The organism is Virgibacillus oceani, assembly GCF_014638995.1.
Taxonomy (GTDB): Bacteria; Bacillota; Bacilli; order Bacillales; family Amphibacillaceae; genus Virgibacillus_E; species Virgibacillus_E oceani.
On the sequence record NZ_BMFR01000001.1, the window covers coordinates 57,672 to 173,014 of the forward strand.

The window sequence follows — 115,343 nt, forward strand, 5'->3', positions numbered from 1 at the left end:
ATGGTTTCTTTAATTTTTTCCATATAGAATTCCAAACTGTTTTCTTTTTCCTCAAATTGAACATCCCAATAGGACTGTATCGTCATATTGCCCTTTTTATACAGCATATAATGACCAGGTTTCAGCTTATAAACACCTTTGAAAAACGTTTCATCAAGAGGTGAATGCTGGAACGTTAAATAGGGTTTCAAAGCTTTTTCATTTAATTCTTTGTAAAAGGCTGGGTTCTTCAAAAACGATTTAATTTCGGAACCAAACATAAATGAATGATCACTTGTGTTCTCGGTATAATATAGTGGTTTTATTCCAAAGAAATCCCTAGCAAGGAATATAGTGTCTTCATTTTTATCCCAGATTGCAAATGCGAACATCCCCCGTAATCTCTGTAAAATGTCAACGCCATATTCCTCATAACCATGAATAATCGTCTCACTGTCGCTGCAACTTTGAAATGTGTGTCCCTTTGCGATAAGGTCGTCCATTAATTCTTGATAATTATAGATCTCGCCGTTAAAAACTAAAACGACGGAATTATCTTCATTGAACATAGGCTGACTTGCATCGGTTGTTAAATCAATTATTTGCAACCTTCTAAACCCTAACGTTGTATATTCATCGGAATAATGTCCATCACTATCTGGACCTCGATGACTAATGGTGTCCATCATTTCCTGTATTACGGCATTCTTATCAAATACTTTTTTGTTATTTACAAAACCAACGATACCACACATGTACTATTCTCCTGTTATATATGTCTTTGTTGATAAAGTGAAACTACCTTCCTGCAAGTCATTCATTTACACGAAGGTAGTTGAAGGAATCTAGCGACTTTATCGGCATTGCAATAAATGCTGGAACAAATTATATGTTATAAGTTTGCATTTTTTATAGAGAAAATATGACGAAAGAGTAAACAAGTTATTACAAATCATTAACAATAATTAAGCGTTTATTACGAACTGTTAATCCACACACTTTCTGCACAAAAAAAATTTAGACTTTAGAGTGAGTCATACTCTGAAATGGAAGGGTCAAATGTAGAATGAGATTACATCACCTATTAAACAAATTGAAGATTGAGTCCGGAGACATGGATAATAATAGAAGCATTGTTGTATCTGGGATAGCTGATAGATCGATGGATGTTAAGAAGGGATTTGTATTTGTAGCTATTAGCGGTTTTAAAACAAATGGTCATAAATATATCAATGAGGCTATTTGCAATGGTGCCTCTGTAATCATAGGTGAGGGAGATATTGCTGGATTACCTGTACCTTACATAAAAGTAAAAAATAGTAGGAAGGCTTTAGGGGTAATAGCCAGTAATTTCTATAGCAATCCTTCTAAGAAAAAAAACGTTATCGGAATTACCGGGACCAATGGGAAGACAACAACCAGTTATATGTTAAAGCACATTTTGGAAACAAGTGGTTTGACGTGTACAATCATCGGGACGAACCAAAATGTTATAAACGGTGAGATTGTCCAAAGCGTAAATACTACCCCAAGTTCTCTAGTTTTGCAACGAATCCTATCAGCAAGTAAGGATGATGTCGTTATTATGGAAGTTTCATCTCATGGGTTAATGCAAAGCCGTGTGGAAGGGGTGGAGTTTGATTTTTGTTTATTTACAAATATGAGTCATGATCATCTCGACTATCATAACTCAATGGAGGAATATTTTCGGGTTAAGACTTCATTATTTGAGAAGCTAAAGGATAATGGATGTGCCGTAATTAATATTGATGATTTTTGGGGCGAGAGGCTGGTCAAATTGCTGAAAGGGAAAGTGAAAAATAAACTCTATACGATAGGTCAGTCTGCAAGTAGTCATTTAAGAATAATTAACATAAGAAACTCTGGGATAACGGTTAAAGTAAAAAATGATTTGGTTCGCATTTGCCCTTTCATACCAGGTATTCATAACTTGTACAATGCTTTAATGGCGGTTGCAACCGCAAACTTATTAAATATTGATGAACAAGGTATTCTGGCATCAATCAATGAATTTAAAGGGGTAGAAGGTAGATTTGAAGTTATAGGGTTAGATAATGGTGCAACAGCAGTAGTTGATTATGCACATACTCCAGATGCTATCTTTCACTGTTTAAGGACTGCGAAACAATGTGGTGCTAAAAGACTAATTCATGTTTTCGGTTTTAGAGGGGATAGGGACTCCAGCAAATGGCAGGAGATGCTGTCAATAGCATCTGAATTAAGTGATCAATACATTTTGACACTTGATGATTTAAATTCTGTTTCCCACAAAAAAATGGTTGAGTTGATTGAATGCTTCAATAATAATTATGGAAATGAGAGTGGAGTCATTATTTCAGATCGAACCTTGGCTATTAAACAGGCAATGGAACAAAGTGTTCCAGGTGATTGGATTATTATCACAGGTAAAGGGCATGAAATTTATCAGCAAAACTATCATCTGAAAACTGTATCTGATAGAGATACAATAACTTAACTTTTGAATCAACATAACACAAGAAAGTAGGTACCTTCGTGAAAAAGATAATGATAATGATGACAGCTATGGTTATGCTAAATGTCTACTTCTCTATGAAAACATTTGCAGGATCAGATGAGTCTATCCCAACGTTATCAAGTGATGCCGCAATTATGATTGATGCAGATAATGGATCTGTACTCTACGAAAAAAATGCCGATGAAAAAATGTATCCAGCAAGTTTGACCAAAATTGCCACGGCCATTTACGCAATCGAAACAGGTAATCTCGACGATATTGTAACGGTTAGCAAAAAGGCCCGAAATGTAGATGGAACTAGGGTTTATCTGGAGGAAGGAGAACAGGTTACACTAAAGAAGCTACTTCAAGGATTATTGATTAATTCGGGTAATGATGCAGGTGTAGCAATTGCGGAACATTTAAGTGGAAGTGTCAAACAGTTTTCTTCTGACATAAACAGGTATTTAAAAAATATAGTTGGTGTTCATAATACTAATTTTGAAAATCCGCACGGTCTTTTTGATCCCAATCATGTTACAACCGCAGAAGATATAGCAAAAATAACTCAATATGCGATGCAAAATGAAGTGTTTCGCAAACTTTTTGGAACAGAAGAGTTAGAGTGGGATGGAGAATCGTGGGATACAACACTTTATACACATCATAAGCTAATGAGGGAAATACCCTACGACGGGATAACGGGCGGTAAGACTGGATATGTGGATCGGTCAGGATTTACTTTAGCTACGACAGCGGAACGAGAGGATTTAAGTTTAATTGTCATAACCTTAAACAGTAATTTACAATCTGAGGCCTATGCGGACACTATAAATCTTTTAGACTATGGATTTGAACATTTTCAACGGTCCAGTATATCCAAGGGAGAAATCTTTGAAGTGAACAATCGGGAATATAAGGCACCTAGAAAGTTAACATATACGCATACCTTAGAGGGGGAAGTAAGCAAAGAAATGGATTCAAATGGAACGTTAAGCATTATTAATCAAGAAGGTACTTTAATCAACTCTTTCCAATTGAAACAAGTTAAAACAGAAAATGAAAAAAGTGGAATGGATACTGTAGTCGAAAATACTAACTCAAACCCGGGATTTGAAATGGATTCCCTCAATGTTGTTGTAATTTCAGTGATTATAGTTTTGGGGGTATTTAGTTTGTATTATCGTAGACATAAGAATGTAACGTGATAAGGTTCTGAAATTGGCTGAAAGATTGATAATTTCTGATGGACAAATGCCAATTATTAAGTCACTGCTATAATATCAACCAAGCACTTGATTGAAGATTTTAACATTATAAGTAAGCCACCTTATTAAAAGAATGGTATTCATTGGTAAGGTATAAATGTTACGCGCGTAAGTATATAAATAGTGAAGAATTTTATAAAGGTCAGGAAAGGTCTACAATAATTAGAATAAAAGGTATGCTGGATTCGCCCGGCATACCTTTTATTTATCGTCTTATCTTATTTAACCGGGGATAACTCATTCTCTGTTACCCATTTATGATTTGTAACCTTTTCACCACCAGTTGTAGGCATATAATCAACCATATACACAGTTGTTTTTTTAGCCGAATCTATTTCTGCGGTTGCGCCGTCCATCCCCTTCATATGCGCTGCTTCAATAGTGACTTCTGTTCCAGGTTCCAATGGTTTATCATCCTCCGCTTCCTTAATTTCCTCCTGAATGACCCATTTATGATTTGTTACTCGCTCTCCACCTGTTGTCGGAGTATAGGAAATAGCGTAGACAATTGTGTCATAGGCACCAACAATTGTGGCCTCAGCACCCTTCATTCCTTTCATATGGTCGGATTCAATGATTGCTTTACTTCCCACCTTAAACGCAGGATTTTTCGCTTTTTTCAATCCTTCAGGAACTTCTCCAGAGCTAGAGTGATTCATTTCCATTTCGTCTTCACTCATGTCCTTTTCACTCATTTTTTCTGAACTAGATTGTGAATCTGTACTCTCGCTATCATTTTGTGTTTCGTCATTACCGCTCCCGCACGCAGCAAGGATAAACATTGTCATCAGTAATAATATTCCTATTATTAATTTTTTTGAGTATAACATCATGCTGATTTTCCTCCTTTTTATGATTCCTTAATATTCTTTCCAACAAATATGCAGATTCTATGCAGATTCTATGACAATTTAAAATTAATTTTCCTTATTAAGCTTAATCAATAGACGATGTGCAAATTCTTACGGCGTTTAGTCTCGTTTCTGTCGTTTCAAACGCACTGCTATTGGAACGGTATTTTTATGGAGGTTAAAACTATGACTTTAAATGTAAAATATATGACTTGTGGTCTCTGCAAAATGGCAGTTAATGGCGCATTTACAGAATTAGAGGGCATTGGTGACGTAAAGGTAAACCTAGAAAACGGTAAAGTGGAAGTTAGCTATGATGAATCAAATGTGGACAAAAAAATGAAAGAAGCCATTGAAGATCAAGGATATGATTAACTTAATAAAATTCAGTTACAGGGAGGTAGGAAGCCTATTGTTCTCCTTTTACCACTAGGAAAATTTGATGACCCCTGGGACTATGAATAAGGAACAATTCACACGATGTTATATAATTTGAAACCATATTTCTATCAATAGAAAAAGGATAACGAATAAAAGTATAACACCTTTTATTCGTTATCCTGATTTTTTAATTATTGTTTAAAAAGGAAAATGGAAAGTCATTTATGATTTTGTTTGCTTTTTTTATTATAAGGCAGTTGGAGTCTTTTAATAATTTTGATAACCGGTAATGAGTTTTATCGAAAATATCCTTTTCTTTCAATTCATTTTTTCCATATTGACAATAAGGTAATTTCAAAAGGGATTTGGTCTGTTCTTTCAGTTGTTCTTCTTCATTTTTATTAAATTTGATAACTGACTCATCCATTATGTCAAACAAATCAAAATGGAGCAGCATAATGGCGTCATTAGTTAGTTTTGAATTAGCTAGTACATAATTTATGAAATTTAAATCATTTTCATTTGTACCACAATAGTTTTCTAATGCCTCTTTTATTCGATACATAGAATCGCTATAGTTTTTGCAAAAATGAGTTCTAGAAAATGAGGTCCGATCTTGTGTATGATCATGATTTTTGTATATGTTGACTTTAAGTTCACAAAGAAGATACCCTTTTGAATAGTATTCTAAAATCAAGTCATGGAATCGGATTAAGTGTTCTGTCCACACTTTAAATGTATTGTTTTTCTCGTCAAAGTACTTGAATTCAAAAGTGTTGTCAGTGAGATTTTCATACCATCTCAAATGAATATCATCACAGTCATCCAATACATAGTTGCTCTTTTGATTATTAAATACAGCCTTAATTGATAACAATTAAAAAACCTCCTAGATAATTTTTAATATTATACTTAGAAGGGAATCATATTTTAATAGCTTTGCTGATCTCTTTGAAAAAATTTTGTAGTGAAGTTTTAATATTTAATCGAATGTTAATGTACAAATGATTGCGGCACTCAGGATGCTTAAGAACTATAAAACTGTACTTACTCTACACCGATTAATCCTAATTGAATTTTAATCTTTTATAAACGGAAGCAAAAAAACGTACAATGCTTTTCTTTGTTCAATGGAAAGGGTTGAAATCATTTTATGTAATTTATCTTCTAATTCATCCTCAATATTTCTTGTTTCCTCGGTGTTGAATTTTAATTGTAAATCATGAAGTTTGCTATTACCCTCTAGCCGGAAGAAAAACTCGCTTATAGTCATATTGAATTCGCTGCAAATTTTGGAAAGTAGGGGGAAGGACAGTTCTTGGCTTCCACTCTCAATCCGCGACAGGGAGGGTTGAGAAACCCCAATCCGTTTGGCAAAATCAATCATAGTTAATTCTCTTTCTCTTCTCAGTTGTCTTATTAATCGACCAAGTTCTAATTCATTCATTATTATTCCTCATCATTCTCTAATTAATAATTTCTTCTCTAATCGTACTGTTTTTTCATTTTACAATCAATAAATTACGTGTTATTCTTTATATGAATAAATACATGATATGAATGAAAAGGGAGGCTGATTATAATTGATTGATGGATTCCAGAATGCTATGTATCAATTAATTGAAACAAGATTAGAGGAAATTATTAATAGTGAAGAATATGTCTTGTTTTTTGAAGCTATTTACAATGATTTGGAGGAAAAGTTGTCGTCAATTACTGAACCACTAGATGAAGAGACGAAAAATGAGATGATGGAAGATATTAAATCGAATCTTTTTGATCAGTTTTTTAATCAAAGCAAGTTTACTTACAAGGCAGCATTTAGTGATTCTTTTACATTTTTAATAAACAATGTGTTACTTCCAAGAAATAAGTAATAAAGGAGCTAACGATATGAATTTATATAAGGGCAAAATTGTAATAGACGTATCATCGCTTGTTGAATCGAATAATGAAGAAATTATGACTGAGGAAGCACACGAAAGTCTTTCATCAGAACTGTTTGCCGAAATTATGCTGGTATTAGGTGCGAATGGCTACAGAGTTACTTCGATTGGTGCAACTTTAAAGGATACTGGTGTGGCAAAAGACAAAGATATAGAAATTGTTAGGTCTAGTAATGAAGAATCCCAAAAAAATATTAACAGAGTTTATAATAAAGCCAATCGAAAAACGTATAAGATAGCGCTGTATTAAAATCAAAAGTGGGTGAATTGTTATTTATCAATGATTCACCTCTTTGTAAAAGGTTTTGTTATATGAAAGGAGATTTATGATTACTTTAACCGAATTACCTATAACATTTTTTGAAAGATCTCTAACTGACGAAGATTTATATATCGATATACATTGTTATGCCACCGCCAATATGGGGCAAAATGGATTTTACGTTAAAGATAAGTGGATAAGTGCTAAAACAGTAACAGATGGTAAAAAATTCACCGTACCAACGAGCGCTTTTGCAGCTGAAAATATCGGAGACATAAGGGGGGCTGATGTTATTGTATTTGCTTATCTTTGCTATGTTGCATGTAAAAATGAGAATTGCACTGTAAAATTAGAAGTTGGAGATATAGCCCAAAAAACGAAAATAAAAAAGACGCAAATAAGACGCGCTGTTAATAATTTACTTAGGGAAGGATTTCTGGTAACAAGCACAAAAAGTGGCTACTACATAATTACGGAATTTGAGTATCCGGATGAATTGGCGGCAAATAAGTCATTACTGAGGGCAATAAATAATGAATTATTTTGATGGTAGGGAATAAAATGAAACTTTTACTTTGTTTGAAATGTAACGATATATTCAATTTGGATTATAAGATAAAGGAATGCTGTTATGGTTCAGTTTAGAGGAAAAATACACTGTTCAACAAGTTACAACGTATTTTGGCGAATCAGCAGTTCCACTCGGTTTTACCAATAATTCATTTATATGTGCAACTAAAAATCAGCATAAAGAGGGTATGGGAAGGAAGTTTACTGCTTTTGTAATTCCTGAAAAAATGCCCGACATTTGTCAGAAAGGAGAAATAGAAAGATGGGGACTTTTTATACCATTGGTATCATAAAGGAATTTAAAGCGACCTCCAATCAACATCTAACAGCAAACGAATGGGATAAGGTGCTAAATGTGAGGGTGGATTTAGAACTTTATGATCTTAATTTTACAGATTCAGGTGTTGTAGCGAGGTTAGAAAGTAACATTTTTAGCGAGAACATTACTGATTTCTATGGGGTTTTTAAAGAAATATTAGGGACAAATAGAAATCCAAATTTTGATCATTATGAAAAGGATTTTGGAACCGATATCGAAAACTATCAAATAGCAAACACAATATTAAATTTTCAAGAAATAAATGGACGTACTGTCACACTGGACATTCAGTTTGTACTTTTATTCCTGGAAGGGAAAGTAATGGTAGAGGAATTTTACACTGAACCAGCTTTGATAAATTGGTTGTTTAGAAATAGTAAGATTGACAATAAACTTGCAGGTTGTGTGGTTAGTGAAGTAGTATGAAACTTAAAAACTTTATAACCAGTGCGAGTAAAGAAGGAAAAGAAATTATTTCTTTTCTCTTACAAACTTTCGCAAAGATAGGGGGTGGAAAGAATCAGATTCAAAGGGAATGTAAAAAGAGCAGGGCAAAAACTGAATTTCTGGGGTGAACATGAAAAAAATATACCTAAAGAAATCAAAAATGAGGTCTATAAACAATATTTTAGCAATGATACTTTATATGTATATTGCGATGCCTCTCTGAAAATGGGGATTGGTGAAATGTCAGCTGCTTGTTCATACATATGTAATGGCAATATTATAGTTGAAAACCAACTGATTTATCCAGCTAGAGAATGCTATGATAATAATATGTTTTGTGAAATAAAAGCAGTTGTATTTGCACTGAATAACTTTAAGAAGTATTTGCAAAGATCGTGTAAGAATGTAATTATATTCTCTGACTTAAAAGACATCCAAAAGTATTTAAAACGAGAATTATCGTTTAGAAGAAATACTTTTTTACAAAAGTTACAAATCGATATGATTAGATTATATAAGGAAAAAGAAATGAATAACACGGATGTATCTATATCTGTAAAATACTTAGAACAAAAAAAACATAATCCTTTTGCAAAAAGCGCTCATAATGCAGCGAGAAAAATACTTAATAAATAACGAAATTAAAATGTCGCTTAGAATGTTAAATGTTGATGTTTTGACAAGAAGAAACAAGCATTTGATGGCATTATTCGATCCGATTGTTTAAAATGCTTGACTAATGAAATCTTGCTATTTATAATTTTTTTTTACGCTTATAGGGATTAAGATGTGGACGGGTAAGTTATTCAATTATCACTGTTTATCTTTTGCTTCACTCTGTTGATTAAAAACCCCACCAATCGTATCAAGTTTATCTTCATCAATTTCTGTACTAAGTCCATAACCGATGGCTCCTATTCAACAACGGGTAGGGGTTATTTGCTTTTAATTAAAATAGTTGCCTAGTACACTAGTATTTCCTGAATGCAACTCTTTTAGATAACCCTTACTTACCTTCCTGATCCTAAAAAGGCTTCTATAGGCCCACATGATGTTGCCTTATACAATGTTCAAGCAGTTAAATGGATCACGATGGATGAACAAAAATATAGCAATCTAAAAATGGGAGAGCGTGGTGCAATAATAAGTATTATTGCGTACATATGCTTATCTGCTCTGAAGTTATTTATCGGAAATATAAGTAATTCGGAGGCACTTAAAGCAGATGGGTTAAATAATACAACAGATATAATTGCATCTATTGCTGTGTTAATAGGTCTGAAATTATCACAGAAGCCAGCCGACGGGGATCACCCTTATGGTCATTGGAAAGCAGAAATGGTGGCTTCACTGGTAGCCTCATTTACAATGATGGTTGTGGGTATTCAAGTATTAGTTGATGCCATAACCTTGGTATATCAAGGTGGAAATAATTCTCCTAATATCATTTCGGCATGGACAGGTGTATTTTTTGCAGTAGTTATGTACTTTGTATATCGATATAATAAAAAACTGGCTCAAAAAATAAACAGTCACTCAGTAATGGCTGCAGCAAAGGATAATCTATTCGATTCGTGGGTAAGTATAGGTACGGCAATTGGAATATTTGGCTCACAGTTTAATTTGCCTTGGCTTGATCCTTTGACAACCATTATTGTTGGGCTACTTATTTGTAAAACTGCATGGGATATTTTCCGTGGGGCATCTCACCAATTAACGGATGGCTTTGATCAGGGCTTAATGGATTCTTATAAGAAGTCAATAATAAATGTTCAGGGAGTAAAGGGAGTAAAAGATCTAAAGGCACGCAGTTATGGGAATAACATAGTAGTGGATACTGTAATTCTAGTAAACTCCGCATTAGATATTAAGGATGCCCATGATATTTCTTCCAAAGTGGAAAAGAAATTAATGAAGGAAAATAACATATATGATGTTCATGGGCATGTCGAATCAAATTAAACCAAAGTGTTAATCTTAGTCATTACTCGCTTTTTGACACCGTTTGAAATTTACGTAACTTAGAGTTTTGTTACAGATTTACTTATTAGTCATAACCCACCCTTATTATATAATATATTTTACAAATGGGGGTGAATACTAATGAAAAGGAAAATTGGAACATCTTTCAAATTAGTTATCGTTCTGTTTGTATTGATTTTCCTTGTTGTCCCATTAGTCATAAGTGTCTACTATGGAAATATCCCTTTCCTTAATAATAGTCGCTTATTTTCATATGATGTTTTAGTGTCCAATAATCAACAATTAAGTGATAATATTAATCCACTTCTTAATTATAGAATATATACTTGGTCAGAAATAAAAAGCTATATTATTAGTAAGGAAATGAGGTTTTCTCATATCTTTCGGGATACTGTTGTGTTATTTTTGACAGCAGTCATAGCCATCTATCTTGATCGAACCTTCGGACGAAATTTGTCAAATTTTTTCCGCAGAAAATAATAAAATCGTATTGTAAAAAATGTTCATAAATTTAGCTTTAACGACGGCGGCCCCAGTATTTAAACCCGTATAATCATATAATCCCCATTTTTTAAATGAACAACATCCGCTTTCATTGCTTTTGCGATATCAACTGTCATTTCCTTGGATGATTCCTCTGAGTCAGCCAATAGAACAAGACTAGAACCATTTAACACACGTTCTTTATTCCGTGTAATATATGCCAAAATTTCATAGTTAGGCTTCATTGATGACTCCCGTCCCATTATTTTTCCTCCTTCAAGTTTGCTTTCATTACATCATGGGATTTTTTTGCACTTTCTAGTAGTGGACACTTTTTTACAACCTCAATTAAGGCATCAATATCCTGTTTAATTGGTACAAGGGTTATTACAACCCTGCCCTTTTCATAATCCTTCCTTGTAAAATTATATCGTTTATTCCCTAATGCCCTTGTTGCTTCAAAAAGGGCAGCCTGTCGTTGACCGAAATTATCAAGATTGATACGAAAATGATTTTCGTTCGGATAAATTACAACAGCCATTCCTTCTTCTTTAAACAACTTTTCTGCATTATCTGTACCTAAAAGGTTACTAACATAAATTCCATCAACATAAAGGCTTGAATCCTTAACTTCAACCTTTCCGGGCTTAACCTGTGCAATATCACCAATTGTTTTCCCTTTTGTGAAACGTTTAAGAAAGAAAAATACAGCCAATCCGACCAAAATTCCTCCCGCAATATTTATCCATATATTAAAAGGTAGGATGCTGATTGTTAAGGATGTAAAAAAAGAAGTTATGAAAGCTATGTAATTTCGCGACTCAAATGTTTTGGCAATACCATCTATATAAGCACTTCCCCGATACGTGTATTCCGTATGTTCTAAATCACTTAGGCTTTCCTTTTCTGTTTTTCTTACATCTCTAAATTGCTGTAATGCCAATGTTAAAAACGTTACCGCAACAAAATTTTTACTCATTAGTGCAGGTAAGGCAACAGCGCCTAATGCAGCAGCTACAAAACCAGTAATTATGTTTATTAGTACGCCATTGGGATAGCTTGGATATTGGCGATAATCTTCCTTTAAGACCCAAGCCCTTGCTAACGTTCCTACTACGATTGCCACAACAATGATACTTATCTCTTCTGGTAAAATATGCTGTTGTTGCCCGATTTTAACCACTCCTTGTAACAATACTTGATTTTTGTTCAATTAAAACTGTATAGGTTCTAGCAAAATGTCCTCATATATTATTGGCGACTCTTTTTTTGTTATTTGAGTTTAATGAAAATTATTCTGACTGAAGATCTGTTGCTTATGGTGGTGAACTGGATTTATTCAAATTTATTTTTACCGGAATGGTAAGTAATATGTATCTAGTCTTATATAGAGGGGGAGAAAATTAGGGAAGTTCTAACCGGGCTGAAACACAATAAGTAGATTTGCATATTTATGAACATATTTTGACAATAAATTGTAGGTAGTTGCATTTTATTTAAAATATTGTTATTTTATTGAAGTGCAATATGAACATATATTCATGTATTATTTACATAAGTTGTTATAAACGGTGTGGTATTCAACACAATTTTTCGAACCGAATGAAAGGCTTTCTCACTTCATGTTGTTATATGTTTTTATGCAAATTGTCAGGCCTTTCCGAAGTCATATTTCGGGCTATGATATTTAAATGAATTGGAAATGAAAGGGGAACTTATGCCAAATAGATTACCGCTTATTCAACGCTACTTACTAAATTTGATTTACATTGTGTTATTTTTCGTAGTGGGTTACATTACAAGTCTAATTACAACTGCTAATTTTCGAACCATGTTTCTATTTACCTTTATAGTAGTAATTTATTGGTTTATAGCTATTACAATTACGGGACTATATAAAAGGTCGAGAAACTTAAAGCAAGTGCTTTTTAAAACTGTAATAAGTCTTGTGGTTATAATGATAGTATCCATAATCCAACAGCTTATCATTATTAATGTTCCATTCAATGCAAGCATCATATTTTTTACCATAAGTTTAATTCTGTTGTTGTTGCTGCATTCCGTGTTTTTTAAATCAAAATTCACAAGGTAGATTGCCTTATTTAAAATATTATTTTTAAAAATAAATTGTGACCCAAATCTAAACAGATGGGTCACATTATTTTTCTTAGCAGTTTAATTCAAAAAAGATAGATATATATAGATAATCCCGAATCCAAATATTCCAATAATCGAACAATATAATGCAGAGGAATTCTTAACCGCCTCCCCAAAAATCTCTTTTATAGCAACCATAAAAATTACAGCAATTGCAAGGTTTATCATAAATGCAAGTGATAACGGCATTCCAACATCAAAAAAACGACCAAATAACGAACCGATTGCAATAGGGGTTGCGATAACTGTTGTGAATAAAATCCAAGTAAGGAAACCAAACCCCGCTAAGAACAATGGTGTAAAAACAATAATTCCTTCTGGTATGTTATGTAATACAAGTGTGGTTAACATCAAATTTCCAATGTCTGTACCTATAGTAGGTCCAAGTGCAATGCCAACAGGGAAATTGTGAATCGCAATACTCATTGTTAAAAGAACACCGGAACGTACAAAGATATCTTTTTGATGACTGTCTGTAATAATTGTAATTTTACCCATCAAATGATGTATATACATAAAAAGTAATATCCCCGCTACTGTTCCAAATACCAAAACAATCCATCCTCCTAGCTCAATACTTTCTGGAATCATTTCTAGAAATAATAGCCCCATTATTAGTCCTACACACAATGAATAAATAAAATTAAACCCCCGTTGAACACCTTTCATTATCCACGCTAGTCCACCACCAACACCAATTCCAATAGCTGAAGCGAACGCCCCGATCATCCATGCTGCACTCATTTAATCGCTCCTTAAAAAAGACTGTGTTCATTTTATATTACTAGTGACAATCAAATATAATACATGTATAAATCAATAGTTGTTTGACAATTAGGATTGATACATATACAATATGAGCATATGTTAATATATGCAGGTATATAAATGAATATTAGTTAACCTTTTTTGAATATTGGGTTGGATGTTATACATAAAAATTTTGAATTAGAATTAAAAGTGAGGGAAAATTAATGGAAGAACACAATGAAAATGCGGAAAAAGAAAGTGATAAGGAATTGGATGAGGAAACATTATTTGTAGTGTCACAAACATTCAAAGCATTAAGTGATCCGACCAGAATTCGAATTCTTCATTTGCTTTTTCATAAAGAATACCCTGTAAATGGAATAGCAGAGAATTTGCAGCTCAGACAATCAACTGTTTCTCACCAATTGCGGTTTCTGAAAAATCTTCGGTTGGTAAAGTATCGAAGAGAAGGTACAACATTATATTATTCCCACGATGATGAACATGTAATGCATATGTTAAAGCAAACGATTGACCATGCTTGTCATAGTTAGTATTGAATGATGGAAAAATCCATTTCGTTAATATTGTTATATGAACATGTATAAATATATAAATAAACAACTTTTTAGGAGGTATTTAAAATGGGACATGATCATGGCCATGACCATACTCATGGTGCAAACAAGAAGGCATTAATGATAAGTTTTATCATAATTACGGTCTATATGATTATCGAAGCATTTGGAGGATTCATTACCAATAGCCTTGCCTTATTATCTGATGCTGGTCATATGTTAAGTGACTCCATTTCATTAGGAGTTGGTCTATTAGCCTTTACATTAGGCGAAAAAGTGGCTAATTATAGTAAAACCTATGGCTATAAACGATTTGAAATACTAGCAGCAGTTTTTAATGGGGTCACCCTCATACTGATTTCAATTTACATTTTCTATGAAGCGTTCCAACGGTTCTCAAACCCACCTGAAGTAGCCTCAACTGGAATGTTAATTATAGCCTCCATAGGCTTGGTAGTAAATATTCTTGTTGCATGGATGCTTATGAAAGGCGATACAGAAGAAAACTTAAATTTAAGAGCCGCTTTTCTCCATGTATTGGGTGATTTGCTTGGTTCTGTTGGTGCAATTATTGCTGCATTGTTAATTATATTTTTCGATTGGGTTTGGGCCGATCCTCTAGCGAGTGTTATTGTGGCTATTCTTGTATTAATAAGTGGTTGGAGAGTTACAAAAGATGCGGTTCACGTGTTGATGGAAGGAACCCCGAAAAATGTAGATTTAGATGATATCATAAATACAATGGAAAACACTAAAGATATCATAAGTATACATGATTTGCATGTTTGGAGTATTACAAGTGGACAAAATGCACTTTCTTGCCATGCGGTTGTAGACGGAGAATTATCTGTTCATGAAAGTCAAAAGCTATTACGAACGATTGAACATGATTTAGAGCATAAAAATATTGGTCACGTAACGATTCAGATGGAAAGTAAAGAACACCCGCATGATGATTCGCTAATGTGTCAGAATGATCATGAATCTTCATCTCATAGGCATGATCATGGGCATTGAAAATCATCTAGTGAAAATACCAATAAGCAACCTCCACCGAGAAGTCGATGGAGGTTATTATATGATTGAACATATTACTTCAGCATTAAAGAGTTTATGTGTGACAACTTTCTTACAGTTAGGTGTAAGGAATCACTTTACAGATAGTTAATGCTATTATAGCAATTGTAAGGATAAGTATCAGAAATTACTGAGTCTACAAAAATATATTGAAAGGCAGATTACATGTTGAAAATTAGAAGTTCTTATTTATTATTAATCACATTATTGCTATTTAGTCAATTCCCAGTTAATGAAGCCAATGCGCATTCCGTCTTGGAAAAGGCAACACCTGAAAATGGGGAGCAATTGGAAGAAACAATAGATAGTATAGCATTAAATTTTAACACTAAAGTTGAAAATGGAAGTACACTTTATCTAGTAAATAGTGAGAAAGAAAAAATCAAACCAGAAACTATAAATATAACCAACGAAGTTTTAGAGGCAAAATTTAATAATTTTTTAAAACCGGGTTCATATCAAGTAAATTGGAAAATAGTTGGAGCTGATGGTCATCTTATTGAAAACCAATATTCCTTTTCAATCGCAGAACCCCAAAATAAAGAACCTGAAGATAATGTCACTCAATCAGAAGATGATCAAAACTCTGCAATTAACTATAACAAACATAATAACCAAGGTGTAGAACAACAAAAATCATCCAACGAACAGACGAAGAGTGACAGTGATCAATCTTCTTTAGAAAGTGTTATTATTATATTTCTAATTATTGTAGGTTTGGTATTATTAATTTCAACATTTGTAGGTAAGCGTAAAAAATAAAAGGTAGGTATATTAAAATGTTTTTAGTTTCATTAACTGAGTTTATACTGTACATTTGTTTCTCAGTTCTTATCGGTTCCTTGATTTTATTTATGGTACCTGAAGATAAAAAACCTCCTATGTACGTACCCAAAAAGGTAATTTATATAGTTACCGGTTTGATACCTTTAGCAGCTTTTCTCCCGGTTTTTCGTACAGCCTATGTATTAACAGGTGACAAGGATATCTGGTTTATTCTAAAAAACGTGGTGCTTACTTTTGAAATTGGGAAAGCTTGGCTATTTATTAGTTTTGTCTCAATTATTCTCATTTGTGTATTACTAGCAAAAAATTTAAAGACAAAGGTACATTTAAAGACATGGGCAATTGTACTTGCATTGTTAATGCTTTTTGGTTATACAAAATCAAGCCATGCGGCAACCATTACAGAATGGCAAGGATTCGTTTTTCATACCCTTCATTTTTTGTCTATTACAATATGGATAGGTATTCTTTTTGTAGTTAGCTGGTTTTCTAAAAATAAATCGAATTGGTTAACCTTTTTGAAATGGTTCACTCCTGTTGCTTTAACTTGCCTAATTATTACAGTTGTAGCAGGCTATTTTACAATGCAAATTGATATCAATTCCTATGATGATCCTAACGCTTCAATTTTACAGGAATATCAAAATAGTCTTGTCATTAATTATGGACAAGTCCTAGTTCTAAAGCATATATTTATTATTTCGCTAGTATTATTTGCTTTAATTAATGGGATTCTGTTTAGGAAAAAGCATAATCATGATTCATTTAATCCATTAACATGGGCTAGATTAGAAAGTGTTTATGCATTAATTGTATTTGGCCTGACAGCGTTTATGGGGCAGTCATGGCCGCCACACCAAATCAGTCTTTTGATAAAAACTGAAGGTGCTTCCCCTCTTTTCAGTGCATTATATGATGGGGAAATTATAAATTCTATGCAAAATGCTACTAGTAGTGAAATTATCAATGTTACAACATCCTTTGGCTTTGAGAGTTTCTTATTATTTGGATTAGGTTTACTATTTATGGTGTTAACAACTATCGCTGCTGCAAGGAAGAGATCCGTTTTCATTTCTACATTTTCTTCTTTATTAATGGTCCTATCTATCTACTTTGGAATAATGATGGGGATTCAGTAGACTGTCTTTACTGTATTTTTTTCAAACGTTAGATTAGGGGTTATTGAATATTGGTTAAAAGATTAATAGAACATAGTATAAAACTTTTGGAGGATCAATTTTATGAAAAAGCTAGCATCGCTTATATTAATATTACTGATATTTTTTGGATGGACTAACATAACACATTCTGAAGCCCCAATTAATGAAGAAATTATTTATACCGTTTTCGTCGATCGGTTTAATAATGGTGATCCAATGCTTAGTGACCAAGTAGATGTTGATGATCCAACAGCATATCATGGTGGTGATATACAGGGGATTATTAATAAGTTAGATTATCTCAAACAACTTGGCTTTACAACTATCTCCTTATCATCGATTATGAAAAATGCCTCGGACGGCTATCATGGCTACTGGATCGAGGATTTTTTTGCAGTGGAGGAACAGTTTGGGACATTGGACGATTTAAAGACGCTAGTAAAAGAGGCACATAATCGTGGCATGAAGGTTATTTTGGAATTTGTTCCAAATTATGTTGCAAAAAGCCATCCTTTTGCTGACGATCCTAGTAAAATAGTCCCAACCACGGTAAGCGATAAAATGTGGTTAGATGAAACTGTAACACTAAATTTAAAAAATAAAGAAGTTAAAGACTTGCTGTTAAATGCGGCAGATTATTGGCTGACTGAGGCAAATATTGATGGGTATAACATCCACGCAATTGATCAAACGCCGATCAAGTTTTTAAATGAATTCGTTGTTCATGTGAAAAAAGTTAAACCGGATATTTATTTAACAGGAAGTGTTTTAAATGCGGATGATCTAACGGAAGAGTATTTGAATGCAGGTATACCATTAATTGATAATAAAGTAATGCAAGGGTCAATGGTAAATGTGTTCGCCAATGCGGGAACCCCAGTCAAAAACCTTTACAACAAATGGAAATCAATTGGTAAAAGGTCGGGGTTACTATTTGTCGATAATAAGTTTACAACCCGATTTACACGTGAAATTGTTAAAAATGGTCAAAATCCATTAACGACGTGGAAAATTGCCCTCACCTACATGTATATGTCTCCGGGAGTTCCAATGGTTTATCAAGGATCGGCGATTCCAATGGATGGCAATACACCAGAAGAGGTGCAAAGATTAGTACAATTCAATAATGGTGATCAAGATTTGCAGGATTTTATTACTAGATTGTCAACAATTCGTAAACAATTCCCATTATCGGCAGACGGGAAATTTGAATTGGCCAGTTCAAATGGTGCAATAAGCGTATTCAAACGAACAAATGAAGATACAACTATATTTGTTGCGATCAACAATGGTAAAAAAACGGAGGATGTTTCCATTACAGATGTGCCGGAGGGAATGCAGCTTGAAGACTTATTAAGTGGTGATATCGTTCGTGAAAATGATCATGGCAAATATAGAATTGGACTTGATCGCGAATCGGTAGCAATTTACACAATTGAACAAGATAAAGGTCTAAATTGGATATTTATTGGTGCGATTATTAGTGTCTTTGTTGTATTTGCTCTAGTTGTTGCCCTTTTAAGTAGAAAGCAAAAGACGTCAACTGAATAATTGTAATTTGTATCTACCGGATGATAGACGGAGAAGTTAGCTTCAAGACTGAAATTGGCCTTTTGGCGATTTTTATAAATTTTATTCTTTCCCTTTACTTACTGTACACTAGTGGTTTTCTTATTAATATTTCGTATTATAAGAATTATATGTTATTGTATTGTGTAAATGAATTATAAAAGGATATTCTATCAACTTTTTAATAGGAACTTCCGCTTTTTAAGGAGGAACTATAAATGAAGTTTAAACGATTAAAAATACCATTGTTTATTATTGCGACCTTATTGTTTGGTGTGAAGACATATATCATATATCGTTTTATGTTTGATCTTGAATTGGAAAATTCGATGCAGGAATTAATCTTGTTTATTAATCCATTTGTTTCTGCGTTTTCAGTTTTTGCAATAAGTGTCTGGTTCAAAAAACAATCACGTCAAATGAAATTTCTGCGATACACCGCATTATTAGGGACGTCAATTTTATTTTTTAATCTAGTTTTTTATCGTTCGAATACCGATTTTATTACGATTCCACAATTATTCCAAGCAAGTAATATGGGAGATTTAGGGTCTAGTATTCTAACACTAATTAAAGCATATGATGTGTTATTATTTGCTGATGTGGCTATTATTTGGTATTTAAGTAAGAGAAAGCAAGCGATGATGGCAGTAACTTATCCTAAGAGTGGAAAGTTTTTTGCTTTAGCGATGTCTTTTGTACTATTAGCAGGCAACTTTTTCTTGGCAGAAATGGAAAGGCCGCAGCTTTTTACACGTGCATTTGACCGGGAATATCTAGTAAAAAATATAGGTGTTTTTAATTACCATGTTTACGATGCAGTTATGCAATCTAGAGTTAAAGCGAAACGCGTTTTTGCTGATGAAAGTGAACTTCCAAAAATAAAAGAATATGTCAATGATATTCAAAGTAATGATAAATCAAATCTTTTTGGTATTGCCAAGGATAAGAATTTAATTTTTATTTCAGTTGAGTCTATGCAAAACTTTGTAATCAATAACAAAGTGAATGGTGAAGAGATAACCCCATTTTTAAATAGTTTAGTAGACAACGAAGACACCTTTTACTTTGAGAACTTTTATTCCCAAATTGCCCAAGGTAGGACATCTGATTCTGAGTTTTTAGTCGAAAACTCACTATATCCGTTACCGAGCGGATCTGTCTTCTTTACTCATGGTCAGAATGAGTACAATGCAATGCCGGAACTGTTAAAAGAAAAAGGTTACTTTAATTCCGTATTCCATGCAAACAATAAGAGTTTCTGGAACAGGGATCAAATGTATAAGAGTTTAGGTTATGATTATTTTTATGGAGAAAGTGCGTTTGAAGTGACAGAAAATAATTCAATTGGTTGGGGGCTGAAGGATAAGGCCTTTTTTGAGCAATCAATGAAATATTTACAATCATTTAAACAACCTTTTTACACGAAATTTATTACATTAACAAATCATTTTCCATTTGACCTAGACAAAGAAGATCGAACAATAGAACCGTACGATTCTGGGTCAAAGACACTTAATAATTATTTTCCAACTGTAAGATATACAGATGAAGCCCTTAAGCAATTTTTTAATCAATTAAAAAATGCTGGTTTATATAAGAACTCAGTCATTGTTATTATGGGTGACCATTATGGAATAAGTGAAAATCATAATAAAGCAATGAGCAAGTATTTAGGAAAAGAAGAAATTACACCTTTTGATCAAGTCCAATTGCAACGTGTACCACTCTTTATTCATATTCCGGGTTCTGGGAAAGGAAAAGTAATGTCAGAAGTGTCTGGTCAGATTGATGTTAAACCAACATTGCTGCATTTATTAGGCGTTGAAACGGGTAACGATCTCTATTTTGGTAATGATTTGTTTTCAGATGACCGTAAGAGTTATGTTGCATTACGAAATGGAGATTTCATTAGTAAAAAATATGTATCGGCAAGCGGTTTTTGCTATAATCGTGCGACAGGTGAACCAGTGAATGAAGAAGGCAGAGATATTGAAGGAAAAATAGAAAGTCCGTGTACACCAATAAAGGGAAAGGTGATAAAAGAGCTGAAGTATTCTGACGATATTATTTACGGTGATTTACTCAGGTTTATGGGTTCTAGTGAGTCAAATTAATGATGAAATCTGATCGCGACCGGGTTGTAAAATAGATATCGGAAAAGCAGATTCCTAAGTTGCTTTTTTAAAGATAAATGTTTGGTGTTGAGTCTTATGGTAGTTTTCTAGGGTATAATTATTTGGATAATTAATTTGGCCATTCGAAAATTATCAGCAAGCAATAAATATAGTGCTGTTGATGTGTTTAAGACAGAGTATCCAAAAGGAGAAATTAACACAGATGAGTACTGACGGCAACTATATTAGCCGATGGATACGAACAATACCCAATTATGGATAAACATCCTTGATAAACTTTTATTAAGGGTGTTTTTTGCTTTATGTTAATATAACGGAAAATATAATTGGCTACAAGAGGGTATTTTCTTTTTATTTTGTGTTAAAGCGACCTTTAAGGTGTATTAGTTAACTATTAACACTGTTTTTATTCTATGTAAGTACTTTTTACATGAGGTAAACCTTTCCAAAGGTTGTTAATTTTAATAAAATCAGACAGTAGTGGCTTATTTGTACATAGTTAATTATATTATAGCAAAGATTATTAAAATAAAAGTAACAGTAAGTGAGACCCCATTCGGATTTATAAAAGTAAAGTAAGGATGATTACATGTTAAGAACCAGAAAGACTTTATTATTAATCACTTTATTGTTATTCAGTGTAATTCTAATTAATACTGCGGGGACATATTCTGCCTTGGCAGAGGCAGAGGGGATTAATTTACAAAATGATGATAAAACTATAGCTAAGCAGAATAACCAGAATTCAAAACAACAACAAAATTCTTTAGAACAAGAGATAAACAATGTTAACGAGAAATTTCCTTTAGTAAGTTTGGTTATTATCGTTTTAATCATTGGAGGAATAGTATTACTTAACTGGCATGATTTTTAGCAAGCATTGGAAATAGGTGTGAGGTACATTAGTTTGAACTTTGTATCATTATCTACTTTATTAATGGTCTATCTGTGTATCTAAACGTAAAATAAGATTTGGTAAGTTAACAAATGCATACAAAATGTGGTGCAACTCACTGTACTGAATTGCACCAAATTCCTATTGGCCTTTCTTTTGCCATTTTAAAAGCAGCATGAATATGGTAATTAAGGTGAAAGCGACTAATGCTTGGAATGGTATTGTAATAAAACCTAGCCAATTAATATATTCAGCACTACATGGAACACCATTGGCACAAGGTTTGATTTCTGCAAAACCCGGAACCTTTTGTTCTAAATAGTGGAAAAGTGAAATACACCAGCCGATTATTGCTATAGGGAATACATATTTTTTTACAGATCGATCATTTTGAAATGTTGCTATTCCAAGTATTAAGGATAATGGATACATCAAAATACGTTGGTACCAGCAAAGCTCACATGGTACGAAACCTCGTATTTCACTAAAATAAAGGCTGCCAAGTGTTGCTATAACGGAAACTAGCCATGCCGTATAAAGTGAAAACTGTCGGATATCTACTTTATTCATACCTTAATTTTCCTCTAATGCATTTTCTATAGCTTTTTTAATTGAATCATAGTCAAATGGATCTTCAATCATGGTTCCATTTACCATAATGGTTGGTGTAAATTGTACGCCGAATTCCGTTACCATCTCTGTATCTTTATTTACTCCGTTTATTTCAGAATTGCTTTCTATGTCTGCTTTTAATTTATCTGTATCGATGCCTGAGACACCACTTGCCAATTCAAGTATCTTGTCAATTGTAACCCAACTAATGTCATGATTCTCACTTGGTTGTTTGTTAAAGAGCGCTTTATGAAATTCCCAATATATATCAGGGTTTTGCTTATAAACTGACTCTGCTGCAAGTGAAGCTAACTTTGATTCTTCACCGTGAAATAATACGTTTATAAATGAGAATTTAACCTTTCCCGTTTCAACATAATCACTTACTAGTTGTGGGAAAATGTTTTCCCCCCACATTTTACATGAAGGACATTTAAAATCCCCAAACTCTACAACTGTTACCGGTGCCTTTGGGTCTCCTAAAGTGGGTTGTCCCTCAATTGATGGTTGTTTATCAAACGTTTTGCCTTTTTTTGATTCGGAATTCTGGTTATTAATGACAACCAATGCAACTATAAGTGCAATAACCACTAATGTGATAATTACTACAAATTTAAATGGTGAACCTTTGCTTTTCATCAAAACACCTCACTATATTCATATGTAAAATAATTTTACCATCAAATTTTTCATTGAATGGGTTAATATAGTATTGTTCAAATACTTTTCACAAAAAAGTAATTGAAGTTTAGAAAAAATGCTATATACAGTTAAAAAGTCATTAACTTTAAAAAGGTGCAATTCTATAAGATGAATTGCACCTTTCTTAATTTAGAATTTCTTATACATTTATCCCATCTGATTACTCTTTTATTCACTATACTTTGTTTTCATCAATCGTAATGAATTAAGTACCACGATTAGAGTAGCTCCCATATCAGCGAATATTGCTAACCATAGCGTAAGCCAACCGGGAATAATTAAAAGAAGTGCTAGCAGCTTCAAACCAAGCGCAAAAGATACATTCTGCTTAATAATACCTAATGTCTTTCTACTTAATGCAATCGTATATGGTAGTTTTTCTAGATCATCAGCCATTAATGCAATATCAGCTGTCTCTAATGCTGTATCCGTTCCTGCTCCACCCATAGCAATACCAACTGTAGCTGTTGCCAATGCGGGAGTGTCATTGACTCCATCACCAACCATTGCTACATTTCCATGTTGTTCTCGAAGTGATTTAATTGCCTCTAGTTTATCTTGTGGTAATAATTTTGCTTTAGTCTCACTCAACCCTAGTTGACTTCCAATAGCCGAACCCGTCGCTTCATTGTCACCTGTAAGCATAACGGTTTTTTCTATGCCAATCTGATGAAGTTTTTGAATGATTGATAAGCTTTCTTTACGAACCTGATCAGCTACAGCTATCAAACCTTTTATTTCCTTTTCGGTTCCTAACAACATAACTGTCTTACCTTGTGTTTGTAAATCTTTAATCTGTTGTTTAATGTCATTCGGGACCGAAATCATTTCTTCAAATAATGATGGGCTACCGATAAAATAAGTTGAATTATTTAATGTTGCTTTTGCCCCTTTACCAGTTATAGACTGGAAATCTTCAGCCGAGTAAGAGTCCACATTATCCTTTTCTGCCTTACGAATAATTGCTGAAGCAAGTGGGTGTTGAGAGAAAGATTCAATTGCTTTTGAGATTCCCAAAATTTCTTCATTACTCATTGACGAAAGTCTTACTATATCCGTAACTTCTGGTTTTCCCTCTGTAAGCGTTCCTGTCTTATCAAAAGCAACAACTTTTAATCTGCCAGTCTCTTCTAGGTGAATACCTCCCTTTATCAGAACACCTTTGCGGGCTGCATTTCCTATTGCTGTTACAATTGCCACAGGTGTAGAAATTACCAAGGCACAAGGGCAACCAACAACAAGTACTGCAAGGCCCCTATATACCCATTCAGACCAAATGCCGCCGAATAGTAGGGGAGGTATTACCGCTACTAATAGAGCAATTATCATGATAGCAGGAGTGTAGTATTTTGCAAATTTATCAACAAATTGTTGAGAAGGTGCGCGTTCTGCTTGAGCCTCTTCTACCAAGTGAATAATCTTAGCAATCGTTGTATCTTCAACATGTTTTGTAACTCGAACCTCTAAGGAACCTTCTTCATTTAATGTACCTGCAAACACTTCATCGCCTGTGGTTTTATAAATAGGAATTGATTCTCCGGTTATGGTAGCTTGGTTTATAGAGGACTGTCCTTTTACAACTTCACCATCCATAGCAATTTTTTGGCCCGGTTTTATGATCATAATATCGTTTATACGAACATCTTCTACATCAATTTCAATAATTTCATTTCCGCGTCTTATAGTTGCTCGATTCGGCGCAATATCCATTAGAGAGCGAATTGATTGCCTTGCTTTATCCATCGAGTAGCTTTCTAGTGCTTCACTTAATGCAAACAAGAAAACAACAACTGCACCTTCACCCCATTCACCAATTACCGCTGCTCCGATAATAGCAATAGTCATTAGGGTCTTCATATCAAATTGTAGTTTCGTTAAGTTTTTTAACCCGACTTTGAATAAACTATAACCTCCAATTAGAATGGATAGTCCAAATGTTCCTATAGTGATTGGACTTTCCTCGCCTAACTGGAAAGAAAGAACATAACCTACAATAATAAGAAATAACGATATCATCGTTGTAATGTTCTCACGCTTTTTCCAGAATGGCTCCTTTTTCTCTGCTTGACGTTGGCGTTCTGGAAATACCTTGATACCATCAAAAGCACCAGCCTGTTCTAGTTGCTCGATGGAAGCCTCCCCTTGCACCGTAATTTTAGATGCTCCAAAGTTTAATTGAACATCCTCAACTGTTTGAATATCACGTATATTCTTTTCGAATTTAGCCGCACAATTTGTACAGGATAAGCCTTGTAAGCGATAGACGTTTTTAATTTCCATTCTTAACACCTTCCTCTGCGTGTATCATTGCGATAGATACTAGTTGGCGAACATGGTCATCTTCTAGTGAATAGAAAACTAATTTTCCCTCTTTTCGATACTTAGCTAAACCCATGTTGCGTAATAATCGTAAATGGTGGGATGCAGTTGCAGTTGTTGAGCCTATAATATTGGCTACATCACACACACATAGTTCTTCATCTAAAGTAAGTGCGTAGGCTATTTTTACGCGAGTAGCATCCGCCAAAGCTTTAAAAATCATTTCAACCCCATTAACTTTTTCAATTTGTGGTTGAATACGATTGACCTTTTCCTCATCAAAACAGAATACGTCACAAGAATCTTTAGAGGTATTTAATACTTTTCCTTCATTCATTTTCTCACCATCATTCAAATGATTATTTGATTATTTGTTTATAGTGTATTCCATCATCATATTATTTGTCAATTATTATATTCAAATGATTATTATAATGTGGTAATATTGCCCTATAATAATTTGGGATGTGACAAAACGTGTATCAGACAATAGTAATTGGTGCAGGACAAGCCGGACTAGCTATGGGATATTATTTAAAACGATCTAAGCAATCCTTTCTTATATTAGATAAAAATCAGGAAGTGGGAGAAGTATGGGATAGACGATATGATTCATTAGTTTTATTTACTCCAAGGTCTTACAGTTCGTTACCGGGGTTAAAACTTAAAGGGAACCCTCAAAGTTTTCCATCAAAAGATGAAATCTCAAAATATCTAAGGGATTATGCAGAACAATTTAAACTGCCGATAAAACACAATACTGAGGTAATTAGTGTACGAAATGAGAATGGTCTATTTTATATAAAGACAGAGCATATGGAGTATAAAACTCAGAATGTGATTATAGCAACAGGTCCATTTCAAAAGCCAAGAATTCCTGCCTTCGCAAATAGATTGTCAGATGAAGTTGTACAGTTACATTCATCGGAATATAGAAATCCCACACAGTTGAAAGAAGGAAATGTGTTAGTAGTTGGTGGTGGAAATAGTGGAGCGCAAACAGCAGTAGAAATCTCTAGAGAAAAGAAAACCTATCTATCTACAAGTCAAGGCTCTAAGTTCCTTCCGTTGGTCATTGGGAATAAAAGTATTTTCTGGTGGTTTGATAAGGTTGGGATATTAAAAGCATCCACTAACTCCCTCGTAGGAAAACTAATTCAAAGAAGAGGGGATCCAATCTTTGGGTTAGAACTAAAGCACGCTATTCGAAATGGAGAAGTTGTCATTAAAAATAGATCAATTGATGGCAATGGAAATAAGGTAATATTCCAAGATAATACCATTCTTGATGTACAAAATATTATATGGGCTACTGGATTTGAATCAGATTATTCTTGGTTAAATATATCTGGTGTATTGGACACAAAAGGGAAGCCAGTACATAAAAGAGGTATTACTAATATAGATGGTTTATATTTTATAGGTTTACCTTGGCAATATAGACGGGGTTCTGCACTATTGCAAGGTGTAGGGGATGACGCAGAATTTTTAATGGAATATATCCAAAAAGAAGTATGATCGGGAAGTGTGGGGGGAAAACTTTCTTCTCTATTTTCCTACAGTTATTCACAAAGCTATCCACAACATTATGATTATTAACTTTTGACAAAAACATTTAATCAAGTGATTAAACGGTTTATTTAGTAATCTACTAATAGGATTAAACTTTGCTTCGGTATCGATTTAAATGGTTCTACTGTTCAAACAAACATAAAACGCATCTATTTGTGTTGTTAGGATAACTAGAGGCTGGGACATAACTAGACAAAACACCTAAAAATGGTTCCAATCATCGGGTTTTGATGATTGGAACCATTTTGATTTGTATTGTTTCTCTTATTTGTTGGTTGATTTGTGTTCATGGCGGTGTATTTTCTCAAGTTTACCGCCATGAATGCAAACCCTAATTCATTTTCTACTTTCTCTTTGCCTCTCACGGATAAACGAGTGAAACGCAAATTAGCCTTCAGAAATCCGAACACTGGTTCCACGTCGATTTTACGTTTACCGTAGATTTCACCAGTTTCTTTTTCCGAAAGCTGCTGTTTTGTGTATTTTTTTTGGTTTTCCCATTTTTCATTATAATAAATTTTCCGGTTGTTTCCTTCCTTCGCCTTAGTACATTGGGATCTTAACGGACAACCGGAACAGTCCTCACATTCATAGACCTTAAACGTTCGTGTAAATCCGTATTTGTCTGTTCGATTGGATACATAGCTAAACGCTAATTTTTTACCATTTGGACAGGTGAAAGTATCATTTTTCTCGTCATATTCCCAAGTGGCTGTGTTAAAGGCGTTATTTTTATATTTCTTTTTCTTTTCTTTACGGTATTGGTTATATGTAATCAGTGGGATGCGTTGGCGGTTCTCGATAACGTCTTCGTAGTTCTGTTCACTTCCGTAACCTGCATCGGCAACGATATATTTTGGCAGCTCAAAGAAACGTTCCTCGATGTTATCCAGAAAAGGGATGAACGTGCGTGTATCGGTTGGGTTTGGGTATACATCGTAAGCAAGCGCATATTGCCCCTCTGTCGCAAGTTGCACATTATAACCTGCTTTCAGCTGGCCATTCCTCATATGGTCATCTTTCATTCGCATAAATGTGGCATCATGATCTGTCTTCGAGTAACTGTTACGTTCTCCGAAGATTTCCATGTCCTGTTGGTATTTGTGTTTGCGCGCCATGGAATCTTGGAATTGTTTGCGATATTGTTTCGGTACTTTACGTTCCGAGCGAAGTTGTTTACGTTCACTTCCAGTTTCACTTGCTTCGATTTTTTCATCATATGCTTCTACTACCTCATCCAGCTTTTCAACTACTTTTTCGAGTTCATCGGTAGATAGTTCATCCGCACTTTCCCGTTCGATTTCTGGAATAATTTCTTTTTCCAGTAATTCATCATACATTTGGTTCGATTTCTCCACCAACTTCTGATTGTATTTTTCAATCGCTTTACGCCAAACAAATGTATACTTATTGGCATTCGCTTCGATTTTGGTTCCATCAATAAAAATCGCTTCTTCATCAATCTGTTCTTCTTGTACAAGCTGACAACGGAATTGCACAAAGCACTGACGTAATAGTTCTTTGACCTCTGGATGCACACGGAAACGATTGATGGTGCGGTAACTTGGTTCATACCCTTGAGCTAACCACATCATACGTACACTGTCTTTGAGTAATCCTTCTATCTTCCTGCCAGAAAAAATAGACTGCGTGTAGGCACACAAAATAATTTTCATCATCATTCGTGGATGATAGGACGGACAACCAGTCACACGCAAAAAATTAGCGAATGCTTCTTCAGGAATACTTTCCACCACATCATTCACAGCGTAGGCAATATCATTTTCTTGAAGTTTTATTTCTAAATCTAAAGGCAAAACGACTTGATCTATGTTATAATGTTTAAACATAAGGGCACCTCCGATAAGTATTGTGTGGTAACTTTATTTTATCAAAAGGTGTCCATTTTGTTTACTAGAAATAAAATATTTAATACAAAATAAGCGTGGTACTTTCACCAATTTTTACTGTGGGTACCACGCTTATTATTTTCATTTACTGGGGTTTTGTCCCAGCCCCTAGTTGTTTAAAGTTAGTAAGCTAAACTCATCATATAATGTTACAATTGATATGAAAATTCAGCTGAAAAATGTCACTTAAACTCGGCATATAAGATGGGGTGATTTATAGGTGCTAGAAGAATATTCAAATTATCTAATAGAACAAGGGAAGTCAAGAAATACCATAAAATCCTATTTAAAAGATATTAGTACTTTTTATCAGAACAACAAAATCGAAATTAATTCTACAGTTGTTAGTACAGATATCCGAAAATGGATTGATGAAATGATGGATCCAAAAAAAGGAGAGGCATTGTCGGTAGCAACAATTAATCGAAGGTTGAATTCTCTCCGCTCTTTTTTTAATTGGGCTGTAAAGGAAGAAGTTATGTTGATGGATCCCATTTCTGGTATCAGGGACTTAAAAACTGCCGATGAAGAGCATGAAAAAATTATGTGGTTAACGGAAGATGAATTTGAAGTTCTTTTGGACCGTATAAGAAAGTCTCCAGTTAAAAGTCGGGGTGTTAACTCGGAGGAAAAATATCGGCGTGATAGAGTGATTATCTACACACTTACATATGCTGGCCTTCGTGTAGAAGAACTATCAAATTTAAAAATACATGATTTAGATTTTGATATGCGGAAAATAAGAGTAGTTGGAAAAGGGAAAAAGGTTAGAACGATACCTATGTCAAACCTCCTATACCACGAACTGAGGGAATGGGTAGATTTTCGCCATAAGGTTAGTGAGAAAAAGGTGTTCGTTGCCCACTCCAACTATGTATTTTACAGTCAGAGATCCGGCCACTTTTCTGTACGCGGAATTCAAACAATGATTGAAAACTACAGTACTAAAGAGAAAAAGCTAACGCCACATATGTTCCGTCATACGTTTTGTAAATGGATGCTTAAAGCAACTAACAATGATATTGAAAAGGTGCGAAGACTTGCGGGTCATAATCACATTTCAACAACAACTCGTTACTTGAAAGATTCCTACAAAGATTTGTCAGATGCAATGGAGGCATTGCCAAAGTTCTAGTCCGGTAAAAAATATCACCCTTTACGTTGACAGAGGTGCGTATTGGGTGGGTGGTCGATGCCAGAATCACATTAAAGTATAATATTTTTCACCAACCATAGATGCAAAACATATCCAATGTTAAACCAACTATATATGGTAGAAAGTATGATTATCATTAGATAAAGGAGGTAGTTTACATGTATGAATTCATGGATGGTTATGCTAGATATAGTTACGAGCGATTGCAACTACAACAACCACATTTAAAAACAGATGGTATTTATAAAAAAGGATATGAATACTATATCAAATGCAAAAATTTAAATGTTGAGCCATTGAATGAACCTGAAAGTTCAATAGTTGAGGTGTTTAATAAGCAAATTAAAATTCTAGGTTGCAAAATTACCCTAGTAACAAATCTACCAGATGGTGCAATTAATTTGGATAATAGAACTATGGAAGAGGTCTTGCAATTATCCGGAAATCCCTTTAATGTTATAGATTTTAATAAACAACTTTCATTATTGTTACCGAAAACATTTCCAAGATTGTGGTTGAGTTTTAATCACGGACCACAGGGTTGGGACGTTGAGGTGGAAAAAGATTTAAATCAAAGTGAATTAGAAGTCCTAAAAGATAAAGTATCATTACTTTGTGGATATAAAGCGGAAATTAATTGTTATTTAGCTTCGAATATTGAAGAAAAATTTAAGCGAAAACATCAAGATCCCCTATCTCTCACTGTGAGTAAACACTCAACATTTAATTATTCCAAGGCACTAATGGAAAAATGGGAGGAAGATGAACAACTTTGGTCGGACAATAAAAGAGATTTATATTTAAGTGGACAGGCAAATGGATGGGAATTTGATAAACCACAAGATTCTTCCTGTTTAATAAATGGTAAATTTGGCGAAGCTCACAATATCCGAAACTATCTTACATTATTTAACGAAATTCAAATTGTTGTTCCAATTGAATCATCATATGAAAAATTACTACATTCACTCGATATTACAGAGGATGAATTAGTTAAACTTACAAGCTGAATAAGGTGAAATTAATTTTCCCGCAGTCTATAGAAAGGTATAACAGAAATTTACTCGAAAAGGTTTCGAATATTAACCCAAAAAGTATTATGTTTTCAAGGGAACTAGCTTACAGAACAATATTAGACTTAAAGCAAAGAAATCCACTTGCATTTTTGCCGCTTGACACCGATGAGAAACAAGAGGTGTTATCAAATTTAATAGAGCTATCTTCAAAAATAAAGAATGCTAAAGACCAGGAATGGTTTAAAGGACTAGCAAGTGAATTATCGAATACATGGAGCCATATGTATGAATTTCTTTCAGACAGGGGTGCAATGGGGACTTTTAACATAGGGTTAGGACCGATTATTAATACCACAGTTAAAAATTTTACAGGGAAAGACTACTTTATAGAAATTATGGACGCTTCTCAATCTATTGAATGGGCAGCTGCTAATCAGGCCGTGTTGTGTCCAGTAGGTCCTTTGGCAAAAAACGAAGAAAATATTGCTTATCTTTATTCAGGTGTGCGGAGAGATTGGGGTCTTAATTTGGTAACTTCGCCAAATATCGCAACAGAAGGCATATTAACAATCGCTAATTATGTTCCTGTATTAGAACTTGCTGAAACTTTTACTGGAAAAGAAATAGACCAATTTCGTAAACTGTTAATTGATTTAACTTATAACAAATCTTCGGATGAGATCAATTCTATTGTTGAAGAGTTTAACAAAACCGTTAAAGCATATGAAAAGAAACGCAAAAGAATAGATACTTGGGATGTGAAAGGTATAACATTAGACACAGCACTTGAATTAACTAATTCTGCTATACCATTTTCAGGATTTATCGCAAAACAGGTAGGAAGGTTAATAGATTATTCAGGTGATAAAAATGAAAGCGTAAGAAAAGCTATTCAACAAGTTCAGTCTAAAATAAGTAGTACATCTCCAAATGTGATATTAGTCAGTCGAATGAGGGATAAAGTAAAGGATTTACTATAATTTAAAAAGAAAGATTTTTCAACAGATTCATAAAAATTGTGATGAAAAGTTAAGTGGAAATATTTAAATAAAAGTATGATAATAAGTCACAAACGTTATTTTTAAAAAATAATTAGGGCGAAAGCTTGTATAATATTGTTGCGCCCTGGTATTATTGATAATAATCTTCCGCAAATTGTTTAATATCTTCAATGTTAATATTCCTTTTTCTTCTAAATATACTCCAAATACGTTTGGGGCATTCTTTTTTCTTTTCAACCCATTCTACCTTTGCAATTCTTATTTTGTATAAATCTCCAAAATCATCCCAACTACCAATCGAGTATTGCTTTTTTTTGTTTTTATATGGCACTATTATTCCTTCGCCAAATTCATTGCCATTTCCGTAAGTGCTTTCCAAATAATCAAGTGCTTCTAAAGAATTTTGAAACCTAAAAGGAAGTTCTCTTAAATTCTGTACCCTATTAATTTGTTTTTGATTACGAGATAAAGCTTCAAAAATGGTTACTTTAACGTTTCGTCTCCCGACTATAACTTTACCCAAACTAATCAATCCTTCCGAATCTTTTTTAATATATATATGAATCTTGTATATCTATTATTCATAATAATACTGAGGACTGCTAATAGGATGAGATGCCAATATTCTACAATTTGATAAATTTAATTATTTGAATTTATGTTAAAATGTAAGAGAGAAGAAGTTTTGTAATTTCTTCAACAAAGTAGGATTCCTAAACAAATTATATTTATTTGTAGAAGGGTGTTTAGAATGGAACAAGCAAATAACATATTTCAATTTAAAAAGCTAATAGACCGCTACAAAATGAATAATGAATTTACCTTTCGTGGGCAAAGTGCAAAATATGAAAATATAACTGCAAGTATTGCTAGAGATATAGGCTATATAGAAAATGAGTATAAGATTTATGCTGAATCTATAGAATTAAAACCGAGAGAATTTGAACATTTGTCAAGTCCCATTCAAAGTTTAGCCAAACTACAACATTATGGTATCCCTACACGCCTAATAGATGTCACAGAGGACCCCTATATTGCACTGTTCTTTGCTGTACAAGATACTTCGAAGGACGATGGATATGTCTATTTTTATTGTCAAAAAACACATGAATTGAAAAGTAAAAAAGTTAATTTACTCTCTCTTTTAGCAACCCTAGGTGACTATACTCTAGAAAACATTCAAAAAAAATATCAACAGATTTTTAAGGACACAATTACCGAAAAAGAAATATTGACATTGGCGGCAGAAACGGCATTTGTAAAACAATCGGAAAAGTTAAGAGAGTTAAATCCTCGTTTGTATAATCAAAAAGGAACATTTGCCATTTGTGGAAACATGGTTGAGGGCGATAATATACATCGGAAGATCCGCACACTTGACAGTATTGAACCATCAATTGTTATTAAGGTTCCTTATGAGTACAAGGCTCAAGTGAAGCGAGAATTAGATGTAAAATATGGAATAAATGAAACTTATATATATCCAGAGCTTCCTTCAGTTTCTAATTACATAAAAGAAAAATACAGATATACAAATTTCAATAGTAAGGGAATGTACACTGTCATCGAGGAATCAGATATATCCCACGCTGGCGCCAGTCGTATATCCTTAATGATTGTGTTAAATGAACCATTGAATATTGATGAAATAAAACAAGTCTCAATTGATTTAATGAGGAAGAAATCACAAAATGATGTTGTTTGGATTTATGTAGCTAGAAACGGTAATGACTATATAATGCGAAACTGGATTTTAACTGGACAATGGATAAACAGGTCTTTAGACGAAACTTATAAACCTTTACCAATTGGCGAAATGGATGATGAAGGATACTGCTGGAAAAAAGCAAATGATTACAGTGTTTTAAGTGATTATTATGAAGAAAACATATTTGGTGACGATAAAAAATTGTTTGTTGAAAATCATGCTTATTACGAAGAACTGCGTCACTTGTTTAAATATTTACAGAGAATCTTTATTGAACAAAACACAGACTTATTTAAGAAAGAAGTCAAAAATTATACATCACAGATAAACAAATATCATATGGCCTATAGTGATCTTGGTCATTCAAAAGATAGAGATTTTGATGATTTTCTTCATAATTTTCAAGAATTCATTTCAATAATAAGTGATATACCATTATGGGTAAAAAGAGAGGATTTAAATAATAAGGCATGGAACTATCAGATTGAAGAATGTTTTAAGGATGCAAATAAACTAGTTGAATTGATTGATTCAAAAAGCGAATTTTGGAAAAGAAAATTAAACATTCCAGAAGATGCTATAGAAAAATTCAAAAACAGCAATCCTTGAGAAACAACTATCAATCGATTGTTAAGTAATGGGGATCAGGAATAAGCATGTTCAAATTTTCACTTTTGGTAATGCGTAATTGATGATAAGGTGTTTATTAGCCCTAAGTACAAGAATCTTGTTTACTGGGGAAATGTAATTACGATAAAAGTAATAGCGGTAAAACCAGTTTTGAGGAAAGCTTGATTTCAATTCGGGATAATACTATCGGAGTTGTTGCTCTTTATCTTGATGAATTACCCTGGAAAAATAGCAAAAAGAGTGCTTGTCGAAGTAAAAGGGGTTGTCATAGCATTTGTAGAAAATTAAGTAATAAATTTTTTATAATAAAAAATTGTGTTAGCAAAATGTCAACATTTTGCTAACACAATCAAGTGGAAAGGCATCAAGTTTATTGCATTGTTAGTTTAAAGTGGTGAACTAATTACTTGTTATCAATGAGCTAACTTGAATTCATGCAAATGCCCGCGCTTGGTGCAAGTCGCTATATCAATAATATTTAAGTTCAAATTTAGTTGCCTTATATCCGACAAATAATCACTCATAAGTGTACTTGTCATTTTTCGCAAATCATCAGGAGAGTGCGACAATACTTTATTAATCCCATTTCCACGAATTCTGTAATTTACTCTATCATCTTTCCTTATATATCTGATATCTAAGTGATGCTTACTTACCAATTCACTTTTTAATGTATAAAAATCATTTTGCATTTGCTCCAGCATGAAGTCGATCTTACTTAAATAAACATTTGCGCACTATATTCTTTAAAAGCCTCACGGTCATCTTTGAAAATCTTAATGGCCATTGGTAGTGTAATGTATTTGTTAATGAACTCCTTTTTCACGAAATCATCTTTAATGATAGCATTCTGCTGTTCTTTGTTGGGAATTATTTATTTGCTTTATATACAAGACACCATTAGGGCTGGTATAGATAACAACATCCTCAAATTCTAAATTCATTAATTTCGTTACAGCAAACATCAATTCTTTTTCTGTAACAGGTTTGTCAGCTCTGGAAATACTTAATACCTGTCCTTCTACGCTAGCTTCATGAATAAACCTAGAAGTTTTACTGTCATAAATTTTAACTTTCGAATTTTCCCACGGGGAATTCCCTTTGATTAATGATACCTCCACTTGGCAGCCAGCGGTTACGTTTTTGACCTTCATATAAAACACCTTCTTCCCTAGAACGTTTGTTCACGTTATAGATATTAGTGAAATAAAATGCAATGTAATTTTTTAAACACTAGCATGGTGGAGGATGTCTTTTCTTATATTTTCCCCTGAATTGCAGCTGTTTTCGTAGAAATCCCAACTATCTTACTACTTATTCCTTTTCGCGTAATTTCTGAATAGGTACGATATTCATGATTACGAACAAGAAAATGTACCAACGTTGACATACTTTTTACCACTGAATGACAAGAAATGTACCAGTAAATGACATGAAGGTTACCACCACATCTTCTGGTTGATTAAAGTTAAAAGCCATACGCATTCTGAAATGTTATACTTGCTGTACTAAATTGATTTATTTTCAATTAGAACTGTCTTCAACAATCGCCCTTTTGTGGAACAAAATATGGTATAATTACATTGTCTAAAAATTTCCATATCATCGTTTTTTAGGCATTACTAGTTAAGGGAGGCGTTCATTATGACAAACAGAAAATCTTTGTTTATTGAAGAACTTAAAGGGGATAACGCCTAACTAACAAAATTTACTTAGCGTTTCCCCGAAATTTGAAAGGGGAAAATATATGCTTACAAGTAATGTGAAAATTGAAGAATTGAACGAAGAGAATTGGTATGAATGCTGTGAATTGAAATTATCAGAGAAACAAACAGAGTATTTGGAGTCAAATGCCATATCAATTGCCCAATCAAAGTTTGAACCGTCATTAAAACCTTTTGCAATTTACTATGAAGATATAGTAGTGGGTTTCCTTATGATTAATACTGAAAAAGAGGAACTTGATGGATATTGGGTATTTAGAATAATGGTTGATAAGAACTTCCAAGGTAAAGGCATAGGGAAAGCTGCGACAAAGTTAATGATTTCAGAGATGAGAAAGTTGCCAGATGCACAAAAGATTGTTGTTGGTTATCATCCAGAAAATCAGGAAGCACATCACTTATATGCCAGTTTGGGATTTATTGATAATGGTGACCGATTTGGAAAGGAAATGGCTGTTATCAAATATTTAAACGAGTAAAGTAAAATAAGAGGGAGCCTGTTTCGGGTTCTCTTTTTTAAATTTAAGACTGTTCAAGAATCGGGCGCTATTGCAGAACACTATTAAATAGAAATATCATAATAATATGCAAGGCCCTACTTACTGTATAAGCCATATGATGTAAAAAGTCCCTCATTCAACGGACAAAAATTATTACGATGGGGTGGTTTTATGAAAAGAATACTAGTAAATAAGGTACGCTGCAAAAAATGCAATGACATTATCGAATCAAAACATAGCCATGATTATAGGAGATGTAGTTGTGGAGCAATATTTATCGATGGCGGAACAGACTATCAACGGTACGGATGGGGAATGGATCGGCTCGGAGAACAAACAGAAATAGAAGAATATATTGATTTTAGCTATTCAGTTTATAAGGATAATTAATGTCATGATTGAATTTAATGAATGTAAAGATTTTGTTGATCAGCTTGATGAACATATTTATAAGGTTTGTGAAACAATCTTCAACATCAGGTGCGTTTATGAAGGATTTACAAGTATTATAGAGAAATTCAAATGAATATGTTCATCTAGGGAGGTTAAAAATTGAAAAAATATTTTAATGTTATATCTGTAATAATATGTGGACTTGATATAGTGGTTTATATTTTATTTTTCAGCGGAATTGATTTTGTTCCGGATGAAGCAGTTTTTCCTTTAATGACAGTTGGTTCAATTATTGGGGTAATCCTTTCGTGGTTTGGAAGTACAGGAGTTATAAGAAATATAGGTATTTTTGGTAATGCCTTCATTCTTTTATTTACGGTGATTGGGCCACTATTAGTACGGGCCCTAATATGGAATAAACCTTAATCAAAAGTTCACTAACTAGTACTTTACTTCGATATGCATCTTCGGCAATCGGGCGCGTTTGTGTGAGACCAAAAGCCTAATCCCCCGCTTAGAGAAAGAGGAATTAGGCTTTTTAATCCTTCATTATTTTAATTGTTACCCCCATTGGTAAATTTGTTGGCAACAAGTGGTAAGTCTTGTGCATTCACTGGTAAAAAAGATGACAGAAGTGGTACATTCTTATGGTCGTAATCAATATTCATCAATTTAGAAACCTGAAAAAGTTATCTTATACTTGTATAATTGCTGCCAGAAGTTTTATCACCCGATGTAACCTTAATCCCCATACTCCTTAGTTTTTCCACACTGTCCTGCCGATCCTTTTCTAACTGTGCAAATTCTTTCCTAAATAGGATTCGAATGATAAACATAAAAATGGGAAGCAGGACAAATTTCGTAATGTACCACAAAGCCATAAAAAACAAAATTATTAGTGAAACATAAGCAAGAGTGTTTACCATCACCAACCGCTCCTTTCGTTCCAAGCTATTTATTATAAAACGATATAATTTACAATAATGGTTTATCAAAAATTATGTCATATAGGAGTCCTTTACCACCTTAAAATTAAATTTCAAAGAGCATCATCTTTCATCAGATAATAATTTGGGATGTTTATACAAATATGATGGCAGTACATGCAGGGCAAAATCGGCTTAATAAAATTATAATTCACACTACATCTCATACTTTTCCCTCAGTCACTCCACGCATGTTCTGTGTTTATTTCTTTCCATTCCTTCACCCATGCTAGTAAATTTTTTGGTCCCAAATTGGCCCCAATTAGCCCCAAAATAATGCATTATCCTGCATTATTTTGCAAATTAAACAATAATGAAAAAACCCCTGAGATGTTGATTTAACAACATTTCAAGGGTTCTTTGTGCATTAACCTGCAAAAAGCGTAGATTAACGAGAGTAGAATTCAACAATAAGTGCTTCGTTGATTTCTGCTGGAAGTTCTGAACGTTCCGGGTAACGAGTGTAACTACCTTCTAATTTATCTGCATCGAATGATAGATACTCAGGTACGAAATTATTTACTTCTAGAGCTTCCTTAATGATATCAAGATTTTGTGATTTTTCACGCAACCCAATTACTTGACCTGGTTTTAGACGGTATGACGGGATATCTACGCGTTTTCCATCCACAGTCACATGCCCATGATTTACCAGCTGGCGAGCTTGTCTGCGAGTACGTGCCAGACCAAGTCGGAATACTAGGTTATCTAAACGTGATTCTAGTAGACCCATGAAGTTTTCACCATGGATACCTTTCATTTTACCCGCTTGATCAAATAGGTTACGGAATTGACGTTCATTCAATCCGTACATAAAGCGTAGTTTTTGTTTTTCTTGCTGTTGCAAGCCATATTCAGAAATTTTCTTCCGTTGGTTTGGTCCATGTTGACCAGGAGCGTAAGGACGTTTATCCAATTCCTTACCAGTTCCAGTTAATGAAATGCCGAGACGACGTGATTTTTTCCATACTGATCCAGTAAATCGTGCCATAAGACATTTCCTCCTTTATTATTTTATTTGCATAAAATAGAAGACCGTGTTCCTGTCCGCCTGCCCATTTTGTTTTCATGTACCATCGCTCCAGCAGCAGAGAGTTACACGATACACCTCTGATTCAGAGGAACAAAATGATAACAATCGTCGGTTCACATAGGCTACCTTTTTATTTTACACAAAGCATAGTATATAATTTTTAGTGCCGGAAGTCAACACATAGCTTACTTAAAATGATTATTATATTTTTTCCGTTTGATTTAATAGGAAAAATTGATTACATCCTATATAATATAGTTATAACTCGAAAAATTCTAAAAATCATTACATAGCAAAAACAGATTTCATATTTCCTCTTGAGAGGTGTATTTGATGGTAAGCAAGAACCAATTAATAGGTAAATTAAAATGTATCCTTTTTGATTTAATTTCAGATGCAGTAAATTGTTCTTATGATGAACTTCTTTTTCGGCTTGAAAATCAGATAAAAGATATACTTCAAACTAAACAAGCTTCATTTTACATTTATAATAATTGGAGTAAAACCTATGAATTAAAAATAAATCGACATAACAGCGCCGATGAAACCACTTCTCAATTTATCAATCAAACTACGTCTATTTTGACAAAAGATATAATAGTGCATAAGACTATTAACTTCTCAGAAACGTATATAGTCCCGCTATTTTTTCATAATAAACCTGCTGGATTTTTATTAATTGCAGTTGACAGGAATTTAGCGGATGAGTTAATGAATACATTAAAATGCGAAATAGAACGGTTTTTAAATATAGTTCATTATTATCAAATCAGCAAGGAAAAAGAAAGGAAAAATAAGTTTCTATATAATCTGACCTCTCGTTTTTATTCGACTATGATTAAAAACGATATCCTGGCAGAAACAACGAAGGCACTCCGAAAGCAGTATCCGGCATTTACATTCTATATTCTGCTATCACAGGATTTTAAAGCCGATAGTACCCTGCCGTTGAAAGAAATTGAATATAGTGATGATGCGACAAAACGTGTAAGCACACAAGCGTTTATTACTGGTGATGTGCAGCTTGAAGATCGAATGAAGGAAAGAAAATCATGCTTGTATGCACCGTTAAAAGGGAGACAGGGTGTATATGGCGTGATTCAAATTGTGGCACCACGAACAGAGTTTCCCCAGCAAGAGATTGATTTTATTACTGAAATTGCCAATGTAGTTGGGAAGGCAATAGAAAATGCGACATTATATCAACAATCTAGGCATCTAATTAAAGATCTAAAAAGAATCAATGATGCTACACATCAATTGAATTCAAATTTAAAAATTTCTGAAATAACAGAAGTCGTCCGGCGGCAAATAATGGATACATGTAATGCCAAACAGGTTGGATTTATTTATAGCAACGAAGAGTCTGATAAATTATTTGATGTTTTATCGGGTAGTACGGATTATTTTTATACGGAACAGGGACAAGCCTTTACGGAATATCTATTAAACAGAATGAATACAAACAAGGAAGCGATTTTTTCAGGGGATTTTTCAAATAATTTTAATGGGCTTCCGTACAGTTCTGTTATGGCAATACCAATGCTGCAATCTGGGAAAGTTCACGGTGTGATTACAATCATGCATGATGAATCATATTTCTTCTCCTTTGGAAATTTTAAATTAATGCAATCATTAATTCAGCATTCTACACTGGCCCTAACCAATTCAATATTAAAGGAGAAATTGGAAAATGCCGTTATAAAAGACTATTTAACAAAGCTGTATTCACGCAAGTATTTAGATGAAAAAATACAACTTCATATGGAAACAGATGAAAAGGGTACCTTGATTTTATTTGATATTGACGATTTTAAAACTGTTAATGATACATACGGACATCATGTTGGGGATGAGGTAATTAGGCAGGTTGCGGGAATTATTTCACTTCATTTAGGACAAAACGATATACCTGCACGATGGGGAGGAGAGGAATTGGCCATATACCTTCCAGAAGCATCGATGGATGACGGGGTATATTTGGCTGGGCAGATTAGAAAGCAGGTGGAAAGTTTTACTGACCCGATGATAACACTTTCGTGTGGTGTATCTACGTGGTTTGACAAAACAATTGATTCCGTAAAAAATGTTTTTATAAGAGCGGATAAGGCATTATATGAAGCAAAAAAAATGGGAAAAAATTGTGTTGTGAAAGGGGATAGCCATTTAAAGTTTTCACCGAGTGAAAGGGAGGTTCCTAATAATTAGAAGTTAATCGGAAAGCCAGGGAAAAACGCTTCCCGGGCTTTTCGATTGAAATAGTTTATATCAGCATAAATAGCCTTCAACAATTTTAGCAAATTTTTCAATGTAGTGCTGATCTGTTTCATCAAATCGATTTGTAATAGGGCTATCGATATCCAGTACGCCATAAATTTCGTTGTTAACAACAAGCGGAACAACAATTTCTGACCTGCTAGCCCCGTCACAAGCTATATGTCCGCTGAATTGCGTGACATCTGCAACCCGCTGTGTTTCTCGTTCCTTAATAGCAGTTCCGCATACACCTTTTCCAAAAGGAATTCGAATACATGCAGGCAATCCTTGAAATGGTCCAAGAACTAATTCATTTTCCTTCCACAGGTAAAATCCAACCCAATTTACCTCGTCCAGGAATTGATTTAATAATGCAGTTGCATTGGATAAAATTGCGATTGAATCTTTTTCACCTTCAGATAAAGCTTCAAGCTGTTTTAATATTAATTCGTAGTCCTTTTCTTTATTTCCGGAATAATCTTTAACTTGAAACATATACATTTCCTTTCAATTGGTAAATTTCGACAATTACATGCATTAATTGTCGATAAGTAATTGCAGGATAATTGCCTGCTTTGTCGTATTTGTGAAATAAGGAGTTGAAAAACCATGAAAAATAACCCGTCAAAACTAAAGGTAATGGATGCCGCTTCTGCTTTATTTTTTCAAAAAGGATTCCATGGCACATCAGTACGTGATATTGCTGAGAAGGCAGCAGTAAACGTTTCGTTGATCAGCTATTATTTTAATAGTAAACAAGGTTTATTAGAATACGGAGTAACACAATTTTACGAAACGTACTTAAAAGCAATGGAAGAAACATTGCGGCAATCCGAGAATGATACTGAGTTGGAAAGATTAAAAAAATTAATAAACACCATTATACAGTACAAACAAATGAATCATCAATTTTCTTGTTTCATTCATCGGGAATTATCACTTGATTCCGTTTTTGTACGAGAAATGGCTGTTACATACATTGCGAAAGAAAATTACTACATCCGAGAAACCTTTTACGCTATTTTGAAACCGCAAAAACAGATCTCGGACCGTGACTTCTTACTTATGCAACTTAAAGGAATGCTTATTACACCATATGTACTACAGAATGAATGGAAAAATCAGGTTATAGGAGAAAACTCGCATCAGCTGTTTGTAAAAAAGTATGTTCAATCCATTAATAAATGGTTAGATTTTATTGTTAATTAACAAGTAGGTTGCATTTGGCGACCCTTTTTTAAAATCCAATAAAAAAATTTGTCAAATCGTTAATTTATTTGATTTTTTTTAGCAAAAATTGTTGTTTACGTGGTATCATTAGTATAATAATAACTGAAATGACGGATTTAAATTCATTTTTTTATGGATACCTGTTTTCGAAAGAGTATATTGGTAAATCATCCTCTTACACAGGAATAGAGTTAGGAGGCATTATATGGCATATTTCATTGGAATTGTACTTGTAATTATAGCATTGATCATTGTTGGCCTTATTTTGCGAAAGCGGATATATGATGTTGTAGATCGGCTGGAAAGCTGGAAAATGGATATTATGAATCGAAATGTAGCATCGCAGATATCCAGAATAAAAAGTCTGAATTTGTCTGGGGAAACACAGGAAAAGTTTGAAACCTGGAAGGACCGCTGGGAATATATTGTGACAAGGGAACTGCCAGATATCGAGGAAGAATTATTTGATGCTGAAGAAGCAGCCGATCGTTATCGTTTCCAAACTGCTAAAAAAATATTGCGGAAAACCGAACAGATATTGCAATCGATTGAAAAAGATATTGAAAAAATGCTGGTAGAGTTAGAACAGCTGCTGGAATCGGAGGAATCAAGCCGTATTGAAATCGAGCAAATACAGCCAGAAATTAAGCTGCTGCGGAAGAAGTTGTCTCAGAGTCGCTATCAATATGGCAAAGCAGAAGTACGTTTTGAGGTTGAAATTGACGAACTTGAGGATAAGCTTGCTGAGTATCATACGTTAACACATTCTGGTGATTATTTTGATGCACAGAAGGTTGTTGATGAATTGAAAGTGAATCTAGAATTACTTCAACAGCAGCTCGATGAATTTCCGGCCATATTGAAAGCATGTAAACATGATTTACCAGCCCAGCTTGATGATTTATTTGCTGGGTTGAAAGGGATGAAAGAAGATGGCTACCGTGTTGAACATCTAGGCTTTGAAAAAGAAATACATAATTATCATCAACGTTTGCTTGATTGTGTTAATTCTTTGGAGAAAGGAAATACGTCGGACTCCAAGCCAATTATTTCTGAAGCTGAAGAAAGAATTAAAGAAATGTACCAACTTCTGGAGAAAGAAGCAATTGCAAAAAGCTATATGGAAACAAAAACACCAAGATACCGCCATTTGCTGGATGAATTAGGCGCAAACTTTGATGAAACAAAAGCAGAAGTAGAACAATTGAAACAAGCATATTATTTTGAAGATAGCGATATGGAAAAATATTTGTCACTAGAAAAGACCATTTCACAGCTAAGAAAGCAATTCGAGGAACTCTCAGACGATATGGATAATGAGGATATGGCACATTCTGATTTACGTGTGATATTAGAAGATGGATTTCAGCAAATAGAAGATTTACAGCAAGAACATGAAGAATTTAAAAAGCTTGTTCATAATTTACGCAAAGATGAGCTGGAAGCAAAAGAAAAATTAGCCGAAATGAAAAATCTGCTTTATAGAACCATGAAAAAATTAAACAAAAGCAACATTCCGGGTGTTCCAAATTATATATGGGATATGTCTGAGGTGGCAAACGAAAAAAATGTCCGTGTTTTAAGAGCATTGGAAAAGCAGCCATTGGACATTTCGGAAGTGCAAATCGCTTTATCTGAAGCGCAAATTTCTGTAGATGATGCTATAGAAAAAACAGAAATGATGCTTGATCAGGCTTATTTAACAGAACAGGTAATTCAATATGCGAATAGATATCGTAGTATGTACCCATTGCTTGCGGCCAAATTAGCTGAGTCGGAAAGTTTATTTAGATCATATGAATATGAAACTGCCCTTGAACATGCCGCAAAAGCATTAGAAGAGATAGAGCCTGGAGCATTAAAACGTATTGAAGAAAATCAAGAGGTTATGAGTTAAGATGTTATAATGGAAATTAGTATAATCATAGATGTGGTTGTTTGTTGGGATTATAGACATTCGTGATTACATTTTTATTTTTACAGTGGGAAGATGCGTCATTATTTGAAGCATACAGATATTCAAAGACGAGTGTTAATGAAGAAAATTTTCAAGCAATTTGTTAAGATGATTGAAAAGAACCAAATTATTGATAATACCCGTTTTACGATGAAGGGAAATATTTCCATTGACTTTATATTTGCTTTGTAGAGCAAAGAATAGGCGAAAGGCTGTCTTATGCAAAGAATATTATGATATTCTTTTCCTAAGTCAGCCTTGATTGTTTTAAACTTCAGGCTATTTTTTTAAACATTATGGTTTTTAGCTACATTGTTTCCGTAGACTGCGACGTAAATACTTGTGGTGATTTCGCTTCATTTTGGATGCTCTTTGGTCCCGCAGCCCGTATACACTACGCTTTCCGTGGGCGGCTGGTGAGCCTCCTCACGCTGACGCGCTCCGGGGTCTCACCGATGCCTCATCTCCCACAGGAGTCTCCGTGTATACGGGCTGCTAGTAAGTGTATTTATAACGTAATCATGATTTCTTAAAGATATTATAGATACTTTATCTTAAAGATATTATAGATACTTTATATTTAATAATTACAATCTATGCATGTACCGACATATATTAATTCCACTTCACTAGTCCGGGATCGCTGCCCGCGGAAAGCATCCGTCCGCAGCGATCCCGGACGGCGACCCGAGAATATTACGTCGCATTTTACGTCTTTTGAGAAAAACAGCCAAATTTTAAGTAATACATCAAGAGAGGATTTAACAAATGATATATTTAGATAACAGTGCAACAACAAAACCGCATCCTTCCGTACTTAAAAGCTTTCAGCAGGTTTCAGAATCCTTTTTTGCTAACCCTTCCTCTATCCATCAACTTGGGGGAGAAGCAGAAAAGCTATTGTTTAAAGCGAAAGAACAAGCTGCTGAACTTTTACATGTGAATACCAATGAGATTATTTTTACATCTGGCGGAACCGAGGGGAATAATATGGCAATAAAAGGAATCGCATTTGAACACCAAGCGCGGGGAAAGCATATTATCACTTCCCAGATTGAGCATCCATCTGTAATGGAAGCATGTATGGCTTTGGAAAAATTAGGATTCACCATAACCTATTTACCTGTTGATGAAAAAGGAGTAATCTCAATAGAGGATTTAAAACATGCCATTCAAAATGACACCATCTTAATTAGTATAATGCATGTGAATAATGAAATTGGCTCCATACAGCCAATTGAAGAAATAGGAGAAATTGCGAAAAAGCATCCGAAACTCTTTTTCCATGTTGACCATGTTCAAGGAGTGGGGAAAGTCCCGTTAAAACTAAATAATTGCGGTATCGATCTATGTACTATTTCGGGGCATAAAATACATGGTCTTAAAGGTACGGGTATTTTGTACGTTAACAATCGTACAAAGCTTTTTCCTTTATTTCATGGTGGAAGTCAGGAGCAGGCAATTCGATCAGGTACAGAAAACTTGGCAGGATCTGTAGCAATAGTTAAAGCACTTAGATTAATCAAGGAGCGTCATGCTAATGAAAGAAGCAATCTTGCTGAAGTACACCGTTACCTGCGGGAGGAATTACAGCATATAGATGGGATAATCATCAATACCCCCGAAAAACCTGCAGCACCACATATTATAAATTTCTCGGTTCCTGGTTTAAAACCAGAAGTTATTATTCATATGCTTGGTGAAAAAAAGATATTTATCTCAACCAAGTCCGCTTGTTCGTCTAAACAAAAAGATGAAAGCAGAATATTAGCAGCATGTGGATTATCTAAAGAACGAACAATATCTGCGTTACGAATAAGTCTTTCTTATGACACGACCAGGAAAGAAATTGAGGCTTTTGTACAAGAGCTGGAAAGCGCAGTAAACCAATTAAAAGAAGTTATGGAGTAGATACTAATGCAATATGATCACATTTTAATCCGTTATGGTGAGATGGCGTTAAAAGGTAAAAATATTAAAAAGTTTATTGTAAAATTACAAGAAAATATTCGGCATAAGCTAAAGGATTTTCCAGATGTTAAAGTTAAACGTACACAAGGCAGGATGTTTGTTTTGTTACATGGACAAAACCCCGAGCCTATACTGGAAAGATGCAAGGATATCTTTGGAATTCAAAGTCTAAGTTTGGCAATTAAGGTCGGGAACGATGAAGATAAGATTAAAGAAGCGGCATTATTTGCATTGAACAGTAGTGAAAAAGTAAAGACATTTAAAGTCTCGGTTAAACGAATTAATAAAGATTTCCCAGTTCGATCACAGGAAATGAATCGGTTAGTAGGCGGGCATCTGTTAATTAATACGGAGGGATTTACTGTAGATGTTCATAACCCTGATCTTGAAGTGAAAATAGAAATCAGGAATGAAGCTACCTATATAACTTCTAGTGTAATTGCAGGATCAGGCGGATTACCTGTTGGAACATCCGGAAAATCCTTGCTATTACTATCAGGAGGTATTGATAGCCCAGTGGCAGGATATTTAGCAATGAAACGTGGTGTTGAAATTGAAGCTATTCACTTCCATTCACCTCCATTTACAAGTGAGAGAGCAAAACAAAAGGTATTGGATTTAGCACAAAAATTAACAAGGTATGGGAATAGCGTAAACGTTCATCTTGTTCCATTTACTAAACTGCAGCAGCAAATTTTTAAAGATATTCCTGATGGGTATGCGATGACTGTTATGCGTCGGATGATGCTGCGGATTAGTGAAGCAGTTTGCCGAAATGAAAATATATTGTCCATGACAAATGGAGAAAGTCTTGGACAAGTTGCCAGCCAAACAATGGAAAGTATGAATGTAATTAATGAAGTTACCAACTACCCTCTTATTCGCCCATTAGTTGCAATGGACAAAAATGACATTATTAAAGTTTCGCGAAAAATAAACACGTATGACATCTCAATTCGTCCATATGAGGATTGTTGTACAATATTTGTTCCAAAATCACCAAAAACGAAACCTAAGAGGGATAAGGTAAATTACTTTGAATCCCAAGCAGATTATACCGATTTACTTCAAGAAGCAATTGAAGGAATTGAAGTTGTCACCTTAACAGATCAAAATGAGAAAGAAAACGATTTTAATGATTTACTGTAATCTGGTCTAACTAACAACAACTACCAATTTGTTGCATGTATTGTTTATCTCCTTGTTACACATTCTATAAGTACCAAGGAGGTGAGAACATCATGGCTTCTAATAATTCAAATCAATTAGTAGTGCCTGGTGCACAACAAGCATTAGATCAAATGAAAATGGAGATCGCGCAAGAATTTGGCGTACAACTTGGTGCTGATACAACTTCTCGTGCAAACGGGTCTGTTGGTGGAGAAATCACAAAACGTTTAGTGCGTACTGCACAACAACAATTTGGTGGTACTCAACAATAACAATTAAAATATTCAACTGGCTTAAACGGCTGCCTCTGACTTGGGGCAGCCTTATTTTTGATTGTCAAAAATTAAGAATAACAATAAATACAACTGGCAGTTTCTATGCAGATGAACCTGCAATGGATTTTACTAGCATGGAAACATTGTCCGTATATGAAATCAGAAATGGTCTGTCGCATGTTGAAGTTGTTATCAAAAAACCCTTATCGAGGAAGGTGATAAAGATTTTTCGCATATATCATAGAAATGTTCGCTTTACTCTGTCCCAATAGGAATTATTCTTCAGTTTAACTGTTTTTATTACCTTGTTACTAAGTGATACCGTAACTGTTTGAATATTTTTAATAGGAAACGCCTCATTATCTAAACCAATAATCGGATAATCATTACCGCTTTGAACAATATCCAAAGTTAATTTTCTATCGCTGTTTAATACAAAAGACGAACCAAGTGTACGATAACGATTATTGTTTAATGACGCTAGTTCGGAAACTTGGAAGCATGGAATCTTGGGATCAATGACTGCTCCTTGAGTTGATTTATTGTATCCTGTACTTCCTGTTGGTGTAGCAACAATTAAACCATCACCGCGAAATGTTTCAAATTTCATATCATCAATCAGTACATCAATTACAATTGTCTTAATTATAGTTGACCGTATACTTACCTCATTTAAACAGTCAAATGATGATTCATTGTTTACCTTAACATTAATTACTGGGAAGCGCCGAACCTCCATTTCCTCATGAACCATTGTGTGAAGCATTTCATCAAAGTTGTCCAAATTAAAATCACAATATAGTCCAGACTCATTTGACCGAGTGATTCCAGTATATAGACAGTCCTGGCGAAATCCAGTTTTTCTCACTGCCTGCAGAAATGTACCATCGCCGCCAATACTAACGATTATACTGGCATCCTTTGCATCGTTCACAATTGTGAAATCATTTCTTAACGCTAAATCAAATAGCGGACGAAGTGTATTTTCCATTTCATTATCTTGTTGATCATAAAAAAATATGTTTTTTCGATTTGGCATACTATTGGTCACCCCAATTAAGAAAGTCTTAAGTAAATTTTATCACTTTAATATAGATTTTCCTAATAAATAGGAATTATTGAATTGGAATTGGTAAATAGTAACAATGTATAGTTTTCTACTTAATGGAGCTGATTCAATTGTTTTGGGTTGCTATTGGGGTAATTTTGTTTTGTTTGTTGCTTTTAATTTCAAAAGTAAATATCTATATAACATTTTCATATAAACAGGATAGTCAATTAATTATTGTAAGGATCCGTTTTTATGGAATACAACTTCTTAACAAGGTTATAGATCTTGATGAAGTTGAAAACAAAGATTTATGGAAAAATCCATTTAAAGGAAAATCGTTTATCGAAAGCTTAAAGTATGTAGATAGTCTTGCACACAGTGTTTTTGAAACAATAGGCAGCCTTACAATTGCAGCGAGAACTTTTTTTGAAAGAATGCATGTACATAGATTGGAATGGAATACTTTTTTTGGGACTGGAGATGTCAGTTCTACAGGGATTGCTGCCGGTGGATTATGGACAATAAAAGGGTCATTAATAGGGTTCGCGGGTACCATAAGTACATTAGAATGTGAACCAATTATATCTGTTTTACCCAATTTTCAGCGGAAATTTATCGACTCGAAATTTGATTGTATTGTATCAATTAGAATAGGGCAAGCTATGTACGCACTTATTAAAGTGATACGAAAATCGTCACTGAAAAAGGAAGTATATATTTAGACAAGGAGGATTTTTATGAGTGAACATCCAATACAAGGTTTGATGACGACAGCAATGGAAAATTTAAAGGACATGATTGAGGTCAATACAATTATAGGAGACCCTGTAGAATCACCTGATGGAAGCGTAATAATACCTGTGTCTAAGGTTGGGTTTGGTTTTGCTGCAGGTGGCAGTGAATTTAGTGGTAAAAAGAAAGGTTCAGATAAAGGTGACAGTGAAGACTCCGGATCTGGCATGCCGTTTGGCGGCGGTAGTGGCGGAGGTGTCTCCATTACACCTGTTGCATTTTTAATTGTTAGTGCTAAAGGAATTAAGATGGTTCATTTAGACGAAAATACGCATTTATTTGAAAAAATGATTGATTTCGCACCACAAGTAGTCGAAAAGATTCAGCAAATGTTAAAGGAATCGGGTCAATCAAAAAAATCTAAAAGAAAAGATAATGAGCAAAAAGAATCTAAAGAAAGTGAAAGCAATGAAAAGAAATCACACCAATCCATTTATGATATTTAATTGTTCACACAATGTTTGTTATTATCTTTAGCTTTATTGATGGACAGACGCTGGAATATTCTTCATAATAAAAGTGGAAGGTATTAATTATTAGGAGGAATGATTGATATGGCTGATGTTACATTCCATCAAGATCCTGTAACACTTCTTGGCAAGGAAATTAAAGTCGGGGATAATGCTCCGGAATTTACAGTGTTATCAAATGATTTACAAGAAGTGACGTTGGATAATTATAAAGGGAAAGTGAAACTGATAAGTGTGGTACCATCTATTGACACAGGTGTATGTTCCGAACAAACGAGGCGCTTTAACGAAGAAGCAGATAAAATTGCCGGTGCCCATGTATTAACTATAAGCATGGATCTGCCATTTGCGCAAAAACGCTGGTGTGCTGCAAATGGAATTAAAAATCTTGACACTTTATCTGATCATCGAGACGCAGATTTCGGCGAGAAATATGGTGTTTTAATTAAAGAATTACGTTTATTGTCACGATCCATTTTCGTGGTTGATTCTAATAACAAAGTTACATATGTGGAATATGTAAATGAGGTAACTAATCATCCGGATTATGATAAAGCATTGGAAGCGGCCAAGGCTGCTAACTAAAAATAGTAATAAGTCCTCTGGCTAATTATTAGTGAGAGGGCTTTTTTTGTACATCTGCAGTGAACATTTGGTACAATAGATATCGTTTAAAAAGTTAGAGACGGAGGAAATTTTATGGAAAACACAAACGTTGAAAAACTGTACACATGGTTGGACAAAACTGCTGAAACAATTCAGCTTCATGATAACAAACCATATTTAGATAGTTTAGCAACTTTACTTGAATGTCTATTTTACCAAGACGTTACAGACGATATAGATGATATATTAACACAAAAAATACAGAAGGCTTTACAGGAAATTAAGCTTTCTCACTTTCAAACAGTTGAAATACGGGGGGCAATACAGTTAGCCATTTTGAAAGGAATGAAAGATTCGACACAGCAGCAGCATCTTATGACCCCTGACACTGTCGCATTGTTAGTCGGTTATTTGGCAGAAAAATTAACAAAAAACAAAGAAAAGGTACGAATTTTTGATCCAGCCAGCGGAACTGCAAACCTATTAACTTCAGTTATGAATCAAATAAAGCAGCCTACAGAGGCATTTGGAAGTGAAGTTGATCCAACGCTAATTAAACTTTCGTTATTAAATGCAAACCTGCAAAAAGTAAAGGTTGATTTTTTCCACCAAGACAGCCTACGACCATTCTTAATGGATCCTGTTGACTTAATTGTTGCAGATTTACCTGTGGGATATTACCCCGATGACATTAGGGCCAGTGATTATGCGTTAAAGGCGGATAATGGCCATTCGTATTCGCACCATTTATTTATTGAACAATGCTTGAGGTATACGGAGAATGGTGGATATTTAATCTTTGTTATTCCGGAATTTTTATTTGACAGTGACCAATCGGATAAACTTCATGCATTTCTTCAGGAGAATGCACATATTATAGGTGTTTTGCGCTTGCCTGAAAGTGCATTTAAATCGAAAAGAAATATTAAAAGTATCCTTGTTCTACAGAAAAAAGGGAATAATACTAGTACACAAAAGCAGCCATTGCTAGTTAATCTTCCTTCCTTTAAAGATGCAAAGGCAATGGATAACATACTTAACCAAATAAATGGCTGGTTTAGAGAATATTTTGATTGCGAGGTTGATTAAGATGCTTAATATTTTGGCGATAAATGCTGGAAGTTCATCCTTAAAATATCAATTGATACAAATGCCAGAAGAAAAAGTTTTAGCAAAAGGATTATTTGAACGAATTGGATTGGAAAATTCTGTGTTTACGATCACAATTAACAGTGAGAAGGATAGTGTCGTTGCTGATATTCCTGACCATGAAACTGCAGTTAAATGGCTATTAGATCGTTTAAAGACTTCTGGTGTTATCCAATCACTTGACGAAATTAATGCAATTGGTCATCGAATTGTGCATGGCGGTGAGCGGTTTATGGACTCTGTTAAGATTACGGATGAAGTTATACACGAGATTGAAGAAGTGACTGATTTAGCACCACTTCATAATCCGGCCAATTTGACAGGGGTAAAAGCTTTTAAAGAGGTTTTGCCTAATGTGCCAATGGTTGCCGTCTTTGATACTGCGTTTCATCAAACCATGCCTGAGAAATCATATTTGTATAGTTTGCCTTATGAATATTATAAAGATTATGGAATTCGTAAGTACGGATTTCATGGAACATCACATAAATATGTCTCACAACGAGCATCTGAACTATTGGGCATTCCACTTGAACAATTACGTTTGATTTCTTGTCATTTGGGAAATGGTGCGAGTATTACTGCGATTGAATATGGTAAATCAATTGATACTTCTATGGGATTTACACCGCTTGCTGGTGTCACAATGGGTACCCGTTCCGGCAATATAGATCCTGCACTAATCCCTTATATAATGGACAAGACTGGTAAATCAGCAGATGAAGTGATAAATGTCTTGAATAAAAAAAGCGGTATGCTTGCATTGTCAGGATTCTCAAGTGATTTACGGGATATTGAACAACAAGCTTCAGAGAACGAACGTGCGGAATTAGCTTTGGATGTTTTCGCAGCACGTATTCACAAGTATATTGGATCATACGCTGCTAGAATGTCTGGTGTAGATGCGATCATTTTTACTGCGGGAGTAGGAGAAAATAGCTCTACGATTAGAGAAAAGGTGTTAACAGGTTTAGAGTTTATGGGAGTATATTGGGATCCTTCTCTCAATCAAACCCGAGGAAAAGAAACATTTGTAAATTATCCGCATTCACCTGTTAAAGTATTTGTCATTCCAACTAATGAAGAGGTCATGATTGCACGTGATACAGTAAGATTAACCTCGTGATAAATGTTTTGGTAAATTTGTATCAAAATATTTTTTGAAAGGCAGTGGATTATGTGTCAGTTGAAGAACATAAACGTGATGTGCAGAATTTAGGATGTATGATTATAACTATTAGCGATACACGAACAGATGTAACAGATAAAAGCGGGAAGCTAATGATGCGTTTATTAGAAGAGGCGGGTCACCGTACTGTAATTAAAAAAATAGTTACTGACGATCGATCGGCTATTCGGAACATGATTGAAACCGGCTCAGAAAATCCTGATATTGATGTAATCCTAACAAACGGAGGAACGGGAATTTCCTACAGAGATGTTACCATTGAGACGATTAAAGGTCTACTGGATAAAGAAATGCCTGGATTTGGGGAATTATTCCGGATGTTAAGTTACCAGGTAGACATAGGTACAGCTGCAATGCTATCGAGAGCGATAGCTGGTGTAAGTAACCATACGGCTATATTTTCAACTCCAGGATCTGGCGGAGCAGTGAAATTGGCTATGGAAAAATTAATTCTCCCCGAGCTTTCACATGTTGTACATGAAATAAAAAAAGATGTCAAATAGAAAATAAACGCCCTCTAATTAGGAAGGCGTTTATTTTTACTATTATTTAGCGAACCACTAGGACATCACAGCTGGCATACCGGGTTATACTTTCTGATACACTTCCGATTAGAAAACGTTCAACTGTACCCATTCCAGTCGCACCACAGATTATTAAATCTGCCTTATGTTTTTTTGCGATATCTTTTGCGATTTTTACCTTAGGTGAGCCATATTCAACAGCGGTTTCAATATTAAAAACACCCGCTGACCTTGCTTTTAATGAATAACCATCTAAAAGTTCTGTTGCATAATCCTCTGCTCGTTCTGCCAATGTACGATCATATGCTTCGGCAGTTGCAAATGTTCTAGAATCGACGACATGGGCGAGAATCAACTTTGCTTCATTTCGTTTTGCAATATCAAGCGATTTTTCAAATGCTACTTCTGATGCTTTTGAGCCATCAACAGCAACAACAATATTTTTGTACTCAAAATCCATTTTAAAATCTCCCCCTTTTTTTCTTATAGTATTATTTATATACCCTTTTTGCAGATAGTGATAACAATATATTACTTAAAATGGAAAAGTAATGCGATAAAAATGTGTACATACTAAAATATGGAGGTGATATTTTTGGCTAAAAAAGAAAATAGGCTATTTGAAGATAAGCAAGGTATCGCGTCTGTACAAAACCAACTGATTGAAAGTTATCAAAGTGGAGTTATTGAAGACAAAGACAGTTTGTCCAATAACAGGGCTATCCACAAGTATAATAATCAGAAAAAATAAGGTAGAATAATCCATCCTAAGCCTTTTAGGGTGGGTTATTTTCTGTTAGTCAAGATGCTTCTTATACCTAGTATATTATGATATAATTCCAATCATGATAACGTGTTCACTTTTTTGTACATTAACAAAAAGGAGGAGCAAAAATGGGACATGCACTTATAACTGCGGGTACATCGGGTTTAGGCAGGATGGTTACAGAAGCGTTTCTAAAGGCAGGACATAAGGTTACAACCACATATCGGAGTAATTATGGGAAAGCAAAAGAAGTGATGGACAATTTAACTGATTATAGTGAATTGCTACATATTGTCAGGACAGATGTAACAAGCAAAACGGACATTGAAAATTTAGTGAGTGAAGCTGTAGATCATCATGGTGGAATCGATTTTCTTGTCAATAATGCTGGGCCATTTGTTTTTGAAAGGAAAAAATTAGTAGATTACACTGAAGATGAATGGGATGAAATGATGCGCGGAAATTTGGATGCTGCTTTTTACTTATTAAAGCTGACAATTCCTTATATGAGGGAGCAGCGGTTTGGAAGAATAATCAATTACGGATTCCAGGGTGCGAACAGTGCTTCAGGCTGGTTGTATCGTTCTGCTTTTGCAACGGCAAAAAGCGGTTTGGTTTCACTGACAAAATCGATTGCTTTTGAGGAAGCAGAATACCATATTACATCAAATATGGTTTGTCCGGGAAATATCGTCGGTGATATGAAAGAATCGACCATTTTGGAAAGCAGAAAAATACATGATAAAACAACACCCGTAGGCAGATCAGGTACAGGAGAGGACATTGCCAGGACAATACTGTTTTTATGTGACAAAGATTCTGATATGATTACAGGTTCGATCTTTGAAATTACCGGCGGGCTTGATGTGATTCATCGTTATCGTTAACATTATGGATGAATATTCATCCAAAGCTGATTCATGAGCTGGTTATATAGCATTCATGACTTGTGATATTGCCGAATCATTGTTGGAAAAATAAATAGAAGGCTGGGACAACAGCGTTTTAACAAAGGATCGGTGCAACGATTTACGCATCGGAATTATACTGCGTTTTCTGCGTGCATCTGGTATTTCCCTCGCGACTGATTCTGCGTATAGTTCCTGTACTATAAATTGGTGGCTATGTCCCAGCTTCATTCTCATTTATTCAATGATTGTTAGCTCTTTTGGCGATTTTGTCAATTGTTCGGGCCCTTTAGCAGTCATATAAATCATATCTTCAATTCTTACTCCGCCAGTGTTTGGAACATATATACCCGGTTCGATTGTGTAGCACATTCCCTCCTGAAGTGTTAGCTTGTTATTGCTATGCATGGAAGGATATTCGTGTGTCTCAATCCCTAAACCGTGACCAATTCGGTGGGTAAAGTATTCACCATAACCTGCTTGTTCGATATGATTCCGTGCGGCAAGATCAATTTTACCTACAGGTGTACCTGTTTGTGATGCATCAATTGCTTTCTTCTCAGCATCAAGGACGGTATTATAGATTTGTCTCTGCTCATCAGAAATGGATTTATAAGCGACGGTCCTAGTGATATCTGAGCAATAGCCTTCATATATGACACCCAGATCGAACAAAACCAAGTCGCCTTTTTCGATCTTTTTCATTCCTGGATTTCCATGCGGGGAGGCTGTTTTAGTACCAGATAGTGCCATTGTTGAGAACGACATGCCCTGGATGCCCATTTTTTTAAGTTCGTACTCTATTTTTGCAATGACTTCTAATTCGCTGACTCCTTCTTGAATTGCTTTCATTCCAGTTTCAACACCAAAATCCGCTAGACTAGCTGCTTGTTTTAGTAAGGTGTATTCCTTTTTGCTTTTTATTACGCGTAAATCAGCTAGCAGCTCCTGTGCATTATGGATAGTTGCTTGTGGTAAAATAGCCTTAACATGATTAAAGCGTTCAAGTGTAATGTGATCGTGTTCGATTCCTAATGATTGCGGAAGTTTACCAGACTTTTTTAGAAAGCTCTGGAACAATTGCCAGGGGTTTTCATGATCACTGTAACCGATAATATCAAATTTCCAACCGGCGTTTTTAGCATCTTCTTCCTCCATAGCCGGGAGAATCAATACAGGATTATTGTCATTACTTACATATACTGCAATAACTCGTTCATGCGGATCTGTATAATAATTAGATAAATAATAAAAATTGGCAGTAGAAGTGACAAGCATTCCATCTAAGTTGCTGTTATTCATTTTTTCTAATAGTGTATCAATTCGATTTGTCATTATCTCACCTCATAAACATAGAATAACCTCAGTATATCAAAAAAATATATGAATTGATAAAATCTAGTGTATATAAAAATTCTTTATTCAGAGTGAAACCTTTTGTTAATGTAACCGTAATAGATAATGTAAATACCATTTAAGAAGTAAAGAGGTGAAACAGTGGGTCTGTTTGGGAATCTTTTTTCAAAAAAGCAAAACGATAAACCAGCGCCGAAAGAACGAACGGTATTGTCCATCAAAATAGGGGACATTGTAACATACGATCTAAGGGATTATGAAGTTGTTGGAAAAATTACTTACCGTGATGGCGGATATGAATGGTATGGCTATCAATTGCTGGAAGGAAATGATACGATTTGGTTATCCGCCGAAATGGATGATGAATTGGAACTGGGAATTTATAAAAAAATAAAGCTCCCTGTAGATAATCCGTATCCAAAGGAAGTAGCCTATGAAGGCAAAACATATTTTCTTGAGGAACAGGGAACTGCTCGTGTTGTAGGAGAAGGAAGAAGTTCGAATCTGCGTGGTATGGAAACACGTTATGCAGATTACAGTGATGCTGAAGAAGAACACTTTTTAAGCTTTGAATCCTGGGGATCCGAAATTGAAGCAAGCTATGGTTATTCAATCGAAGCTTATGAAATAAAGATTTTAGCTGGTTCAAATTAAAGGAGGAAAAATATTATGTTCAAATTTTTTAAGCGGGTTTCAACGGTTGTTAGTTCTGAATTAAATGCCATGTTAGACAAGGCAGAAGATCCTGTAAAAATGCTAGATCAATTTATGCGCGATATGGCAGAGGATATTCGAGAGGTAGAAGCAGCGGTTGCAAAGCAAATCGCTAATGAAAAGATGTTAAAACGTAAAGCCGATGATGCGCAAGCAATGGTTGATAAAAGACAAAAGCAGGCAGAACAAGCAATTGAATCCGGAAATGAAGATTTAGCCCGTCGTGCACTTCAAGATAAAAAAGAGCATGAAGGTCAAGCTGCTCTTTTAAAAGAATCTTGGGAGCGTGCTAAAGCAGATTCTGATTTAGTACGAAACAAACTAGAGGAAATGAAAAAAGAATATCAGCAGATGAAACTCAAAAAAGATTCATTGAAAGCTCGTGCGGAATCTGCCAAAACCAGAACTAAAATGAACAGAACAATGTCTTCTATCGGAAGCGATAGCTCTAGACAGGGCTTTGAACGCATGGAAGAAAAAGTAATGCGATTTGAGGCAGAGGCAGAAACGAGCGAAGATTTATCACGTGCCAGCCGTACATTAGATGATGAATTTGAAGATTTAGAGAAAAATGACGTCGATGATGAATTGGCAGCCTTGAAGAAAAAAATGGGTAAAGAATAAGTTTATGCCATATAGTTAATCAGGGACAGAATCTATAGAAAGACTGTCCCTGTTTCATTCTTGAAGGAAAGGGGGTATTTGTTTGTTGAAAAATTGGAAAGTTTACATAGGGTTATTATTCATTATCTTATTTGCCGCTGCCTGTTCATCCCCTTTCAGTGATCGAGGTATGCAGGAAGACGTTACGATAACTTCAGAGGATATTCCGGAAGAAAAGACGAAAGAAGAACTTATTTCTAAAATTAAAGGAAATACAAGTAACGAAATTGATGACATTATTGAAGCAAACTTTTCATTAATGGATGTTGTATCTGGTGAAGGGAATCAAAGCGCTGAAATCTATGCAACAACCCGTTTTGAATTATCTGAACTAGAAGCAGTGCTTTCTTCAGCAATAGGCCCGGAGAAGGTAAGTGAAGTTAAGGATAATCAGCAAATACTAATATACCCGGATGAATTCGTTACATTAAAGGTAAGCCCGGATGATAGTAAAGTATTATTAATCGAGGTTGCAAAGGATGAATTTGTACGAAGGAATTATTCACCTAGTTTTTTAAGTACATATTTTGCTATCAGATTTTTAGACGAAGTTCTTGATGTCGATGATTGGGGTAAAAGAAGGGCAAAGGAGTGCAGGTCGGGAAATTGCTATGGAGGCTATACGGGCAAAGGTTACGGTACACCTAAACGTGGTGATACTTCATTCAGAGGTGGCGGACCAAGTGCGGGAAAATAATAGAGGAGTGATAATATGGGACCATTTTTAGCGACATTTGTATATTTTGTTATATCAGTTGTAATTGTTCTGATTGGTTTATTTATTTTTGAAAACATGACGAGAAAATACAAGGACATGGATGAAGTCAAAAAAGGAAATCAAGCTGTAGCATTATCGATTTCAGGAAAAATAGTCGGGATCTGTATTGTCTTGGCATTTGCAATATATAATAGCACCCATATATATGAAACGCTTATCTGGGGTGCTTATGGAGTTGTATTGCAATTGATTGCTTATGTGTTGTTTGATTTGTTTACACGTACGTTCTCTGTTGAAGAGCAATTGTTGAAAAATAATGTTGCTGTTGGAACGATTTCAATGGGCGTATCCATTGGGCTGGCTTTTGTAATTGGTGCATCGATTACATAAAAGAAGACTAGAATTACGTTACTGACATTGTAATGAAGCGGTCGGCAAATTTTGCTTGACCGCCTCGTTATTTTAGAGAATGATGGAGTGGTAGAATTGGACGAGCTAGCCGTAAGAAAAAGTAAGCTGATATATTGGGCATCTGGAATCGTATCCATTTGCGGAATTATTTTTGAAGTATTATTTGGTGCATTAGGATCTTATATATTGGGTGATGGTGTAAAGCAGTACACATTAACAATATCCTTGTTTTTAACAGGTATGGGTATTGGTGCAAGTTTAAGTGAGAAAGTTATGAAAAACTTACTTATTACGTTCATTTGGATTGAATTTGGTGTTGCTGTAATTGGCGGATTTTCCAGTTTTACCATGTTTGGTATTACTGCATTCGCACCTGAAGGCACAGATGCATTTTATTTGTATTTCATTACTTTTTTGGTAGGTGCCTTAACAGGTGTGGAATTGCCAATTCTTATTCGAAAAGCAAACGAAATCGGGGTAACACTAAATCAAAGTACTGCTAGAGTTCTATTTTCAGATTATGCCGGTGGATTAATTGGTGGACTGTTATTTGTTTTTTTATTGCGTCCTCAATTTGGAATGGTAAAAACCGCATTTTTAGTTGGCTGTATTAATCTTGCTGTTGCATTAACCGTTTTATGGCTGTTTCGAAAAGAAATACAACGTTTTGGAGTACATGCAGCGTTTGGGCTGTTTATTGGAATTTTATTGGTAGTTGGTTTGTTTTTCGGTGAAGAAATGGCGTTTACATTTGAACAAAAGCTTTATAAAGATCCAATTATTCACATGGAACAAAGCAAGTATCAAAAAATAATTTTGACTCAAGATCAAGGAGATATACGACTATATTTAGACGGATCTTTACAGCTTAGTTCAACAGATGAATACAGGTATCATGAAGTACTTGTTCATCCAGTTATGGCTACAGCAGCCTCACATGACAACGTATTAATTTTAGGTGGGGGAGATGGTGTGGCTGCTAAGGAAATTCTGAAATATGATGATGTCGGAAAGGTAACACTTGTTGACCTTGATCCCGCAGTGGTTAAATTAGCACAAACAAATGGGCAATTGCTGCAATTAAATGAAGGTTCATTAAAAAATGACAAAGTTAATGTCATTCATAAAGATGCTTTTAAATATCTGGAAAGTACAGATGAATGGTTTGATGTTATTATTGTTGATTTACCGGATCCAAATAATGAAAGCTTAAACAAACTGTATACAAAGGAATTTTATTCACTTGTACGTAATCATCTGCTGCCGGATGGTGCCTCGATGATTCAAGCTACAAGTCCCGTTTTTGCAACGGAAGTATATTGGACAATATCTGAAACAGTAAAATCAACTGGAATGCATGTAGAAAATCTCCATGTTGATGTTCCGAGCTTTGGGAACTGGGGATTTGTAATGGCAAGCAGAAAAGAAATCAATATGGAAACTATCCATATTGATGTTCCGACCCGTTTTTTATCAACGGATATTCTGCTCGGATTAACCAATTTTGGGAAAGATGAAGATAGCAGTATAGTTAAGGAAGATGGGAACTATGTTAAATTAAGACCAAATACATTAATTGATCCAAACTTGATTCAAATTTATGAAAATGCATGGAAAAACTATTAAGCGGGTAAAGGAAATATGGATGCTCTGTTAAATAATGCAATAAGATAGAGTAAAACTTTTAATTTAAGGAGAGGTTAGAATGAAAGTATCTTATCATGGACATTCGGTTGTCAGGATCGAGACAAATAATCGTACAATATTAATCGACCCATTTATTTCTGGAAATGAAGCGTGTGACTTAGATGCAAATACTGTTAAAGCAGATGTCATATTATTAACTCACGGTCATAATGATCACGTTGGAGACACGATTGAAATAGCAAAACGATGCAATGCTTTAGTAGTTGCACCGAATGAGCTGGCTGTTTACCTTGGATTCAAAGGTTTGAATACCCATCCAATGCATATCGGGGGAGCACATGAATTTGAATTCGGAAAAGTAAAATTCACACAAGCGTTTCATGGATCCTCGTATACGGAAGAAGACAATTCAATCATATATACAGGGATGCCAGGCGGGATATTATTCACATCTGAAGGGAAAACAGTTTACCATGTAGGCGATACAGGTTTATTTTCCGATCTAAGATTAATAGGTGAAATGAATAATATTGATGTTGCATTTATTCCAATTGGGGATAATTTTACGATGGGACCAGAGGATGCACTCGTTGCAGCAGATTGGATTAAAGCTAAAACAGTTGTTCCGGTACATTACAATACGTTTCCTGTGATCGAACAAGATCCGGTTGCTTTTGTCGGTAGGGTGAAGACTGGTGAAGGAAGAGTAATGGATATTGGGGAAGTAATGGAGCTTTAGTAAGTAGGAGGCAGGAACATAACCAAAACACGAACGGTTATAGTCAGTAAACTATTTAAAATGGTTAATTTAGGTCGCATTTTACAAGATAATTAACAGTATGGATTACGAAAACCAAAAGAGTTATCCGAACTAATGCGAATTCTATTGAAGAATTCGCATTAGTTCGGATTTTTTTGAATAAAATACTTTTGTCCCAGCCCATATACTTACTGCTAACTAGATGTTCCATTCCAATTTTTCATAATTTAAAAAATCTTTGCAGTTAGAAATAGATTTTTGTTGAATATTTGATTATAATACAAATAGGTCAAAAGTATCATTCGTTGAGAGTTAATTCAGAACATGAAAGGATTACTTTCAATCAGTTGTTTTGTCCAGAATTTATTATGGCAGGGAGGTAACCCAAACATAAGCATTGGCAGGTATTCAACTTGCAATAGCTGCAAGGAATTAATTATATACAGGAGAACTATTATGGAAATACTATATACCACTGTCTTTTTTCTTCTTGGCCTAATATTTGGCTCATTCTTCAATGTAGTTGGTCTTCGTCTCCCTAAAAAAATGCCTTTCACTAGTGACCGTTCCATTTGCCCGCAATGCAATCATATTTTATCGTGGTACGAGCTTGTACCCGTGTTGTCCTTTCTGCTTCAAAGGGGCAAATGCCGTCATTGTAATGGGAAAATATCTTTAATTTATCCATTAATAGAGTTGATAACAGGTTTTTTATTTGCAATTAGTTATAGTACTGCTGGAATAACATTCGAATTAGTCAAAGCTGTATTATTAGTCTCCATGCTTGTGATTCTATTGGTATCTGATAGTAAATACATGATCATACCAGACAAAGTACTATCATTTTACCTGTTGCTATTTATGATCACTCATTTCATAATGCCGCTTGAACCATGGTGGTCTACTATTGCGGGAGCAGCAGCTGGATTTGCTATGATTGCTTTTGTGATTTTTGTAAGTCGTGGGGGGATGGGTGCAGGTGACATGAAATTATTTGGTGTTCTGGGCTTTGTATTAGGGATTAAAAATGTCCTGCTCACATTTTTTCTTTCCTGTATGATTGGTGCAATTGCAGGTATGCTCCTTCTATTGTTCAAAGTTATTGATCGTAAACAACCTGTTCCATTCGGTCCGTATATAATAATAGCAACACTAATTGTCTACTTTTATGGTGATTCATTAATATATTTGTATTTGAATTCATTTGTTCTTAAGTAGTTTAACCTATCATATTTATATTAAGAAAAGGAGGAATGAATCATGCGTCATTACGCAATTTTACGTTTGTTATTAGCGTGTTTTTTCTTATATTTTGCCTGGCCGCTTATCCCAGAGGCAGCAACAGAACTGGAAATGTTTTTTTGGGGTGCGTGGCTAGTGTTTTTTTTACTAGTAGCAGGATCCAATTTTGCAACACTTTTACGAATGACTAATCCGCCTGTAATGGAACAGGAACGTTCGAATCACAGACAAACGCTAAAATATTGAGGTTATGGCAAATCAACTGTATAATAAAGGCAATTAAATGGATTAGTACAGTTGAAAGTCGGTGATGAAAATGCCCACTAAGCATGAACAGATATTACAACATATTTCATCTTTGGGGATCGGAAATAAAATTTCAGTCAGACAAATTGCGAAAAATTTAAATGTTAGTGAAGGAACAGCATATCGTGCAATTAAAGAAGCAGAGAATCAGGGGTTAGTCAGTACTATAGAACGTGTCGGTACAATTCGTATTGAACGCAAGAAAAAAGAGAACTTTGAACGGTTAACGTTTGCTGAGGTAATAAATATAGTGGATGGACAGGTTCTGGGAGGACGTGCGGGATTACATAAGACGTTAAGTAAATTTGTAATTGGAGCGATGCAGCTGGATGCTATGATGCGATATACGGAAGCAGATTCCCTATTAATTGTCGGAAACCGAGTAAAAGCTCATGAACTAGCATTAAATGAAGGTGCTGCCGTACTGATTACAGGTGGATTTGATACTGATGAACATATAAAGCGATTAGCTGACGAAAAGCAATTGCCTATTATATCTACAAGTTATGATACATTTACAGTTGCAGCAATGATTAATCGGGCAATTTATGACCAATTAATAAAAAAAGAGATTGTGTTTGTTGATGACATAGCTACACCATACGATCAGTCTTTCTACTTATATGCTAAGGAACCTTTGGAGCGGTGGTATCAACTAAATGAATCTTCATTCCATACAAGGTTTCCAGTAGTCGATGAAAAGAATCGTGTGGTTGGAATGGTAACTTCTAGAGATATAATTGGAAAAGATCGGACAACGTTAATTGAAAGGGTTATGACTAAAAATCCTGTTGTAGTCCAAGCGAAAACATCGTTAGCCTATGTTGCACACATGATGGTTTGGGAAGGGATTGAGGTTGTTCCAGTTGTTGATCAGTCCTATACGCTGCAAGGTGTTGTGTCCAGGCAGGATGTGTTAAAAGCATTACAGCAAATGCAGCGGCAACCACAAATAGGTGATACGATTGATGATATCATTTCTGGAAATATAGAAGTGTTAGGGGACGATCAAAGCGCATTTCAGGTGGAGGTTACCCCGCAAATGACAAATCAATTGGGGACTTTGTCGAATGGGGTGTTTACTTCTTTAATGACGGAAGCGAGCAGCAGATTATTATTACAATTTAAAAAAGGTGACCTTGTTGTAGAGAATTTAACCGTCTATTTTATCAAGCCTGTACAAATTGAAAGTAAATTGATTATTAAACCAAAATTGCTGGAAGCTGGCAGAATTTATGCGAAAATAGATGTAGAAGTATACAACGAGCAAAAACTAGTTGGAAAAGGATTGTTAATGGCACAATTAATTTGATCGGTATAGAGATAGGAATAAGGATGTCTCCATTACATAAGGAGGCATGATCGCCTCCTTTAGACATCCTTCCAATTAAGAATCTGGATTCAGTCGTTTCCACTCGTTTCGATAGTGCCTTGTTTCTTTAAATCCAAGGTTCAGCTGCATGGCTCCCAAAATTAATAAAATAATACCGATGAAAAGGGAAAGTTTTGTTTCATAGAATATGTATTGGTTAATAGCAAAAAAGAAAACAAAGCTTCCCAGACAGATTCGTGATTTCGCGTTAAAATATGCTTGTGTTAATTTATCATTACTTCTTAAAATGGCAACCTTGTAGTACACCCACAAAACAAGTGAAATGGTAATAATAATAGGAAAAATGACCATCCAATCTACTCCTGTATTAAATTTGATTTATTATTTTATATACATCCTTTTAAAAGAATACTTATATATTGTAGCTTGTTTTAGACGATTTTACCAGTGGAAAAGACTATAGATTACGTTGCTGCAGGATTGGAGATTTAAATATGAACATTGAGAAAATAGTACAAACAATTAAGGATTATGACACGATTGTTATCCATCGGCATGTGCGTCCAGACCCTGATGCTTATGGTTCACAGGCAGGATTAAAAGAAATAATTAAAAAAAGCTTCCCGTTGAAGAATGTTTACATTGTTGGAGAAGAGGATCCATCATTAGAATTTTTAGTGCGAATGGATACGATTGATGATAGTGTTTATCATGGCGCTCTGGTGGTTGTATGTGATACAGCTAATGCAGCTCGTATTGATGATAATCGTTATAATAAAGGGGATAAACTAATAAAAATAGATCACCACCCAAATGTTGATGAATATGGAGACATCATGTGGGTAGATACGAATGCAAGCTCTGCAAGTGAAATGATTTATCAATTCTGCATAGATGCAAAAGAGGCTGGTTTCCGCATGAATGATGAGGCTGCAAGATTACTGTATGGTGGAATTGTCGGGGATACAGGCAGATTCTTGTTTCCAAGTACTACGAAGAAGACGCTTGCATATGCTGCTGAGCTTGTAACATACCATTTTGACCGCACAGAGCTGTACAATGGAATATACAGTATAAATGAAAATATTGCGAGACTGAGGGGATACATTCTGCAAAATTTTACGCTTACAGATTCCGGGATGAGTACGGTTCGTCTATCAAAAGAAATATTGAATGAATTCAATGTAAAACCGATTGAAACTGGTCAGTTAGTCGGGGTGCTTGGTGATATAAAGGGAATTAAGGCATGGGTGGTCTTTATTGAAGAAGATGATTTGATTCGAGTACGTTTGCGCTCAAAAGGTCCCATTGTCAATACTATCGCTGCAAAATATGATGGCGGTGGACATCCAATGGCATCGGGTGCATCGGTTTATACATGGGAAGAAACAGATAAAGTTGTATATGATCTTGATGAAGCATGCCGTAATTTTACCAATTAAAAAAATGCTGATTTCTTATTAAGAGATCAGCATTTTACGTAAAAAGAATATGTTCAGCTGCTTAGCTTTCCTTGAAGTGGAATAAACCAGCACCCTGCAGCAGTTTCATCACAATGTACATGTAAATTGTTCTTTTCTATATCTCTTTTTATTAATCGGATTAGCTCATCAGATTCAGCATAGGCAGTTTGACCAACCTTCAACTGGTTGATTTTTTCGTCTCTAATTCGTCTTTGATTCATGATCAACATACGAAATCCACTCCTTTCAATAGGAATATTATATGAAAGTTTAAGTAAAAGTTATCTTGTATATTAATATTTTATAAAATTAATTTCATTACTGCCACTTATTTTAGAAAATTTCATAAAATGTTCACGTTTAATTGGAAACTTCCCCCTTAACTTCTATTATTACCGTTTTCGTAATAATGGCAAGCTTAGTTACAGTAAAAGAATAAGTAAATTCATCAATAGAAATTTCTTTGTTTTCAATGGTGGATTCTAAAAGTTTGTCACTTTCTGAAACGATGGTGACATCTTGCCCAACAATATGATCGATTTCTTTTTTAATTAGTCCTTCTAGCTGTTGTTTCATTAATGTATCATTATCTAATTGTAATTCTTTATCGTTTACAATATCCACTTCAATCTTTTCCACAGTTATTGGTGTGTCCAAATCTTCCTTGGCTTTTAATAATGCATCATTATGATTTTTTAATTCCGTAACTTTATCTTGTAAATCAAGGATTTCCGCAAATAATTTTTCATACATCGAACCGTACATATACATAACGATACAATAGGCAATGACCGCTCCTATTAATGCTCCTACAAAAAAACGCTGCCAGCTTTCTTTTTTATGGTATGGCGGGATATGCATCAGGTCACATCCTCTTGAATAAACCAGCTAATCAGCAGAATTGCGGATTTAACTCCACCCATTGCTGATAAAATTATTAATAGCTGTTTGAAAATATCAATTGCTTGACCATCCAAGCCTTTTTCAAATTCTGCAATTGTATCGAATGTCCCGCCAATAGCAGCAACAATAGCCCATATCCTGAGACTCTTTGCAATTCTTCCCATAGCCGTTAATGGTGCGTCACCGGTTGCAAAAGAACCTATGCTTCCAATTATTGCTCCACCAATAATCACACCAAATGCAATGAAATAACAATGAATAAATTTAACAAAAAACTGTTCTTCCATAAACTACTCTCCCCTGCACGAGGTATACTCACTACATTGTATGATGGGAACGGACAAGATATGATGCATCAGATTGATTCTAATACATGCATACTATTACTAGATTAGCTATAATAAAGGATAGAGAAACAAAAGGACGGGATAGTATGTCGTTTACACACTTGCAGGTCAGAAGTGGCTATAGTTTGATGAATAGCACAATTACGTTAGATAAATTGGTGAAAAAAGCAGGCGATCTGCAATTTGATTCAATAGCTTTGACAGATGAGAATGTTTTGTATGGGGCAATTCCATTTTATAAAGCATGTACTGCTCAAGGGATAAAGCCTATTATCGGAATTACTGTTCAATTGAACATGGATTATAGCAGCAATGAAACGTGTGTTTTGCTAGCAAAGAATAATTTAGGGTATCAACAACTCGTAAAATTGAGCACGCATATCAACACGAATGAATTAGATGCATTAAAGTGGGAGGATCTCAGCAGGTATACATCAAATCTCATTGGTATTCTTCCTGCATATAATCAAACAATTACATCATTATTGCTGTCAGATGATTATAAAAATCTCATCGAATATTGTAATCAATGGAAAGAGATGTTTGCCGAAAACGATTTTTATATCGGCATCCAAGATCATGGTTTAGTTCATGATAGTAAAATTCAGACATCATTAAAGTCATTTCAGGAGCAATTTCAAATTCCGGTTGTCGCAATTAGTGATGTCCGTTACATAAATGAGAATGATGCTATGGCATTAGACTGTTTATCAGCTATAAAAGAAGGAAAGCGCTGGACATTAAATATGGAGGAACCATCAATAAAGCAGCGTTATTTACGTTCCGAGGATGAAATGAATAAGTTGTTTTGTAATTGGCCAGAGGTGATCACAGAAACACAGTCTATTAAAGATAAGTGTACGATAACATTTGATTTCAACGCACGAATGCTTCCATCTTATCCAGTACAAGATCAAATGGATGCACAAACATTTCTGGAAAAGATGTGCTGGAACAACTCCAGAGAAAAATACGGAGAAATAACAAAAGAAGTATCTGATCGCCTGATATATGAGCTGGAAATAATTAAATCCATGCAATTTAGCGATTATTTTTTAATTGTATGGGATTTTATTAAATATGCAAAAGATAATGGTATTTTAGTCGGACCTGGGAGGGGGTCCGCAGCGGGGTCACTGGTTGCATATGTTCTTGGAATTACTGAAGTTGATCCATTGAAATATGATTTATTATTTGAGCGTTTTCTAAATCCTGAACGAATTACAATGCCAGATATTGATATTGACTTTTCCGACCATCGAAGAGACGAAGTAATTGAATATGTACGAAATAAATATGGTCAGGAGCATGTTGCGCAAATTATTACATTTGGTACGTTTGCTGCAAGGTCATTACTTAGGGAATTAATAAAAACAATGGGAATTCCCAAGCCTGATGCTAATTTTATTCTAAAAGAAGTTCCGGTGCATGCACATAAGTCTATTGTTGAATATGTAAGAGAATCAACAGAACTGAAGGAATATATTAAGCAGTCAGATACTTTAAAATCCCTATTTTCCATTGCGTCCAAGCTAGAGGGATTGCCAAGGCATGTGTCAACACATGCAGCAGGTGTTGTTATTAGTGAAAAGTCTCTTGTTGAACACGTCCCATTAACAAATGGTGCGAATGAAACAAATCTTACCCAATTTTCAATGAACGATCTAGAGGCGATTGGATTGTTAAAAATCGACTTTTTGGGTCTGCGTAATTTAACATTGATTGAAAAAATTATCAAAACAATAGGATATACTACGGGCCAAAAGTTACAGTTGCATCATATTTCTGAAAACGATGCAGAAACGTACGAATTACTGCAAAAAGGTAAGACAAACGGTGTATTTCAGTTAGAATCCAAAGGAATGAAACAGGTATTAAACAGGTTAAAACCAACCTTACTTGAGGATATTGTTGCGGTTAATGCTTTATATAGACCAGGTCCAATGGAATATATCCCCACCTATATTGCCAGAAAGCATGGCCGGGAAAATATATCGTACCCGCATCCTGATTTAGCACCAATTTTAGAAAAAACATACGGTGTACTTGTCTATCAAGAACAGATCATGCAAATTGCAAATAAATTTGCGGGATTCTCTCTGGGAAAGGCAGATATATTACGTAGGGCAGTTAGTAAAAAACAACAGGAGATCATGGATGAACAAAGAGAAGCATTTATTCAAGGATGTATGAGGAACGGGTATAACAGACAGGTTGCTCGGGAAATCTTTCGTTGGATTGTAAAGTTTTCAAACTATGGGTTTAATCGAAGTCATGCGGTTGCATATAGTATGATTTCTTACCAGCTTGCTTACTTAAAAGCGCATTATCCGATATGTTTTTTTACAGAATTATTGAGTTCTGTTGTTAATCAGCAAGAAAAAGTTCAGCTTTATATAAAGGAAGCAAAAGAACTTCATATAACAGTACTCCCACCATCAATAAATAAAAGTTTCAGGAATTTTTCAGTTGAAAAGAATTCTATTAGAATGGGGCTCTTATCTATCAAAGGCATTGGGAATCAAGTTGTACAAGAGATTGTAAAGGTGAGGAAAGCTGGCCCATTTAAAAATTTGTTTGATTTTTGCCTGCGGGTTTCTTTAAAAGTGATTAATCGTCCAGTTTTGGAAAATCTAATTATGGCGGGTGTGTTTGATGACACGTTCATTAATAGAGCAAGTTTACTAGCTTCAATAGATCAAGCTATTGAGCAAGGAGAGCTGTTCCGTGAGTTTACTGATCAACAATCATTTTTTCAAGATAAACTTGACTTAGAAGCAAACTATGTAGATATTGCTGATTTTAGTTTAATGAAAAAGCTAGCTCATGAAAAAGAGCTGCTGGGCTTTTATGTTTCCAGCCATCCATTAAAAGCCTTTCGAAATTCGTTAACGCAAAATGGATATATAACGATGGTTGAGGCTCAGAAAAATGTTGGAAAACGGAATATAAAAAGTGCGGTTATAATTCAATCGATTAAAAAAATCCGCACAAAACGCGGGGATCCGATGGCGTTTGTGACAATAGGGGATGAAACGGATGATATGGAAGCAGTTATATTCCCTGAATTATTCCGAGACACACACCGTTTTTTAAATGAAGAGAGTATTGTTTTGGTTAAAGGTAAGATTGAGACAAGAAATAATGGAATTCAGTGGCTTTTATCAGACATTGCATTATTTGATGAAAAAGAATGGGAAGGGAACCAGACAAGGCGATTATTTATAAAGGTAACTGCTCAAAATAGCGAAAATGCTTTACGTCATATAAGGGCCATTGCAAACAGCTATCCAGGGAGCACATCAATTATTATGTATTATGAACAAACAAAGAAAACCTACCAATTATCAAGTGAATACTTAATTAAACCCAACCAAACATGTATACGCGATTTACAGAATTATTTTGGTGAAGAAAATGTCGTATTGGAAAATTAGTATTGTATGGATTGCTTTACACACACATGCCATCTGTTATAATTAAATAGTTAAGATAGGTGGTCTGACCACTTTGTGAAAGAAATTACACTATACTGCCCAAAGGAGCGAATAAACTGTGTCTAATTTAAGGGACGAAGCACTACATATGCATAAAGTGAATAAAGGGAAACTAACGACACAATCCAAGGTACCAGTACGTAATGCCAAAGATTTAAGTTTAGCGTACTCACCTGGTGTGGCAGAGCCTTGCAAAGAAATCTACGATCGCAAAGAAACCGTATATGATTATACAATGAAAGGCAATATGGTTGCTGTAGTTAGTGATGGATCTGCTGTATTGGGTCTTGGTAATATTGGCCCGGAGGCAGCTTTACCAGTTATGGAAGGCAAATCTGTTCTATTTAAAAGTTTTGCAGGGGTTGATTCATTTCCAATTTGTTTAGCAACGCATGATATAGATGAAATAGTTCAAACTGTCAAATTAATGGAGCCAACTTTTGGCGGTGTAAATTTGGAAGATATCGCTGCCCCAAATTGCTTTATTATTGAGGAAAGACTAAAAAAGGAAACCAACATCCCGATCTTTCACGATGATCAGCACGGTACAGCTATCGTAACAGTTGCCGGATTGATTAATGCATTAAAATTGGTTGGAAAATCATTCTCTGATATCAAAGTAGTAGCCAATGGTGCAGGTGCTGCAGGAATCGCGATCATTAAATTACTGTATAATTTTGGCGTTCGCGATATGATTATGTGTGATTCAAAAGGAGCTATTTTTGAAGGCAGATCATATGGAATGAATGATGTAAAAGACAAAGTAGCAAAAATGACGAACAAGGATAAAAAAGAAGGTAATTTAGAAGAAATGCTTGAAGGTGCAGACGTGTTTATTGGTGTCTCTGTTGGCGGGTTATTAAAACAAGATATGGTTAAACGAATGAATGAAGATCCCATCATTTTTGCAATGGCAAATCCTGATCCTGAAATTATGCCTGAAGATGCCAAGGATGCTGGTGCTAAAGTGATAGGAACCGGCAGATCAGATTTCCCTAACCAGGTTAATAATGTACTTGCATTTCCAGGAATCTTCCGAGGAGCATTAGATGTTCGAGCGACAAGGATTAATGAAAAAATGAAAATAGCTGCAGCTGAAGCAATTGCATCACTGATAAGTGACGAAGAGTTGAACGAAGATTACGTTATCCCAGCTCCATTTGATTCTCGGGTCGCTCCATTAGTAGCATCTAGTGTTGCGAAGGCAGCAATGGAATCCGGTGTGGCCAGAATTCAAGTTAACCCTGAGGATATTGCTGAAAAAACGAAAAGCCTAACACAAATAAAAGTGGATTAAGGAGTGAATTTAGGCTAGTGACGATGACGCCTAAACAAAAAGTATACCAGGAAGTTCTGCATGAAATCCGTAAATTCATCGAGAGTAACGATTTGGAGCCTGGCGATAAGCTCCCATCGGAACGGGAACTATCGGAAAAATTACAAGCTGGCAGGTCTTCTGTTCGAGAAGCGTTACGGGCAATTGAATTATTAGGGCTGATTGAAACGAGGCATGGGGAAGGAACATTTTTAAGTACTTATCGCCCCTATCAAACAGTTGACTTGCTGGCATCATTCATATTACAGGAAAATAAAACGAAGAATGACATTATGCTAGTCAAAGAGTTAATCGAAAAAGAAGCAGCTAAAATAGCCTTTTCCCGTATAACGGAACAAGAGATTAATACACTAAATAAATTAATTCAAGATCCTGCAATAAGGGATGAACAAAAGCATCGTACATTTTTCAATTGCATATTTGAAAAAACTGAAATTCTTTTACTGGCTAGAATATGGATGTTATTAGAAGAGTTTTCACATACAATACATGCAGATGAGTATCCTAGCGATTTTTATCTGAAGCTTCTATCACTTTATGAATCAAAAGAGTATGAACCTATAGAAACATTATTTAATTTTTATTCAAAAAAGTAATTCGAAATTGCAATTATTATAATTTTTTATCACGACGAATTATGACACCTTTTTTAATTCGTAATCGTTATAGTGTAATATAGTAAATTAAGTTTAAATAGAATATATTTTAGTAATTGTGCACATTATTTGGTGTTGGTTTTGAAAAAGGAGGAATCACCTTGCTTAAGTTCGGCAAGAAAAAGAAATATGCTTCCATTCCGAATGAACAATCTAAACTGGATGTTCCAGAAGGTTTAATGATGAAATGTAATGGATGTCATAAAATTTATTACCGTAAAGAAATGAAAAAAAATACCTATGTATGTCCAAATTGCGGATTTCATCACCAATTAAATGCCCATGAACGTATTGAGAGCCTCTTTGATGAAGGGACTTTTCAAGAGTGGGATGAGCAGCTTACCTCAAGCAATCCATTAGAATTTCCTGGATACGAAGAAAAAGTAGAAAAGGATCGTAAGAAAACGGGATTAAATGAAGGTGTAGTTACAGGTAAAGGGAAAATTGATGGTAAGGAAACAGCCTTTAGTGTAATGGATTCAAGCTTTAGAATGGGAAGCATGGGTTCAGCTATGGGGGAGAAAATTGCACGCGCAATCGTAAATGCCCAAAATGAATCATTACCTTTTATTATTTTTACAGCTTCTGGTGGTGCAAGGATGCAAGAAGGTGTATTAAGTTTAATGCAAATGACTAAAACGTCTGTCGCAATTAAACGTTTTAGTGATGCCGGCGGATTAATGATTTCAATCATGACACACCCAACTACTGGTGGTGTTTCAGCTAGCTTTGCTTCGTTAGGTGATTATAATTTTGCAGAACCAGGAGCATTGATTGGATTTGCAGGACGACGTATAATCGAACAAACTATACGAGAAAAGCTCCCAGAAGATTTCCAAACAGCAGAATTTTTATTAAAGCACGGTCAATTAGATCAAGTAGTTCATCGTCATGATTTAAAACAACTCTTAGGAACGTTGCTTGAAATGCATCAGAAGGGCGGGGATCAGGAGTGAAACAGGTCCTTGAGTTTGAAAAACCAATTGTAAATTTAAAAGAAAAAATAGCTGAGTTGAAAAATTTTACTAAAGATAGTGAAATAGACCTGACCGAAGAAATTAATACATTGGAAAAAAGATTAGAGTCATTAGAAAATGATATATACAGCAACCTGAAACCATGGGATCGTGTTCAAATGGCCAGGCACCAGCAGCGCCCCACTTCTATGGATTACATTGCAGAATTATTTACTAGTTTTATTGAGTTTCATGGAGACAGGCTATATGGTGACGACGAAGCGATTGTGTCAGGTATTGCGTACTATAAAGGAACCCCCGTTACAGTAATTGGTCATCAGCGTGGTAAGGATACAAAGGAAAACATTCGCAGAAATTTTGGTATGCCGCATCCGGAAGGATATCGTAAGGCATTGAGACACATGAAACAAGCCGAGAAATTTAACCGGCCAATTATTTGCTTTATTGATACAAAAGGCGCTTATCCAGGGAAAGCAGCTGAAGAACGAGGGCAAAGTGAGGCAATTGCGAGAAATTTAATGGAGATGGCAGGTCTTACGGTACCTATCATATGTATAGTTATTGGTGAAGGCGGAAGTGGTGGTGCATTGGCATTAGGTGTTGGAGACCATATCCATATGCTCGAGAACTCAACTTATTCAGTAATTTCTCCTGAAGGCGCTGCTGCATTGTTATGGAAGGATTCCAGTCTTGCGCAAAAAGCAGCAGAAACAATGAAAATTACATCATATGATTTAAAGGAATTAGGTGTGATTGACAGGATCATACCTGAGCCAAAAGGCGGCGCACACCAGGATGTTAAACAGCAGGCTGAAAATATGGACAAGGTCATACAAGATTCCTTAAATACTTTATCAGCTTATTCACATGATGAATTACTTGAAAAAAGATGGGAAAAGTATAAGCAAATAGGTGAGTATAAAGATAATTAATGTACGTACGTTTTTGCTTATGAAATTATATTATTGATTGCTTTGGAAAACTTAATAACCTATTCAGGTATGGTGCAGCATCAAGATACGTAAGTAATGGACATTTCCGCGAACATATGGGAATGTGCCCTTATTTATTGTTTAACCATAACATAGCAAGATAAGCAAACAGCGTTTTTGTTTATGAACGCCCATTCAGATAAGAGATTGACATTATTTTGTCAATCTCTTGATTAATTTTAGAGCTTGGTGCTATGTATAGTAATCAATTGCTATTTTTGCCAATAGGGATTATCTTTATATAGTAAGAATTGTTTAAAGAAGGTGTTGAAAATGAGGAAAATTGGTGTTCTCACAAGTGGCGGCGATGCACCCGGTATGAATGCAGCAATTAGGGCTGTAGTTAGAAAAGCAATTTATCATGAACTCGAAGTATATGGTATTAAAAATGGTTATCAAGGTCTTATAGAGGGTAATATAGAAAAATTGGAAATTGGCTCCGTGGGGGATATTATCCAACGTGGCGGCACAATGTTACGTTCCGCAAGATGTGAGGAATTTAAAACAGATGAAGGACAGCAAAAGGGTATTGAACAATTACAAAAGCACGAGATTGAAGGATTAATCGTAATTGGCGGAGATGGAAGTTTCCGTGGTGCACAAAAATTAACTGAAAAAGGGTATCCGTGTATAGGTGTTCCGGGTACGATAGATAATGATATTAATGGAACTGACTTTACTATCGGTTTTGATACAGCACTTAATACAATTATAGAAGCAATTGATAAAATCAGGGATACTGCAACGTCACATGAACGTACATATATCATTGAGGTAATGGGCCGGGATGCTGGGGATTTAGCTCTTTGGGCCGGGCTTGCTGATGGTGCGGAAAGTATTCTGATTCCAGAAAAACAAGATGATTTTGATGATGTTATTACTCGTCTTATACGAGGTCATGAACGTGGTAAGAAGCATAGTATTATTATTTTGGCAGAGGGAGTAGGAAGTGGTTTCTCGTATGGTCAACGAATTCAGGAAGCCACTAACCTAGAGACCCGCGTAACTGTATTAGGATACATCCAGCGCGGAGGCTCTCCGACAGCTTCTGATCGTGTACTGGCTAGTCGATTAGGAGCAAAAGCAGTGGACCTTCTTCTTGAAGGGAAAGCAGGTAGAATGGTAGGTATTCAAAAGAATAAACTGGTTGACCACAATATATTAGATATATTATCAAAACAACATACAATAAACGACGAAATGTATAAACTTTCAAAGGAATTGTCGATATAGTTTTGCAGAGTTGCAAGGAGGAAACAATTATGAGAAAAACAAAAATCGTATGTACGATTGGTCCAGCCTCTGAATCGGTTGAAAAACTTGAACAATTGATTGAGTCTGGAATGAATGTAGCTCGTTTGAATTTTTCCCATGGGGATTTTGACGAACACGGGCAACGTATTATAAATATTAAAGCAGCTGCAGAAAATACTGGAAAAACAGTTGCAATTCTTCTAGATACAAAAGGTCCTGAAATAAGAACTGGCTCATTCATAAATGGCGAGGCAGATTTAGTACAAGGAAATGACGTATACGTATCAATGAATGAGGTTGAAGGCACAGCAGAACGTTTTTCTATAACTTATCCGGGCCTTATCAATGATGTTCATGAAGGTTCTAAAATTTTATTGGATGATGGTCTGATTGAACTGGAAGTTTTAGAAATAGACCGCATCAATAGTGAACTTAAGACTAAGGCACTTAATTCTGGGAAAATAAAAAATAAAAAAGGTGTCAATGTCCCAAATGTTCAAGTTAAATTACCCGGAATTACGGAAAAAGATGCAGCTGATATAGAATTCGGTATTGGACAAGGGATTGATTTCATTGCAGCATCGTTTGTACGCAGGCCATCCGATGTATTAGAGATCAAAGAATTGCTCGAAAAAAATAATGCTACACATATTCAAATTATCCCTAAAATTGAAAATCAAGAGGGGGTCGACAATATAGATGATATCATTGAGGTAAGTGATGGTATTATGGTCGCTCGCGGTGATTTAGGGGTAGAAATACCGGCAGAAGATGTTCCGCTTGTACAGAAAGCTTTAATACAAAAATGTAATACAGCTGGCAAACCAGTTATAACGGCTACACAAATGCTTGATTCAATGCAGCGAAACCCGCGTCCCACAAGAGCAGAGGCATCCGATGTTGCAAATGCTATTTTTGATGGTACGGATGCTATTATGCTATCTGGAGAGACTGCTGCCGGCAGCTATCCCGTTGAATCAGTGCAAACAATGAGTAACATTGCACTAAAAGCAGAAACAGCATTAGATCATAAAATGATTTTAACGAATCGTTCCAGGTCAGTGGATATGACCATTACAGACGCAATAAGTCAATCGGTTACACATACAGCTATGAACCTATCTGTAAGCGCGATTATTACACCAACTGAAAGTGGTCATACGGCTCGAATGATTTCTAAGTATCGTCCAAAAGCTCCAATTGTTGCTGTAACATTTTCAGAACGGGTTAATCGTCAGTTATCCCTTATTTGGGGTGTTCATGCTGTAATGGGCGGAAAGGCGTTGTCTACTGATGAAATGTTAGATATAGCGGTTGATCGTGGGTTAAGTACTGGTTTATTTGAACGGGGCAGCAGGGTTATTATTACTGCAGGTGTTCCTGTTGGCGAAAGCGGAACAACAAACTTAATGAAAGTACACGTTATTGGTGACGTAATTGCAAAGGGCCAAGGTATCGGCCGACGAAGCGCATATGGCAAAGCTGTAGTTGCGAAAAATGCAAGAGAAGCAATTGACAAGCTTGAGGAGGAAGACATTCTTATAACATATGGAACTGATCGGGATATGATGCCAGCGATTGAAAAAGCGGGTGGTATCATAACGGAAGAAGGCGGTTTGACCTCACATGCTGCGGTAGTTGGTTTAAGTCTAGGAATTCCAGTAATTGTCGGGGTGAAAAATGTCCTGGATTTAATAAAAGATCAAGAAGATATTACAATGGATTCAGCAAAAGGCGACATATACAAGGGTCATGCAAGTGTACTTTAAAGCATACTTGTATAAATCCCTTTAACTTGCATGAGATTTATAAAAAATGAAGGGAAATAATCCCTTCATTTTTTATACAATGGAAAGGATGAATGGGTATGCGTTGGTTAATACTGGCACTTTTAATCGTTCCCGCACTGGAAATAGGCATTTTTGTCTGGGCAGGGGGCATTATCGGGCCATGGTGGGTAGTTGCTTTAATTATCTTAACTGGGGTTATTGGAGTTGCAATTGCTAAAAAACAAGGAATAGAAACTTGGAACAGGGCAAGACAATCAATGAGTTATGGCAGTGTGCCGGCATCCGAAATTGTTGATGGTATTTGCATTTTTATGGGTGCAATTTTTTTATTAACACCTGGATTTTTAACTGACTTCATTGGGTTTATACTAGTATTGCCATGGACCAGACAACCATTCAAATTGTTAATACTAAAGCTCATTAAGCAAATGATAGACAAGGGAACGTTTGTATATCGAAAATGGTAATGGTTATCCCTTAATATACAGAAATAGCTGCTTAAATAAACCTGACTGATATAATGCACTTAATACCACCACTATAATTGGTGCAGCAATAATTCCGATAACACCCCACAATTGCAACCCTAAGAATAGAACTATAAGAGCCAGAAGCGGATTGATTCCTATTGTGCTAGATAATATTTTTGGTTCAAGAATTTGGCGACCGATAATAATAATCATATACAATATTGATATTCCTATGGTTAATGCATAATTTCCTGAAATAAAAAGGTAGATAATCCATGGGACAAAAATAATGCCAGTTCCGATATATGGAAATAGATCCACAATAGCTGCGAAGAATGAAATTGTCAAAGCGTGATCAATCTGTAAAATTCGTAAACCTATAAATATTATAATTGCAGTGACTAATATAAGTATTAGTTGAGCTTTCAAGAAACCGAATAATGCCTTTTTAAGATGATTCCAAACATTTCTGCCAGAGTCATTGGCAATAGGAGGAATTATTTTTTTTATGGAATGCTGAAGCCTGTACCAATCCTTTGTTATAAAGAAGGTAGCCAGAGCAATTAGTGTCAATATCGTTATGGAACTGGGCAAGAGACCTAAAGCAGCAGGGACATTAAACAATAAATTTTGTAAAAGATCGGTACCAGCTGTGCCTAGCTGATTAATAATTTGTTCTATGTTTTCTTTAACCGTTTGCTGCCGGTCAGGATTTAATGTATGAAAAAGTGATAAAAGCTTCTGATAAAATGGCATAATACTTGAATTAATAAAGTTTTCCACATATGATACTAACGTATTAAAGAAGGCAGGTATTTTATTGGCAAGATAGGTTGTTCCCTGGACCAGCTCGCTGATAATTAATATAATTCCACCAACAATGATGATAAATAAACTAAATAGCATAATAATAGCTGCTAGTGCGCGTGGGAGCTTAACCTTTTCTTCAAGAAATGAAACAAAAGGGTTTAATAATAATGACAATAAAATAGCGAATAGAAAAGGATATAGGTAAACAATTGAAAGTTTGAGAAAAAGAATGATAGCAATTATTGCTAATAGAACGATAAATAACCTAACGATCTGCTGCAAAGATTGTTTGTGCAATTTATTCACCCCACTAAAGGCTTGTATTTATTTACATATGTTAGTTGAAGTGAAAATAGACTAAAATGGCCAATTTGATACAAACTAATAGATGCGAGAAAAGTGTTAAATGTTGTCTTTCACAGTGGAAATTGGCGCTAATTAGCTTTTTTCGGAAAAAATATTGCCGATTTTGGTCGCTTTCGATTCACTTTGGTTTCAGAATACTTTATAATTGTCCATGGGGATGACATTGTAATAAATTTATTAAAGGATGTTATCAAAAAATATTTCATTAATTACTTGAGCAAATTATAGAAAAGGAGAGGGTTTGTTATGACAACAACTAAAGGTCTTGAAGGGGTTGTAGCAACTCAATCGTCAATTAGTTCTATTATCGACGATCAACTTACATATGTTGGTTATAAAATTGATGATCTAGCGGAAAATTCAAGCTTTGAGGAAGTAATTTATTTATTATGGAATCAAAAGCTTCCTGCAAAAACAGAATTAGATGCATTTAAAGCAGAACTCGCTGAAAACATGAAACTTCCAGACGCAGTTATCGATCATTTACGTTCATATGATTTATCCACAGTCCATCCAATGGCTGCACTCAGAACTGCTGTATCTCTTTTAGGGTTATATGATGAGGAAGCAGACGTAATGGAGCCGGATGCTAATAAGCGGAAAGCAGTTCGTTTACAAGCCAAAATCGCTACAATTGTTACTGCGTTTGCACGTATTCGCAAAGGGAAAGACCCGGTCCAACCGAAGAAAGAATTGGGTTATGCTGCTAATTTCCTTTATATGCTTAATGGTAAAGAAGCAAAAGACATTGAGGTAGAAGCAATTAATAAAGCATTAGTGCTGCATGCAGATCATGAATTAAATGCTTCAACATTTACTGCACGCGTTTGTGTTGCTACATTGTCTGATATTTATTCAGGGGTAACTGCAGCAATTGGCGCTTTGAAAGGTCCATTGCACGGAGGGGCTAATGAACGTGTAATGAAAATGCTGACAGAGATTGGCGAAGAGGAAAATGCAATTCCATATATTAAAGAAAAACTTGAAAACAAAGAGAAAATTATGGGTATGGGGCATCGTGTTTATCGTAATGGAGATCCGCGCGCAAAACATTTAAAACGCATGTCAGAAGAGTTAACAAAAATCACAGGTCAGCCTAAATGGTTCAACATGTCAGTAAAAATTGAAGAATATATTAAGGAAAATAAAGGTCTTCCAGCGAATGTTGATTTCTATTCAGCATCTGTCTATCATAGTTTGGGAATTGATCATGATTTGTTTACACCAATTTTTGCAACAAGCCGTGTTTCTGGCTGGTTAGCACATATTTTAGAACAGTATGATAATAACCGATTAATTCGGCCGCGTGCAGAATATATTGGACCAAATACTCAGGATTATGCAGCAATTGAAAACCGCGGATAATGATTAGGAATGGCATTTAAGATAGAACTGGATGTATTTTTTATAGCCGGTGTATAACCGGCTATTATCACGTTTATTATTATGTTAAACTATAGTTGTATGAAATGATTAGGAGGTAATTTTTATGGCACAAGGAGAAAAAATTACAGTAGAAAATGGGAAAATGAATGTACCAGATCATCCAATTGTTCCGTTTATCGAAGGAGATGGAACAGGTCCAGATATTTGGGCAGCCGCACGTAAAGTAATCGAGGCTGCAGTTGAAAAGGCATATAATGGTACAAAAGCCATCGAATGGACTGAAGTATATGCTGGTCAAAAAGCATTTGATAGAACTGGTGAATGGCTGCCAAATGAAACTCTTAAAACAATTGATGAATATAAGATTGCTATTAAAGGTCCCCTTACTACTCCAATCGGCGGCGGGATTCGTTCATTAAACGTAGCATTGCGTCAAGAATTGGATTTATTCACATGTTTGCGCCCTGTTCGTTACTTTAATGGTGTACCATCGCCAGTAAAGCGCCCGGAAGATGTAGACATGGTAATTTTCCGTGAAAATACAGAGGATATTTATGCAGGAATAGAATGGCAAAAGGGTACTCCAGAAGTGAAAAAAGTAATCGAGTTCCTTGAAAACGAAATGGATGTACATAAAATCCGCTTCCCTGAAACTTCTGGTATTGGTATTAAACCAGTTTCAGAGGAAGGAACAAAACGAATTGTTCGTGCTGCCATCCAATATGCAATTAATGAAGGACGCAAGAGCGTAACACTTGTTCATAAAGGTAACATCATGAAATTTACAGAAGGTGCTTTTAAAGCATGGGGTTATGAAGTTGCAGAGCAAGAGTTTGGTGACAAAGTATTTACATGGGCAGAATATGACCGAATTGTAGAGAAAGACGGTAAAGATGCAGCAAACAAGGTACAAGACGAAGCTGTTAAAGCTGGAAAGATCATCGTGAAAGATTCTATTGCTGATATTTTCCTGCAACAAATTCTAACTCGCCCAAACGAATTTGATGTTGTTGCAACAATGAACTTAAACGGTGACTATATTTCTGATGCACTTGCTGCACAAGTTGGTGGTATTGGTATTGCACCGGGAGCAAACATTAACTATGATACAGGTCATGCAATTTTTGAAGCTACACACGGTACTGCACCTAAATATGCTGGTCTGGATAAAGTAAATCCATCTTCCGTAATTCTCTCAGCAGTATTAATGCTAGAGCATTTGGAATGGAGAGAAGCTGCGGATTTAATTACAAAAGCAATGGACAAAACTATTGCATCTAAAGTAGTTACGTATGATTTTGCACGTCTTATGGACGGTGCTGCAGAAGTTAAATGCTCTGAATTTGGTAATGAACTAATCAAAAATATGGATTAAAAGCCTGGGAAGGGGATTAGCATGACTTTAAAACGTAACAAAATTTCTGTGATCGGTTCAGGTTTTACGGGGGCTACTACTGCGTTAATGCTTGCACAAAAAGAGCTTGGGGACGTTGTGTTGGTAGATATTCCAAATATGGAAGATCCAACTAAAGGAAAAGCGCTGGATATGCTAGAAGCAAGTCCTGTTCAAGGCTTTGATGCAAGCATTATTGGAACAGCTAATTATGAAGAAACAAAGGATTCCGATCTAGTAATAATTACTGCTGGGATTGCCCGCAAACCTGGAATGAGTCGTGATGATTTAGTAAATACCAACGCTAAAATCATGAAATCTGTTGCTAAAGAAATTGCTAACTATGCACCAGAGAGTTATATTGTGGTACTTTCAAATCCAGTAGACGCCATGACATATACCGCATTTAAAGAATCCGGATTTCCAAAAGAACGCGTAATTGGACAATCGGGTGTGTTGGATACTGCACGATTCCGCACATTTGTTGCACAAGAACTTAACCTATCTGTGAAAGATGTTACTGGATTTGTTCTGGGTGGACATGGAGATGATATGGTGCCGTTAATACGTTATTCATACGCGGGAGGAATTCCACTGGAAAAGCTGATTTCCAAGGATCGTTTGGATGCGATTGTTGCACGGACCCGTACTGGAGGCGGCGAAATTGTTGGTCTTTTAGGTAATGGAAGTGCATACTATGCCCCTGCAGCATCATTAACAGTAATGGCAGAAGCAATACTTAAGGATCAACGTCGTGTTCTCCCGGCAATTGCATATCTAGAAGGAGAATATGGCTACTCTGATATTTATCTAGGTGTACCCGTAGTACTAGGTGGTAAAGGTATTGAAGAAATTATTGAGCTGGATCTTACAGATGAGGAAAAAGCAGCATTAGATAAATCAGCAGAATCTGTTAAAAATGTACTAAAAGTATTAGAATAAGTATGAAAAAGCTATCCCAAATTATAGGGATAGCTTTTTCCTTTCCAACAGCCTGTCTTTAAAGGAAATACAATCACAATTTTATTAAGTAAAACACCAGTGTTAATGGCATTACATTATTACCACTATCTAAAGTCGATATCAAATCATACCACTCTTTACCAGTCCGGAGCGATCCCGGACGGCAAGCGAAAACTAGACATAATTATTAACTAATCTACGTCGCAGTTTACGGAAACTACAAGGTTAAAAGTATTAAAACATACAAAAATTACCTTATTAAAAAATTGTATTAGATTAAGTTATCGTTCTTTGATATAATAGAAAGCGCTTACACGTTAATGGAGGTGAGTAAGTTGATTGATAAAAAGAGAAAGCTTGGCAAAAAAATTGGTGATTTACAGATAGGGGACTCATATACAGCGTCACATATTATTGAAGATAGGGATTTATTATTATATTTAGGATTAACAAATGATGCTAATCCATTATACATTCAACATGATTACGCCTCGCAAACGCCTTACAAACGGCCAATTGTCCCATCCGTTATGCTGTTTGGGATGGTTTCTTCATTGGTTTCCATGCATTTACCCGGCCCGGGCAGTCATATTGTTCAACACGAGATGAGGTTCAAGAAGCCTGTGAATCATAACTCAGAAGTGAAATTTATGATAGAAATAATTGCAATTGATATCAATAATTATCAAGTTACTTTATCGGTGTTAGGGTTTGATGCAGAAGGAGACGAAGTAATAAATGGAAAGCTTCTGGTATGTCCCGCATATGAGCCGGAATCAATTACTGCAAGTTCATTGGAGAATTTTTTCTAAGGCATTTGTGAATTTCTGCTTTCCCTCAATTGTAAATATTTCTTTACGTTTCAACCTATTCACATAACTACATCTTCATTGTAAGATAAACATATTATAATGTACTTAGAAATGGGGACCTGCGATGAAGAAAAAAATTCTTATTGTCGATGATGAAATATCTATTGTTACATTATTAAAATTTAACGTTGAACAAGCGGGATTTGAAACGGACGTTGCCTATAACGGGCTAGAGGCGATTAATAAGGCGGAAAAAAACGCATATGATCTTATTGTACTCGATTTAATGCTGCCTGAATTGGATGGAATGGAAGTTTGTAAGCAATTGAGAAGGAACAAAATTGAAACCCCTATCTTAATGTTAACCGCAAAAGATGATGAGTTTGATAAAATTCTGGGGTTGGAATTAGGGGCAGATGATTATTTAACGAAACCATTTAGCCCAAAAGAGGTTGTTGCTAGGATTAAGGCCATATTACGACGTTCTGAAAAAGCAAAAGATCCAAATCAATCCTTTATTCAGATTGCAAACCTTACTATTTTTCCGGAACGTTACGAGGCAGAAATGAATGATGAAACGTTAACATTTACTAGAAAAGAGTTTGAGCTACTATATTATCTTGCGAATCATAAAGGGAAGGTTTTATCGAGAGATCAGCTGCTAAGTGCTGTTTGGAATTATGATTTTGTTGGCGACACTAGAATTGTTGATGTACATGTCAGTCATTTACGGGAAAAGATTGAGCCTGATACAAAGCGTCCAATATATATTAAAACTATACGGGGACTTGGTTACAAAATGGAGGAGCCAACATAATGCGATCCTTATTTTATAAACCGCTTATCTCTTATATTATTGGCATTTTTCTATTAGTAATTGTAACCGGGTGTGTCCTGAGCCTTATAACAACTGAGTACATAATTCTATTTTCAATCTTATTTGTGGAATTCATTATATTAGTACTTATCATGCTGCATGTTTTTGACAAATATATGAATCCGGTAAAAATAGCCACAAAAACGGTTGATGAACTTGTAAAAGGGAATTATCGCGCTAGGATTCATCATCCAGCTGTTGGCAGTGTGGGTGAATTAAACAGAAAGATAAACATTTTAGCACGAAATTTAAGTGAACTATCCATACAAGAACAAATGCAGGAAAAACAATTGACGACAGTAATTGATAATACACAAAGCGGACTTGTATTACTGGATGAAAAGGGATATATTCATTTAGTTAACCGCAAATTTATTTCTATTTTTGGTAATACTGCCAAGGATTATATCGGATATCTTTATTACGATGTTTTAAATAATGAACAAATTCACCGTACAGTTCAACAAACTTTTCTATATGAAGAAAATGTGAAAGAGTCATTTACCCAATTGATCGGTCTTGATAAAAAATATATTGAAATTGTTGGTGCACCCATATTCAATGAGAGAAAAATACTCAAAGGTGCAGTACTAGTATTTTACGACATTACGGAATTAAAAAAGCTTGAAATCATGAGGAAGGATTTCGTTGCAAACGTATCCCATGAGTTGAAAACCCCAATAACATCGATTAAAGGATTTGCAGAAACGCTGTTGGATGGTGCTATGCACGATGAACGGGCAAATGAAAGATTTTTAAAAATCATTTATGAAGAAAGCAATCGCCTGCAATTGTTAATAGAAGATTTGTTAACTTTGTCCAGATTGGAAAAAGATGAGTTCAGATTAAACGTTTCTGAAATAACTATAGACGAGGTACTTTCCGATATTATGCCATTAATGAAGCACCAAGCAGATAAGAAACATATTCATTTAACAGTTAGCCAGGAACCAGGATTAATGATTAAAGCTGATGTAGAACGATTAAAACAAGTGTTCATAAATATATTAGCGAATGCCATAAGCTACACACCTGAAAATGGAGAAGTAACATTGTTGGTGAAAGAAACTGATGATTATATACAGTTATCTGTAGAGGACACCGGAATTGGTATACCGGAAGATGCAATTCCCCGTATTTTTGAACGTTTTTACCGGGTTGATAAAGCAAGAAGCAGAAATACTGGGGGGACAGGTTTAGGTCTGGCTATTGTAAAACATATTATAGAAGTGCATAACGGTACAATTACTGTAGAAAGTGAGTTAAATAAAGGGACAGCCTTTCATGTATATTTTCCAAAACATTAGACTAGGTCGGCTTCATTACTTGTTTTTTTATCAGGTAATGGTGTTGACCTTTTTTAGGGTGAAGTCTGAAATTGATATAATACATGTAATTCTGCTATTATTTTTTTCTTTTACCTACTGATAATGATAAAATAAGATAACTACCTAACTATATAAAAAAGCTTTTTAATAGAGGAGGCATAACGTGTCAAAAAAATTAGTCTTAATTGATGGAAATAGTATTATTTACCGTGCTTTTTTTGCTTTACCTTTATTAAATAATGATAAAGGTGTATACACTAATGCAGTTTATGGGTTCACGACAATGCTTTTGAGGATTTTAGAGGATGAAAAGCCTACCCATATGTTAGTAGCTTTTGATGCGGGGAAAACGACATTTCGTCACCAGACCTATAAAGAATATAAAGGCGGTCGTCAGAAAACACCACCGGAGCTATCTGAGCAGTTTCCAATTTTAAAAGAATTGCTAGATGCCTTTCATATATCCCATTACCAATTGGACCAATATGAAGCGGATGACATCATTGGTACATTTGCTGCAAAAGGCAATGATGAAAATTGGGATGTTACTGTTATATCGGGTGATAAGGATTTATTACAGCTTGCCTCGGAAAATGTGACCGTAAAATTAACGAAAAAAGGAATTAGTGATGTTGAAGCCTATACGCCAGATTATATGGTAGAAAAGATGGAAATTACACCCGAACAGATTATCGATTTAAAGGCATTAATGGGTGATAGCTCGGACAATATTCCAGGAGTACCAGGGGTTGGACAAAAGACAGCTACGAAATTGATCAAGCAATATCATACGGTAGAGGAAGTATATAAACATATTGATGAAATAAGTGGTAAAAAACTAAAAGAAAATCTTACAAATCACAAACAAGAAGCTTTTATGAGTAAAGAACTTGTGACGATAAATCGTAAATCACCGATTGAGATTACACCTGAAAACATCGTCTATAAGGGATACGAACAGAACAAGGTTAGCAGTATATTCAAGGATTTAGGTTTTCAGTCTTTGTTAAGCAGGATAACTGGTGAATCTAGTGAAGATGTCGAACAAAACGCATCGTTAAATGAAATTGACTTTTCAATTTTGCATGAACTAACACCAGATATCTTTACGGGTGAGGAATCGTTAGTGGTCGAAATGCTGAGCGATAGCTATCATCAAGCTCCAATTGAGGGCTTTGGAATTGCAAATAAGAATAATGCATATTTTATCCCCACCGAAGTTGCAATTAAATCACATGTATTTCGTGAATGGGCTATGGACTCGCGCAAGAAAAAATATGTTTTTGATGCGAAAAAAACATTGGTTGCATTATTAAGACAAAAAATTGAAATTAAAGGCATAACCTTTGATATGCTGCTTGCCTCCTATTTACTTGACCCTTCTGAGAACCATCATGATATACCAGCAATTGCTCATCGTATGGGTAACAAGGATGTTTTGTTTGATGAGGAAGTATTTGGGAAAGGTGCCAAAATAAAAGTTCCAGAGCAAAATGCTTTAGCTGAGCACATTGCGAGAAAGACAAGCCTTTTATATGCAATGAAAGAAGATATGGAATCAAAGTTAAAAGAAAACGAGCAGTACGAGCTTTACAAAGAGCTGGAAATGCCGCTTGCACTTATTCTTGGCGAAATGGAACATACTGGTGTTTTAGTTGATGTCAAGCGATTAGAGGAAATGGGAGTAGAACTAAAACAGCGATTGGACGAAATTGAAACAGATATCTATGATCTGGCAGGTGAAAAATTTAATATAAATTCTCCTAAACAGCTTGGACCTATTCTTTTTGAAAAACTGGATTTACCTGTAATAAAGAAAACAAAGACTGGTTATTCGACAGCTGCTGATGTATTGGAGCAATTACAGAATGAACATGAAATAATTCCAAAACTGCTATTATACAGGCAGCTGGGGAAACTTCAATCAACTTATATTGAAGGACTATTAAAAGTTGTTAATAAAAATTCAAGCAAAATTCATACAAGATTTAATCAAGCACTTACACAAACTGGCCGATTGAGTTCAATCGACCCCAACTTACAAAATATTCCAATTCGCTTGGAGGAAGGAAGAAAAATTCGCCAAGCATTTGTACCGGCTATTAAGGAATGGATCATGTTTGCTGCCGATTATTCGCAAATTGAACTGCGGGTGTTGGCACATATAGCAGAGGACGAGAAATTAATTGAGGCATTTCAAAACGATATGGATATCCATACGCGTACTGCAATGGAAGTTTTTCATGTTGGAGAAGATGAAATTACTGGCAATATGCGGCGTCAAGCTAAGGCTGTTAATTTTGGAATCGTTTATGGAATTAGTGATTATGGTCTATCCCAAAGTTTGAAAATTACCCGAAAAGAAGCAAAGAAGTTTATTGACAGGTATTTGGATAGTTATCCAGGAGTCAAAACATATATGGATGAGATAATTCAGGAAGCAAAGCACAAAGGCTATGTAACCACTTTAATGAAGCGCAGAAGATATCTGCCAGATATTACTAGCAGAAATTTTAACAAGAGAAGCTTTGCGGAGCGTACAGCCATGAACACTCCAATTCAAGGCAGTGCAGCTGATATTATTAAAAAAGCGATGATCGATCTGCATGAGAAATTAATCGAAGAGAAACTAGAAGCTAGAATGCTTCTTCAAGTACATGATGAACTTATTCTTGAAGCACCGAAAAACGAAATTGAAAAACTGAAAGAAATAGTTCCTGCGGTTATGGAAAACACCGTTAAACTCAGTGTACCGCTCAAGGTCGATTACGAATATGGCGAAAGCTGGTTCGATGCGAAGTAATTATAAAACACATTGTGACAGGAAATAAGGAGAATACGTGACATGCCAGAATTACCAGAAGTTGAAACAATTAAAAATACCTTAAAACAATTCGTTTTGGAGAAAACAATCGAAAATGTAGAGGTTTTTTGGCCGAACATTGTTAAGATGCCGGATGATATTGAACAGTTTAAGCACATACTGCATGGTCAAACAATTCAAGATATTACACGTAAGGGGAAATTTCTTTTATTTCAATTAGATGCTTACGTTTTGGTATCGCACTTACGCATGGAAGGAAAGTATAGTGTTCACCAATCCAAGGAACCTATGAAAAAACATACACATGTTGCTTTTACATTCTCGGACGGAGAAGAGCTGCGTTATAATGATGTCCGGAAATTTGGAACGATGCATGTATTTAAGAAAGGAGATGAATTAAAGGAAAAACCTTTAATTCAACTCGGACCTGATCCATTTGAACAAGATTTCTCTTTTGCGTATTTTTATGAGAAATTGAAAAAGACTGATCGTGTTATCAAAGCTGCACTGCTTGATCAAACAATTGTTGCCGGTCTCGGAAATATATATGTTGATGAAACATTGTTTAAAGCTGGTGTTCACCCACTAAAAAAGGCGAGTAAGTTAACTAAGAAAGAAGTTAAAGCTATTCAAAAAGAAGCAACAGCGACATTGAAAGAAGCTGTTGCACAGGGCGGTACAACGATTAGATCTTATGTAAATGGGCAAGGTGAAATGGGTATGTTCCAGCAAGAGCTATTTGTTTATGGCCAGGAAAATCAGGCTTGTAAAAATTGTGGAAAGCCTATTGTTAAAATGAAAATTGGCGGGCGCGGAACGCATCTATGTGTAATATGTCAAAAACCTTAAGAGGAGCAAGCAGTATGGCATTAATAATCGGGTTAACTGGAAGCATCGCAAGTGGAAAAAGTACTGTTTCGTTAATGTTTGATGATTATAACATACCAGTTGTTGATGCAGATAAAATTTCACGAGAGGTTGTAGCACCTGGCGAGAAGGCATATGATCAAATAATAAAAACGTTTGGTCAACAAGTTTTACGTAAAGATAAGTCTATTGACCGTAAGATGCTAGGAGAAATTATCTTTGCAGACGATGCAAAGCGAAATCAATTAAATGAAATTGTTCATCCCGCAGTACGTGAAAAAATGCTAAAACGGCGAGATGCCTATGCAGAGTCAGGAGCAAAATGTGTGGTTTTAGATATACCACTACTATTTGAAAGTAAATTAACACATTTTGTTGATAAGACATTAGTTGTTTATGTTGATGAAGCTGTTCAATTAAAACGTTTAATGGAGCGGGATGGATATACAGAAAATGAAGCAATAAAGCGTATTAAAGCTCAAATACCGGTTCGTGAAAAGGCAGAAATGGCAGATGCAATAATAGATAATAATGGAACGAAATATCATTCATATGAACAGCTAGAGAGGTTATTAAAGGATTGGAATGTAATTTAATATTTTCTTACTTTGAGGGCATAGGCTTACCTGTGCTCTTTTGTTATCTAAGAAATTGTTTTTCATACGCAAGAAATAAAAAAAATTGCGACGTAAATGGTGCATGGATACGTGCTTTTTAGTTGCTGTTAGTAAGTAGGGAAACTGTCGTTACATTGCATTTCATCTGAAATAATGAAGTATAAGATAACAAAACTCCCGAAAAGTGTCATATTAATTAATGCCGTTCAAGCTGACATGAATGCAGAACTGGGAAACATGGAATATTTTAGCTATTATTTTTATATAAAAGCATATTTTTTAAGCACTTTTTTTTGTAATTATGTTATACTAATTATAATAATAAGATCAATGAGTATAACATATATAGGAGGACCATAAATGAATAAAACTCGAATTGCTATTAATGGATTTGGTCGTATAGGACGAATGGTGTTTCGCCAAGCGATTAAGGATGATCAACTAAAGGTGGTCGCAATCAATGCAAATTATCCTCCAGAAACATTGGCACATTTAATTAAATATGATAGTGTTCATGGTATTTTTAATGGCGATGTGAAAGCGCTTCAGGATTCAATAGAAATAGATGGAGAGACTGTTTCGCTTGTTAATTCACGGGATCCGCAAACTCTTCCATGGGATGTGCTTGAGATAGATATTGTTATAGAGGCAACAGGGAAATTTAATAGTAAAGAAGGTGCAGGATTGCATCTTCAAGCTGGTGCGAGAAAGGTTGTGATTACAGCACCGGGTAAACAGGTGGATCGAACAATTGTAATGGGTGTAAACGAAGATTCGTACAATCCAGTAACTGATCATGTAATATCAAATGCATCTTGTACAACAAATTGCTTGGCGCCTGTTGTAAAAATCTTAGATGAAAATTTTGGAATTGATAATGGATTAATGACAACAGTCCATGCGTTTACTAATGACCAGAAAAATCTGGATAACCCTCATAAGGATTTACGGAGGGCAAGGGGATGTACACAATCAATCATTCCGACATCAACAGGTGCAGCTAAGGCGTTAGGTGAAGTGTTGCCGCATTTAAATGGTAAATTGCATGGAATGGCATTACGTGTACCTACCCCAAACGTATCTTTAGTTGACTTGGTTGTTGATGTTAATAAGCCAATTTCAGCGGATGACGTAAATCAAGCATTTAAAATGGCCGCTGGTAATGAATTAAAAGGCATTGTGGAATATAGTGAGGAACCGCTTGTTTCGATAGATTTTACTACTACAGATTTTTCCGCAATTGTAGACGGACTATCAACTATTGTCATGGGAGAGAGTAAGATTAAGGTTTTGGCCTGGTATGATAATGAGTGGGGATATTCTACCCGTGTAGTTGATTTGGCTAAATATGTAGGTAGTTATTTGCAGCAGAAAGTAAAAGTTTCTTAAAGATTGCAAGGTCCATCCATTACGCTATAGCCCTTTTTACTTTTATTAAAAAAAACATATTGCAAAAATAATCTAAACGGTTTATACTACTTTTTGAACTTCTAAAAAATAAAAATAACAACTGCTTAAAGGGTTAGGACCTCTTTGGACTAACTTTCCCCCGTGGCAGCTGGAGTAAATTTAGAAGTATTCAAGTCAATATGTATTGAGGGGGAATAAATAATGGATACTATAGGCAGGCATGTCATTGCTGAATTATGGGATTGCAATATAGATAAACTTAATGATATGGGTTTAATTGAACGAATATTTGTTAAGGCAGCATTAAAAGCAGGGGCAGAAGTACGAGAAGTTGCCTTTCACAAATTTGCACCGCATGGCGTAAGTGGAGTGGTAATCATTTCAGAATCACATTTGACAATTCATAGTTTTCCGGAACATGGATATGCGAGCATCGATGTATATACATGTGGCGAAATTATTGATCCAAATGTAGCTGCGCAATATATTGCTGATTCTCTGGAAGCAAAGACTTATGAAAAGGTTGAGGTACCACGTGGAATGGGGCCAGTAAAGGTCAATAAATTTCAAGTGTTATAAATAAAATTCGTATGATTAGAGTTGATTCATTTTCCAATTGGAAGTGATCAACTCTATTTTTAATTAGTCGAATTACTAAAAACGTGTTAAAATATATAGTAATATATTTTTATTATACATACATAAATGAGATTATAATTAATGGGGTGTAACGATGTCATTGAGGCAAAAAGCAGCAAAATATTTTAATAACCACGCTGAGACAAGTGAAAATCATTGGGACCCAACATTGACAACACGCTATTATAAAACAACGAAAGATAAAGGTCTGAATACGTTGGAACAATTTTTTAAAGGCTCACATGAATATAGATTTAATTCTTTGTCTAAGGAGCATGGGGAAATAAGTGTAAATGTAGAGAAAGGTAAAAAAGCATTCATAGTAGCCACTGTTATTATGGTTCGTCCATATCAGACTGCCGTTGACTTCTCCGTAACAACTGAATCATTGCTTCCGTTTGATTTTGCATACAGTACGAGGCTTATTCAAAAGTTATATACGGAGCTTAACAAAGAACTTACGCTGATAGAAACGAAAACTATGTAGCATATGATTGGGGTTGAATTAGATGAGGTGTTCAAATTGCTCTTATAAAAGCACAAAAGTTCTTGATTCACGGCCAATTGAAGAGGGGCGCTCCATTCGCAGGAGACGGGAATGTGAACAATGCGGCTTTCGTTTCACCACTTTTGAACGGATTGAAGAGGTACCATTAATTGTAGTGAAAAAAGACGGGACAAGGCAAGAATATAGTAGAGAGAAGCTAATCCGCGGATTAATTAAGGCTTGTGAAAAGAGACCCGTACCAATTGAAAAAATTGAAGGTATTGCCTTAGATGTGGAAAAAGAATTACGGAATTCAGGAGCATCAGAAATAGAAAGTAACGAAATTGGTGAAATGGTTATGGACAGGCTATCTGAGGTAGACGAGGTTGCGTATGTGCGTTTTGCTTCGGTTTACCGTCAATTCAAGGACATCAGCGTATTTTTGGATGAACTAAGGGATTTGATCAATTCAGATAAAAAATGACTATTAAGCGTATTATATGACAAAAGGGAAGGTCAGCATAATGAAATTTATAGGGAACATATTGCCTGTTGACGGGTACTATATTTTGCAAAAAGGATATATGCCAGAAGGTTATGCAAAATCGTTAACGCATTTATACCAGCCGTTAATCGGAATAAATGCTATTTCCTTATACCAAACTCTTTTGCATGAATTAGATTTGCAACAAGAGTCTGAACCACAAACACATCATACATTAATGAATTATTTAAATTTGCCATTAGATGACATATACCGAGCAAGAATTAAGCTTGAAGGAATTGGGCTATTAAAGACGTATGAATATAAAACAGACAAAAATGACGTTTATACGTATGAATTAATTAGTCCTTTTGCACCTCATGGGTTTTTTAAAGATGCTATGCTATCACAATTACTTTACCACCATGTTGGACAAGACAAGTTTGAAATGCTGAAAAACAATTATGTTCATACTATCGATACCCAAAAAGGGAATAATATAACTGCTTCGTTTAGCGACGTTTTTCATACATTTCAACCACAATTCGAAGATGCCGAACAAATAGAATCTGATACGGAAAAAGATATTGTATCACTAAATTTTTCCTGGATGAAACAAATGCTGAAGCAGCGTATGATTCCTGAGAAAGATATTTTGACAGCAGAAAATAAAAAATTGTTGACTCAAATGATGGTGTTATATGATCTTGCATCTTATGAAATAGAAAAAGCCGTAATGTGGGCATTGACAGCAGAGAATACCCTTGATGCTGATGAATTTAAAAATGCTTGCCATGATCTGTTTAAAGCGAACCATAATCAGGATGTTGTTAAATTAATCGATAAACAGCAAAATCTAGCAAACAGGGAGACTAATTATAAACCAACATCTAAAGAAGAACATTTAATATATGAACTGCAAACTATTTCACCGAAACAATTGCTAGAGGATCTATCCAGTGGAAATAGGGCTTCAGAGCAGGATTTAAAGGTTATCCGTGAGGTAATGACAAATCAAGGTTTACCGTCACCAGTTATGAATGTTTTAATTCATTACGTGCTGCTGCAATCCAATATGAAGCTTTCCAAAGCCTACATGGATAAAATTGCCAGCCATTGGTCGCGAGCTAATTTAAAAACCGCTAAAGAGGCTATGGCATTTGCAAAAGCGGAAAAAAACCGCTATAAAAATCCCGCCTCGAATAAGCAAATTTACCGGAAACCTTCTTCTAATGAGGTTGTTCCAGATTGGTTTAAAGATCGGAAAAAGAAACCACAGGAGACACCGAAAAAAACGACAATTGATGCAGATAAAGAAAAAGAGGAAATTGCAGAGCTCTTACGTGAATTTACTAGCAATAACAAAAATAATCATTTGCAAGGATGATTTCATGGAACCTATTCAATCTGCTTTAAAAAAGTGGATGCAAAGTAATGAAAGCTTTAAAGAAAAATATGTGAAAATAAAAGAGGAAGTTCTCCAAGACCCCGAGATACGTGAATTTATTTCATTGAACCCACAATTTTCACAACCAGAAATAGACAAGAATCTGATTAAATTATATGAATATAAAACACAATCGAAACAATGCGATAAATGCTCGTCATTAAATGGATGCGTCAATATGATTAAGGGGTACTCCCCCGTTTTGAAAACAGATAATAATGAAATTAATATTATATATGAAAAGTGCCATAATAAGGTAATATATGAGAAACAAAAAGAGCAGCAAAGTTTAATTCAAAGTCTGTATATGCCCAAAGAAATCCTCGAAGCATCAGTTGATGAATTTGACCAAGATCCAGAAAATAGAGCGAATGCTATAAGAGAAACCATTGCCTTCTTGAACAAAGCAAATTCATCTATGCCTCCAAGGGGGATTTATTTTCATGGACCTTTTGGTGTTGGGAAAACGTATTTCTTAGGTGCTATCGCAAATCAATTAAAAAAAATGAACATATCATCTATGCTTATTTATATGCCTGAATTTGTTCGAGAAATGAAAGGTTCAATTAAAGATGATTCTATAAATGATAAAATAGATTATTTTAAGAAGGCAGATGTGCTTATGCTGGATGATATAGGTGCAGAATCTCAATCAGCATGGTTCCGGGATGAAATATTAGGATCTATTTTACAGTATCGAATGATGGAACGTTTACCGGTTTTCTTTACTTCAAATTATAGTTTGGAACAACTTGAAAGCCAGCTGTCAACATCCAATCGTGGTGGAATCGAAACCGTAAAGGCCGGCCGGATTATTGAGCGGATTAAACAAGTCAGCAACGAAATTTCAATGACCGGAGAAAACAGACGAGGAATTTAATGAAACTAACATTATGGTATATACCATAATGTTAGTTTTTAATATCACCCCGAAAATTAATATAGTTACTAGTTTTACGGGTTTATACATTTTTTTATGTATTTGTCCATATAATGTAACAGTTTGGTCTTGGGTGAGGGTGATGTTTGTTGCTGGAGGTATATTTTAGTTCTGACAAGGAAGTAATTACTTTTTGTGAGCATTTGTTTCGTTATAACAAACAAATTGAATTGCATTGGAAAACGGATAAAGATTGGGGGAATAAACTGCAGCTCGATTATAATTTGCCTGACAATGAAACAATGGAAACAATTGCACGATCCATGGTTGATGTATTCAGATTACATCGATTAACAGACATGATAAAAAGCATTATTGAAGATTACTACTATTATTCAAACACAGATGAAATGGAACGAATTATGGATTTAACAAACTGGATATTTTCCGGTGAGGATGATGACAGCATACAGGTTAGGAAAAACGAGGATCCGAGTCAGTTGTTACTATCATTATTTATTGCTAATATCAAAAACACTTCTACAATTCATTACGATTCAATTGTGAAGTTCCGCTTAAAAGCCTTTAAGGATCAGCTAATCCATTATGTAGGACTCGCCATTGACGAGTTTAAACGTGAAGAGGACCACCAAGCTTTTGTTAATACGTTGCGTGATTATATAGCAAAAAAAGAATCCGGTTTTCCTATTATTCATGTATTGCAGGGGAGTACGTTTTCCTTTTTTAGAGGCAATGGAAAACGATTCTCTAAAATGGAGTTGCGTATGATCATGCAGCAGGAGCCTTTGTATATTGTTGGATTAGATGAAAATGAATTAAATTTGGCACCTTTAGTTGCGATGGCACCAAAGAAAATAAAGATTTATGGTGATCATCCTTCTGAACCAAAAACATTAACGGTTATCAATGTTTTTGAGGAGAAAGTAGAGTTTGAACCATATCATAAATTTCCATTTCCATTTTATTTAAAAAATAAATAATAAAAGGCTTGATTTTCTCATAAGCTAAAGCTATAATACGATTTATATCAAATTTTTTATTTGAAGTAATGATAAGGACACGATCATTTGGTATTTGTATAAAATAGAGAAGGGAGTCATTGGCTGGAAACTTCCATGTACAAACAAATGATTACCCCCTTTGAACTCTGTTATTGAAATGAAGTAAATAGCAGCGTATCATCTGCGTTAAAGATTAATGAAGCCGTAATTTATTTACGGGAATTAGGGTGGAACCACGTGACCAACGCTCGTCCCTTTGCAAATGTGCAGAGGGATGGGCGTTTTTTAATTTAAAAAGGAGTGAGGCACAATGGCAGCAGAAATTTCAATAGAATTTCCAGATGGAGCTAAAAAGCAATTCCCAGCAGGAACTACAGGAGAAGAGATAGCAGGGACAATCTCATCAGGTTTAAAAAAGCAAGCATTAGCAATAAAGCTGGATGGTGAGCTTATAGATCTGCGCGAGGGGCTAACAGTAGGCGGGAAAATTGAGATTATTACGTATAAGAATCAAGAGGGAATTGAAGTTGTCCGCCATTCAACAGCACATTTAATGGCACAAGCAATTAAACGCCTATATAAAAATGTGAAATTTGGTGTGGGTCCAGTTATTGAGGAAGGTTTTTATTACGATATGGATTTGGATCAATCAATAACACCTGAAGATCTTCCGAAGATTGAGAAAGAAATGAAGCGGATTGTAGATGAAAATTTAGAAATAAAACGTATTGAAGTTACACGTCAAGAAGCCAAGGATATGTTCCGTGAAATAGGCGATGATCTTAAACTTGAATTGATAGATGCAATTCCAGAAAACGAACAGGTAACTATCTACAAGCAAGGGGAATTTTTTGACCTGTGCCGTGGAATTCATGTTCCTTCTACAAGTAAACTAAAAGCTTTTAAACTGCTTAGTATCTCTGGGGCATACTGGCGTGGAGATAGCAATAATCAGCAGCTGCAGCGTATTTATGGAACTGCATTTGAAAAACAAAGCCAAGTAGAAGAATACTTACGCATCTTGGAGGAGCGTAAAGAACGTGATCATCGCAAGCTTGGTAAAGAACTGGATATATTTACTGTTTCCCAAAAAGTTGGGCAAGGTCTTCCATTGTGGTTGCCAAAAGGTGCAACAATTCGCCGTATAATTGAACGTTACATTGTAGATCTGGAAGAACGCTTAGGCTATAACCATGTCTATACTCCAGTTTTAGGAAGTGTGGATTTATATAAAACAAGTGGGCATTTAGACCATTATGAAGAAGATATGTTCCCTAGAATGAAAATGGACAATGAAGAGTTAGTATTACGACCTATGAACTGTCCGCATCATATGATGGTTTATAAAAATCAACTTTACAGCTATCGCAATCTACCTGTACGTATTGCGGAACTTGGAACAATGCATAGATATGAAATGTCAGGAGCCTTGGCAGGGCTGCAGCGTGTTCGTGCAATGACATTAAATGATGCTCATATATTTGCTAGGCCCGATCAACTAAAAGATGAATTTATCCGTGTTGTAAAATTGGTTCAACAAGTTTATAAGGACTTTGGCATTGAGGAATATTACTTCCGCCTTTCATATCGTGATCCAGAAGATAAAGAGAAATATATTGATAATGATGAAATGTGGGAAAAAGCACAGGCAATGCTGAAGGAAACAATGGAGGATATGAATGTTGACTATGTGGAAGCAGAAGGGGAAGCAGCGTTTTACGGTCCTAAGCTGGATGTGCAAGTAAAAACAGCACTAGGAAAGGATGAGACATTGTCAACTGTTCAGATAGATTATCAGGCAGCAGAGCGATTTGACCTATCCTATATTGGTGAGGATGGTAAAGAGCATAGACCTGTTATTATTCATCGTGGTGTTGTTTCAACAATGGAACGTTTTGTGGCATTTTTATTGGAAGAATACAAAGGGGCATTTCCAACATGGTTAGCACCTGTTCAAGTAAAAGTTATTCCAGTATCCCCTCAGGTACATTTAGACTATGCGAAGGATGTAGCCGATAAACTCAGACTTAGCGGTATTCGTGTTGAAGTGGATGAGCGTGATGAGAAAATCGGATATAAAATTCGTGAAGCACAGACACAAAAAGTTCCATTCTCATTAGTACTTGGTGATAATGAAATCGAAGAAAATGCTGTTAATGTAAGAAGATATAGTGAAAAGCAATCAGAAACATTGGCCTATGAAGACTTTGAACAGTTAATTGCACAGGAAATTGCGGATAGAACATTGCGGAATTAACGTTTCCTACCCAAGGGGCATTTCTTTATACTTATTTCATAAGTATATAATACAAAGGAAGATTGTCTAGTATAAGCGAAAAGAAAGCTTGTTGACAGTCTAAAAGATACATGTTATTCTATATGAGTTGAATAAATCTAAATGATCTGAGACAAGTAGAAGCACCCGCTTCTCACCTGATCGACGCATAATGCAGTTGACTGGTTTTTTACTTCTTTAATAGACTATTGGAGACGTGTGGGTGCATCTTTGTACCTACACTTTTTTAATGATTAATATAAACTTGTCAATGACAGATCAGCAAACAATTTATTGAAAATAATTTTGGAGGTGGCTGGCTATTAGCAAAGATATGAATGTTAATGAAAAAATTCGTGCTAGAGAAGTACGTCTTATCGATTCAAATGGTGATCAGCTTGGAGTAAAATCCCGCAATGAAGCATTGGATATTGCTCAAACCAGAAACTTGGATTTAGTTTTAGTTGCACCGAATGCGAAACCACCAGTATGCCGAATTATGGATTACGGTAAATATCGCTACGAGCAGCAGAAAAAGGAAAAAGAAGCACGTAAGAAACAAAAAATCATTAACGTGAAGGAAGTTCGCTTCACACCTGGAATTGGCGAGCACGATTTTAATACAAAATTAAAGAACGCCAGAAAATTCCTTGAAAAAGGTGATAAGGTAAAAGCTTCGGTTCGTTTCCGCGGACGTGCAATTACTCATAAAGAGCTTGGTCAGGAAGTTTTAGACCGTCTAGCTGAAGAAGTGAAAGATATTTCAGCAATTGAGTCTAAGGCTAAAATGGAAGGCCGTAATATGTTTATGATGCTTGCTCCATTAAACGAAAAATAATTAAAGAATTTATTGATGCTTACAAGGAGGAAATCAACATGCCTAAAATGAAAACCCATAAAGGTTCTCAAAAACGCTTTAAAAGAACTGGTTCTGGAAAACTGAAACGCTCACATGCTTATACAAGCCATATGTTCGCAAATAAATCTCAAAAACAAAAACGTAAATTACGTAAATCTGCATTGGTATCCGCAGGGGATTACAAACGTATTAAAGCAATGCTTCCTAAATAATAGGAGACTAATTAATTTATCAATGGAAAATATAGATTTTGATTTGTATTAGGAGGGAATTAATATGCCACGTGTAAAAGGTGGAACAGTTACGCGCAGACGTCGTAAACGCGTACTAAAACTAGCAAAAGGTTATTATGGTTCAAAAAGAACGTTATTTAAGACAGCTAAACAACAGGTAATGAAGTCAGGTCAGTATGCTTATCGTGACCGCAGACAGAAAAAACGCGATTTCCGCAAACTTTGGATTACCCGTATTAATGCTGCAGCGCGCATGCAGGACATTTCATATAGCAAATTAATGCACGGCTTAAAGGTTGCAGGGATTGAAGTAAACCGTAAAATGCTGTCAGATCTTGCTATCAATGATGAAAAAGCATTTGCACAATTAGCAGATAAGGCAAAAGCAGCACTTAAATAAAATGATAGAATATTAAAAGGTCAAATCCAATTATTGCAGGGATTTGACCTTTTAATCTTACAGGGGAGAAGAAATGGACGAAACTATAATTTTAGCGTACATAATTGGCATTAATATTGGTGGGTTTATATTGATGGGGTTAGATAAGCAAAGAGCTAAAAAACGGGCATGGCGTATATCGGAAAAAACGCTGTGGATCACTGCAATTCTAGGAGGCGGCATTGGATCATTTTTAGGGATGCAAGTATTTCGCCATAAAACAAAACACGCGCTCTTTCGGATAGGAATGCCAATATTAATAATTGTTCAGCTTGTTTTATGGATATATATTTCTTTTGTGTCATAAAGGCTCGTCTTATGTCATATACATGTACTATAAGAACGAATACGCATCTTGAAGGGGGTTAGTTATGGAGCTGTTTGGTAATTATCTTATGACGATTATCGAAACAGGCGGATTATTTGCACCTATCTTATTTATTAGCTTTCATTTGCTAAGACCATTATTCTTTCTCCCTGTTGTGTTTATTTGCATTTCTGGTGGAATTTTATTTGGGGCAGTAGCTGGAACAGTATATTCGATTATTGGCATTACATTATCCAGTATTATCTTTTATGGAATCATTCGTTTTATGCCAAAGACATTTAACAAACTGGTTAATATGAAACAAAAAATTATTGGGAAACACTCCCAATTTACAACATCCCAAATAGCTGTCTTAAGACTTGTTCCATTTATTCACTTTCATTTATTATCATTATGCTTAATTCAGATCTCAGAAGGATTTAAAGATTACACTAAATCATCTTTTCTATCCAATATTCCATTAGCATTTGTTTATACTTCAATCGGTAAATGGATTTCAAATTTATCCCCTTTATATATCTTCGTCTTTTTAATCGCGTTACTTCCGCTTATATATTTACTAAGAAGAAAGGAAATAATTATTAAATGGCAGGATTTTTTTCACGTAGGTGCACAACAGTAGGCTCACCCTTTTACGGGTGGAGCCTTTTCATTAGCTGGTTATTTCAGAATAATTTATTCCTTAACTGGTGTAAGTATTAATTTGTTTATTGGATGTTTCCATTCAATTTTCGCGTATGGATAGCGAATTAAAAGCTCTTTTTCCAGAAAGTATAGATCATCTCTCGTTATTCCGCGCAAATCATCAGGCTCAGGAGTATAGACGTGAATATTGACTACTTCGAACGAATCTTCTGTAGTACCGACATATTTTTCCCCTTCAAATAGACAGCCTTTATAAACGAATTGTACGTTTTTTTTACTGTTTTGCAATTCATCCAATAAAAAGAATTCATCCCTTGTTTTTGCAATTCTTAGTTTCCGCATGGGGTTTCGGTAGTATTGGTAAACCGTATACATGAGGAGAGCTATTGCAATGAGAATTAGAATCCTGAATAAAATCACAATCATATAAACCGCTCCCTGAACGTTATTATCTTCTTGTACGTTCTAGAAATCATAAGGTTTCAATTATTATGTTACAATCATAATAAAAGAAAAAAGGAGTAAAATAAATGAACTGGAAGAAGTTATTTTCCATGCAAAAACAATTGGACAAGTATATTGAAAATAATCAAGGTGTAACAGGGGAAAATTTATTTGAAGAAAAATATCTTGCGCTGCTAGTCGAATTGGGAGAACTTGCAAACGAAACACGGTGTTTTAAATTTTGGAGCAGTAAACCGAAGAGTGATCAGGAGGTTATCTTGGCAGAATATGTTGATGGGGTACATTTTATTTTATCTTTAGGGTTAGACAAAGGGCATATCTGCCATACAAAATCTTCAAATGCCACTATTAATACGGAAACTGAGCAGTTCAATCATGTTTTTGATATGTGTGCTGCCTATAAACATGATCCATCACAATCAAATTACGAAAAAATGTTTAACAGTTACATTCAGCTTGGAAACCTTCTTGGATTTGATGAAAATGCGGTATACCGCGCGTACATCCAGAAAAATGAAATTAATTATGAACGCCAGGATGAAGGTTATTAAAGCAGAATTATTTTGTTATTTCCTGCAATAAAGTTATAATAATAAGTGTATTAGGAAAAAAGGAGGATTTACGTACATATGGCAAAATTGGATGAAACACTTACAATGCTTAAAGATTTAACAGATGCAAAAGGAATTCCTGGTAATGAAAAAGAAGCAAGAGATGTAATGGAAGGCTATATCAAACCATACGCTGATGAGGTTTATACAGATAATTTAGGGAGCTTAATCGCCAAAAAAACCGGTGATGAAAATGGACCTAAAATAATGGTAGCGGGTCATCTTGATGAGGTAGGCTTTATGGTGACACGAATCGATGACAAAGGTTTTATTTATTTCCAAACTGTGGGTGGATGGTGGAGCCAGGTAATGCTTGCTCAACGTGTTACCATCATGTCCAGTAAAGGTGATGTTACAGGTATAATCGGTTCTAAGCCGCCACATATCCTTTCTCAAGAGGCACGCAAAAAGCCAGTAGAGATTAAAGATATGTTTATCGATATCGGTGCATCCAGTAAAGAAGAAGCGCATGAATTCGGTGTTCGTCCAGGTGATTCTATCGTACCTTATTTCGAATTTACGCAATTAAAAAATGAAAAGATGCTTTTAGCGAAAGCATGGGACAACCGTATTGGCTGTGCTATCGCGATTGAAGTTTTAAAACAATTGAAAGATGAGAGTCATCCGAATATCGTATATGGTGTCGGTACAATCCAGGAGGAAGTTGGTCTTCGCGGGGCGCGTACTTCTGCACATGCGATAAAACCGGACATTGGATTCGGTGTTGACGTAGGTATTGCCGGTGATATGCCTGGTGTATCTGATCATGAAGCGGACAGTAAATTGGGTAAAGGACCGCAAATCGTTTTGTATGATGCGTCAATGGTTTCTCATAAAGGTGTAAGAGATTTGATTGTGGATACTGCTGATGAGCATAATATACCATATCAATATGCATCAATGGCGGGCGGGGGTACCGATTCAGGATCGATTCATCTTACTGCTAATGGTGTTCCATCTTTATCTATTACTGTTGCAACACGCTATATTCACTCACATGCGGCAATTTTACACCGTGATGATTTCGAAAATGCAGTAAAATTGATTGTAGAGGCAATAAAAAAATTGGATAGCGAAAAAGTGAAAGAGATCTTTTTGGCATAATAAAAAGGATCAGCAGATAATTTATCTGCTGATCCTTTTTTGGTTATCCTTTAAAAGTTATGCAAAATAAGAATTCATTACTTTATTTACATAGTTTTGGGTTTCTTCAAATGGAGGTATCCCTTGATATTTGTCGACATTTCCAGGACCGGCATTGTAAGCGGCTAACGCCAGTTCAATATTGCCATTATATCGATTCAGCATCTGGCTTAAATATTTTGTTCCGCCTTCGATATTTTGCGAAGGGTCATATGGATTTGTTACTCCAAGCCCTCTTGCCGTATCAGGCATTAGCTGCATTAATCCTTGGGCACCTGAACCGCTCTTTGCATAGACATTATAATTTGATTCCGTTTTAATAATGGAGTGTACTAATTTAGGGTCAATTTCATATTTTTCTGCAGTGTTTGTGATAAATGAATTAAAGTGATCTGATGCAGCATTTAAAGGAGCTGTTGAAACAGAATCAACTAAAGCAAACGGCGGGTTATTTTGCTGAACAAATTCGTTAGTTCGTATGGATGCATTATTTATTTTTTCCTGTAATAATTGCTTAAATGCTAAATCAACAATAGGTGAGTTATACGAAAATGAATCATTTTTAGATGTTAAAATTGACATTGCCTGATATTGAATCATTGTTTGTAAATCTCTAATTTCCATCATTACTTGCCCCTTTCACCTAGTTTTATTCTACCTGAAAACAGACTGCCTTTCTATAGTAATATCGGATTTTTTCCCGAATCCTGCAGTAACTTATAATAAAATGGATCTTTTCCTATGCAGAAGACACGGTCACATAGACTGATGATTTCATCCATGTCATGTGACGTATATAAAATCATCTTTCCATTATTTCTGGCCTGCTTATGTAAGTAATCGCCAATTTCTTTCCGGGATTTTAAATCTATTCCAACGGTTGGTTCGTCCAACAATAATAATAGTGGGTCATGTATAAGACTAATTGCTATATTTAATTTTCGCTTCATCCCGCCGGATAGTGTATGTACTGGTTCTTTCCATTTTTCAAGCTTCATATCTAGGCAAAGTTCCCTGAGCTGCTTGTTTGTTTTATTCTTCCATGATAGTTTTTCAAAAAAGATCATATTCTCTTCAACCGTAAATTCTTCCCATATTGCTATGTCTTGAGGCACAAATCCGATTTGTTTGCGAACATTTTTAGTGTTTCGCTGATAGTGCAAGTCATGTAATGTGATAGTTCCAGCTGATGGTCTGGACAGGGTTGCCAGAATGTTTAGCATAGTAGATTTTCCAGCACCGTTTTCACCTGTAAGTCCAACGATTTCACCTGGATTTACAGTAAAGGAGATATCTCTTAGAATATTACTTTTACGATAGTTTTTGGATAAGGATTCGATACTAAGCATTGATTTTCTCCTTTCTGACAAACGTTATTGCCAAAAATAATATAACGATGAATAACCAAGGATTCGTTATTTGTCCGGTAAGAAATGGGTGAATGGGATTCCAATTCTCTATCCATGCCCATTTTTCTGAAATTCCCATTGCGGGAAGAACTGCGCCACTTCCAATCGCAATTAGTAATGTAATAGCAAAAGAAAGTGTATAAAATAAGAAGGTTTGTTTAAAACTATTTGCCATTAAATACGCAGCAATTGTGATTAACATCCGGAATGACACTAAAGCCCATACATTAATACTTACATCAAACATCAGATTAAAGACAAGTAAGGTTAATAAATCAATAATAAATAATAGGCAGCTATATAGAAATATATTTCCTAGCATATAGTTTTTTATCGAGACCCTAAGAAATGGGAACCGTTTTATCACACTTGTCCGTTTTTCCTTAATAACCCAATCAAACAATAATAGTGTAGATAGTATACTTAAGACTGCCCAAAGTCCCCATATACTGATCAATTGTGGTTTCTTATGGGTATCAACAGGTGAGTCAGAAAATGAAAATGAAGTTTGCAGTAAATTTTCATCTTTTTGTATCTCTTTACTTTTTTCTGCAATTTGAGCCCGTGAATATTGTTTATTTGTATGATAATGTTCTGTAAGTTCTTGTATTACATTGGCTGCTTTTGATCTTCCTGTCTCCTGCTGAATATAAGATATAATCATCTCCTTGACAGGTGTATAAGCAAACGATAAATCAGACCTGTAGCTCGTAATTAGCTGATTTCGTTCCCCATCATGAATATCTTCCTCATACCCTTCCTTAATTATAAAAACACTATCCAGTTCGTGTTTTTTTAATTGATACAGAGCCTTATCCTCATCCAATTTAAATACCCGTATGAATGGTGTTTCTTTAATTTCCTGATATAGCTTCATTGCCGCATTCGTCTCTTCTTCTATTGTAATACCAACTGGAACCTTTGTATCATCCTGAATTACATCCGTTACTGATTTAATTCCTATCGCAACAATAAGTGGAAACAATAGCCAAAATAATAAAGGGATCCAATGTTTCCTCCAATGGATTAAACGTGTTTTTAGTATTCCTTTCATTTGAAAACACGCTCCTTCCATACAGAAATACCTAAAAGAACGAATAAGCTTGACAAAGCAATAAATAAGAGTGGCAAATAGTCAGCATAGAATCGTCCGTTTAATATAATTTCCTGCAGCCAATGTAAGGCAAGATTTCCGAAACTATACGGCAGAAGATTTTGTATATACAATGGGAAATATAATGTCGGTATGATTGCACCGCTTAATAGCAATACAAAACCAGTAAATATGGATTGAATTAATAATCGCAGCTTTTGTTCAATAAATAGAATTTCGAAAATGGCAATGATCTCAAGAAAAACGAAACTATATAATAACATAAGAGTTGCTATTCGCAGGTAATTTTCAGTATATAAGGTAATTTCCACAATTTCCTGTAAAGCAAAAAAGGCCAAAGTTGAAAACACAAGTGTAATTCCAACTGTTGTAATGATTTTCGCAAGTACTTGCTGAACCACTGTAACACCATATAAACGCATGCGGTCTTTCATGCGGGTTTCATTTTCTTTGGTCAAGAAGGTGTAAAAAACAAATAACCAAATCGTAATAACGATAAACCAGCTCGCTAAACCATAATAGTGGACAGGAGAGCTTGTGGCCAAATTTGCAACTGCTTCTTCATCGATTATTTTGTCTTTACCAATCGTGTAAACGACAAAATTTGTGAATTGCTCATATACCAAATCATTTCGTGTTTTAACATCCATTGGCAATTGTTTAGCAAAGTAATTTATTGTCAATATGTTTGCTTGAGCAGCTTGGATATGTCTAGCAACACTGTCTAAGAGCTCTTTTATTAGATAGCTCTCCATAGATTTATTAGGATTTCCGGTAATTTCAAGTGCTACAGACTCACCCTTATATAAGTCATCTGTAAAGTCTTTAGGAAAAGTTATGTACGCACTGAGCTTGTCCTTTATGTTCTTTTTTGCATCTTTATCAGATAGTTTTTTAATGTGAATATAATTACCAAGCTGTGATGATTCCTCGATTAGTTTTACAACGAGTTTTGTTTCTTCGGATTGATCCAAATCTACCAACCCAACTTGAATGGGCTCCTCTTCATCAGGTGAAAGAAACGAAATAGCAATAACTGCAGCAAGTGCCACAATAATAATTGGAAAAAGTAAAAGAAGAGGAAGTGTTAGCCACTTCCTCTGCAGTTTCTTACAATCATTTCGGATAAATAGAAATAAATGTTTTATGAAAGTCATTTTAACACTTCCTTGTTAAAACCCAAAGCCGCCGCTTGTTCCCAATAATCCCATTAACCATTGCTGGAATTGTGGTGTAGCCTCTGTTTCTGCATATTGCATTATCTCGTTCATTGACATGCTTCCAAGATTTTTAACATTTGATTCATTTGGAACATCCACTTTCTTAATTGTCTTTGCATCTTTTGCTACATGCAGATTAAATATATCCTGTGAGAAGTTTGATGCTTCTATAGAGAACATACTGTCTGAATTCATTTGATCATTGTCGTAAGACGCCTCGCCAGACCATGTAAGGCTTCCTGAGTTAACTTGATCAGTGAAAGAAAATACTCGTTCAAATTCACGATTATTATCTTCTAATGTTTCGGTACTTTCGTATGAAAGTTCAACATCTCCTGCTGTTAGTTTAATAGAGTCATCTGCCTTATTGTCTTTCCATGTAAGGTCACCAGCTATGGTCATTGTTTCTTTATTAACAGCATCACCAACACCAATCCCAAATTCATAGTCGAACATTTGCTCTGAATCGCTTAATAAATGTGTACCATTCACTGTGATCGTGGCAAGTTCATCCTTCGTCGGTCCCATGCTTATACTAAAGTCACGTTTTACAATCAGATCGTTGTTCACCCATATGATTGAAGTCAACCCATGTGGAATTTGAAAATCTTCTAATCCCTTTATTGCATCATCTATTGAGCTATCAAACTCTTCTATCATTTGTTCGGTATCCAAAGCCATTTGATTTCCTATAATAGCGGCTGGCATCCCAAACTGCTGCAATTCCATTTGTTCCTTAATAATTTCTTTAAGCCGTTTATCGTCTTTCATCTTTTCTAAAATAGCCGTAATAAGATCTTTTACCTGCTGTTCGGAGAGATGAAATGTAATTTTTTCAGTTTTCACGTTTTCAGTATCGACTTTTACTGTTTCTTTTGTTGTTTCAAATGCATCATCGGGAAGCTTATCATAGATCATTGTTATATATTCTTCTTTGAAATATGCTTGATCCTCTTCAGATATAGTACCTTCCATTGCCTCAAAGACGCTATTAAAGTCTATTTCTTCCTCGCCGCTAAATGTTGCCGGATCAATTTCTTTTAATAACTTCCCTAAATCTTTGTCGTTAATTTGAAGTGTTTCTTTAAGAAATGGCAGTCCAAGCATAACTTTATCAGCAGTCATGAAAAAGCTGATATCACCTAATTCCATCTCGCCGAAGCTTGCTTTGATATCAGAAGCAATTTGCTTTTCTTTTTTGTCCATTTGAGTAGTCAAAGTGATAGTTGAATTATTAATTATTTCCTGCGGGCTTATCATGCCGTATCCACTGCCTGGTATATTTGCCTCTGCAGATAGCTCTAATGCTGTTTCAGTAGGATTATCTTCTGTGTGTTCCAGCCAATTAACCTCTGGCTCATAGCGTTCCTTGACCTTGTCCACCATAAAATCAATGGTGTTTTTCTCCGCCTTGAAGTATTGAGTCTTTGCAGAACCTGTTAATAGTACATATGCAGATACACTCCCACCAATGACTGCCAACACTATAATGATGATAGCAAATACTTTTTTGGAGATTCCTTTCTTTTTTACTCCTCCGTTAAACTTCCCAGTCATATTAACTTTTTCCCCTCTCTCTAATAAACCTTATAACTATATGTATTATTAAGATTCTGTCTTAATAACAATCAACTACCTGAAATTAATATATATCACGCTTGAAAAAATAGTCAAATGGTGCTATGACATCATTTAAAATAACTAATTCATATTACCTTATTATATCTTGAAACCAAGATAAAAGAATAGTGCTTTTTATTCTTTTAAATGGTAAAAAATTGAATAAAGGTAAGCTGTATGATTAATAATGTGGGGAAATAAACGAAATAACAGGACTAAATAATTATTTTCAAAAAAAGATAGATGCTCACTTTAGGCATCTATCCTCTTGCATTTATTCTGCTGCTGAGGCTTGTTTTACTCCTTGTTCTAATGCATTAATCATATCTTGTTTATCCTGTTCATCGGACTGTTTCCAAATTAATTCGAATAAAACTCCTAGGCCAGGCAGCATTTTCTCTTCACCATTTTGGATAGCATCAACAATCGTTGCTTCCAACTGTTCTTGATCGTTTGTGGCAATATTTGTTAATATGGCTTTTCTTAAATTTAAATCCAATTATTTCACCCCTTATGTTTTATAAACTATCGTTAGTTTGACCGACGGCAGATGAAATATGTATGATTAGATCAGATATAATTATTAAGGATGCGATAGAATGATAATCTCCGTTCAAAATGAAAAGGTAAAGTCTTGGAACAAATTAAAGAAGAAAAAGGACCGCATGCATTCAAAAACTTTTTTAATTGAAGGTTTCCATTTAATTGAAGAAGTACATACGAGCAATTGGACTATTAATGAAATTATTTTACAAGAAAATATAGATGCACCTGAATATAGTAAAATTTATCCTGTTACGATTGTAAGTGCAAATGTTTTTAAAAACATTTCAAATACAAAGTCGCCTCAGGGAATTGCAGCAATTGTTCAAGTGAATCAAATGGAATGGAAAGACTTTCAAAATGTCTTACTTGTCGATGCATTACAAGACCCTGGTAATTTAGGGACAATCATACGGACTGCAGTGGCAGCTGGATTTGACGCTGTTATTTTAGGAGAAAATACGGTCGATATGTATAATGACAAAGTAATCCGTTCTACACAGGGAACTTTATTTCATATTCCAGTCTTTCAAGAAGATCTATTGAAAAAAATTCCTGAATTGAAACGTGATGGTTTTACAATATGTGCATCTGCATTGAAGAATGCAACATTTTTTCAAGAAGCAAATACAGAAGGAAAAATCGCATTGATTGTTGGAAATGAAGGTGCAGGGATTAATAATAAAATTCTGGAGATGGCAGATACAGTTGTAAAAATTCCGATTAAAGGTAAAGCGGAATCGTTAAACGTCAGTGTTGCTGCCGGAATTTTAATGTACCATTTTTCAAGGTAAGTGTTGCATCCTTTGCATATTTTATCTATAATAAAAGAAATTTGAATGAATTTGCAATGAAAGAGCGGATTGACAGTAATAAAAGCGGTTAAGGGAGGAAGTGCCCCAGACTGTAAGCATTTCTATCGCCATAATTGTTAATCTTTCACTCTGGAGCTGACACTTGGACCTTCAAAAAAAGTAAGTAAAGGTGTTCCGGATCTTGTCCGTTATCAAGCTTAAGTTGGGCACAGCAGTATTGTGTCAACAAGGGTGGTACCGCGAATTTTAAGCCTCGTCCCTTTCTGGGATTAGGCTTTTTTGTATTTTAATAAGGAGGGTTTACCATGAAAGAGCAGTTGGAAGCAATTCAGACAGAAGCATTAGAACGTATTGCTGAAACGAATGAAATGAAAGAGCTTCAAGCAATCCGCGTCACATATTTAGGGAAAAAGGGATCACTTACAGGTGTCTTAAGAGGTATGGGTAAGCTGTCTAAGGAAGAACGTCCCGTAATAGGAGAAATTGCAAACCGTGTCAGGGAATCTATAACGGATGCGATTGATCGAAAGAACGAAACACTTGCACAACAAGCATTAGAGAAACAGCTGGAAAAAGAAGCAATCGATGTTACACTTCCAGGACGCCCTGTACAACTGGGGGGACCTCATCTCCTGACAACTATAGTTGAAGAAATTGAAGATTTGTTTATTGGCATGGGTTTTGAGGTTAGAGAGGGACCTGAAGTTGAAACAGATTATTATAACTTTGAGGCATTAAATTTACCAAAAGATCACCCAGCACGGGATATGCAGGATTCGTTTTACATTACAAACGAACTGTTGCTAAGAACACATACATCACCGGTACAGGCGCGGACAATGCGGGAGTATGAAGGGTCGAAGCCAGTAAAAATGATATGTCCCGGCAAGGTTTATCGCCGTGATACTGACGATGCAACTCATTCACATCAATTTACTCAAATCGAGGGTCTATATGTAGATAAAGACGTTCGAATGAGTGATTTAAAGGGTATTCTAGACGTGTTCGCCAAGAAAATGTTTGGATATGATCGGGAAATCCGTTTACGCCCGAGCTTTTTCCCATTTACTGAACCATCAGTTGAAATGGACATTTCATGTAAAGTATGTAACGGAGAAGGATGCTCCGTTTGTAAGGGGACAGGCTGGATTGAAATTTTGGGTGCTGGTATGGTACATCCTAAAGTGCTGGAAATGGCAGGGTATGATGCAAATGTTTATACTGGATTTGCTTTTGGAATGGGACCAGACCGAATTGCGATGCTAAAATATGGTGTTGATGATATTCGCCAATTTTACACAAATGATCGACGGTTCTTAACACAATATCATAATGCATAAGGAGTGAATACAAGCGTGCTAGTATCATTAAATTGGTTAAAAAATTATGTTGATATAGGAACGATTACACCGGATCAGCTTGCTGAGAAAATTACAAAAAGCGGTATTGAGGTAGAAGGAATTGAATATGTAGCAGAAACAAGCAAAAGCGTTGTTGTTGGGTATGTGAAAGAATGTGAAAAACATCCAAATGCCGACAAACTAAACTTGTGTCAGGTAGATGTTGGCGATGAGGTATTGCAAATTATTTGCGGTGCACCGAATATAAGTCAAGGGCAAAAGGTTGCTGTAGCTAAACCAGGAGCGGTACTTCCCGGTAACTTTAAAATTAAAAAGGTAAAACTGCGCGGTATAGAGTCAAATGGAATGATTTGCTCACTGCAGGAATTAGGAATTCAAGAAAAATATGTACCTAAGGATATTGCTGATGGAATATTTGTTTTTCCGGATAATGCAACCGTTGGTGAGGATGTTACTTCATTATTGAATCTGGACGATGCTGTTTTGGAATTAGGGCTGACCCCAAACCGTTCCGATTGTTTAAGTTACCTTGGGGTAGCATATGAGGTTGCTGCAATTTTAGATAAACCAATTCAATTACCAAAGGAAAAGGTTACAGCGAGTGATGAAGATGCACATGATTTTATTTCTGTAAATGTGGCTAACCAAAAGTTGAATCCATACTATGGTGCATTCGTTATTAAAAATGTTCAAGTCAAACCTTCACCATTGTGGATGCGAAATTACCTAATCGCAGCCGGGATTCGTCCGATCAATAATGTTGTGGATATTACAAATTATGTATTGCTGGAATATGGTCAGCCATTACATGCATTTGACTATGATCGTTTACAATCGAAAGAAATTGTTGTACGTTGTGCCGAAGCAAATGAAACGATTGTAACACTGGATGATCAGGAACGTAAATTATCACATGAGCATTTAGTTATTACAAATGGTCAGGAGCCAGTAGCCATCGCAGGAGTGATGGGGGGTGCTAATACAGAAGTAAATGAACATACAACTACGATTTTATTAGAGGCAGCATACTTTAATCCATCTACAGTAAGAAAAGCCGTTAAAGATACTGGTTTGAGGAGTGAATCAAGCACACGATTTGAAAAAGGTGTTGATCCAAACCGTGTTAACCGCGCTGGCGTTAGAGCTTGTCAGCTGTTTGAGCAATATGCTAATGGAACGGTTTTAAGTAATGCGGTTGTTTTTGACGAATTAGACCGGACGGAGAAAGAAGTAACAATTAATACTTTGGAAATCAATAAACGACTGGGCACTATGATTACTACTGAAGAAATTGGTCAGATCTTGACTAAGTTACGTTTTCAATATGAACAAATTGATGATGAATTTAAAGTGAAGATTCCGACCAGGCGTGGCGATATTACTATTTTTGAAGATATGCTAGAGGAAGTTGCTCGGATATATGGATATGATAATTTACCATATACATTACCGAATGGGGCATCACAGGCAGGGGCATTAACTGAACGCCAACAATTAAAACGGCAAGTGAAAAACTATATGCAAGGCGCTGGGTTAATGGAAACAATCACCTATTCTTTAACGCGTCAAGATTATGTTACGAAATTAATAAGTCCTGAAATTAATAATCGTAACCCTGTACCCGTCCCGTTAGCAATGCCAATGAGCGAGGATCATAAATATTTACGTTTAAGTCTTTTGCCTGAATTGCTGCACACTGTTGCTTATAATCGTGCTAGAAACCAAACTAATATAGCCTACTACGAACTGGGTTCTATCTTTATTTCGACTGAAAATAAACTAACGAAACAGCCTGATGAACAATTACGACTGTCGGGTGTGCTTTCGGGCCAATGGATTGAACACGAGTGGCAGCAGGAAAAGAAAGCTGTTGACTTTTTTGTAGTGAAAGGTATCATAGAAGGCATATTTAAATTTTTGGAAATACCGATTACGTTTGAACAAACAAAATTAACAGATATGCATCCTGGGAGATGTGCAACAGTTTTAATCGATAATCAAGCAGTTGGATTTATCGGCCAGATTCATCCGAAACTAGAAAAAAAATTGGATTTAAATGAAACGTATGTGTTTGATATTAATTTGGAAACCGTGTTAGAAGTATTTAAAAATGTTCCAAATTATAATCAGATACCAAAACACCCATCAACAACAAGAGATATCGCTTTTGTGCTAAATAAAACTACTCTTGCGGGTGATGTGAAAAAGGTTATTGAGGAAACAGGTGCACCCCTAGTAAAAGATATTCAAATCTTTGATGTTTATTTGGGTGAACACTTACCTGAGGATAAAAAATCAATTGCTTACAGGCTGCTTTATCAGGACGCTGAAAGAACGTTGACAGATGATGAAGTTGAAGAATCGTATCAAAGCATCATTACGGCTGTTAATGAGAAATTTAACGCTTATGTTCGATCATAAATAAAAGGAATAACGAAGGTGGCGTTTTCCATCCTCGTTATTCCTTTTTTCTGTGAACCGATTTGTAACGATGCGGGCGGTGACTTCCTGATAGTCCAAATCTTTTTTATCCGGCGATGTTAAAGCTAGTAGACCCAGAAAGACTATAAGTATTTTTCAGCTTTTGTTGTATTAATAAAATGTGTTTTTGCACATCTATTCAGGATGTTCTTACCTTTTTTGCTTATTATTTTGGCGATTGTTTTGTCAACCTGAATGGAAGCACCTTTTGGCAATGTTAGGCCTAGGTTACAAGATAACTCGTCCATTTCATTTAAAAAGCTTGCTCGGGCAATAATTGATGCACAAGCTACGGCTATTGAATAGCTTTCCGCTTTTGTCATGAAATAAGTGTTTTTTGCAATTTTTGCATTTTCACTAGCGATATATTTGTTATACAATACTGGTTCACAAAATTGATCAATTAAAATACCTTGTAATGGAGATGTACCGATCTTCTTTAGAACGTTATTGATCGTATGGTGATGCAGCATTGCTTTCATTTTTCCCTGAGACCAGCCACGCGTCTTTAAAGTATTGTATTTTTCATTTCGTAAAACTAGAAGTGAATATGTAATGTTAAAGTTAAGAATTTCTTTTGACAACCTACGTATAGTGGTGTCCGATAGATTTTTGGAATCCTGTACACCAATATGTTTAAGTGTTTTTATTTGTTCTTTCTTA

At 35.3% G+C, this 115,343-nt stretch carries 119 protein-coding genes, 1 pseudogene and 2 other annotated features (2 of these 122 cut by a window edge); of the genes and pseudogenes, 86 read left to right on the forward strand and 34 right to left on the reverse strand.

The window, feature by feature from the left end; all coding sequences use genetic code 11:
• Nucleotides 1–734, reverse strand: the 5' portion of a protein-coding gene (gene asnB, locus IEV74_RS00300; protein WP_188453356.1) for an asparagine synthase (glutamine-hydrolyzing). It extends 1,180 nt beyond the left edge of the window; 734 of the gene's 1,914 nt are visible here — the first part of the coding sequence; it begins with the start codon at nt 732–734; the stop codon falls past the left edge of the window.
• 311 nt (nt 735–1,045) lie between these two features.
• Here asnB and IEV74_RS00305 point away from each other — a divergent pair, with 311 nt between their 5' ends.
• Together IEV74_RS00305 and IEV74_RS00310 are read left to right on the forward strand one after the other, a co-directional pair.
• Complete coding sequence (locus IEV74_RS00305; RefSeq protein ID WP_188453357.1) at nt 1,046–2,476, forward strand: UDP-N-acetylmuramoyl-L-alanyl-D-glutamate--2,6-diaminopimelate ligase; 1,431 nt, start codon at nt 1,046–1,048, stop codon at nt 2,474–2,476.
• A gap of 38 nt (nt 2,477–2,514) precedes the next feature.
• Nucleotides 2,515–3,684, forward strand: coding sequence for a D-alanyl-D-alanine carboxypeptidase family protein (locus tag IEV74_RS00310; RefSeq protein ID WP_229683020.1), 1,170 nt, complete (start codon nt 2,515–2,517; stop codon nt 3,682–3,684).
• Between the two features lie 278 nt (nt 3,685–3,962).
• On the opposite strand, the gene IEV74_RS00315 is transcribed toward IEV74_RS00310, so the two are convergent.
• Nucleotides 3,963–4,577, reverse strand: coding sequence for a YdhK family protein (locus tag IEV74_RS00315; RefSeq protein WP_229683021.1), 615 nt, complete (start codon nt 4,575–4,577; stop codon nt 3,963–3,965).
• Nucleotides 4,578–4,781: 204 nt separating this feature from the next.
• Between IEV74_RS00315 and IEV74_RS00320 the strand changes: the two genes are divergently transcribed.
• Nucleotides 4,782–4,970 carry a cation transporter gene (locus IEV74_RS00320; protein ID WP_229683022.1) on the forward strand — a complete coding sequence of 63 codons (189 nt, stop codon included), beginning with the start codon at nt 4,782–4,784 and terminating at the stop codon, nt 4,968–4,970.
• 193 nt (nt 4,971–5,163) lie between these two features.
• On the opposite strand, the gene IEV74_RS00325 is transcribed toward IEV74_RS00320, so the two are convergent.
• Entirely contained in the window at nt 5,164–5,853 is a 690-nt protein-coding gene (locus tag IEV74_RS00325; protein WP_188453359.1) for a hypothetical protein, read from the reverse strand.
• A 201-nt stretch (nt 5,854–6,054) separates the two neighbouring features.
• The gene (locus IEV74_RS00330; protein ID WP_188453360.1) at nt 6,055–6,423 is read right to left on the reverse strand and encodes a helix-turn-helix domain-containing protein; all 369 of its coding nucleotides are present in this window, start codon (nt 6,421–6,423) and stop codon (nt 6,055–6,057) included.
• A 136-nt stretch (nt 6,424–6,559) separates the two neighbouring features.
• Between IEV74_RS00330 and IEV74_RS00335 the strand changes: the two genes are divergently transcribed.
• From IEV74_RS00335 to IEV74_RS00370, 8 genes are all read left to right on the forward strand, one after another.
• Nucleotides 6,560–6,853, forward strand: coding sequence for a hypothetical protein (locus tag IEV74_RS00335; protein WP_188453361.1), 294 nt, complete (start codon nt 6,560–6,562; stop codon nt 6,851–6,853).
• A 16-nt stretch (nt 6,854–6,869) separates the two neighbouring features.
• Nucleotides 6,870–7,172 (forward strand): hypothetical protein, encoded by a 303-nt coding sequence (locus tag IEV74_RS00340; protein WP_188453362.1) that lies wholly within the window; start codon nt 6,870–6,872, stop codon nt 7,170–7,172.
• Between the two features lie 76 nt (nt 7,173–7,248).
• Nucleotides 7,249–7,731, forward strand: coding sequence for a hypothetical protein (locus IEV74_RS00345; protein WP_188453363.1), 483 nt, complete (start codon nt 7,249–7,251; stop codon nt 7,729–7,731).
• A gap of 76 nt (nt 7,732–7,807) precedes the next feature.
• Nucleotides 7,808–8,047 carry a hypothetical protein gene (locus IEV74_RS00350; RefSeq protein WP_188453364.1) on the forward strand — a complete coding sequence of 80 codons (240 nt, stop codon included), beginning with the start codon at nt 7,808–7,810 and terminating at the stop codon, nt 8,045–8,047.
• On the forward strand, nt 8,017–8,499 hold the full coding sequence (locus IEV74_RS00355; RefSeq protein ID WP_188453365.1) for a hypothetical protein: 483 nt from the start codon (nt 8,017–8,019) through the stop codon (nt 8,497–8,499). Before IEV74_RS00350 ends, IEV74_RS00355 begins: the two co-directional genes overlap by 31 nt.
• An 84-nt stretch (nt 8,500–8,583) precedes the next feature.
• A complete protein-coding gene (locus tag IEV74_RS00360; RefSeq protein WP_188453366.1) occupies nt 8,584–9,156 on the forward strand; it encodes a hypothetical protein in 573 nt (190 codons plus the stop codon).
• A gap of 456 nt (nt 9,157–9,612) precedes the next feature.
• Entirely contained in the window at nt 9,613–10,482 is an 870-nt protein-coding gene (locus IEV74_RS00365; RefSeq protein ID WP_188453367.1) for a cation diffusion facilitator family transporter, read from the forward strand.
• Nucleotides 10,483–10,623: 141 nt separating this feature from the next.
• Nucleotides 10,624–10,983, forward strand: a complete 360-nt coding sequence (locus tag IEV74_RS00370; RefSeq protein ID WP_188453368.1) for a hypothetical protein — start codon at nt 10,624–10,626, stop codon at nt 10,981–10,983.
• A 59-nt stretch (nt 10,984–11,042) separates the two neighbouring features.
• Here IEV74_RS00370 and IEV74_RS00375 read toward each other — a convergent pair whose 3' ends face one another.
• The 3 genes from IEV74_RS00375 to IEV74_RS00385 form a co-directional block, all read right to left on the reverse strand.
• Nucleotides 11,043–11,249: a capping complex subunit for YIEGIA gene (locus IEV74_RS00375; RefSeq protein ID WP_188453369.1), complete on the reverse strand. Its 207-nt coding sequence runs from the start codon at nt 11,247–11,249 to the stop codon at nt 11,043–11,045.
• Nucleotides 11,249–12,199 carry a YIEGIA domain-containing protein gene (locus IEV74_RS00380; protein ID WP_229683023.1) on the reverse strand — a complete coding sequence of 317 codons (951 nt, stop codon included), beginning with the start codon at nt 12,197–12,199 and terminating at the stop codon, nt 11,249–11,251. The genes IEV74_RS00375 and IEV74_RS00380 overlap by 1 nt, the downstream gene beginning before the upstream one ends.
• A 962-nt stretch (nt 12,200–13,161) precedes the next feature.
• On the reverse strand, nt 13,162–13,887 hold the full coding sequence (locus IEV74_RS00385) for a ZIP family metal transporter (RefSeq protein WP_188453370.1): 726 nt from the start codon (nt 13,885–13,887) through the stop codon (nt 13,162–13,164).
• Between the two features lie 230 nt (nt 13,888–14,117).
• Here IEV74_RS00385 and IEV74_RS00390 point away from each other — a divergent pair, with 230 nt between their 5' ends.
• The 7 genes from IEV74_RS00390 (at nt 14,118) to IEV74_RS00420 (ending at nt 22,075) form a co-directional block, all read left to right on the forward strand.
• Nucleotides 14,118–14,447 (forward strand): ArsR/SmtB family transcription factor, encoded by a 330-nt coding sequence (locus tag IEV74_RS00390; RefSeq protein ID WP_188453371.1) that lies wholly within the window; start codon nt 14,118–14,120, stop codon nt 14,445–14,447.
• Nucleotides 14,448–14,537: 90 nt separating this feature from the next.
• Nucleotides 14,538–15,488, forward strand: a complete 951-nt coding sequence (locus IEV74_RS00395; RefSeq protein ID WP_188453372.1) for a cation diffusion facilitator family transporter — start codon at nt 14,538–14,540, stop codon at nt 15,486–15,488.
• A gap of 225 nt (nt 15,489–15,713) precedes the next feature.
• Nucleotides 15,714–16,310, forward strand: a complete 597-nt coding sequence (locus IEV74_RS00400) for a copper resistance CopC family protein (RefSeq protein WP_188453373.1) — start codon at nt 15,714–15,716, stop codon at nt 16,308–16,310.
• 119 nt (nt 16,311–16,429) lie between these two features.
• On the forward strand, nt 16,430–17,473 hold the full coding sequence (locus IEV74_RS00405) for a CopD family protein (RefSeq protein WP_229683024.1): 1,044 nt from the start codon (nt 16,430–16,432) through the stop codon (nt 17,471–17,473).
• A 102-nt stretch (nt 17,474–17,575) separates the two neighbouring features.
• Nucleotides 17,576–19,045 carry an alpha-amylase family glycosyl hydrolase gene (locus IEV74_RS00410; RefSeq protein WP_188453375.1) on the forward strand — a complete coding sequence of 490 codons (1,470 nt, stop codon included), beginning with the start codon at nt 17,576–17,578 and terminating at the stop codon, nt 19,043–19,045.
• Nucleotides 19,046–19,281: 236 nt separating this feature from the next.
• On the forward strand, nt 19,282–21,180 hold the full coding sequence (locus IEV74_RS00415; RefSeq protein WP_188453376.1) for an LTA synthase family protein: 1,899 nt from the start codon (nt 19,282–19,284) through the stop codon (nt 21,178–21,180).
• A gap of 610 nt (nt 21,181–21,790) precedes the next feature.
• The gene (locus IEV74_RS00420) at nt 21,791–22,075 is read left to right on the forward strand and encodes a hypothetical protein (RefSeq protein WP_188453377.1); all 285 of its coding nucleotides are present in this window, start codon (nt 21,791–21,793) and stop codon (nt 22,073–22,075) included.
• Between the two features lie 162 nt (nt 22,076–22,237).
• Here the strand turns inward: IEV74_RS00420 and IEV74_RS00425 are convergent, their stop codons facing one another.
• The 4 genes from IEV74_RS00425 to IEV74_RS00440 form a co-directional block, all read right to left on the reverse strand.
• A complete protein-coding gene (locus IEV74_RS00425) occupies nt 22,238–22,666 on the reverse strand; it encodes a disulfide oxidoreductase (RefSeq protein ID WP_188453378.1) in 429 nt (142 codons plus the stop codon).
• A 3-nt stretch (nt 22,667–22,669) separates the two neighbouring features.
• A complete protein-coding gene (locus IEV74_RS00430; RefSeq protein ID WP_229683025.1) occupies nt 22,670–23,350 on the reverse strand; it encodes a DsbA family protein in 681 nt (226 codons plus the stop codon).
• Between the two features lie 228 nt (nt 23,351–23,578).
• Complete coding sequence (locus tag IEV74_RS00435) at nt 23,579–25,690, reverse strand: heavy metal translocating P-type ATPase (RefSeq protein WP_188453380.1); 2,112 nt, start codon at nt 25,688–25,690, stop codon at nt 23,579–23,581.
• Nucleotides 25,680–26,066: an ArsR/SmtB family transcription factor gene (locus IEV74_RS00440; protein WP_188453381.1), complete on the reverse strand. Its 387-nt coding sequence runs from the start codon at nt 26,064–26,066 to the stop codon at nt 25,680–25,682. The genes IEV74_RS00435 and IEV74_RS00440 overlap by 11 nt, the downstream gene beginning before the upstream one ends.
• Before the next feature lie 140 nt (nt 26,067–26,206).
• Between IEV74_RS00440 and IEV74_RS00445 the strand changes: the two genes are divergently transcribed.
• Nucleotides 26,207–27,247, forward strand: coding sequence for a flavin-containing monooxygenase (locus IEV74_RS00445; RefSeq protein WP_188453382.1), 1,041 nt, complete (start codon nt 26,207–26,209; stop codon nt 27,245–27,247).
• A gap of 242 nt (nt 27,248–27,489) precedes the next feature.
• Here the strand turns inward: IEV74_RS00445 and IEV74_RS00450 are convergent, their stop codons facing one another.
• The gene (locus tag IEV74_RS00450; RefSeq protein ID WP_229683026.1) at nt 27,490–29,151 is read right to left on the reverse strand and encodes an IS1182 family transposase; all 1,662 of its coding nucleotides are present in this window, start codon (nt 29,149–29,151) and stop codon (nt 27,490–27,492) included.
• A 280-nt stretch (nt 29,152–29,431) separates the two neighbouring features.
• Here IEV74_RS00450 and IEV74_RS00455 point away from each other — a divergent pair, with 280 nt between their 5' ends.
• The 3 genes from IEV74_RS00455 (at nt 29,432) to IEV74_RS00465 (ending at nt 32,363) form a co-directional block, all read left to right on the forward strand.
• The gene (locus IEV74_RS00455) at nt 29,432–30,346 is read left to right on the forward strand and encodes a tyrosine-type recombinase/integrase (RefSeq protein ID WP_188453383.1); all 915 of its coding nucleotides are present in this window, start codon (nt 29,432–29,434) and stop codon (nt 30,344–30,346) included.
• A 179-nt stretch (nt 30,347–30,525) separates the two neighbouring features.
• The gene (locus tag IEV74_RS00460; protein WP_188453384.1) at nt 30,526–31,377 is read left to right on the forward strand and encodes a hypothetical protein; all 852 of its coding nucleotides are present in this window, start codon (nt 30,526–30,528) and stop codon (nt 31,375–31,377) included.
• A gap of 5 nt (nt 31,378–31,382) precedes the next feature.
• Entirely contained in the window at nt 31,383–32,363 is a 981-nt protein-coding gene (locus IEV74_RS00465) for a hypothetical protein (RefSeq protein ID WP_188453385.1), read from the forward strand.
• Between the two features lie 151 nt (nt 32,364–32,514).
• Here IEV74_RS00465 and IEV74_RS00470 read toward each other — a convergent pair whose 3' ends face one another.
• Nucleotides 32,515–32,907: a hypothetical protein gene (locus tag IEV74_RS00470; protein ID WP_188453386.1), complete on the reverse strand. Its 393-nt coding sequence runs from the start codon at nt 32,905–32,907 to the stop codon at nt 32,515–32,517.
• A 228-nt stretch (nt 32,908–33,135) separates the two neighbouring features.
• Between IEV74_RS00470 and IEV74_RS00475 the strand changes: the two genes are divergently transcribed.
• Nucleotides 33,136–34,701, forward strand: a complete 1,566-nt coding sequence (locus tag IEV74_RS00475; RefSeq protein WP_188453387.1) for an FRG domain-containing protein — start codon at nt 33,136–33,138, stop codon at nt 34,699–34,701.
• Nucleotides 34,702–35,135: 434 nt separating this feature from the next.
• Here IEV74_RS00475 and IEV74_RS20070 read toward each other — a convergent pair.
• Both IEV74_RS20070 and IEV74_RS00480 read right to left on the reverse strand, forming a co-directional pair.
• A pseudogene (locus IEV74_RS20070) lies at nt 35,136–35,441 on the reverse strand (hypothetical protein); the annotation flags it as partial.
• A 117-nt stretch (nt 35,442–35,558) separates the two neighbouring features.
• The gene (locus IEV74_RS00480; RefSeq protein WP_188453388.1) at nt 35,559–35,876 is read right to left on the reverse strand and encodes a hypothetical protein; all 318 of its coding nucleotides are present in this window, start codon (nt 35,874–35,876) and stop codon (nt 35,559–35,561) included.
• Nucleotides 35,877–36,469: 593 nt separating this feature from the next.
• On the opposite strand from IEV74_RS00480, the gene IEV74_RS00485 reads away from it, so the two are divergent.
• From IEV74_RS00485 to IEV74_RS00495, 3 genes are all read left to right on the forward strand, one after another.
• A complete protein-coding gene (locus IEV74_RS00485) occupies nt 36,470–36,925 on the forward strand; it encodes a GNAT family N-acetyltransferase (protein WP_188453389.1) in 456 nt (151 codons plus the stop codon).
• Between the two features lie 192 nt (nt 36,926–37,117).
• The gene (locus IEV74_RS00490; RefSeq protein WP_188453390.1) at nt 37,118–37,336 is read left to right on the forward strand and encodes a DUF7695 domain-containing protein; all 219 of its coding nucleotides are present in this window, start codon (nt 37,118–37,120) and stop codon (nt 37,334–37,336) included.
• Nucleotides 37,337–37,498: 162 nt separating this feature from the next.
• A complete protein-coding gene (locus IEV74_RS00495) occupies nt 37,499–37,765 on the forward strand; it encodes a hypothetical protein (protein WP_188453391.1) in 267 nt (88 codons plus the stop codon).
• A gap of 263 nt (nt 37,766–38,028) precedes the next feature.
• On the opposite strand, the gene IEV74_RS00500 is transcribed toward IEV74_RS00495, so the two are convergent.
• Together IEV74_RS00500 and rpsD are read right to left on the reverse strand one after the other, a co-directional pair.
• Nucleotides 38,029–38,268 carry a hypothetical protein gene (locus IEV74_RS00500; protein WP_229683027.1) on the reverse strand — a complete coding sequence of 80 codons (240 nt, stop codon included), beginning with the start codon at nt 38,266–38,268 and terminating at the stop codon, nt 38,029–38,031.
• Nucleotides 38,269–38,713: 445 nt separating this feature from the next.
• Entirely contained in the window at nt 38,714–39,316 is a 603-nt protein-coding gene (rpsD, locus tag IEV74_RS00505; protein ID WP_188453393.1) for a 30S ribosomal protein S4, read from the reverse strand.
• Between the two features lie 375 nt (nt 39,317–39,691).
• Between rpsD and IEV74_RS00510 the strand changes: the two genes are divergently transcribed.
• Nucleotides 39,692–41,566 carry a diguanylate cyclase gene (locus IEV74_RS00510; RefSeq protein WP_188453394.1) on the forward strand — a complete coding sequence of 625 codons (1,875 nt, stop codon included), beginning with the start codon at nt 39,692–39,694 and terminating at the stop codon, nt 41,564–41,566.
• Nucleotides 41,567–41,626: 60 nt separating this feature from the next.
• Here IEV74_RS00510 and msrC read toward each other — a convergent pair whose 3' ends face one another.
• Complete coding sequence (gene msrC, locus IEV74_RS00515) at nt 41,627–42,109, reverse strand: free L-methionine (R)-S-oxide reductase MsrC (protein ID WP_188453395.1); 483 nt, start codon at nt 42,107–42,109, stop codon at nt 41,627–41,629.
• Between the two features lie 114 nt (nt 42,110–42,223).
• Between msrC and refZ the strand changes: the two genes are divergently transcribed.
• The 6 genes from refZ to IEV74_RS00540 all read left to right on the forward strand — a co-directional run bounded on the left by refZ (nt 42,224) and on the right by IEV74_RS00540 (nt 48,214).
• Nucleotides 42,224–42,823 carry a forespore capture DNA-binding protein RefZ gene (gene refZ / locus IEV74_RS00520; RefSeq protein WP_188453396.1) on the forward strand — a complete coding sequence of 200 codons (600 nt, stop codon included), beginning with the start codon at nt 42,224–42,226 and terminating at the stop codon, nt 42,821–42,823.
• Nucleotides 42,824–43,049: 226 nt separating this feature from the next.
• Nucleotides 43,050–44,741 (forward strand): septation ring formation regulator EzrA, encoded by a 1,692-nt coding sequence (gene ezrA / locus IEV74_RS00525; protein WP_188453397.1) that lies wholly within the window; start codon nt 43,050–43,052, stop codon nt 44,739–44,741.
• 105 nt (nt 44,742–44,846) lie between these two features.
• On the forward strand, nt 44,847–44,993 hold the full coding sequence (locus IEV74_RS19625) for a hypothetical protein (protein WP_229683028.1): 147 nt from the start codon (nt 44,847–44,849) through the stop codon (nt 44,991–44,993).
• 576 nt (nt 44,994–45,569) lie between these two features.
• The gene (locus IEV74_RS00530) at nt 45,570–46,712 is read left to right on the forward strand and encodes a cysteine desulfurase family protein (RefSeq protein ID WP_188453398.1); all 1,143 of its coding nucleotides are present in this window, start codon (nt 45,570–45,572) and stop codon (nt 46,710–46,712) included.
• Between the two features lie 6 nt (nt 46,713–46,718).
• On the forward strand, nt 46,719–47,921 hold the full coding sequence (thiI, locus tag IEV74_RS00535) for a tRNA uracil 4-sulfurtransferase ThiI (RefSeq protein ID WP_188453399.1): 1,203 nt from the start codon (nt 46,719–46,721) through the stop codon (nt 47,919–47,921).
• A gap of 92 nt (nt 47,922–48,013) precedes the next feature.
• Complete coding sequence (locus IEV74_RS00540) at nt 48,014–48,214, forward strand: alpha/beta-type small acid-soluble spore protein (protein WP_188453400.1); 201 nt, start codon at nt 48,014–48,016, stop codon at nt 48,212–48,214.
• A 241-nt stretch (nt 48,215–48,455) separates the two neighbouring features.
• On the opposite strand, the gene IEV74_RS00545 is transcribed toward IEV74_RS00540, so the two are convergent.
• Nucleotides 48,456–49,256, reverse strand: a complete 801-nt coding sequence (locus IEV74_RS00545) for an NAD kinase (protein ID WP_188453401.1) — start codon at nt 49,254–49,256, stop codon at nt 48,456–48,458.
• 125 nt (nt 49,257–49,381) lie between these two features.
• Between IEV74_RS00545 and IEV74_RS00550 the strand changes: the two genes are divergently transcribed.
• From IEV74_RS00550 to IEV74_RS00575, 6 genes are all read left to right on the forward strand, one after another.
• Complete coding sequence (locus IEV74_RS00550) at nt 49,382–49,990, forward strand: DUF2953 domain-containing protein (protein ID WP_188453402.1); 609 nt, start codon at nt 49,382–49,384, stop codon at nt 49,988–49,990.
• 15 nt (nt 49,991–50,005) lie between these two features.
• Nucleotides 50,006–50,506 (forward strand): GerW family sporulation protein, encoded by a 501-nt coding sequence (gene ytfJ / locus IEV74_RS00555; RefSeq protein WP_188453403.1) that lies wholly within the window; start codon nt 50,006–50,008, stop codon nt 50,504–50,506.
• A gap of 108 nt (nt 50,507–50,614) precedes the next feature.
• Entirely contained in the window at nt 50,615–51,115 is a 501-nt protein-coding gene (tpx, locus tag IEV74_RS00560) for a thiol peroxidase (protein WP_188453404.1), read from the forward strand.
• A gap of 114 nt (nt 51,116–51,229) precedes the next feature.
• The gene (locus IEV74_RS00565; protein ID WP_188453405.1) at nt 51,230–52,225 is read left to right on the forward strand and encodes a class I SAM-dependent methyltransferase; all 996 of its coding nucleotides are present in this window, start codon (nt 51,230–51,232) and stop codon (nt 52,223–52,225) included.
• A gap of 1 nt (nt 52,226) precedes the next feature.
• Nucleotides 52,227–53,411: an acetate kinase gene (locus IEV74_RS00570; protein WP_188453941.1), complete on the forward strand. Its 1,185-nt coding sequence runs from the start codon at nt 52,227–52,229 to the stop codon at nt 53,409–53,411.
• Between the two features lie 53 nt (nt 53,412–53,464).
• Nucleotides 53,465–53,977 (forward strand): MogA/MoaB family molybdenum cofactor biosynthesis protein, encoded by a 513-nt coding sequence (locus tag IEV74_RS00575; RefSeq protein WP_188453406.1) that lies wholly within the window; start codon nt 53,465–53,467, stop codon nt 53,975–53,977.
• A gap of 46 nt (nt 53,978–54,023) precedes the next feature.
• On the opposite strand, the gene IEV74_RS00580 is transcribed toward IEV74_RS00575, so the two are convergent.
• On the reverse strand, nt 54,024–54,458 hold the full coding sequence (locus IEV74_RS00580; protein ID WP_188453407.1) for a universal stress protein: 435 nt from the start codon (nt 54,456–54,458) through the stop codon (nt 54,024–54,026).
• Between the two features lie 135 nt (nt 54,459–54,593).
• Here IEV74_RS00580 and IEV74_RS00585 point away from each other — a divergent pair, with 135 nt between their 5' ends.
• Both IEV74_RS00585 and IEV74_RS00590 read left to right on the forward strand, forming a co-directional pair.
• Nucleotides 54,594–54,749, forward strand: a complete 156-nt coding sequence (locus IEV74_RS00585) for a hypothetical protein (RefSeq protein WP_188453408.1) — start codon at nt 54,594–54,596, stop codon at nt 54,747–54,749.
• 143 nt (nt 54,750–54,892) lie between these two features.
• A complete protein-coding gene (locus IEV74_RS00590; protein ID WP_188453409.1) occupies nt 54,893–55,651 on the forward strand; it encodes an SDR family oxidoreductase in 759 nt (252 codons plus the stop codon).
• Nucleotides 55,652–55,909: 258 nt separating this feature from the next.
• Here IEV74_RS00590 and IEV74_RS00595 read toward each other — a convergent pair whose 3' ends face one another.
• A complete protein-coding gene (locus tag IEV74_RS00595; protein ID WP_188453410.1) occupies nt 55,910–57,007 on the reverse strand; it encodes a M24 family metallopeptidase in 1,098 nt (365 codons plus the stop codon).
• Between the two features lie 162 nt (nt 57,008–57,169).
• Here IEV74_RS00595 and IEV74_RS00600 point away from each other — a divergent pair, with 162 nt between their 5' ends.
• The 9 genes from IEV74_RS00600 (at nt 57,170) to IEV74_RS00640 (ending at nt 64,801) form a co-directional block, all read left to right on the forward strand.
• Nucleotides 57,170–57,682 (forward strand): DUF4178 domain-containing protein, encoded by a 513-nt coding sequence (locus tag IEV74_RS00600; RefSeq protein WP_188453411.1) that lies wholly within the window; start codon nt 57,170–57,172, stop codon nt 57,680–57,682.
• Between the two features lie 15 nt (nt 57,683–57,697).
• A complete protein-coding gene (locus tag IEV74_RS00605) occupies nt 57,698–58,366 on the forward strand; it encodes a PspA/IM30 family protein (RefSeq protein ID WP_188453412.1) in 669 nt (222 codons plus the stop codon).
• 85 nt (nt 58,367–58,451) lie between these two features.
• Complete coding sequence (locus IEV74_RS00610; protein ID WP_229683029.1) at nt 58,452–59,102, forward strand: DUF4247 domain-containing protein; 651 nt, start codon at nt 58,452–58,454, stop codon at nt 59,100–59,102.
• 15 nt (nt 59,103–59,117) lie between these two features.
• Entirely contained in the window at nt 59,118–59,513 is a 396-nt protein-coding gene (locus tag IEV74_RS00615) for a DUF350 domain-containing protein (protein WP_188453414.1), read from the forward strand.
• Between the two features lie 96 nt (nt 59,514–59,609).
• Nucleotides 59,610–61,160, forward strand: a complete 1,551-nt coding sequence (locus IEV74_RS00620) for a polyamine aminopropyltransferase (protein WP_188453415.1) — start codon at nt 59,610–59,612, stop codon at nt 61,158–61,160.
• Between the two features lie 79 nt (nt 61,161–61,239).
• Nucleotides 61,240–61,920, forward strand: coding sequence for a metal-dependent hydrolase (locus tag IEV74_RS00625; protein ID WP_188453416.1), 681 nt, complete (start codon nt 61,240–61,242; stop codon nt 61,918–61,920).
• Nucleotides 61,921–62,397: 477 nt separating this feature from the next.
• Complete coding sequence (locus IEV74_RS00630; RefSeq protein WP_188453417.1) at nt 62,398–63,159, forward strand: prepilin peptidase; 762 nt, start codon at nt 62,398–62,400, stop codon at nt 63,157–63,159.
• Between the two features lie 42 nt (nt 63,160–63,201).
• Nucleotides 63,202–63,429: a hypothetical protein gene (locus tag IEV74_RS00635; RefSeq protein WP_188453418.1), complete on the forward strand. Its 228-nt coding sequence runs from the start codon at nt 63,202–63,204 to the stop codon at nt 63,427–63,429.
• 70 nt (nt 63,430–63,499) lie between these two features.
• Nucleotides 63,500–64,801, forward strand: coding sequence for a DRTGG domain-containing protein (locus IEV74_RS00640; RefSeq protein WP_188453942.1), 1,302 nt, complete (start codon nt 63,500–63,502; stop codon nt 64,799–64,801).
• A gap of 75 nt (nt 64,802–64,876) precedes the next feature.
• Here the strand turns inward: IEV74_RS00640 and IEV74_RS00645 are convergent, their stop codons facing one another.
• Nucleotides 64,877–65,173 (reverse strand): YtpI family protein, encoded by a 297-nt coding sequence (locus IEV74_RS00645; RefSeq protein WP_188453419.1) that lies wholly within the window; start codon nt 65,171–65,173, stop codon nt 64,877–64,879.
• Nucleotides 65,174–65,316: 143 nt separating this feature from the next.
• On the opposite strand from IEV74_RS00645, the gene IEV74_RS00650 reads away from it, so the two are divergent.
• Entirely contained in the window at nt 65,317–66,264 is a 948-nt protein-coding gene (locus IEV74_RS00650) for a DHH family phosphoesterase (RefSeq protein ID WP_188453420.1), read from the forward strand.
• Nucleotides 66,265–66,317: 53 nt separating this feature from the next.
• On the opposite strand, the gene IEV74_RS00655 is transcribed toward IEV74_RS00650, so the two are convergent.
• From IEV74_RS00655 to ytrH, 3 genes are all read right to left on the reverse strand, one after another.
• Complete coding sequence (locus IEV74_RS00655; RefSeq protein ID WP_188453421.1) at nt 66,318–66,515, reverse strand: YtzJ family protein; 198 nt, start codon at nt 66,513–66,515, stop codon at nt 66,318–66,320.
• 130 nt (nt 66,516–66,645) lie between these two features.
• Nucleotides 66,646–67,146: a sporulation membrane protein YtrI gene (gene ytrI, locus IEV74_RS00660; protein WP_188453422.1), complete on the reverse strand. Its 501-nt coding sequence runs from the start codon at nt 67,144–67,146 to the stop codon at nt 66,646–66,648.
• Nucleotides 67,146–67,475 carry a sporulation membrane protein YtrH gene (gene ytrH / locus IEV74_RS00665; protein ID WP_188453423.1) on the reverse strand — a complete coding sequence of 110 codons (330 nt, stop codon included), beginning with the start codon at nt 67,473–67,475 and terminating at the stop codon, nt 67,146–67,148. Before ytrH ends, ytrI begins: the two co-directional genes overlap by 1 nt.
• 86 nt (nt 67,476–67,561) lie before the next feature.
• On the opposite strand from ytrH, the gene dnaE reads away from it, so the two are divergent.
• The 8 genes from dnaE (at nt 67,562) to IEV74_RS00705 (ending at nt 78,504) form a co-directional block, all read left to right on the forward strand.
• Nucleotides 67,562–70,972 (forward strand): DNA polymerase III subunit alpha, encoded by a 3,411-nt coding sequence (gene dnaE / locus IEV74_RS00670; protein WP_308418956.1) that lies wholly within the window; start codon nt 67,562–67,564, stop codon nt 70,970–70,972.
• Nucleotides 70,973–71,090: 118 nt separating this feature from the next.
• The gene (ystJ, locus tag IEV74_RS00675; protein ID WP_308418957.1) at nt 71,091–72,329 is read left to right on the forward strand and encodes an NADP-dependent malic enzyme; all 1,239 of its coding nucleotides are present in this window, start codon (nt 71,091–71,093) and stop codon (nt 72,327–72,329) included.
• Nucleotides 72,330–72,352: 23 nt separating this feature from the next.
• Nucleotides 72,353–72,964, forward strand: coding sequence for a FadR/GntR family transcriptional regulator (locus IEV74_RS00680; RefSeq protein ID WP_308418958.1), 612 nt, complete (start codon nt 72,353–72,355; stop codon nt 72,962–72,964).
• A 161-nt stretch (nt 72,965–73,125) separates the two neighbouring features.
• Complete coding sequence (gene accD, locus IEV74_RS00685; protein ID WP_188453425.1) at nt 73,126–73,980, forward strand: acetyl-CoA carboxylase, carboxyltransferase subunit beta; 855 nt, start codon at nt 73,126–73,128, stop codon at nt 73,978–73,980.
• Entirely contained in the window at nt 73,977–74,933 is a 957-nt protein-coding gene (gene accA, locus IEV74_RS00690; RefSeq protein ID WP_188453426.1) for an acetyl-CoA carboxylase carboxyl transferase subunit alpha, read from the forward strand. The genes accD and accA overlap by 4 nt, the downstream gene beginning before the upstream one ends.
• A 333-nt stretch (nt 74,934–75,266) precedes the next feature.
• The gene (gene pfkA / locus IEV74_RS00695) at nt 75,267–76,226 is read left to right on the forward strand and encodes a 6-phosphofructokinase (RefSeq protein ID WP_188453427.1); all 960 of its coding nucleotides are present in this window, start codon (nt 75,267–75,269) and stop codon (nt 76,224–76,226) included.
• A gap of 29 nt (nt 76,227–76,255) precedes the next feature.
• Nucleotides 76,256–78,016 carry a pyruvate kinase gene (gene pyk / locus IEV74_RS00700; protein ID WP_188453428.1) on the forward strand — a complete coding sequence of 587 codons (1,761 nt, stop codon included), beginning with the start codon at nt 76,256–76,258 and terminating at the stop codon, nt 78,014–78,016.
• Nucleotides 78,017–78,114: 98 nt separating this feature from the next.
• The gene (locus tag IEV74_RS00705; RefSeq protein ID WP_188453429.1) at nt 78,115–78,504 is read left to right on the forward strand and encodes an FxsA family protein; all 390 of its coding nucleotides are present in this window, start codon (nt 78,115–78,117) and stop codon (nt 78,502–78,504) included.
• 3 nt (nt 78,505–78,507) lie between these two features.
• Here the strand turns inward: IEV74_RS00705 and ytvI are convergent, their stop codons facing one another.
• A complete protein-coding gene (gene ytvI, locus IEV74_RS00710) occupies nt 78,508–79,614 on the reverse strand; it encodes a sporulation integral membrane protein YtvI (RefSeq protein WP_188453430.1) in 1,107 nt (368 codons plus the stop codon).
• A gap of 315 nt (nt 79,615–79,929) precedes the next feature.
• On the opposite strand from ytvI, the gene citZ reads away from it, so the two are divergent.
• The 22 genes from citZ to IEV74_RS00820 all read left to right on the forward strand — a co-directional run bounded on the left by citZ (nt 79,930) and on the right by IEV74_RS00820 (nt 101,875).
• Nucleotides 79,930–81,048, forward strand: coding sequence for a citrate synthase (gene citZ, locus IEV74_RS00715; protein WP_188453431.1), 1,119 nt, complete (start codon nt 79,930–79,932; stop codon nt 81,046–81,048).
• 124 nt (nt 81,049–81,172) lie between these two features.
• Nucleotides 81,173–82,444: an NADP-dependent isocitrate dehydrogenase gene (gene icd / locus IEV74_RS00720; RefSeq protein WP_188453432.1), complete on the forward strand. Its 1,272-nt coding sequence runs from the start codon at nt 81,173–81,175 to the stop codon at nt 82,442–82,444.
• A 21-nt stretch (nt 82,445–82,465) separates the two neighbouring features.
• Nucleotides 82,466–83,404 carry a malate dehydrogenase gene (gene mdh / locus IEV74_RS00725; protein WP_188453433.1) on the forward strand — a complete coding sequence of 313 codons (939 nt, stop codon included), beginning with the start codon at nt 82,466–82,468 and terminating at the stop codon, nt 83,402–83,404.
• 356 nt (nt 83,405–83,760) lie between these two features.
• Complete coding sequence (locus tag IEV74_RS00730; RefSeq protein WP_229683030.1) at nt 83,761–84,237, forward strand: MaoC/PaaZ C-terminal domain-containing protein; 477 nt, start codon at nt 83,761–83,763, stop codon at nt 84,235–84,237.
• 124 nt (nt 84,238–84,361) lie between these two features.
• Nucleotides 84,362–85,054 carry a response regulator transcription factor gene (locus IEV74_RS00735; RefSeq protein ID WP_188453435.1) on the forward strand — a complete coding sequence of 231 codons (693 nt, stop codon included), beginning with the start codon at nt 84,362–84,364 and terminating at the stop codon, nt 85,052–85,054.
• Nucleotides 85,054–86,421 carry a two-component system histidine kinase PnpS gene (gene pnpS / locus IEV74_RS00740; RefSeq protein ID WP_188453436.1) on the forward strand — a complete coding sequence of 456 codons (1,368 nt, stop codon included), beginning with the start codon at nt 85,054–85,056 and terminating at the stop codon, nt 86,419–86,421. Before IEV74_RS00735 ends, pnpS begins: the two co-directional genes overlap by 1 nt.
• A 184-nt stretch (nt 86,422–86,605) precedes the next feature.
• Nucleotides 86,606–89,245, forward strand: coding sequence for a DNA polymerase I (gene polA, locus IEV74_RS00745; RefSeq protein ID WP_188453437.1), 2,640 nt, complete (start codon nt 86,606–86,608; stop codon nt 89,243–89,245).
• A gap of 42 nt (nt 89,246–89,287) precedes the next feature.
• Complete coding sequence (gene mutM / locus IEV74_RS00750; RefSeq protein ID WP_188453438.1) at nt 89,288–90,115, forward strand: DNA-formamidopyrimidine glycosylase; 828 nt, start codon at nt 89,288–89,290, stop codon at nt 90,113–90,115.
• A gap of 14 nt (nt 90,116–90,129) precedes the next feature.
• On the forward strand, nt 90,130–90,729 hold the full coding sequence (gene coaE, locus IEV74_RS00755) for a dephospho-CoA kinase (RefSeq protein WP_188453439.1): 600 nt from the start codon (nt 90,130–90,132) through the stop codon (nt 90,727–90,729).
• Between the two features lie 381 nt (nt 90,730–91,110).
• Nucleotides 91,111–92,139: a glyceraldehyde-3-phosphate dehydrogenase gene (locus IEV74_RS00760; RefSeq protein WP_188453440.1), complete on the forward strand. Its 1,029-nt coding sequence runs from the start codon at nt 91,111–91,113 to the stop codon at nt 92,137–92,139.
• Between the two features lie 222 nt (nt 92,140–92,361).
• Nucleotides 92,362–92,739 carry an adenosylmethionine decarboxylase gene (gene speD, locus IEV74_RS00765; protein ID WP_188453441.1) on the forward strand — a complete coding sequence of 126 codons (378 nt, stop codon included), beginning with the start codon at nt 92,362–92,364 and terminating at the stop codon, nt 92,737–92,739.
• 154 nt (nt 92,740–92,893) lie between these two features.
• Entirely contained in the window at nt 92,894–93,286 is a 393-nt protein-coding gene (locus IEV74_RS00770; protein ID WP_188453442.1) for a cytosolic protein, read from the forward strand.
• A gap of 22 nt (nt 93,287–93,308) precedes the next feature.
• On the forward strand, nt 93,309–93,770 hold the full coding sequence (gene nrdR / locus IEV74_RS00775; protein ID WP_188453443.1) for a transcriptional regulator NrdR: 462 nt from the start codon (nt 93,309–93,311) through the stop codon (nt 93,768–93,770).
• A 40-nt stretch (nt 93,771–93,810) separates the two neighbouring features.
• Entirely contained in the window at nt 93,811–95,157 is a 1,347-nt protein-coding gene (locus tag IEV74_RS00780; RefSeq protein WP_188453444.1) for a replication initiation and membrane attachment family protein, read from the forward strand.
• Between the two features lie 4 nt (nt 95,158–95,161).
• Nucleotides 95,162–96,097, forward strand: coding sequence for a primosomal protein DnaI (dnaI, locus tag IEV74_RS00785; protein WP_188453945.1), 936 nt, complete (start codon nt 95,162–95,164; stop codon nt 96,095–96,097).
• A gap of 149 nt (nt 96,098–96,246) precedes the next feature.
• Nucleotides 96,247–97,098, forward strand: coding sequence for a putative sporulation protein YtxC (gene ytxC, locus IEV74_RS00790; protein WP_188453445.1), 852 nt, complete (start codon nt 96,247–96,249; stop codon nt 97,096–97,098).
• Nucleotides 97,099–97,157: 59 nt separating this feature from the next.
• Nucleotides 97,158–97,378: a binding site (T-box leader), on the forward strand.
• Between the two features lie 51 nt (nt 97,379–97,429).
• Entirely contained in the window at nt 97,430–99,376 is a 1,947-nt protein-coding gene (gene thrS, locus IEV74_RS00795; protein WP_188453446.1) for a threonine--tRNA ligase, read from the forward strand.
• 147 nt (nt 99,377–99,523) lie between these two features.
• Nucleotides 99,524–99,649, forward strand: a sequence feature (ribosomal protein L20 leader region).
• Between the two features lie 79 nt (nt 99,650–99,728).
• Entirely contained in the window at nt 99,729–100,232 is a 504-nt protein-coding gene (gene infC / locus IEV74_RS00800; RefSeq protein ID WP_188453447.1) for a translation initiation factor IF-3, read from the forward strand.
• A 38-nt stretch (nt 100,233–100,270) separates the two neighbouring features.
• Nucleotides 100,271–100,465 carry a 50S ribosomal protein L35 gene (rpmI, locus tag IEV74_RS00805; RefSeq protein WP_188453448.1) on the forward strand — a complete coding sequence of 65 codons (195 nt, stop codon included), beginning with the start codon at nt 100,271–100,273 and terminating at the stop codon, nt 100,463–100,465.
• 64 nt (nt 100,466–100,529) lie between these two features.
• On the forward strand, nt 100,530–100,886 hold the full coding sequence (gene rplT, locus IEV74_RS00810) for a 50S ribosomal protein L20 (protein ID WP_099158723.1): 357 nt from the start codon (nt 100,530–100,532) through the stop codon (nt 100,884–100,886).
• A 73-nt stretch (nt 100,887–100,959) separates the two neighbouring features.
• Nucleotides 100,960–101,232, forward strand: a complete 273-nt coding sequence (locus IEV74_RS00815) for a DUF1294 domain-containing protein (protein ID WP_188453449.1) — start codon at nt 100,960–100,962, stop codon at nt 101,230–101,232.
• 64 nt (nt 101,233–101,296) lie between these two features.
• Entirely contained in the window at nt 101,297–101,875 is a 579-nt protein-coding gene (locus IEV74_RS00820; protein ID WP_188453450.1) for a TVP38/TMEM64 family protein, read from the forward strand.
• A gap of 53 nt (nt 101,876–101,928) precedes the next feature.
• On the opposite strand, the gene IEV74_RS00825 is transcribed toward IEV74_RS00820, so the two are convergent.
• Nucleotides 101,929–102,240, reverse strand: coding sequence for a sigma-w pathway protein ysdB (locus tag IEV74_RS00825; protein ID WP_308418959.1), 312 nt, complete (start codon nt 102,238–102,240; stop codon nt 101,929–101,931).
• Between the two features lie 188 nt (nt 102,241–102,428).
• Here IEV74_RS00825 and IEV74_RS00830 point away from each other — a divergent pair, with 188 nt between their 5' ends.
• Nucleotides 102,429–102,914 (forward strand): dUTP diphosphatase, encoded by a 486-nt coding sequence (locus tag IEV74_RS00830; protein ID WP_188453452.1) that lies wholly within the window; start codon nt 102,429–102,431, stop codon nt 102,912–102,914.
• Nucleotides 102,915–102,992: 78 nt separating this feature from the next.
• Nucleotides 102,993–104,078, forward strand: a complete 1,086-nt coding sequence (locus IEV74_RS00835; protein ID WP_188453453.1) for a M42 family metallopeptidase — start codon at nt 102,993–102,995, stop codon at nt 104,076–104,078.
• A gap of 57 nt (nt 104,079–104,135) precedes the next feature.
• Here IEV74_RS00835 and IEV74_RS00840 read toward each other — a convergent pair whose 3' ends face one another.
• The 6 genes from IEV74_RS00840 to sspI form a co-directional block, all read right to left on the reverse strand.
• Complete coding sequence (locus IEV74_RS00840; protein WP_188453946.1) at nt 104,136–104,741, reverse strand: lytic transglycosylase domain-containing protein; 606 nt, start codon at nt 104,739–104,741, stop codon at nt 104,136–104,138.
• A gap of 53 nt (nt 104,742–104,794) precedes the next feature.
• Nucleotides 104,795–105,466: an ABC transporter ATP-binding protein gene (locus IEV74_RS00845; RefSeq protein ID WP_188453454.1), complete on the reverse strand. Its 672-nt coding sequence runs from the start codon at nt 105,464–105,466 to the stop codon at nt 104,795–104,797.
• The gene (locus tag IEV74_RS00850; protein WP_188453455.1) at nt 105,459–106,580 is read right to left on the reverse strand and encodes an ABC transporter permease; all 1,122 of its coding nucleotides are present in this window, start codon (nt 106,578–106,580) and stop codon (nt 105,459–105,461) included. The genes IEV74_RS00845 and IEV74_RS00850 overlap by 8 nt, the downstream gene beginning before the upstream one ends.
• Nucleotides 106,577–107,797, reverse strand: coding sequence for an ABC transporter permease (locus IEV74_RS00855; protein WP_188453456.1), 1,221 nt, complete (start codon nt 107,795–107,797; stop codon nt 106,577–106,579). Before IEV74_RS00855 ends, IEV74_RS00850 begins: the two co-directional genes overlap by 4 nt.
• Before the next feature lie 15 nt (nt 107,798–107,812).
• The gene (locus tag IEV74_RS00860; protein ID WP_188453457.1) at nt 107,813–109,417 is read right to left on the reverse strand and encodes a DUF6583 family protein; all 1,605 of its coding nucleotides are present in this window, start codon (nt 109,415–109,417) and stop codon (nt 107,813–107,815) included.
• Between the two features lie 337 nt (nt 109,418–109,754).
• Nucleotides 109,755–109,979: a small acid-soluble spore protein SspI gene (sspI, locus tag IEV74_RS00865; RefSeq protein WP_188453458.1), complete on the reverse strand. Its 225-nt coding sequence runs from the start codon at nt 109,977–109,979 to the stop codon at nt 109,755–109,757.
• 100 nt (nt 109,980–110,079) lie between these two features.
• Between sspI and IEV74_RS00870 the strand changes: the two genes are divergently transcribed.
• The 3 genes from IEV74_RS00870 to pheT all read left to right on the forward strand — a co-directional run bounded on the left by IEV74_RS00870 (nt 110,080) and on the right by pheT (nt 114,620).
• Nucleotides 110,080–110,817: a TrmH family RNA methyltransferase gene (locus IEV74_RS00870; RefSeq protein WP_188453459.1), complete on the forward strand. Its 738-nt coding sequence runs from the start codon at nt 110,080–110,082 to the stop codon at nt 110,815–110,817.
• A gap of 326 nt (nt 110,818–111,143) precedes the next feature.
• The gene (pheS, locus tag IEV74_RS00875; RefSeq protein WP_188453460.1) at nt 111,144–112,178 is read left to right on the forward strand and encodes a phenylalanine--tRNA ligase subunit alpha; all 1,035 of its coding nucleotides are present in this window, start codon (nt 111,144–111,146) and stop codon (nt 112,176–112,178) included.
• 15 nt (nt 112,179–112,193) lie between these two features.
• A complete protein-coding gene (pheT, locus tag IEV74_RS00880; protein WP_188453461.1) occupies nt 112,194–114,620 on the forward strand; it encodes a phenylalanine--tRNA ligase subunit beta in 2,427 nt (808 codons plus the stop codon).
• 143 nt (nt 114,621–114,763) lie between these two features.
• On the opposite strand, the gene rnhC is transcribed toward pheT, so the two are convergent.
• On the reverse strand, nt 114,764–115,343 hold the 3' portion of the coding sequence (rnhC, locus tag IEV74_RS00885; protein WP_188453462.1) for a ribonuclease HIII. It continues 350 nt past the right edge of the window; only the last 580 of its 930 coding nucleotides appear in the window; its start codon lies beyond the right edge, outside the window; its stop codon occupies nt 114,764–114,766.

Bases quoted from the DNA above. Each gene is read 5' to 3' on its own strand.
- IEV74_RS00305 (WP_188453357.1), top strand. From the start codon at position 1,046: ATGAGATTACATCACCTATTAAACAAATTGAAGATTGAGTCCGGAGAC.
- IEV74_RS00315 (WP_229683021.1), bottom strand. From the start codon at position 4,577: ATGATGTTATACTCAAAAAAATTAATAATAGGAATATTATTACTGATG.
- IEV74_RS00320 (WP_229683022.1), top strand. From the start codon at position 4,782: ATGACTTTAAATGTAAAATATATGACTTGTGGTCTCTGCAAAATGGCA.
- IEV74_RS00330 (WP_188453360.1), bottom strand. From the start codon at position 6,423: ATGAATGAATTAGAACTTGGTCGATTAATAAGACAACTGAGAAGAGAA.
- IEV74_RS00340 (WP_188453362.1), top strand. From the start codon at position 6,870: ATGAATTTATATAAGGGCAAAATTGTAATAGACGTATCATCGCTTGTT.
- IEV74_RS00345 (WP_188453363.1), top strand. From the start codon at position 7,249: ATGATTACTTTAACCGAATTACCTATAACATTTTTTGAAAGATCTCTA.
- IEV74_RS00350 (WP_188453364.1), top strand. From the start codon at position 7,808: ATGCTGTTATGGTTCAGTTTAGAGGAAAAATACACTGTTCAACAAGTT.
- IEV74_RS00355 (WP_188453365.1), top strand. From the start codon at position 8,017: ATGGGGACTTTTTATACCATTGGTATCATAAAGGAATTTAAAGCGACC.
- IEV74_RS00365 (WP_188453367.1), top strand. From the start codon at position 9,613: ATGGATGAACAAAAATATAGCAATCTAAAAATGGGAGAGCGTGGTGCA.
- IEV74_RS00370 (WP_188453368.1), top strand. From the start codon at position 10,624: ATGAAAAGGAAAATTGGAACATCTTTCAAATTAGTTATCGTTCTGTTT.
- IEV74_RS00375 (WP_188453369.1), bottom strand. From the start codon at position 11,249: ATGGGACGGGAGTCATCAATGAAGCCTAACTATGAAATTTTGGCATAT.
- IEV74_RS00385 (WP_188453370.1), bottom strand. From the start codon at position 13,887: ATGAGTGCAGCATGGATGATCGGGGCGTTCGCTTCAGCTATTGGAATT.
- IEV74_RS00390 (WP_188453371.1), top strand. From the start codon at position 14,118: ATGGAAGAACACAATGAAAATGCGGAAAAAGAAAGTGATAAGGAATTG.
- IEV74_RS00395 (WP_188453372.1), top strand. From the start codon at position 14,538: ATGGGACATGATCATGGCCATGACCATACTCATGGTGCAAACAAGAAG.
- IEV74_RS00400 (WP_188453373.1), top strand. From the start codon at position 15,714: ATGTTGAAAATTAGAAGTTCTTATTTATTATTAATCACATTATTGCTA.
- IEV74_RS00405 (WP_229683024.1), top strand. From the start codon at position 16,430: ATGTACGTACCCAAAAAGGTAATTTATATAGTTACCGGTTTGATACCT.
- IEV74_RS00410 (WP_188453375.1), top strand. From the start codon at position 17,576: ATGAAAAAGCTAGCATCGCTTATATTAATATTACTGATATTTTTTGGA.
- IEV74_RS00415 (WP_188453376.1), top strand. From the start codon at position 19,282: ATGAAGTTTAAACGATTAAAAATACCATTGTTTATTATTGCGACCTTA.
- IEV74_RS00420 (WP_188453377.1), top strand. From the start codon at position 21,791: ATGTTAAGAACCAGAAAGACTTTATTATTAATCACTTTATTGTTATTC.
- IEV74_RS00425 (WP_188453378.1), bottom strand. From the start codon at position 22,666: ATGAATAAAGTAGATATCCGACAGTTTTCACTTTATACGGCATGGCTA.
- IEV74_RS00435 (WP_188453380.1), bottom strand. From the start codon at position 25,690: ATGGAAATTAAAAACGTCTATCGCTTACAAGGCTTATCCTGTACAAAT.
- IEV74_RS00440 (WP_188453381.1), bottom strand. From the start codon at position 26,066: ATGAATGAAGGAAAAGTATTAAATACCTCTAAAGATTCTTGTGACGTA.
- IEV74_RS00450 (WP_229683026.1), bottom strand. From the start codon at position 29,151: ATGTTTAAACATTATAACATAGATCAAGTCGTTTTGCCTTTAGATTTA.
- IEV74_RS00460 (WP_188453384.1), top strand. From the start codon at position 30,526: ATGTATGAATTCATGGATGGTTATGCTAGATATAGTTACGAGCGATTG.
- IEV74_RS00475 (WP_188453387.1), top strand. From the start codon at position 33,136: ATGGAACAAGCAAATAACATATTTCAATTTAAAAAGCTAATAGACCGC.
- IEV74_RS00480 (WP_188453388.1), bottom strand. From the start codon at position 35,876: ATGAAGGTCAAAAACGTAACCGCTGGCTGCCAAGTGGAGGTATCATTA.
- IEV74_RS00485 (WP_188453389.1), top strand. From the start codon at position 36,470: ATGCTTACAAGTAATGTGAAAATTGAAGAATTGAACGAAGAGAATTGG.
- IEV74_RS00490 (WP_188453390.1), top strand. From the start codon at position 37,118: ATGAAAAGAATACTAGTAAATAAGGTACGCTGCAAAAAATGCAATGAC.
- rpsD (WP_188453393.1), bottom strand. From the start codon at position 39,316: ATGGCACGATTTACTGGATCAGTATGGAAAAAATCACGTCGTCTCGGC.
- IEV74_RS00510 (WP_188453394.1), top strand. From the start codon at position 39,692: ATGGTAAGCAAGAACCAATTAATAGGTAAATTAAAATGTATCCTTTTT.
- msrC (WP_188453395.1), bottom strand. From the start codon at position 42,109: ATGTTTCAAGTTAAAGATTATTCCGGAAATAAAGAAAAGGACTACGAA.
- refZ (WP_188453396.1), top strand. From the start codon at position 42,224: ATGAAAAATAACCCGTCAAAACTAAAGGTAATGGATGCCGCTTCTGCT.
- ezrA (WP_188453397.1), top strand. From the start codon at position 43,050: ATGGCATATTTCATTGGAATTGTACTTGTAATTATAGCATTGATCATT.
- IEV74_RS00530 (WP_188453398.1), top strand. From the start codon at position 45,570: ATGATATATTTAGATAACAGTGCAACAACAAAACCGCATCCTTCCGTA.
- thiI (WP_188453399.1), top strand. From the start codon at position 46,719: ATGCAATATGATCACATTTTAATCCGTTATGGTGAGATGGCGTTAAAA.
- IEV74_RS00540 (WP_188453400.1), top strand. From the start codon at position 48,014: ATGGCTTCTAATAATTCAAATCAATTAGTAGTGCCTGGTGCACAACAA.
- IEV74_RS00545 (WP_188453401.1), bottom strand. From the start codon at position 49,256: ATGCCAAATCGAAAAAACATATTTTTTTATGATCAACAAGATAATGAA.
- IEV74_RS00550 (WP_188453402.1), top strand. From the start codon at position 49,382: ATGGAGCTGATTCAATTGTTTTGGGTTGCTATTGGGGTAATTTTGTTT.
- ytfJ (WP_188453403.1), top strand. From the start codon at position 50,006: ATGAGTGAACATCCAATACAAGGTTTGATGACGACAGCAATGGAAAAT.
- tpx (WP_188453404.1), top strand. From the start codon at position 50,615: ATGGCTGATGTTACATTCCATCAAGATCCTGTAACACTTCTTGGCAAG.
- IEV74_RS00565 (WP_188453405.1), top strand. From the start codon at position 51,230: ATGGAAAACACAAACGTTGAAAAACTGTACACATGGTTGGACAAAACT.
- IEV74_RS00570 (WP_188453941.1), top strand. From the start codon at position 52,227: ATGCTTAATATTTTGGCGATAAATGCTGGAAGTTCATCCTTAAAATAT.
- IEV74_RS00580 (WP_188453407.1), bottom strand. From the start codon at position 54,458: ATGGATTTTGAGTACAAAAATATTGTTGTTGCTGTTGATGGCTCAAAA.
- IEV74_RS00590 (WP_188453409.1), top strand. From the start codon at position 54,893: ATGGGACATGCACTTATAACTGCGGGTACATCGGGTTTAGGCAGGATG.
- IEV74_RS00595 (WP_188453410.1), bottom strand. From the start codon at position 57,007: ATGACAAATCGAATTGATACACTATTAGAAAAAATGAATAACAGCAAC.
- IEV74_RS00605 (WP_188453412.1), top strand. From the start codon at position 57,698: ATGTTCAAATTTTTTAAGCGGGTTTCAACGGTTGTTAGTTCTGAATTA.
- IEV74_RS00615 (WP_188453414.1), top strand. From the start codon at position 59,118: ATGGGACCATTTTTAGCGACATTTGTATATTTTGTTATATCAGTTGTA.
- IEV74_RS00625 (WP_188453416.1), top strand. From the start codon at position 61,240: ATGAAAGTATCTTATCATGGACATTCGGTTGTCAGGATCGAGACAAAT.
- IEV74_RS00630 (WP_188453417.1), top strand. From the start codon at position 62,398: ATGGAAATACTATATACCACTGTCTTTTTTCTTCTTGGCCTAATATTT.
- IEV74_RS00635 (WP_188453418.1), top strand. From the start codon at position 63,202: ATGCGTCATTACGCAATTTTACGTTTGTTATTAGCGTGTTTTTTCTTA.
- IEV74_RS00640 (WP_188453942.1), top strand. From the start codon at position 63,500: ATGCCCACTAAGCATGAACAGATATTACAACATATTTCATCTTTGGGG.
- IEV74_RS00645 (WP_188453419.1), bottom strand. From the start codon at position 65,173: ATGGTCATTTTTCCTATTATTATTACCATTTCACTTGTTTTGTGGGTG.
- IEV74_RS00650 (WP_188453420.1), top strand. From the start codon at position 65,317: ATGAACATTGAGAAAATAGTACAAACAATTAAGGATTATGACACGATT.
- IEV74_RS00655 (WP_188453421.1), bottom strand. From the start codon at position 66,515: ATGTTGATCATGAATCAAAGACGAATTAGAGACGAAAAAATCAACCAG.
- ytrI (WP_188453422.1), bottom strand. From the start codon at position 67,146: ATGCATATCCCGCCATACCATAAAAAAGAAAGCTGGCAGCGTTTTTTT.
- ytrH (WP_188453423.1), bottom strand. From the start codon at position 67,475: ATGGAAGAACAGTTTTTTGTTAAATTTATTCATTGTTATTTCATTGCA.
- dnaE (WP_308418956.1), top strand. From the start codon at position 67,562: ATGCATACTATTACTAGATTAGCTATAATAAAGGATAGAGAAACAAAA.
- IEV74_RS00680 (WP_308418958.1), top strand. From the start codon at position 72,353: ATGACGCCTAAACAAAAAGTATACCAGGAAGTTCTGCATGAAATCCGT.
- pfkA (WP_188453427.1), top strand. From the start codon at position 75,267: ATGAGGAAAATTGGTGTTCTCACAAGTGGCGGCGATGCACCCGGTATG.
- pyk (WP_188453428.1), top strand. From the start codon at position 76,256: ATGAGAAAAACAAAAATCGTATGTACGATTGGTCCAGCCTCTGAATCG.
- IEV74_RS00705 (WP_188453429.1), top strand. From the start codon at position 78,115: ATGCGTTGGTTAATACTGGCACTTTTAATCGTTCCCGCACTGGAAATA.
- citZ (WP_188453431.1), top strand. From the start codon at position 79,930: ATGACAACAACTAAAGGTCTTGAAGGGGTTGTAGCAACTCAATCGTCA.
- icd (WP_188453432.1), top strand. From the start codon at position 81,173: ATGGCACAAGGAGAAAAAATTACAGTAGAAAATGGGAAAATGAATGTA.
- mdh (WP_188453433.1), top strand. From the start codon at position 82,466: ATGACTTTAAAACGTAACAAAATTTCTGTGATCGGTTCAGGTTTTACG.
- IEV74_RS00735 (WP_188453435.1), top strand. From the start codon at position 84,362: ATGAAGAAAAAAATTCTTATTGTCGATGATGAAATATCTATTGTTACA.
- pnpS (WP_188453436.1), top strand. From the start codon at position 85,054: ATGCGATCCTTATTTTATAAACCGCTTATCTCTTATATTATTGGCATT.
- mutM (WP_188453438.1), top strand. From the start codon at position 89,288: ATGCCAGAATTACCAGAAGTTGAAACAATTAAAAATACCTTAAAACAA.
- coaE (WP_188453439.1), top strand. From the start codon at position 90,130: ATGGCATTAATAATCGGGTTAACTGGAAGCATCGCAAGTGGAAAAAGT.
- IEV74_RS00760 (WP_188453440.1), top strand. From the start codon at position 91,111: ATGAATAAAACTCGAATTGCTATTAATGGATTTGGTCGTATAGGACGA.
- speD (WP_188453441.1), top strand. From the start codon at position 92,362: ATGGATACTATAGGCAGGCATGTCATTGCTGAATTATGGGATTGCAAT.
- IEV74_RS00770 (WP_188453442.1), top strand. From the start codon at position 92,894: ATGTCATTGAGGCAAAAAGCAGCAAAATATTTTAATAACCACGCTGAG.
- nrdR (WP_188453443.1), top strand. From the start codon at position 93,309: ATGAGGTGTTCAAATTGCTCTTATAAAAGCACAAAAGTTCTTGATTCA.
- IEV74_RS00780 (WP_188453444.1), top strand. From the start codon at position 93,811: ATGAAATTTATAGGGAACATATTGCCTGTTGACGGGTACTATATTTTG.
- dnaI (WP_188453945.1), top strand. From the start codon at position 95,162: ATGGAACCTATTCAATCTGCTTTAAAAAAGTGGATGCAAAGTAATGAA.
- thrS (WP_188453446.1), top strand. From the start codon at position 97,430: ATGGCAGCAGAAATTTCAATAGAATTTCCAGATGGAGCTAAAAAGCAA.
- infC (WP_188453447.1), top strand. From the start codon at position 99,729: ATGAATGTTAATGAAAAAATTCGTGCTAGAGAAGTACGTCTTATCGAT.
- rpmI (WP_188453448.1), top strand. From the start codon at position 100,271: ATGCCTAAAATGAAAACCCATAAAGGTTCTCAAAAACGCTTTAAAAGA.
- rplT (WP_099158723.1), top strand. From the start codon at position 100,530: ATGCCACGTGTAAAAGGTGGAACAGTTACGCGCAGACGTCGTAAACGC.
- IEV74_RS00815 (WP_188453449.1), top strand. From the start codon at position 100,960: ATGGACGAAACTATAATTTTAGCGTACATAATTGGCATTAATATTGGT.
- IEV74_RS00820 (WP_188453450.1), top strand. From the start codon at position 101,297: ATGGAGCTGTTTGGTAATTATCTTATGACGATTATCGAAACAGGCGGA.
- IEV74_RS00825 (WP_308418959.1), bottom strand. From the start codon at position 102,240: ATGCGGAAACTAAGAATTGCAAAAACAAGGGATGAATTCTTTTTATTG.
- IEV74_RS00830 (WP_188453452.1), top strand. From the start codon at position 102,429: ATGAACTGGAAGAAGTTATTTTCCATGCAAAAACAATTGGACAAGTAT.
- IEV74_RS00835 (WP_188453453.1), top strand. From the start codon at position 102,993: ATGGCAAAATTGGATGAAACACTTACAATGCTTAAAGATTTAACAGAT.
- IEV74_RS00840 (WP_188453946.1), bottom strand. From the start codon at position 104,741: ATGGAAATTAGAGATTTACAAACAATGATTCAATATCAGGCAATGTCA.
- IEV74_RS00845 (WP_188453454.1), bottom strand. From the start codon at position 105,466: ATGCTTAGTATCGAATCCTTATCCAAAAACTATCGTAAAAGTAATATT.
- IEV74_RS00850 (WP_188453455.1), bottom strand. From the start codon at position 106,580: ATGAAAGGAATACTAAAAACACGTTTAATCCATTGGAGGAAACATTGG.
- IEV74_RS00855 (WP_188453456.1), bottom strand. From the start codon at position 107,797: ATGACTTTCATAAAACATTTATTTCTATTTATCCGAAATGATTGTAAG.
- IEV74_RS00860 (WP_188453457.1), bottom strand. From the start codon at position 109,417: ATGACTGGGAAGTTTAACGGAGGAGTAAAAAAGAAAGGAATCTCCAAA.
- IEV74_RS00870 (WP_188453459.1), top strand. From the start codon at position 110,080: ATGATAATCTCCGTTCAAAATGAAAAGGTAAAGTCTTGGAACAAATTA.
- pheS (WP_188453460.1), top strand. From the start codon at position 111,144: ATGAAAGAGCAGTTGGAAGCAATTCAGACAGAAGCATTAGAACGTATT.